This window comes from Alicyclobacillus tolerans, assembly GCF_048984885.1.
GTDB classification, from domain to species: domain Bacteria; phylum Bacillota; class Bacilli; order Alicyclobacillales; family Alicyclobacillaceae; genus Alicyclobacillus_I; species Alicyclobacillus_I tolerans.
The window spans coordinates 467,672-583,014 of record NZ_JBMGNK010000002.1 but is presented as its reverse complement, the minus strand read 5'-3'; the positions used below and the strand labels follow the sequence as shown (position 1 = coordinate 583,014).

Annotated in this window: 121 protein-coding genes, 3 rRNA genes and 1 other annotated feature (2 of these 125 running past the window's edge); of the genes, 16 read left to right on the top strand and 108 right to left on the bottom strand. The window is 46.9% G+C overall.

From position 1 onward, the window contains the following. The 5 genes in view from pglX to ACOJUR_RS03055 are tightly spaced (at most 49 nt apart) and all read right to left on the bottom strand, a layout consistent with a single transcriptional unit that may run on beyond the window. On the bottom strand, positions 1-3,027 hold the 5' portion of the coding sequence (pglX, locus tag ACOJUR_RS03075) for a BREX-1 system adenine-specific DNA-methyltransferase PglX (protein ID WP_420949211.1). It extends 522 nt beyond the left edge of the window; the window shows 3,027 of its 3,549 coding nt (coding positions 1-3,027); the start codon lies at positions 3,025-3,027; the stop codon falls past the left edge of the window. Positions 3,028-3,076: 49 nt separating this feature from the next. Next, on the bottom strand, positions 3,077-6,613 hold the full coding sequence (gene brxC, locus ACOJUR_RS03070; protein WP_420949210.1) for a BREX system P-loop protein BrxC: 3,537 nt from the start codon (positions 6,611-6,613) through the stop codon (positions 3,077-3,079). A gap of 18 nt (positions 6,614-6,631) precedes the next feature. Beyond that, positions 6,632-7,207 (bottom strand): DUF1788 domain-containing protein, encoded by a 576-nt coding sequence (locus tag ACOJUR_RS03065; protein WP_420949209.1) that lies wholly within the window; start codon positions 7,205-7,207, stop codon positions 6,632-6,634. After that, complete coding sequence (locus ACOJUR_RS03060) at positions 7,204-7,809, bottom strand: DUF1819 family protein (RefSeq protein ID WP_420949208.1); 606 nt, start codon at positions 7,807-7,809, stop codon at positions 7,204-7,206. Before ACOJUR_RS03060 ends, ACOJUR_RS03065 begins: the two co-directional genes overlap by 4 nt. Beyond that, positions 7,809-8,120 carry a TIGR04540 family protein gene (locus tag ACOJUR_RS03055; RefSeq protein WP_420949207.1) on the bottom strand — a complete coding sequence of 104 codons (312 nt, stop codon included), beginning with the start codon at positions 8,118-8,120 and terminating at the stop codon, positions 7,809-7,811. Before ACOJUR_RS03055 ends, ACOJUR_RS03060 begins: the two co-directional genes overlap by 1 nt. Positions 8,121-8,652: 532 nt before the next feature. Between ACOJUR_RS03055 and ACOJUR_RS03050 the strand changes: the two genes are divergently transcribed. After that, positions 8,653-8,784 carry a transposase gene (locus ACOJUR_RS03050; RefSeq protein WP_420950491.1) on the top strand — a complete coding sequence of 44 codons (132 nt, stop codon included), beginning with the start codon at positions 8,653-8,655 and terminating at the stop codon, positions 8,782-8,784. A gap of 318 nt (positions 8,785-9,102) precedes the next feature. Continuing rightward, a complete protein-coding gene (locus tag ACOJUR_RS03045) occupies positions 9,103-9,309 on the top strand; it encodes a hypothetical protein (protein WP_420949206.1) in 207 nt (68 codons plus the stop codon). 25 nt (positions 9,310-9,334) lie between these two features. Here the strand turns inward: ACOJUR_RS03045 and ACOJUR_RS03040 are convergent, their stop codons facing one another. Beyond that, a complete protein-coding gene (locus tag ACOJUR_RS03040; protein WP_420949205.1) occupies positions 9,335-9,499 on the bottom strand; it encodes a hypothetical protein in 165 nt (54 codons plus the stop codon). Between the two features lie 106 nt (positions 9,500-9,605). Here ACOJUR_RS03040 and ACOJUR_RS03035 point away from each other — a divergent pair, with 106 nt between their 5' ends. After that, entirely contained in the window at positions 9,606-9,764 is a 159-nt protein-coding gene (locus ACOJUR_RS03035) for a hypothetical protein (protein ID WP_420949204.1), read from the top strand. A 113-nt stretch (positions 9,765-9,877) separates the two neighbouring features. On the opposite strand, the gene glmS is transcribed toward ACOJUR_RS03035, so the two are convergent. The 7 genes from glmS to ACOJUR_RS03000 form a co-directional block, all read right to left on the bottom strand. After that, positions 9,878-11,707: a glutamine--fructose-6-phosphate transaminase (isomerizing) gene (gene glmS / locus ACOJUR_RS03030; protein WP_203115501.1), complete on the bottom strand. Its 1,830-nt coding sequence runs from the start codon at positions 11,705-11,707 to the stop codon at positions 9,878-9,880. A 316-nt stretch (positions 11,708-12,023) separates the two neighbouring features. After that, positions 12,024-13,364, bottom strand: a complete 1,341-nt coding sequence (gene glmM, locus ACOJUR_RS03025; protein ID WP_072875165.1) for a phosphoglucosamine mutase — start codon at positions 13,362-13,364, stop codon at positions 12,024-12,026. A 57-nt stretch (positions 13,365-13,421) separates the two neighbouring features. After that, complete coding sequence (locus ACOJUR_RS03020) at positions 13,422-14,627, bottom strand: CdaR family protein (protein ID WP_420949203.1); 1,206 nt, start codon at positions 14,625-14,627, stop codon at positions 13,422-13,424. Between the two features lie 12 nt (positions 14,628-14,639). Further along, entirely contained in the window at positions 14,640-15,458 is an 819-nt protein-coding gene (cdaA, locus tag ACOJUR_RS03015) for a diadenylate cyclase CdaA (protein WP_203114987.1), read from the bottom strand. A 20-nt stretch (positions 15,459-15,478) separates the two neighbouring features. Then, entirely contained in the window at positions 15,479-16,249 is a 771-nt protein-coding gene (locus tag ACOJUR_RS03010; RefSeq protein ID WP_420949202.1) for an SGNH/GDSL hydrolase family protein, read from the bottom strand. 52 nt (positions 16,250-16,301) lie between these two features. Beyond that, positions 16,302-17,198, bottom strand: a complete 897-nt coding sequence (gene rocF / locus ACOJUR_RS03005; RefSeq protein WP_203114985.1) for an arginase — start codon at positions 17,196-17,198, stop codon at positions 16,302-16,304. A 20-nt stretch (positions 17,199-17,218) separates the two neighbouring features. Beyond that, a complete protein-coding gene (locus tag ACOJUR_RS03000; protein ID WP_420949201.1) occupies positions 17,219-17,893 on the bottom strand; it encodes a stage II sporulation protein M in 675 nt (224 codons plus the stop codon). A gap of 208 nt (positions 17,894-18,101) precedes the next feature. Here ACOJUR_RS03000 and pdaB point away from each other — a divergent pair, with 208 nt between their 5' ends. Next, positions 18,102-18,800, top strand: coding sequence for a polysaccharide deacetylase family sporulation protein PdaB (pdaB, locus tag ACOJUR_RS02995; RefSeq protein WP_203115500.1), 699 nt, complete (start codon positions 18,102-18,104; stop codon positions 18,798-18,800). A 135-nt stretch (positions 18,801-18,935) separates the two neighbouring features. Continuing rightward, positions 18,936-19,625: a spore germination lipoprotein GerD gene (gene gerD / locus ACOJUR_RS02990; protein WP_306954175.1), complete on the top strand. Its 690-nt coding sequence runs from the start codon at positions 18,936-18,938 to the stop codon at positions 19,623-19,625. A 131-nt stretch (positions 19,626-19,756) separates the two neighbouring features. Here the strand turns inward: gerD and ACOJUR_RS02985 are convergent, their stop codons facing one another. The 69 genes from ACOJUR_RS02985 to ACOJUR_RS02645 all read right to left on the bottom strand — a co-directional run bounded on the left by ACOJUR_RS02985 (position 19,757) and on the right by ACOJUR_RS02645 (position 72,582). Beyond that, entirely contained in the window at positions 19,757-20,845 is a 1,089-nt protein-coding gene (locus tag ACOJUR_RS02985) for an Mrp/NBP35 family ATP-binding protein (RefSeq protein WP_072875157.1), read from the bottom strand. Positions 20,846-20,954: 109 nt separating this feature from the next. Beyond that, positions 20,955-21,377 (bottom strand): hypothetical protein, encoded by a 423-nt coding sequence (locus ACOJUR_RS02980; protein ID WP_420949200.1) that lies wholly within the window; start codon positions 21,375-21,377, stop codon positions 20,955-20,957. Continuing rightward, positions 21,370-22,071, bottom strand: a complete 702-nt coding sequence (locus ACOJUR_RS02975) for an N-acetylmuramoyl-L-alanine amidase (RefSeq protein ID WP_203114981.1) — start codon at positions 22,069-22,071, stop codon at positions 21,370-21,372. Before ACOJUR_RS02975 ends, ACOJUR_RS02980 begins: the two co-directional genes overlap by 8 nt. 174 nt (positions 22,072-22,245) lie before the next feature. Next, positions 22,246-22,638 carry a 30S ribosomal protein S9 gene (gene rpsI / locus ACOJUR_RS02970; RefSeq protein ID WP_203114980.1) on the bottom strand — a complete coding sequence of 131 codons (393 nt, stop codon included), beginning with the start codon at positions 22,636-22,638 and terminating at the stop codon, positions 22,246-22,248. Positions 22,639-22,655: 17 nt separating this feature from the next. Continuing rightward, entirely contained in the window at positions 22,656-23,093 is a 438-nt protein-coding gene (gene rplM / locus ACOJUR_RS02965) for a 50S ribosomal protein L13 (RefSeq protein ID WP_072874867.1), read from the bottom strand. An 81-nt stretch (positions 23,094-23,174) separates the two neighbouring features. Next, positions 23,175-23,948, bottom strand: a complete 774-nt coding sequence (gene truA / locus ACOJUR_RS02960) for a tRNA pseudouridine(38-40) synthase TruA (RefSeq protein WP_420949199.1) — start codon at positions 23,946-23,948, stop codon at positions 23,175-23,177. A gap of 130 nt (positions 23,949-24,078) precedes the next feature. Next, the gene (rplQ, locus tag ACOJUR_RS02955; protein ID WP_203114978.1) at positions 24,079-24,444 is read right to left on the bottom strand and encodes a 50S ribosomal protein L17; all 366 of its coding nucleotides are present in this window, start codon (positions 24,442-24,444) and stop codon (positions 24,079-24,081) included. A 107-nt stretch (positions 24,445-24,551) separates the two neighbouring features. Further along, a complete protein-coding gene (locus ACOJUR_RS02950; protein WP_072874870.1) occupies positions 24,552-25,490 on the bottom strand; it encodes a DNA-directed RNA polymerase subunit alpha in 939 nt (312 codons plus the stop codon). A gap of 49 nt (positions 25,491-25,539) precedes the next feature. Beyond that, positions 25,540-26,166, bottom strand: coding sequence for a 30S ribosomal protein S4 (gene rpsD / locus ACOJUR_RS02945; protein WP_072874871.1), 627 nt, complete (start codon positions 26,164-26,166; stop codon positions 25,540-25,542). Positions 26,167-26,263: 97 nt separating this feature from the next. After that, positions 26,264-26,677, bottom strand: coding sequence for a 30S ribosomal protein S11 (rpsK, locus tag ACOJUR_RS02940; protein ID WP_072874872.1), 414 nt, complete (start codon positions 26,675-26,677; stop codon positions 26,264-26,266). 15 nt (positions 26,678-26,692) lie between these two features. After that, on the bottom strand, positions 26,693-27,061 hold the full coding sequence (gene rpsM / locus ACOJUR_RS02935; RefSeq protein WP_072874873.1) for a 30S ribosomal protein S13: 369 nt from the start codon (positions 27,059-27,061) through the stop codon (positions 26,693-26,695). Between the two features lie 131 nt (positions 27,062-27,192). Next, on the bottom strand, positions 27,193-27,306 hold the full coding sequence (gene rpmJ / locus ACOJUR_RS02930) for a 50S ribosomal protein L36 (RefSeq protein WP_021296640.1): 114 nt from the start codon (positions 27,304-27,306) through the stop codon (positions 27,193-27,195). Positions 27,307-27,413: 107 nt separating this feature from the next. Continuing rightward, positions 27,414-27,632 (bottom strand): translation initiation factor IF-1, encoded by a 219-nt coding sequence (gene infA / locus ACOJUR_RS02925; RefSeq protein WP_021296639.1) that lies wholly within the window; start codon positions 27,630-27,632, stop codon positions 27,414-27,416. Beyond that, entirely contained in the window at positions 27,625-27,933 is a 309-nt protein-coding gene (locus tag ACOJUR_RS02920) for a KOW domain-containing RNA-binding protein (RefSeq protein ID WP_083574327.1), read from the bottom strand. Before ACOJUR_RS02920 ends, infA begins: the two co-directional genes overlap by 8 nt. A 10-nt stretch (positions 27,934-27,943) precedes the next feature. Continuing rightward, complete coding sequence (locus ACOJUR_RS02915) at positions 27,944-28,594, bottom strand: adenylate kinase (protein WP_203114977.1); 651 nt, start codon at positions 28,592-28,594, stop codon at positions 27,944-27,946. An 18-nt stretch (positions 28,595-28,612) separates the two neighbouring features. Then, a complete protein-coding gene (gene secY / locus ACOJUR_RS02910; protein ID WP_072874875.1) occupies positions 28,613-29,896 on the bottom strand; it encodes a preprotein translocase subunit SecY in 1,284 nt (427 codons plus the stop codon). Between the two features lies 1 nt (position 29,897). Further along, positions 29,898-30,341 carry a 50S ribosomal protein L15 gene (gene rplO / locus ACOJUR_RS02905; RefSeq protein ID WP_203114976.1) on the bottom strand — a complete coding sequence of 148 codons (444 nt, stop codon included), beginning with the start codon at positions 30,339-30,341 and terminating at the stop codon, positions 29,898-29,900. Between the two features lie 14 nt (positions 30,342-30,355). Next, complete coding sequence (rpmD, locus tag ACOJUR_RS02900) at positions 30,356-30,559, bottom strand: 50S ribosomal protein L30 (RefSeq protein ID WP_072874877.1); 204 nt, start codon at positions 30,557-30,559, stop codon at positions 30,356-30,358. Positions 30,560-30,571: 12 nt separating this feature from the next. Continuing rightward, complete coding sequence (gene rpsE / locus ACOJUR_RS02895) at positions 30,572-31,069, bottom strand: 30S ribosomal protein S5 (protein WP_072874878.1); 498 nt, start codon at positions 31,067-31,069, stop codon at positions 30,572-30,574. A gap of 18 nt (positions 31,070-31,087) precedes the next feature. Further along, entirely contained in the window at positions 31,088-31,456 is a 369-nt protein-coding gene (gene rplR / locus ACOJUR_RS02890) for a 50S ribosomal protein L18 (RefSeq protein WP_203114975.1), read from the bottom strand. A 24-nt stretch (positions 31,457-31,480) separates the two neighbouring features. Next, a complete protein-coding gene (rplF, locus tag ACOJUR_RS02885; RefSeq protein ID WP_420949198.1) occupies positions 31,481-32,020 on the bottom strand; it encodes a 50S ribosomal protein L6 in 540 nt (179 codons plus the stop codon). A 29-nt stretch (positions 32,021-32,049) separates the two neighbouring features. Continuing rightward, positions 32,050-32,448: a 30S ribosomal protein S8 gene (rpsH, locus tag ACOJUR_RS02880; RefSeq protein ID WP_072874881.1), complete on the bottom strand. Its 399-nt coding sequence runs from the start codon at positions 32,446-32,448 to the stop codon at positions 32,050-32,052. Positions 32,449-32,476: 28 nt separating this feature from the next. Next, a complete protein-coding gene (locus ACOJUR_RS02875; protein WP_072874882.1) occupies positions 32,477-32,662 on the bottom strand; it encodes a type Z 30S ribosomal protein S14 in 186 nt (61 codons plus the stop codon). 27 nt (positions 32,663-32,689) lie between these two features. Next, on the bottom strand, positions 32,690-33,232 hold the full coding sequence (rplE, locus tag ACOJUR_RS02870; protein ID WP_072874883.1) for a 50S ribosomal protein L5: 543 nt from the start codon (positions 33,230-33,232) through the stop codon (positions 32,690-32,692). 26 nt (positions 33,233-33,258) lie between these two features. Next, a complete protein-coding gene (gene rplX, locus ACOJUR_RS02865; RefSeq protein WP_072874930.1) occupies positions 33,259-33,570 on the bottom strand; it encodes a 50S ribosomal protein L24 in 312 nt (103 codons plus the stop codon). A gap of 37 nt (positions 33,571-33,607) precedes the next feature. Continuing rightward, positions 33,608-33,976, bottom strand: coding sequence for a 50S ribosomal protein L14 (rplN, locus tag ACOJUR_RS02860; RefSeq protein ID WP_072874884.1), 369 nt, complete (start codon positions 33,974-33,976; stop codon positions 33,608-33,610). 28 nt (positions 33,977-34,004) lie between these two features. Continuing rightward, the gene (gene rpsQ, locus ACOJUR_RS02855) at positions 34,005-34,265 is read right to left on the bottom strand and encodes a 30S ribosomal protein S17 (RefSeq protein ID WP_203114974.1); all 261 of its coding nucleotides are present in this window, start codon (positions 34,263-34,265) and stop codon (positions 34,005-34,007) included. Positions 34,266-34,296: 31 nt separating this feature from the next. Then, positions 34,297-34,494, bottom strand: a complete 198-nt coding sequence (rpmC, locus tag ACOJUR_RS02850) for a 50S ribosomal protein L29 (protein ID WP_072874886.1) — start codon at positions 34,492-34,494, stop codon at positions 34,297-34,299. Then, positions 34,484-34,918 (bottom strand): 50S ribosomal protein L16, encoded by a 435-nt coding sequence (rplP, locus tag ACOJUR_RS02845; protein ID WP_072874887.1) that lies wholly within the window; start codon positions 34,916-34,918, stop codon positions 34,484-34,486. Before rplP ends, rpmC begins: the two co-directional genes overlap by 11 nt. 3 nt (positions 34,919-34,921) lie before the next feature. Continuing rightward, complete coding sequence (rpsC, locus tag ACOJUR_RS02840) at positions 34,922-35,587, bottom strand: 30S ribosomal protein S3 (RefSeq protein WP_072874888.1); 666 nt, start codon at positions 35,585-35,587, stop codon at positions 34,922-34,924. A gap of 16 nt (positions 35,588-35,603) precedes the next feature. Further along, the gene (gene rplV / locus ACOJUR_RS02835; protein ID WP_072874889.1) at positions 35,604-35,945 is read right to left on the bottom strand and encodes a 50S ribosomal protein L22; all 342 of its coding nucleotides are present in this window, start codon (positions 35,943-35,945) and stop codon (positions 35,604-35,606) included. Between the two features lie 29 nt (positions 35,946-35,974). Next, entirely contained in the window at positions 35,975-36,256 is a 282-nt protein-coding gene (rpsS, locus tag ACOJUR_RS02830) for a 30S ribosomal protein S19 (protein ID WP_072874890.1), read from the bottom strand. Between the two features lie 34 nt (positions 36,257-36,290). After that, complete coding sequence (rplB, locus tag ACOJUR_RS02825) at positions 36,291-37,121, bottom strand: 50S ribosomal protein L2 (RefSeq protein WP_203114972.1); 831 nt, start codon at positions 37,119-37,121, stop codon at positions 36,291-36,293. Between the two features lie 35 nt (positions 37,122-37,156). Then, the gene (rplW, locus tag ACOJUR_RS02820) at positions 37,157-37,444 is read right to left on the bottom strand and encodes a 50S ribosomal protein L23 (RefSeq protein ID WP_203114971.1); all 288 of its coding nucleotides are present in this window, start codon (positions 37,442-37,444) and stop codon (positions 37,157-37,159) included. Next, a complete protein-coding gene (rplD, locus tag ACOJUR_RS02815; protein ID WP_072874893.1) occupies positions 37,444-38,064 on the bottom strand; it encodes a 50S ribosomal protein L4 in 621 nt (206 codons plus the stop codon). Before rplD ends, rplW begins: the two co-directional genes overlap by 1 nt. Before the next feature lie 29 nt (positions 38,065-38,093). Continuing rightward, on the bottom strand, positions 38,094-38,723 hold the full coding sequence (gene rplC, locus ACOJUR_RS02810; RefSeq protein WP_420949197.1) for a 50S ribosomal protein L3: 630 nt from the start codon (positions 38,721-38,723) through the stop codon (positions 38,094-38,096). 38 nt (positions 38,724-38,761) lie between these two features. After that, positions 38,762-39,070 carry a 30S ribosomal protein S10 gene (gene rpsJ / locus ACOJUR_RS02805; RefSeq protein WP_072874895.1) on the bottom strand — a complete coding sequence of 103 codons (309 nt, stop codon included), beginning with the start codon at positions 39,068-39,070 and terminating at the stop codon, positions 38,762-38,764. Positions 39,071-39,333: 263 nt separating this feature from the next. Next, on the bottom strand, positions 39,334-40,521 hold the full coding sequence (gene tuf, locus ACOJUR_RS02800) for an elongation factor Tu (protein ID WP_072874896.1): 1,188 nt from the start codon (positions 40,519-40,521) through the stop codon (positions 39,334-39,336). A 22-nt stretch (positions 40,522-40,543) separates the two neighbouring features. Then, positions 40,544-42,619: an elongation factor G gene (gene fusA / locus ACOJUR_RS02795; protein ID WP_072874897.1), complete on the bottom strand. Its 2,076-nt coding sequence runs from the start codon at positions 42,617-42,619 to the stop codon at positions 40,544-40,546. 30 nt (positions 42,620-42,649) lie between these two features. Continuing rightward, on the bottom strand, positions 42,650-43,120 hold the full coding sequence (gene rpsG, locus ACOJUR_RS02790) for a 30S ribosomal protein S7 (protein ID WP_072874898.1): 471 nt from the start codon (positions 43,118-43,120) through the stop codon (positions 42,650-42,652). A 69-nt stretch (positions 43,121-43,189) separates the two neighbouring features. Next, complete coding sequence (gene rpsL / locus ACOJUR_RS02785; RefSeq protein ID WP_203114968.1) at positions 43,190-43,609, bottom strand: 30S ribosomal protein S12; 420 nt, start codon at positions 43,607-43,609, stop codon at positions 43,190-43,192. A 109-nt stretch (positions 43,610-43,718) separates the two neighbouring features. Next, positions 43,719-44,039 carry a ribosomal L7Ae/L30e/S12e/Gadd45 family protein gene (locus tag ACOJUR_RS02780; protein WP_420949196.1) on the bottom strand — a complete coding sequence of 107 codons (321 nt, stop codon included), beginning with the start codon at positions 44,037-44,039 and terminating at the stop codon, positions 43,719-43,721. Positions 44,040-44,082: 43 nt separating this feature from the next. Continuing rightward, positions 44,083-47,706: a DNA-directed RNA polymerase subunit beta' gene (rpoC, locus tag ACOJUR_RS02775; protein WP_420949195.1), complete on the bottom strand. Its 3,624-nt coding sequence runs from the start codon at positions 47,704-47,706 to the stop codon at positions 44,083-44,085. A gap of 36 nt (positions 47,707-47,742) precedes the next feature. After that, complete coding sequence (gene rpoB / locus ACOJUR_RS02770) at positions 47,743-51,261, bottom strand: DNA-directed RNA polymerase subunit beta (protein WP_370541555.1); 3,519 nt, start codon at positions 51,259-51,261, stop codon at positions 47,743-47,745. A gap of 288 nt (positions 51,262-51,549) precedes the next feature. After that, positions 51,550-52,137, bottom strand: coding sequence for a class I SAM-dependent methyltransferase (locus ACOJUR_RS02765; protein ID WP_420949194.1), 588 nt, complete (start codon positions 52,135-52,137; stop codon positions 51,550-51,552). A gap of 90 nt (positions 52,138-52,227) precedes the next feature. Continuing rightward, positions 52,228-52,599 carry a 50S ribosomal protein L7/L12 gene (rplL, locus tag ACOJUR_RS02760; protein WP_203114965.1) on the bottom strand — a complete coding sequence of 124 codons (372 nt, stop codon included), beginning with the start codon at positions 52,597-52,599 and terminating at the stop codon, positions 52,228-52,230. 80 nt (positions 52,600-52,679) lie between these two features. Next, positions 52,680-53,183 carry a 50S ribosomal protein L10 gene (gene rplJ, locus ACOJUR_RS02755; protein WP_420949193.1) on the bottom strand — a complete coding sequence of 168 codons (504 nt, stop codon included), beginning with the start codon at positions 53,181-53,183 and terminating at the stop codon, positions 52,680-52,682. Between the two features lie 28 nt (positions 53,184-53,211). Next, positions 53,212-53,350 (bottom strand) — a sequence feature (ribosomal protein L10 leader region). Positions 53,351-53,387: 37 nt separating this feature from the next. After that, positions 53,388-54,092: a 50S ribosomal protein L1 gene (gene rplA, locus ACOJUR_RS02750; protein WP_203114963.1), complete on the bottom strand. Its 705-nt coding sequence runs from the start codon at positions 54,090-54,092 to the stop codon at positions 53,388-53,390. Between the two features lie 76 nt (positions 54,093-54,168). Next, complete coding sequence (gene rplK, locus ACOJUR_RS02745; RefSeq protein WP_165612014.1) at positions 54,169-54,597, bottom strand: 50S ribosomal protein L11; 429 nt, start codon at positions 54,595-54,597, stop codon at positions 54,169-54,171. Then, positions 54,578-54,790, bottom strand: a complete 213-nt coding sequence (locus tag ACOJUR_RS02740; RefSeq protein WP_420949192.1) for a hypothetical protein — start codon at positions 54,788-54,790, stop codon at positions 54,578-54,580. The genes rplK and ACOJUR_RS02740 overlap by 20 nt, the downstream gene beginning before the upstream one ends. Positions 54,791-54,801: 11 nt before the next feature. After that, entirely contained in the window at positions 54,802-55,347 is a 546-nt protein-coding gene (gene nusG / locus ACOJUR_RS02735; protein WP_072874908.1) for a transcription termination/antitermination protein NusG, read from the bottom strand. 42 nt (positions 55,348-55,389) lie between these two features. After that, positions 55,390-55,617, bottom strand: a complete 228-nt coding sequence (gene secE, locus ACOJUR_RS02730) for a preprotein translocase subunit SecE (protein ID WP_072874909.1) — start codon at positions 55,615-55,617, stop codon at positions 55,390-55,392. A gap of 49 nt (positions 55,618-55,666) precedes the next feature. Next, positions 55,667-55,816 carry a 50S ribosomal protein L33 gene (rpmG, locus tag ACOJUR_RS02725; protein ID WP_072874910.1) on the bottom strand — a complete coding sequence of 50 codons (150 nt, stop codon included), beginning with the start codon at positions 55,814-55,816 and terminating at the stop codon, positions 55,667-55,669. A gap of 162 nt (positions 55,817-55,978) precedes the next feature. Next, complete coding sequence (sigH, locus tag ACOJUR_RS02720) at positions 55,979-56,626, bottom strand: RNA polymerase sporulation sigma factor SigH (RefSeq protein WP_370541540.1); 648 nt, start codon at positions 56,624-56,626, stop codon at positions 55,979-55,981. A gap of 59 nt (positions 56,627-56,685) precedes the next feature. Further along, on the bottom strand, positions 56,686-57,246 hold the full coding sequence (locus ACOJUR_RS02715; RefSeq protein WP_203114962.1) for an NYN domain-containing protein: 561 nt from the start codon (positions 57,244-57,246) through the stop codon (positions 56,686-56,688). After that, complete coding sequence (rlmB, locus tag ACOJUR_RS02710; RefSeq protein ID WP_420949191.1) at positions 57,221-58,033, bottom strand: 23S rRNA (guanosine(2251)-2'-O)-methyltransferase RlmB; 813 nt, start codon at positions 58,031-58,033, stop codon at positions 57,221-57,223. Before rlmB ends, ACOJUR_RS02715 begins: the two co-directional genes overlap by 26 nt. A 41-nt stretch (positions 58,034-58,074) precedes the next feature. Further along, on the bottom strand, positions 58,075-58,449 hold the full coding sequence (locus tag ACOJUR_RS02705) for a Mini-ribonuclease 3 (RefSeq protein ID WP_420949190.1): 375 nt from the start codon (positions 58,447-58,449) through the stop codon (positions 58,075-58,077). A 35-nt stretch (positions 58,450-58,484) separates the two neighbouring features. Beyond that, on the bottom strand, positions 58,485-59,909 hold the full coding sequence (cysS, locus tag ACOJUR_RS02700) for a cysteine--tRNA ligase (protein ID WP_306954106.1): 1,425 nt from the start codon (positions 59,907-59,909) through the stop codon (positions 58,485-58,487). Positions 59,910-60,301: 392 nt separating this feature from the next. Further along, positions 60,302-61,747 (bottom strand): glutamate--tRNA ligase, encoded by a 1,446-nt coding sequence (gene gltX / locus ACOJUR_RS02695; protein ID WP_306954326.1) that lies wholly within the window; start codon positions 61,745-61,747, stop codon positions 60,302-60,304. 65 nt (positions 61,748-61,812) lie between these two features. After that, positions 61,813-62,292, bottom strand: coding sequence for a 2-C-methyl-D-erythritol 2,4-cyclodiphosphate synthase (ispF, locus tag ACOJUR_RS02690; protein WP_072874916.1), 480 nt, complete (start codon positions 62,290-62,292; stop codon positions 61,813-61,815). Beyond that, positions 62,289-62,990: an IspD/TarI family cytidylyltransferase gene (locus ACOJUR_RS02685; RefSeq protein WP_420949189.1), complete on the bottom strand. Its 702-nt coding sequence runs from the start codon at positions 62,988-62,990 to the stop codon at positions 62,289-62,291. The genes ispF and ACOJUR_RS02685 overlap by 4 nt, the downstream gene beginning before the upstream one ends. A 172-nt stretch (positions 62,991-63,162) precedes the next feature. After that, on the bottom strand, positions 63,163-64,281 hold the full coding sequence (locus tag ACOJUR_RS02680) for a PIN/TRAM domain-containing protein (protein WP_072874918.1): 1,119 nt from the start codon (positions 64,279-64,281) through the stop codon (positions 63,163-63,165). Positions 64,282-64,538: 257 nt separating this feature from the next. Continuing rightward, positions 64,539-65,270, bottom strand: coding sequence for a CDP-diacylglycerol--serine O-phosphatidyltransferase (pssA, locus tag ACOJUR_RS02675; protein WP_203114956.1), 732 nt, complete (start codon positions 65,268-65,270; stop codon positions 64,539-64,541). Positions 65,271-65,359: 89 nt separating this feature from the next. Beyond that, positions 65,360-66,439, bottom strand: a complete 1,080-nt coding sequence (disA, locus tag ACOJUR_RS02670; protein ID WP_072874920.1) for a DNA integrity scanning diadenylate cyclase DisA — start codon at positions 66,437-66,439, stop codon at positions 65,360-65,362. A gap of 4 nt (positions 66,440-66,443) precedes the next feature. Next, complete coding sequence (gene radA / locus ACOJUR_RS02665) at positions 66,444-67,817, bottom strand: DNA repair protein RadA (RefSeq protein ID WP_203114954.1); 1,374 nt, start codon at positions 67,815-67,817, stop codon at positions 66,444-66,446. 145 nt (positions 67,818-67,962) lie between these two features. Continuing rightward, positions 67,963-70,392, bottom strand: a complete 2,430-nt coding sequence (locus tag ACOJUR_RS02660; RefSeq protein ID WP_420949188.1) for an ATP-dependent Clp protease ATP-binding subunit — start codon at positions 70,390-70,392, stop codon at positions 67,963-67,965. 2 nt (positions 70,393-70,394) lie between these two features. Continuing rightward, positions 70,395-71,471, bottom strand: coding sequence for a protein arginine kinase (locus ACOJUR_RS02655; protein WP_420949187.1), 1,077 nt, complete (start codon positions 71,469-71,471; stop codon positions 70,395-70,397). A 59-nt stretch (positions 71,472-71,530) separates the two neighbouring features. Continuing rightward, complete coding sequence (locus ACOJUR_RS02650; RefSeq protein ID WP_203114952.1) at positions 71,531-72,055, bottom strand: UvrB/UvrC motif-containing protein; 525 nt, start codon at positions 72,053-72,055, stop codon at positions 71,531-71,533. A gap of 35 nt (positions 72,056-72,090) precedes the next feature. Then, positions 72,091-72,582, bottom strand: a complete 492-nt coding sequence (locus ACOJUR_RS02645) for a CtsR family transcriptional regulator (protein WP_420949186.1) — start codon at positions 72,580-72,582, stop codon at positions 72,091-72,093. A 399-nt stretch (positions 72,583-72,981) separates the two neighbouring features. Here ACOJUR_RS02645 and ACOJUR_RS02640 point away from each other — a divergent pair, with 399 nt between their 5' ends. Beyond that, positions 72,982-73,566, top strand: a complete 585-nt coding sequence (locus ACOJUR_RS02640) for a TetR/AcrR family transcriptional regulator (protein WP_420949185.1) — start codon at positions 72,982-72,984, stop codon at positions 73,564-73,566. Positions 73,567-73,744: 178 nt separating this feature from the next. Here ACOJUR_RS02640 and rrf read toward each other — a convergent pair. The 4 genes from rrf to ACOJUR_RS02620 form a co-directional block, all read right to left on the bottom strand. Next, positions 73,745-73,861, bottom strand: a 5S ribosomal RNA gene (gene rrf / locus ACOJUR_RS02635). Positions 73,862-73,903: 42 nt separating this feature from the next. Further along, positions 73,904-76,853: ribosomal RNA gene (locus ACOJUR_RS02630) — 23S ribosomal RNA — on the bottom strand. 146 nt (positions 76,854-76,999) lie between these two features. Beyond that, positions 77,000-78,535 (bottom strand): 16S ribosomal RNA (locus ACOJUR_RS02625). Together the 16S, 23S and 5S rRNA genes form the textbook arrangement of a ribosomal RNA operon. Before the next feature lie 216 nt (positions 78,536-78,751). Next, complete coding sequence (locus tag ACOJUR_RS02620; RefSeq protein WP_420949184.1) at positions 78,752-79,915, bottom strand: cytochrome P450; 1,164 nt, start codon at positions 79,913-79,915, stop codon at positions 78,752-78,754. Between the two features lie 167 nt (positions 79,916-80,082). Here ACOJUR_RS02620 and ACOJUR_RS02615 point away from each other — a divergent pair, with 167 nt between their 5' ends. Then, entirely contained in the window at positions 80,083-80,433 is a 351-nt protein-coding gene (locus tag ACOJUR_RS02615; protein ID WP_165611973.1) for a winged helix-turn-helix domain-containing protein, read from the top strand. A gap of 174 nt (positions 80,434-80,607) precedes the next feature. Here the strand turns inward: ACOJUR_RS02615 and splB are convergent, their stop codons facing one another. From splB to purB, 10 genes are all read right to left on the bottom strand, one after another. Further along, positions 80,608-81,633 carry a spore photoproduct lyase gene (gene splB / locus ACOJUR_RS02610; RefSeq protein ID WP_420949183.1) on the bottom strand — a complete coding sequence of 342 codons (1,026 nt, stop codon included), beginning with the start codon at positions 81,631-81,633 and terminating at the stop codon, positions 80,608-80,610. A gap of 173 nt (positions 81,634-81,806) precedes the next feature. After that, positions 81,807-83,147, bottom strand: coding sequence for a phosphoribosylamine--glycine ligase (gene purD, locus ACOJUR_RS02605; RefSeq protein ID WP_420949182.1), 1,341 nt, complete (start codon positions 83,145-83,147; stop codon positions 81,807-81,809). 34 nt (positions 83,148-83,181) lie between these two features. Then, on the bottom strand, positions 83,182-84,762 hold the full coding sequence (gene purH / locus ACOJUR_RS02600; RefSeq protein ID WP_420949181.1) for a bifunctional phosphoribosylaminoimidazolecarboxamide formyltransferase/IMP cyclohydrolase: 1,581 nt from the start codon (positions 84,760-84,762) through the stop codon (positions 83,182-83,184). A gap of 49 nt (positions 84,763-84,811) precedes the next feature. Next, entirely contained in the window at positions 84,812-85,840 is a 1,029-nt protein-coding gene (gene purM / locus ACOJUR_RS02595; RefSeq protein WP_420949180.1) for a phosphoribosylformylglycinamidine cyclo-ligase, read from the bottom strand. Further along, on the bottom strand, positions 85,837-87,360 hold the full coding sequence (purF, locus tag ACOJUR_RS02590) for an amidophosphoribosyltransferase (protein ID WP_420949179.1): 1,524 nt from the start codon (positions 87,358-87,360) through the stop codon (positions 85,837-85,839). The genes purM and purF overlap by 4 nt, the downstream gene beginning before the upstream one ends. Before the next feature lie 7 nt (positions 87,361-87,367). Further along, positions 87,368-89,605 carry a phosphoribosylformylglycinamidine synthase subunit PurL gene (gene purL / locus ACOJUR_RS02585; RefSeq protein WP_420949178.1) on the bottom strand — a complete coding sequence of 746 codons (2,238 nt, stop codon included), beginning with the start codon at positions 89,603-89,605 and terminating at the stop codon, positions 87,368-87,370. Further along, positions 89,595-90,281 (bottom strand): phosphoribosylformylglycinamidine synthase subunit PurQ, encoded by a 687-nt coding sequence (gene purQ / locus ACOJUR_RS02580; protein WP_072873968.1) that lies wholly within the window; start codon positions 90,279-90,281, stop codon positions 89,595-89,597. Before purQ ends, purL begins: the two co-directional genes overlap by 11 nt. Further along, entirely contained in the window at positions 90,278-90,541 is a 264-nt protein-coding gene (purS, locus tag ACOJUR_RS02575; RefSeq protein ID WP_072873969.1) for a phosphoribosylformylglycinamidine synthase subunit PurS, read from the bottom strand. Before purS ends, purQ begins: the two co-directional genes overlap by 4 nt. Then, positions 90,538-91,260 carry a phosphoribosylaminoimidazolesuccinocarboxamide synthase gene (gene purC, locus ACOJUR_RS02570; RefSeq protein ID WP_420949177.1) on the bottom strand — a complete coding sequence of 241 codons (723 nt, stop codon included), beginning with the start codon at positions 91,258-91,260 and terminating at the stop codon, positions 90,538-90,540. Before purC ends, purS begins: the two co-directional genes overlap by 4 nt. A 53-nt stretch (positions 91,261-91,313) precedes the next feature. Further along, entirely contained in the window at positions 91,314-92,606 is a 1,293-nt protein-coding gene (purB, locus tag ACOJUR_RS02565; RefSeq protein ID WP_420949176.1) for an adenylosuccinate lyase, read from the bottom strand. 211 nt (positions 92,607-92,817) lie between these two features. On the opposite strand from purB, the gene ACOJUR_RS02560 reads away from it, so the two are divergent. After that, entirely contained in the window at positions 92,818-93,603 is a 786-nt protein-coding gene (locus tag ACOJUR_RS02560) for a YheC/YheD family protein (protein ID WP_072873972.1), read from the top strand. A 109-nt stretch (positions 93,604-93,712) separates the two neighbouring features. Then, positions 93,713-94,465, top strand: a complete 753-nt coding sequence (locus ACOJUR_RS02555) for an exodeoxyribonuclease III (protein ID WP_420949175.1) — start codon at positions 93,713-93,715, stop codon at positions 94,463-94,465. A 65-nt stretch (positions 94,466-94,530) separates the two neighbouring features. Here ACOJUR_RS02555 and ACOJUR_RS02550 read toward each other — a convergent pair whose 3' ends face one another. The 12 genes from ACOJUR_RS02550 to ACOJUR_RS02495 form a co-directional block, all read right to left on the bottom strand. Further along, complete coding sequence (locus tag ACOJUR_RS02550) at positions 94,531-94,836, bottom strand: Dabb family protein (RefSeq protein WP_072873974.1); 306 nt, start codon at positions 94,834-94,836, stop codon at positions 94,531-94,533. A gap of 23 nt (positions 94,837-94,859) precedes the next feature. Next, positions 94,860-96,398, bottom strand: a complete 1,539-nt coding sequence (guaA, locus tag ACOJUR_RS02545) for a glutamine-hydrolyzing GMP synthase (protein WP_420949174.1) — start codon at positions 96,396-96,398, stop codon at positions 94,860-94,862. Positions 96,399-96,489: 91 nt separating this feature from the next. Further along, entirely contained in the window at positions 96,490-98,760 is a 2,271-nt protein-coding gene (locus ACOJUR_RS02540) for a DUF4129 domain-containing transglutaminase family protein (RefSeq protein ID WP_420949173.1), read from the bottom strand. Further along, on the bottom strand, positions 98,747-99,973 hold the full coding sequence (locus tag ACOJUR_RS02535) for a DUF58 domain-containing protein (RefSeq protein WP_420949172.1): 1,227 nt from the start codon (positions 99,971-99,973) through the stop codon (positions 98,747-98,749). Before ACOJUR_RS02535 ends, ACOJUR_RS02540 begins: the two co-directional genes overlap by 14 nt. After that, entirely contained in the window at positions 99,973-100,947 is a 975-nt protein-coding gene (locus tag ACOJUR_RS02530) for an AAA family ATPase (RefSeq protein ID WP_238413606.1), read from the bottom strand. Before ACOJUR_RS02530 ends, ACOJUR_RS02535 begins: the two co-directional genes overlap by 1 nt. Before the next feature lie 188 nt (positions 100,948-101,135). Then, the gene (gene groL, locus ACOJUR_RS02525; RefSeq protein WP_072873978.1) at positions 101,136-102,764 is read right to left on the bottom strand and encodes a chaperonin GroEL; all 1,629 of its coding nucleotides are present in this window, start codon (positions 102,762-102,764) and stop codon (positions 101,136-101,138) included. Positions 102,765-102,793: 29 nt separating this feature from the next. Beyond that, the gene (gene groES, locus ACOJUR_RS02520) at positions 102,794-103,078 is read right to left on the bottom strand and encodes a co-chaperone GroES (protein ID WP_072873979.1); all 285 of its coding nucleotides are present in this window, start codon (positions 103,076-103,078) and stop codon (positions 102,794-102,796) included. Between the two features lie 180 nt (positions 103,079-103,258). Then, a complete protein-coding gene (locus tag ACOJUR_RS02515; protein WP_420949171.1) occupies positions 103,259-103,888 on the bottom strand; it encodes a molybdopterin-guanine dinucleotide biosynthesis protein B in 630 nt (209 codons plus the stop codon). Beyond that, positions 103,881-104,819, bottom strand: coding sequence for a molybdopterin-binding protein (locus tag ACOJUR_RS02510; RefSeq protein WP_420950490.1), 939 nt, complete (start codon positions 104,817-104,819; stop codon positions 103,881-103,883). Before ACOJUR_RS02510 ends, ACOJUR_RS02515 begins: the two co-directional genes overlap by 8 nt. A 116-nt stretch (positions 104,820-104,935) precedes the next feature. After that, a complete protein-coding gene (mobA, locus tag ACOJUR_RS02505) occupies positions 104,936-105,562 on the bottom strand; it encodes a molybdenum cofactor guanylyltransferase (protein ID WP_072873982.1) in 627 nt (208 codons plus the stop codon). After that, positions 105,547-106,152 (bottom strand): 5-formyltetrahydrofolate cyclo-ligase, encoded by a 606-nt coding sequence (locus tag ACOJUR_RS02500; protein WP_306955433.1) that lies wholly within the window; start codon positions 106,150-106,152, stop codon positions 105,547-105,549. Before ACOJUR_RS02500 ends, mobA begins: the two co-directional genes overlap by 16 nt. A 36-nt stretch (positions 106,153-106,188) precedes the next feature. Further along, the gene (locus tag ACOJUR_RS02495) at positions 106,189-107,115 is read right to left on the bottom strand and encodes a phosphatase PAP2 family protein (protein ID WP_420949170.1); all 927 of its coding nucleotides are present in this window, start codon (positions 107,113-107,115) and stop codon (positions 106,189-106,191) included. A gap of 160 nt (positions 107,116-107,275) precedes the next feature. On the opposite strand from ACOJUR_RS02495, the gene ACOJUR_RS02490 reads away from it, so the two are divergent. The 7 genes from ACOJUR_RS02490 to ACOJUR_RS02460 all read left to right on the top strand — a co-directional run. After that, positions 107,276-109,255, top strand: coding sequence for an ABC-F family ATP-binding cassette domain-containing protein (locus tag ACOJUR_RS02490; protein ID WP_420949169.1), 1,980 nt, complete (start codon positions 107,276-107,278; stop codon positions 109,253-109,255). Between the two features lie 98 nt (positions 109,256-109,353). Next, a complete protein-coding gene (locus ACOJUR_RS02485; protein ID WP_420949168.1) occupies positions 109,354-111,039 on the top strand; it encodes a spore germination protein in 1,686 nt (561 codons plus the stop codon). Next, on the top strand, positions 111,036-112,217 hold the full coding sequence (locus ACOJUR_RS02480; protein WP_420949167.1) for a Ger(x)C family spore germination protein: 1,182 nt from the start codon (positions 111,036-111,038) through the stop codon (positions 112,215-112,217). Before ACOJUR_RS02485 ends, ACOJUR_RS02480 begins: the two co-directional genes overlap by 4 nt. A 19-nt stretch (positions 112,218-112,236) precedes the next feature. Further along, positions 112,237-113,376: a GerAB/ArcD/ProY family transporter gene (locus ACOJUR_RS02475; protein WP_420949166.1), complete on the top strand. Its 1,140-nt coding sequence runs from the start codon at positions 112,237-112,239 to the stop codon at positions 113,374-113,376. A 122-nt stretch (positions 113,377-113,498) separates the two neighbouring features. After that, positions 113,499-114,272, top strand: coding sequence for a hypothetical protein (locus tag ACOJUR_RS02470; protein ID WP_420949165.1), 774 nt, complete (start codon positions 113,499-113,501; stop codon positions 114,270-114,272). Positions 114,273-114,282: 10 nt separating this feature from the next. After that, positions 114,283-114,750: a hypothetical protein gene (locus ACOJUR_RS02465; protein ID WP_420949164.1), complete on the top strand. Its 468-nt coding sequence runs from the start codon at positions 114,283-114,285 to the stop codon at positions 114,748-114,750. 38 nt (positions 114,751-114,788) lie between these two features. Continuing rightward, on the top strand, positions 114,789-115,343 hold the 5' portion of the coding sequence (locus tag ACOJUR_RS02460) for a CBO0543 family protein (protein ID WP_420949163.1). 15 nt of this gene lie beyond the right edge of the window; 555 of the gene's 570 nt are visible here — the first part of the coding sequence; its start codon is at positions 114,789-114,791; its stop codon lies beyond the right edge, outside the window.

Sequence of the window (115,343 nt, the reverse complement as noted above, 5' to 3'; positions counted from 1 at the left end):
GAATCTGGATACGATATCATCCTCAAAATAAGCATCCGAAATAATAGGAAGGATGTTGTCACTGTCAGCCGCAAACGTCTTATACCGTTCTGGATCGAAGGTGCCACCAGCGAACACAAGACCTTCTTGATCCAAGGAGTAACGTCCAAACATACACCCTACAGCATAGGAAATGAAAGACTTAATGTCTCTCTCTTTATCCGAACGTTTTATCGTGATATCTTCATCATTTACATGGGGCGATAACTCACCATCCAAATCGTAGATGTGTATAAATATCTTGTTTAATTCTTCCTCGTTGCTTCTCAAGGCATAAAAACGCCGCTTGCAAACACCGTCCCACTCTTCAAATGCTTCTTGAACAGTTTTAGAGTTATTTTGAACCAACAATGGGTGTCTCTTAAAACCCCATGAGACCTCAAAAGAATCCCAATCACTTCTACTAATGTTGATATTCTCATTTACAATTGGGATTATGAGGTCTGCACATCCAAAAATTTTATCTCTAAAAAAAGGAATCCTATGTATATCACCATTTGTAAAGCTCATCGTTGGATTATATACCTTCAACACTTCCAATGAGAATTTTGAACAAAGAAGACCCAGAACCAACTTGGTTAGTATTGAATCATGAGTGAATGCAGACCTTCCAGTGTCATCAAAAGCGAACCCTTGCTCTTTATATCGTACAGCGAACTTTCCAGTACTTATTTTTGTCCACGTCAATCCCTCTCTAAAATAGTACTCGGTATTCCTGGGTGCAGACTTCAACCGTCCGTCTTCACCTCTATATCCTCTTATTTCTTCTCCGTCATTTCTCCAGTTAACCACTATTTCATTGTTTCCATACCATTTTCTATATTCCCCACCGCTATTACAAGGAAACCACTTATGTTTCCCGCTTTTTGTTTCATGCACACTATTGTATCCAAAACCTATGCCCTCTAAGTTGACCTCAAACCATTCTCTTTGAAAACGTGAGTTGTCCCCAGTGGACATGCCTGACTTCAATTCCACAAAATCTCCAAGTGGTTTGTTTTGAGCAATTACATTTATTAGCTTGTCTCCTATCCAATAGGCAACTGGGCTTCCTGCAAGTCTTGTGTACACATTTACGGTGGAGGAGAAAAAGAAGTCTTTCTGACGATTCTTTATAACAGCTAACGCCATCTGTCGTTTTTCATCTGGATCATTCAAGTCGACCAATCTGATGTACGGAGCTTTGAAGTTTTCTATGAAACAATTTCTTAGTACAAAGGCTGTCGATTGAACCACCTCGCCACCAGTTTCATCGAAAGCCTTTGCGCCCAAATGCAACATGGAGACAATCGTCATATTGCTTATGATTTTCCTTCTAAGATCTTCAAAAGTCGATGTGAACATCCATGAATGTTGATTGATCATGGCCAGAAAACCAAACGGCTTAAGATACATCGAAACTTCCATGAATGCAGTGCATGTATCCGTTCCCGAAATCGGGTATTTCTCTCTCATAAAATTGGAAAGTTCCGCATTCATAGATTTGTTGCCCATGTATGGCGGATTCATTATGACAACATCAAATTGATGAATCATTATTTTACTCTGCTTCAATAAGTCAGGTAGGAGTTTTGACACTCTTATTTGCACCTGGTTTTCAAACAGGTCATTCGCTGGGGTATTTTGAAGCATTTTTAACCTTTCCTCCAGAAAATCCAGATCACAATCTACCTCGTGTATATTAATAAGTGAACCGAATATCTTGGCGTCCCGAAATTGCTCTATGAATGCCTTAACTCTGGCAAAATTCACACCCGAATCTTCTCCTGCAATGCAGGCAACATCTTCGTCACTTAAACAATTGGTCTGTTGAATTGATGCCAAATTCAGAGCCAAACCTTTCCTCAGTATTTCGCGAAGGAAACGACCATTGTATTGCAATGCTTTCATTACTACTGAGAAACACGCAAGTTGATAAGCCCGATCATCAATGTCTAATCCGTACAGGTTATTTTCGATAATCAAACGCGGAATCTCTCTTTCCATATACCCGCATTTCCTATAAATCTCGAATAAAACCTCAAAAGCATATACAAGAATATGTCCGCTTCCCATTGCGGGATCGAAGCACTTAATATCTTCTACCTTTAACTCTCTATTTAGCCACGAAGTGTTCTTATCTTCAAATTTAGCCTCCGAATTTGAATCCTCAATGTAAAACTCCCAGCCGTCTGCCAAATCCGCATGTTCGGGGTGTGACTCAACCCAGTAGCGACCTAATGAGTTTTGAACCAAATAACGCACGATCCAGTCAGGAGTGAACAACTGGGTCGCAAATGGAATTTCCTCGGTCTTATACTTCTTCTTTGCTTTAAATACTCGTGCCTTTTCCTCAGAAATATAGAATTGATATAACCATCCGATGATCTCTATAGTTTTCCAGTCCGATTCAGGAATCGTCTTCACGTCGGTCATTGCGCGCAGAAAAGACTCTTTTGCAAGCAATCCCTCTGGGAAAAGAATCTCCTTGTAGTCCTCAATAGTCTCAAACATGAACGGAAGGTACTTGTTCAAGTCATTACACTGCTTGATAACCATGTATTTGAAAAGCTCTTCCGTGTTATTGTTGAGCTTCAAGTCGTACACCAGTTCTTTGTCAATATCAAGTTCGACTGACAGTGCCTCTTTGATGATGTCTGGTTCAGGATTTCCTGGTTCAGAAGAAGACAATACCCGTACCTTTGTGGGGAGGTAGTTGTTGACCTCCATAAAGCGCAGGGCAATGAAGCGGTTGAACCAGGTATAGGCAACCTCCTCAATGACATTCTTAAACCCAATTTCACGAATCCGCTGAATAAGCTTGTCCCGTTGCTTTTTTTCGGTCAGGGATAGCTGTTTGCCGTCTATGTAAATGGTATCAGAGCTTTCAAGCTGTGCTTTCTTGATGCCCTCCTCCGTAATGCCAATCTTCAATGCCCTGGCTTCAACTTTTTTGAGCAGTTCTTTTCTCGCACTGGTTGCGAAGTTCTTCAAAGCCGTTTTATTCATAACCGCATCCACCTGTCCGTTGTGATGAAAAGTCTGACCCACTACACATTCAATCGACTAACTCTACTTCTTTGTTACCCTGGATGATCTGCTTCAATTTGGCTGAAACCGTGCCAAGTAATTTGTCCACGTCTTCTTCCGTTCGAAGTGTCCTCACAGCCAGGAGATTGCCCACTTTAACCCGTTCCTTCTGGGGAGCAGGCGTTGGTTCATCTGGACCGTTTGGTCCCTCTGGTATCTTCGTGCTTTCAATCTCACGGTCGATGACCTTATCTTGCGCCACTTTAAAGTTGGCACTTTGGGCAATGCATGCATCGACTTTGAATATGTCCGTGTACCCATCAATGGTCTTGAACAAATCCTCGTAGTAAGACCGAATGCGATTTTTCGTCGCCTCAGATACCCCATTTTGATTGGCACGAAGGCTCAAGTACTCGTAATCCTGTTGGATTGTCCCTTTTGCCGCCGACTTCTTCTCTTCCAATACAGCCTTGATTTGCACGTCGATTGTATTGACCAACTCAGGAATGTCCTTGATCCTGTTGTAAGGTACGGGATCATTCAGGATGACTTGAAGTTTTTTTGCGGTATCCTCAATCGGCATGCCCGCGAGATACACCTCGTTCTCCGTGTACCTTTCAAATGCCCGCAAACCTTTGTCGAAATGATCCTTCTGGTGCTGGAAGAAGCTCTTCACATACGAGACATCCTCTTCCCAATCCAAGAGGTTGTCTTCCAGGTCTCTGAGCTTTGTAAAGAACGAAACACTGTCCAATCCCTTCGTGAATTCGCCGAAATATTCCAGCCCTTTGTCCAAAAGACTCAGCCCTGGATACTTTCGCCCGTCATACTTACTCTTTAGCTCATGGATCTCCCTGACCTGGTCGTCGATTAACTGACGAATGTCCTTTAGCAATCCGTCTTCATCATCGGCTACATCCGTTCTATTGAACACTTCCTTACAGATGTTTCGTGCCGTTTTCAACAACGCATCGTCAACTTTGACCCGTTTCAGCACGATGACCTTATCCACTTCAGTTGCCTTGGTTAAGGCAGTAAGGGTGGTAGGGTCTTCAGGTCCCAGATACTCCGCATTGTAACGAAGCCGTATGCGTTGTTCTTTTAAAAGCTCGGCAATCAGTCCTGCGATATCGAGCGGTTTCCAACCATATGGTTTTTCGCTGAAACGATCCAACAAAATCTTGACCCGCACTTGCTTCTTAATATCATCCTGAAGAGTGATAAAATCGAATACCTCTTTCATCGCCAAAGCATTCTCGTTCGACTTAGCCCCTTCCAAGGTGATTTGTGTGGTGCTACCCTTCAAGAGCGAACTCAAGTCTTTCTCAGAATCCAGGAACCTCTTCACAAGTCCAAGCTTCGTATATACATTGTCCACCAACTCGTGAAATGCGGCGTTGATTTTGTCTTTAACCGTCGAACCTTTCACTTCGATCTTGTTGCCGTTTATGAAGAATTCCCCATCCTTAATGGCATCCTCAAGCATCTCGCGAACCCGACGCTGACGCTCTCTGAGTTCACCTTGTTTTGCAGTCAAGATGATCTGGATGTTCTCTGGGAGTTGGGCAGGGTTCTTCTTCCTCAGATACTCTTTAACCTTGAGGACTTCTTCCATTTCATCTGTATAAGCTCCGTTTGCACCGAGCTTCAAAATCATCTCGTGACTACCAGAAGACATGAGCATCAATTCTTGATCCGACTTTTCGTAGTGCTCAGACAAGGGGGAGAGAATGTTAATCCCAATCGCTGACGTCTGATTTCCGCGATTCTTCTCGTCCATCTTTTGGTTGAACGAGAAGGTATATTGCGACGAGTACCGATATTTGTTGCCTTCATAGAGACCGTCAAAGATAAGGTCGGCGAGTTCCTTCTTCACTAAATCCTCTTCGACCTTGGTAGACTTGATTTCGCGGTTCACGTCCTGTTCGTCATCGGTTAGGAACTCAAAAATCTCGCCGTTCTGTTGAATCAGCGTCTCTCGGACGAGTTTCCGTAACGAAGCTGTGATCTTTTCCTTCAGTGCCAGCTTGTCTTCGTCGATACTTGTCACCATCAGAGTGGCGATGTTGTCGATGTTGGCAGGAAGCTCCTTGATGTATTTGATCAAGAAGAGGGTTTTCAGCACGTTCGCGTTGAATTCGTCATCCTTCAATGAAGGATTCTCATACGCACCTTCGATCACTCTCACAATTGAAGGGGTCAAGAATTCCTTAATGGTATCGTAAAAGGCATAAAAGGGGACAAGTACACCCTCCTCTGCATCCTTAAACTGCAATGCAGATTCCTGGAACGCGGATAGCATGGAGCGTTCCCCTTCAGCCAAGTGCTTGCCTGAACTTCCATGCTTACGGACTTGTTCAAACACGTTCTGTAGGAGCTTAAACTGATACGGGAGAAACGGATACACATCCGCAAACTCCCTTTCATCTGAATAGCCTCTGAAATCAGCCGTTGCCTCCTTAAAGCTGATCAAGTTCTTCAGGGTGGCACTCTTGTCGTGATAGAGCAATTTGAGCATATCTGTGGCATGATCTTTTTTGAGCAAAATACGCTTCTTGATGACTTCATCGACCGAAACCGATGACAAGGACAAGCGAGTATCAAACCGTCCCTGAATGCGGGAGAAGTCATCGCCCTTCACCTTGATGATGCTGTCGATGCTTTCCTGTGCAGTGACCATAATCCAGACTTTACCTTTACACTGGGTTCCCAAATCTTCTGCCAGGGTTTGGAGATTGAGCATAAGCTGACGGCTGTCCCCGATGTACTGACCAATCTCATCGACAAGGAAGATAAGGTGGAAGTTGTTGCTCTTCTGTTCGACATACTCCTTTACTTCCTTCGCAAACTTCTCGATGCTGATCTCATAGTTATTCACACCGTTCTCAAACCAGTTTCTCGCGGTCTCCTCGGACATGGACGTAACCTTTGTCAAGGCACCGATCACATAGTCCGCGTCAAAATAAAAAGTATTCCGCCGATCTACCCATTCCTCCCCAGACAGGGCTTTGAACTCCTGCTTGAAGTCCTCATACACGCCCTCTTTGGTGAGATACTTCTCCATCTCCGCTACACCTGGAATGTCGCCATAGAAGCCTTGGTGTTCGTAAAACACCTTCAGAAACACCCGAAGAATGGCATCTTCTTTGGACTTGTTGTCGAGCGAACTCTTTGAGTCAATGTTGAACAGAATGACTTCGGTATCAACATTCGCTGTTCTCGCCATGTTTGCCAGAATCAGCGGGTCTTGAATCTTGTCCTTAAAGAAATCGACGACCTTCCTACCTTTGACCTCCTTATTTTCCAGTAGGTAAGATAGAATTTTCAGAAAGTGCGACTTACCTGACCCAAAGAAGCCCGAAATCCAGACTCCCATTTTATCGGTGGCACCATCGATGCCCTTCTGATAGTTTTCATAGAACTTCGAGAAGTGCTTCAGCAGTTCCCTGGTGACGACATACTCGTCGAGTTCCTGAAACTTGTTCTCTTCATCCGTTTGCGCGACCTTGATGACACCTTTGATGTTGCGTTCGAGATCCTTCTGAAACATTTGTCTGATTTTCATGTTGGCTCCCCCTACCCGTTAATCCACCAACCGAAACGCTCGGTAATAATTGTCGTCCTTGATGCGATTAAACAGTTTTAGCGACAGCCCATCGTATGTCCCTGGAAAGAACATGATGACGGGGATTTTGTCCAGAACTTCTTGAAGGTTATTCAGTATGTTATGGGAGCGTACAAAGGGATAAACCTTGCCAACTCCCGTAATCAGAACGACGTTATGGTCATCGACTTTTTCTCTGATTTTTTGAAGGAACACATCGGGTTTAGCGAAGTTCACCATTGCCTTGAACAAAGCTTCCTTCCCCTGCTTCTCCTCGATTTGAAAGATGCGTTCAAAAATCCGCTTCTCTTTGGCTATCTCGATCATGGTCTTGTATAAGTCAATCTCGATGATTCGACGATTCGAACCATCATGACTGAACTCTTTCATGATATGGCTTACATAGTCCCTCACAATAAGCTCATGCTCTGGGGGGTAGTCAAATACGTAGAAACTGATTTCGTTACCAAGTCCTCTACCTTCAAGAAACTTGTCTTCTTGAATCTTGGGGATGATCTTGTCCAATCTCTTGCGTAAATCAGCAATACTACTCACTCGAACCATTCCCCCATTGCTTTTACATACGCTTTATCTCCAATGCCGACTAAATGCCGCTTCAACTCTTCATCCATCAAGATTCGATTCAGCGCTCCTGTTTTTCTATCTCTTGCAACGCCCGAATCCACTAACACTTTTATGTATGCTTGTTTTAATTTATCGAGGGTCTTCTCTGTCCAAGCCGCAACCGTTTCACTTTGCTCGGATTTGGCTGTCATAAAGACATTTACGTCTTTGCGCTCCAGGTGATAATCGCCACGCTCAAACTTATCTCGAATCACTTCGTTCATAAACTCGAAAAACAAGCGGTCTGTCTTCATAATCGCATACAGATTGATGATTTTTCCCGTCTCCAACGACTTTTCCACAACTATACGGCGCAAGGTGTCATCCAGCGCATTGATTCTACGTAAAACAGAAGGAAGACTCCGTTTGATACTTGATTTTACCTTATATCCGAACAGGTTCTCAGTGCGAACCTTTTCCCGTATCTCTGAATCCTGTAGCCCTTGCTCTTTTAAGAGCACAACCTGCTTCAATTCGAAGAACAAAAATGACGCACCCGTTAAAGTGCAACTATATTTCGACCGTTCTGGCATCACTGATTTCCTCCGTGGGATACGGATGATGAGTCATCCTGTAGCAATCCATTCATTTGTAAGATTCGTTCCACGACGACAAGCCGTCTCTTCCCACATTGTTGCCTCAAAACGGTCGTAAAATCTCCATGTTTCAATACCTTTTCAGGATTATTCGTATAAATGTCTTGGACATTTTTAAAGAGAGTCTCTTCATCCACTTCATCTTGCCAATAAGCATCTACAATTGAATTGAGGGCAAGGGCAAGCTCTCGTTGCGTCTTATAAAATAGCTTTAGGTTCATAGCCACCCCCACCATGTCAAAAGTCATTTACTCGTTATACATTTATTATTCTATTCTTATTCGATGACTCCTACAAGAGGTGCCAGCGAGATGATACAGGTAAAGAATAGCCTTTAGGGAGCTTGGGACGTGCTCAAAACTACGTTCAAAACGTTCTACTCGACAAATCATGTTGTCTCTATGTATCGGCGTTGGTTATCCCAACGCCTTTGACCTCTTCTCTGCTCTATCACGCCATCTGACGCTCATACTGCAAGATATCGAACAATGGATAGCCAATGTGCTTAATCATCCTGCTGAAGATCCGCGCCAATTCGTCCACTGTGGCTTCCACCGAGTCCAATACCTTAAAGTAGTAGCCGATAGTATTGTCTTGAACCTTGACCCTTTTATCAATCCTCTCCCTCAAAATCCACGGTTTCGTCGCAAATAGTTGAAATAACTCACGATTTGCTTCTATACTGGCCCCAGAGTCAACCCAGATAGATGACGTGAGGTAAAATAGACGTAGTGAGGTGTTTGACTCATGCCAGGACGTAAGTAGACTTTGGACGAGAAAATGAACATTGTGTTGGAAGGGATGGTTCCCGGGGCGAATATCAGCGAGGTTTGCCGACAGCATGGTGAGGCCCAAAGTCTGTATTACAAGTGGCGTGACGCATTTCTGGCTGGTGGACGAGCAGGGCTTTAGTCAGGTCCTTCTACCCGGGAGCAGGAGTTGGAGAAGCAGTTGCAGGAAGCCATGAGCAAAATTGGCGAGCAAGCTATGGAAATCGATGTGATGCGAAAAAAATCGAACTGGGTCCGGAAGTAAGTAGCCGTTCCTTGGTTGCTCAGTTCATCAAGGAAGAGTTTCGGGTACCAGTGATTGCGAAAGCATTGGATCTGAATCGAACTTATTGTTATAGCTTGTTAAAGGAACCTGTGAAGAAGGCGAAAAAAGCGGTTATAGATAAAGACGCCCTATTGGAACAACGGATTCAACATCTATGCGAAAGATTCCCACGATATGGATACCGTAGAATCAAGGCATGTTACGCCGTCCATACAACATGCAGGTAAACCACAAATGAGTATACCGGAGCATGCGGGAAATGGGATTGTTGGTCAAATCCCCACAGCGAGAAGCTTTCCGAAAGAAGCGGTCTGGAAAGATTCCGGTGAGTCAGTCAAACGAACACTTCCAGTGCGATATGACAAAGATTTGGTGTTGTAAGGATGGCTGGTATATCTGTTCGCGGTCATCGATGCGTACGTGTAACCGTCAAATCAAATTCTTCCCTCGCCATCTCCCGCCTCAACCCTGCCTCATCCTTTGCCCCGCCTGACTTTTCTAGACTCTTCCTCACTCCAACCCAGTTTCTACCGTCAAATGAATTTCTTCCGTAGATCACGCCTTTTCCCACCCGTTTTTCTCCGTAATTTTTCCAAATTCATCGATTTTGCGTAAAATGAAGTTGTTCGCTGGCGCGAGGGGGAAAGGCAGGGTTTGAGGGTCAAGGGAGGACAGATTTGGTCAATTATTTTTTCGCATTTTTGATCGGGCATGGTCGAGGAATCCTTGATATTTCGGGCTTTTTCGCGTCTGGTAGCTCTCAAAATTTTGCTCTGAGTTTCCCCCGCCTTTCGCTCTCAGGCATCAAAAAAGCACAGGCGAATTCAGGCTTTTGACCCGAACCCACCCGTGCTGTAGGGAACAACTTATTTTACTCAGGGAAGAACTTTTTTACCTCGGGGAAGGATTTGATTTTGCGAACACAACAAACCCTTTTCTACATCCCAACTTACTCAACTGTAACTGATTTTGCCAAATTGCGCGGTTTATCGACGTCATTACCACGCGCAACAGCAGCATAGTAAGCCAACAATTGCAATGGAATTACCGTCAACACTGGGGAGAGTTCGGCACACTGTTGAGGCAGATAAATCACTTCGTCTACCGAATGTGCCAAATCTTCATTCCCTACCCAAGTAATACCAAGCACAAAAGCTCCTCGCGCTTTCACTTCCTTAATATTACTGAGCGTTTTCTCATATAAGTGAGGTTGGGTTGCAATGGCTATGACCGGCACTCCATCGGTGATGAGAGCCAAAGTACCATGCTTCAATTCGCCAGCCGCATAGGCTTCCGCATGGATATATGAAATTTCCTTCAATTTCAAAGAGCCTTCCAAGGCAACCGAGAAATCCAGGCCCCTACCAATAAAGAATGTATCTTCCGCATGGACCCAATCAGCAGCAAATTTCTCCAATTGCGGCGCTGTATCCAGAACCTGCTCAGCCAACTGGGGAAGATTGGCCAGTTGCGTTACCCAATCATGCGCATCATCGCTGCTCATCAACCCTTTGACTTGTGCAAAGTAAATCGACAGCAAACAGAGCGCAATCAGTTGCGTCGTGTACGCTTTTGTAGACGCAACCGCAATTTCAGGACCAGCCCAAGTAATCAGAACATCGTCCGCTTCCCGAGCAACTGAACTGCCAACCACATTAGTAATCGCTAATACTCGCAAACCTTTCTTTTTGCAATCCCGCAGCGCCGCCAACGTATCGGCAGTCTCCCCAGATTGCGAGATGACAATCACGAGCGTATTGGACGTGTGCAGTACATCTCGATACCGATATTCACTAGCAATATCTACTTCTACCGGAATACGCGTCATCTTTTCCAACATGGACTTTCCTACCAAGCCAGCGTGCCATGATGTGCCGCAAGCTACAATATGGATACGGTCGATCTCGTTGATTTCTTGAGTCGACAGCTTCAATTCAGGAAGTTTCACTTGTCCTGCCGTCTCATCGAGGCGTCCCGTCAAAGTATCACGAATTGCCTTTGGCTGTTCGTGAATTTCCTTCATCATAAAATGATCGTAACCGCCGCGTTCTGCCGATACAGCATCCCAGGTTACTTTATAAACCTCTTTTTCAACCGGATCGCCATCCAGAGTGAAACATTCCACGCCATCCCGCCGAATCATCGCCATCTCTCCATCATCAAGAACGTAGATATCGCGAGTATATTCAAGGACAGCCGGAATATCGGAGGCAACAAAATTCTCTCCGTCACCAAGACCCACAATCAATGGACTGGATTTACGCATAGCAATAAACTCGTCCGGATGATCTTTGCATATCACTACAAGCGAATAGGCTCCGCGAATGCGTTGCCCCACAGCTACCATGGTCTTGAGCAAATCGCCATTGTACATCTCTTCAATGAGATGAGCTACCACTTCTGTATCCGTCTCGGAACTGAATTGATGGCCTGCCGCCAGCAATTCTTCTCGTAAAGGCAAATAATTTTCGACAATCCCATTGTGCACAATAGCAAACCTGCCACTGCAATCCTGGTGGGGATGAGAATTTTCATCCGATGGTTTGCCATGCGTTGCCCAGCGGGTATGGCCAATAGCCAAATGTCCATTCAAGGTGTTGCTGGCTAACTTGTCTTCCAAATTGCTCAGCCTGCCAACGGATTTTAAAACTTTCACGCGCTGATCTTCAAGAATGGCTATGCCAGCCGAATCGTAACCCCGGTATTCCAATTTTCGCAAACCGTTGACAACAACATCCAATACTGGCTTGGCTCCAATGTAACCTACAATTCCGCACATAAGCTTCGATTGTTCCTCCTCGTTAGCTTGCTCGTCCTTGTGCTCGCAGTCACCTGCCAGTTTTCGGACTTCACTTGCGGCGCAGCTTAGCACCGGGAGGCATCCGCCGAAACTTTCGCCAACCTCCACCGCGTCAACTGTCCTCTTAGAAGAGGCAGCCCAGGCGCTTCCATCTTCGTCGTGTCAAAGATTCACGGCGATAGACCAGACTATGAGTACTTCAACATTTTTGACTCTCACATCACCCCCTTTAAAAGATATAGACATACGATAACCGTTCCTGGCAAAGCCACTCTTGTTAGACAGACAAATGTCTTTACAGGCCGATCTCGCTACGAATGACACCCGCGATTCTCTGAACACAATTTTCTAGTTCACGTTCATCTGGCCCCTCCGCCATGACACGCACAATCGGTTCTGTTCCCGATTCACGAACCAACAGACGCCCGTCTTCTCCAAGCCTCTCTTCTTCCACTTTCATCACTTGCTGAATAGCCGCGTTGGTCCTCCACGCCGTTTTATCCGTCACGCGAATGTTTTCTAAAAGTTGCGGGTATCGCTGCATAACTTTACGCAGCTCGGCCAACGTCTGACCGCTTTCTACCATCACGTCAACCAATTGCAAAGCTGTCAGCATACCGTCTCCTGTTGTTGTGTGATTAAGAAAGATAATGTGCCCTGATTGCTCACCACCGAGTACAGCTTGACACTCGCGCATACGTTCCATCACATAGCGATCGCCAACAGCTGTACGTTCTACATGTATACCCGATTCTTTCATCGCTTTTAAAAAGCCAAGATTGCTCATAACCGTTGCCACAATCGTATCGTCGCGCAATTCACCGCGTTTTTTCATTGCCAATCCACAAATCGCCAGGATATAGTCACCATCTACAAGTTGTCCCGTATGGTCAACAGCGATTAGACGGTCAGCGTCACCATCAAAAGTTAATCCCAAATCGGCACGCTCCTGAAGAACCATACGCTGTACAACATGCGGATGAGTCGAGCCGCATCCGACATTAATATTGACACCATCAGGTTGACTGTGAATGACCGTTAAGCGCGCACCTAAACGTTCAAAAAGTGCAGGGGCAAGAAAGGAAGCTGCACCATTGGCACAGTCCATGACAATGTGCAGACCCTTAAAACGATGGCGTACCGTTTCGGAGAGAAAATCCAAATATCGCCCCGTGGCTGGTTCATCGTAAAGCCGCCCCACCTGAGCCCCTACAGGACGCGGTAGATCATCTTGCCCCTGTTCCATTAAGCGCTCGATTTCCAACTCAATATGGTCGAGAAGTTTAAAACCGTCACCGCCAAAAAATTTAATTCCATTATCTTCAACAGGATTGTGCGAAGCCGAAATCATCACACCCGCATCGGCTCGCAGATGGCGTGTTAAGTAGGCCACACCTGGGGTTGGAATCACACCCAGACGCAGTACATCGACGCCCATCGACAATATACCGCTGATTAACGCAGCTTCCAGCATATCTCCGGAAATCCGCGTATCTTTACCAACGACAAAGCGCGAGCCCGGACGTCTGGATGTCAGTGTATAGGCTGCCGCTCTCCCTAATTGAAATACGAGTTCCGGTGTCAACTCCCGATTGGCCACACCTCTTACACCATCTGTGCCAAACCATTTCCCCATCCATAGACCGCCCCTTTCAAAGACTCAATCATTTTGCCACAAGAACAAGCCAGTGATCTACCCTTCTCTCACGTTGATAGTAACGTCTGTTTGCGAGAGACTCGCCACACTCACATATCGAGGCACACTGACCTGTATAGGCACTTGTTGCACGCCAGGATGGAGATTTTGCGCATTGATAAATACGCCAATATCAGATGACTGTAAATTTTGCAATAGAGAAACAGGTCCATAAAGCTGTAAGGAAACCGCTGGATTACCAGTAAATATAATTTGTTCATTCGTCGCCGCGTTTTCAATCGTGATCGGCAAATTTTGAAAACTCTTAGTGGATGCCGGTTCAATCTGCACGCTGACCTCGACTTGTTGAGGCTGGATAGACTGCACTCCGCTGGGGATTGGAATGTCTACTTTACTCGAAGTGTTACTATCCAACTGATTGACATTTACAGGTACTGGCAAGGACGAAATAGGTTTGTTCGATCCGTTGGGCCATGTGTAAACATTGACTTCTGAAGGCTGTAGGGTAATGCCAGCCACAGCATAGCCTGCTGCAGGTGTTCCATCAATCGCCGGCTGAAGAGTAACATGTTCTTGTAGACCCGCTAGCGCCAAAGAAACTTTTGCGCTGTCTGGTTCTACGACAACCCCCTGCACAGCCTGTCCTTCCTGATTCACAGCCACCAAGGGAACCGTATTTGTCCATAAGCCATCCGTATGGTTGGTAACGTTTACCTTGGCTACTACACCAGCAACTTGCTGTAAGTCCCGTGCTTTACCGCTAACGGTTGCCTCTTTCGGAGCAACAGAGATTTTAGCGATTTTGGCTTGGTTATTTGCCAAACTCACTTGTATAGGAAACGTGGCTGTCATTTTATTGGCTAAGTTAACAGCTACTGAAGTCGGATCGACACTGTAAGACTGAACATTGGGCATTCCTTGCAATTGAACATGCAAAACATGTTGACCTGGTGAAAGTCCAATAGCGTTGACCGTTGCTTCGACACCCTGCATTTCGGAGGAGAGCTGAACAGCGTTTATTGCACTCACAGTCACCGTTAACTTGACTGTGCTAGGCTTCACTGAAGTCACCAACATACTCTTGTTCAATTCCACATGGATAGGTCTTTCAAAGGTCTCTACAACACTGGCCGCACCTGTTGGTGTTGCAGGAGCATGCACAATCACCCAGAGAATGCAGGCCATAATAAAAGCCAGCACCTTCAGGACATTGTTGTTTTGGAGAAATTTGTCCATATTCATTCTCCATACCTCCTACGAACCCTTGCGAACCCGAAGTAAAGACGGAATTTTTCGTTTCTGTCGGGCAATTAATAAATCCCTCAGTAACTGGCGAAGCGTATTTTCACTCAGAAAACGAACCAAATTACCGTCCACCCCAACAGAGATACCGCCAGTTTCTTCTGAAACCACAACAGAAACAGCGTCCGATTGTTCCGTTATTCCAATGGCTGCTCGATGTCGAGTCCCTAACTGCTTGTCCAATTCACGATTCTCTGTGAGTGGCAAAAAGCATCCTGCCGCAATGATTTGCTCTCCACGCACAATCACCGCCCCATCATGCAAAGGCGTATTAGGCACAAAGAGATTTAGTAATAACGCATGAGAAATCTGTGCATTCATCCATGTGCCTGTCTCCACATATTCACCGAGACCTGTTTTACGTTCCAAAACAATCAACGCTCCCGTCCTTGTTTTGGAAAGTTGGCTGGCGGCTAGAGCAATTTCATCAATCGCTCTGGCCATCCCTTCGGAAGCTTGATGATTGGACAGGGAGAAAAAACCACCGCGGCCCAGTTGATCAAGAGTACGTCGCAGTTCTGGCTGAAAGACAACCGGAATAGCAAAAAAGCCTACCGTAATAATTTTATTTAACAACCAGCTGAGCGCTTGTAAATGCAAGGCACTGGAGAGCGCTGTAGCAATGAGAATGACGAGTATACCTTTTAACAACTGAACCGCACGCGTTCCACGTACAATCAAGAGGAGTCGATAGAGTACAAAAGTTACAATGGCAATATCTAGGACATTTAGCAAGCTGAAATTGCGCAACACGGTCAACCATGCGCCCATGAGAAATCTTCACCTGCCCATCATCTTGCCAGTTTTTTGCCCGATCCCGCTTTTTTCCTCTGTGTTTTCTCTATCCGGATATTCAATGAATGCGTTGACTTTTGAGTTGACAACAACCGCCGTCCTTGCTTCTTTGGTCGTTTGGAAGCGGAAAGCGAACGCGATGGGCTGATTGCTTTTAACCAAGTCTCAGCAATCCAGCGATGTCCGTCATCGTTAGGATGAATAGGATTCCCCCGCAAGCGCACATCTTGCAACACACCTCTTCGATAGCCTTCAATGGCCAGCGATTCACGACCATGCAATGAACGATACATATCGACCAACTTGACACCTTCTTGCCTTGCAACGCCAGCGATAGCATCATTGAGTAAGTGAATGGCTTCTTCCGCCAAATGCGAATTGGGAAACGGATTATACAAATTTGCAACATAGATTTGCATTTTGGGTCGACGTATATGTTGAATCATACTGGATAAGTTAGCCCGCAGCCGCTCAGCAACACGCCGCAACGGAGCAAAATCTCCAGAAAGTACAAATGGCATCGCACGTATGGCGTCGTTCCCGCCAATCCAAAGCGTTACATAGCGCGTTTCATCCCAAATCACTTCAGGCGTGCGAAGAATGGATTTTAACAGTTGTTTCGAAGTCCATCCTGGACGTGCCAAAATAAACAGATTCGGTTGAATGGGCGAAAAACCTTTTCGATGAATCAAGGACACAAAATTATGATTAGGATTTGTCGCCGAATACCCATAGGTAATTGAATCCCCAAGCGCTGCATAGAGCAATGGAGTCTCCGCCTTCCTGGTGGAAGGCGGTATGCGAACAGAATGGACGCCGTTACATCACCGTCTTACCAAACAAAGATTCTACCAACTCGACAGCCATATTCCCCGTTTGGTTGTGAATGTCCAGAATAGGATTAACTTCAACGACATCCACCGAACGAATCTTCCCAGAAGCAGCTAGAATTTCCATGGCAAGATGTCCTTCCCGATAAGTGACACCCCCATTTACCGGTGTACCTACCCCTGGGGCGAATGTTGGGTCGAGCGAATCCAAATCGAGTGAGAGATGAATTCCTTCCGTTTGGTTGGAAGCAATGCGAATGGCTTCTTCCATTACCGCTGCCATACCCATACGATCAATCTCTGCCATCGTATAAGCGCGAATGCCAGTTTGGCGAATCAGTTTGGCCTCATCCTCATCAATGGAGCGAATCCCCACCAGGACCACATTTTCTGGTTTAACCTTGGGAGCGAAACCACCAAGATGTATTAATTCAGGATGACCAAGACCAAGATTGACGGCGAGTGGCATTCCATGAATATTTCCAGAAGGTGTTGTTTCTGGAGTATTCATGTCTCCGTGCGCGTCAAACCAAATGACCCCAAAAGGGCGTCGACTGGCAGCAATTCCAGCCAAACTGCCAATGGAAATACTGTGATCGCCACCTAAAATAATCGGAATGGCGTCCTCCTCCATAACACGGCTGACTTCACGATATAAATTTTCGCATACCGCCTTCACTTCATCAAAGTATTTCAGCTTCTCATCCTTTACGGTATGCATCTCAGGTGTAGGCACCACAATATTTCCTAAATCTTCCACATCATGACCAAGACGCGCCAGTTTTTCCGACAAACCTGCATAACGTATAGCGCTTGGCCCCATATCGACACCTCTTCGCCCTTGTCCGAAGTCGGATGGTGCTCCAATAATTCTTAATTTAGCCATTTTATACTTTCCCCTCCTGTTTACCCATGTGAGACATGTAGCGAGCCTATGCCAACTTGAATTAAATGGGGGGTTACGGTCGACTCAATGACCGCTGCAATGAGCAGCAACCCTACCATGAAAGGAAAAGCTCGCAAATTATAGCGTACCACTATCTTCCAAACGCTCTCTTTACGAATTTCTGGGGACACTGGATGGTTGATAACCGAATCATTTCGGAATGCGTTTAAAAGCGAAGTTAACAACGTCCACCCATTGAGCAACCCTACTGCTGACGCCCAAAATACAGCAGTCAATTCAAAAATCCCATGTGGAGCCAAACCATAGAGAATCAATTTCCCTGCAGGTATGCCCAATTGAGCATCTGCATGCAAGAGATAACCAATGACCATACCGTTTAACCACATGTTCCAAGCAGGAAAAAGTCCGAAAACAACACCTAAAAGCATAGTCATAGCAATACTAAATGTATTGTGCAAAAAAATATACAGAAAAAAACGAAACCAACTATGCCCTTCTAATGATTGTACAGATTGCTTCATCTGATGCAAAACGGGCTGAGCCAAATGACTCGCCAAACTAGGTTGATAAAATCCGAACAACGCTCCAAGCAGCAAAAATAAAAGTGAAGCTAAAAAAAGTGTACGAATCCCCTGAGGTCGCTGCCCTATTGCCGCTAAACCCTTTTCTCTCACGCAGATTTCCTCCTTCATACAATTTCAATTCAGCGATTTTCTTAACACTGCATAGCAGGCAAGAAAGAGGCGCACACTTCGCGTTAGGCAGATTTCCGAAACTGGAAGTCGATTGCTGAAAATCCATAAAGAATAGCCCGTAGAGAACTTTGTATAAGGAGTGAAACGAGTGTTTAAAAAATCATTTCGCCTTTTGACAAGTATAGGTATGGCTGTACTTTTGTCTGCTGGACTGATTGGCGCCAAGCCGCAAACGGTCATGGCTGCCAGCAAACCGCCAAATGCCATTTATAAAGTGGATACCGACAAGAAAGTGGTTGCGCTGACGTTTGATATTTCTTGGGGAAACAAAGTCCCCGAACCGGTTCTTGACATTTTACAAAAAGAAGGTGTCAAAAAAGCAACCTTTTTCTTAAGTGGTCCTTGGACCTTACGTCATCCGAAAATCGCCAAGAGAATCCAAACTATGGGATTTGAAATTGGTAATCACGGCAACTTACACAAAGACTTTTCTAATTATCCTAACAGTTGGATACGTGAACAAGTTGCACTCTCTGAAAAAGCAATCCAACAAGTCACAGGGGTAAAAACCAAACTTATTCGTACACCAAATGGAGATTTTAATCCTAGAGTATTGAAAACTTTACATGATATGGGCTATACCGTAATTCAATGGAATACAGATTCATTGGATTGGAAAAACCCAGGTGAACAAGCCATTGTTAAACGCGTAGTTTCTCGCGCTGTGCCCGGAGACATCATTCTGATGCACGCCAGCGACTCATCCAAACAGATTACAGTAGCTTTACCGCAAATTATTCATCAATTACGAGCCAAAGGTTATCAATTTGTAACCGTTTCTGAATTGCTCAGCAATGCAAAAGTTTCCACCAAGGTTCAATCTTAAAAATTGCAGGGTCCATCAAAATGGCGGCGCTTGCCTATCACATCTTACCTTAACCTGTGAAGTCCTGCCAAACCGCATAATGTCTTGGTCTCCTAGACATACTGAGGACAACAAGCAAGAGAACGGGGGATGCCTGTGAGCAAGCGTGCAACAGCCATAGCTCTGATGATGGCTACCGCAGTCGTAGCCGGTTGTGGCGCAGGCGCCATGGGTGCTGACAATTCGTCTTCTGCCTCGGCAGCTAGCGGCGGACAAGACTATGGCGCTACCAAACAAATGGTTCTTGATATTCTACATTCTCCCGAGGGCAAATCTGCTCTTTACGATATACTAAAAGACCCAACTTTCAAGCAACAATTGGCTGTCTCCAATGCTGACGTCAGTAAAGCATTAACAGCTAGCTTGCAATCAGAAAAATTTCAGCATCTACTCTCTGAACAGATGAAAGATCCAACTTTTGCATCCGATTTAGCCAAGGCCTCTCAACCTGAAATGTTGTCTACCATGAAACAACTTTTACGCGATCCTGATGCGCAAAAAGATTTGTTAGTACTGCTTAAATCAAAAAGTTTTAGCACCTTTTTGGAAGAGCAATTTCAATCTCCAGAAGGTCGCAAGGATATTATGAATGTCATGATGCAAGCCATGGACAACCCAACGTTTCGCATGAAGTTCCAAGATGCCCTGAAAAAAGCTGTCTCAGACAGTATGAAGAGCCCAGGTGGCAGTGGGAATTCATCACAGCAACAATCGAGTGGTGGCTCTGCTGAAGGTGAAAGTGGTTCCGGTGGTGAAGAAGGCAATCAAGAATCGGGCAGCAGCTAAATTTGTATGGACATAAACGTCAGAGAGCTGATTTAATCCTCTCCATTGAAGAGAGGTTGGTCAGCTCTCTAAGTTTTTATACAAATGTTGCAGATGAAATCAAACTAAGTCCTGACAATCCTTGTAGAGTATTAGATTTGAACCTGTTCTTGTTCCTGCAAATGGAGACGACGCGCTACTCTTTCTGCCAAGAGCGCATATTCCTGGCCCTGAGATGAATTTTTGCCAAAAAACGCTTTTTGTCCGGATTGCAAAATAGCCATAGGAATTTGGGCAATCACTTCCGTTTGAAGAGCTGCCGCAACCTTGGCTCCGCCGCCTTCGCCAAAAATTGGATAGCGTTCACCACAACCAGGGCATTCAAAATATGCCATATTCTCTACTACGCCAACAATTTCATGATGGGTACGAACACCCATAATCCCTGCGCGTACGGCTACTTCAGCCGCTTCCAACTGCGGTGTAGTTACAATAATTTCCTTGCATTGCGGCAGTAATGTATGCACATCAAGAGCCATATCTCCTGTTCCAGGCGGCAAATCAAGCAATACAATGTCTAATTTTCCCCAATGAACTTGTGAGAAAAAAGTACGCAACATTTTGCCCAGCATGGGTCCACGCCAGACAACCGGGCTGTTATCTGGAACAAAATAGTGCATGGAAATTAATTTGATACCTTCTACCTCTACTGGCAGAATCATTTCATCAATGACAGTTGGTTTTTTATCGACGGCGTTAAAAATGGCTGGCAGACTAAACCCATAAATGTCTGCATCTACTACACCTACTCGATATCCCATTTCCGCAAGAGCACGTGCCAAATTAGCGGTAACTGATGATTTACCTACACCGCCTTTGCCTGATGCAATCGCCAGAAAGACAACCCCAGAGTTTTCAGACAACAGCTCAGAGAGTGGTTGTCCAGTATTCTGTTGTGGACCGCGAACTTTCTCTGCAAACCGTTTTCTCTCTTCATCCGTCATATGACCTATTTTTACGTCTACCGTTTTAATTCCCGGAACTTCCCCCAATGCGCGTCGAACGTCCTCCTCAATGACAGTGTGTAAGGGACAACCGCGAATGGTCAATACGATTTCTAGTGAAACATGCGAACCGCGAATATCAATATTTCGTACCATATCCAAATCCACGATGCTGCGATGAACCTCTGGATCTTCTACTTTGCGGAGCGCATCGAGCACCTGATCTTGATTTACCAAATCAATTCCCTCCCAAAACTGACGAATCAAACAATTCAAAGAGAAAAGGCCATAGACCCTATACTACTTTTATATAACTTCGCTTTTGTTAGTTTAGCACAGATATCGCTCAAGAGACATTCACATTTTCATATTGTTCTAGACCATTCTCCATCCACATAATCGTAAATATTTGACTGTTTTTCATATGAGAAAGTACAGGAGCCGAGAAGTAAACAGCTTTTCCTGGTTGAAAATCAAATGGAGCTAAATTTTGAGGGGCAAACGTGATTTTAGAATCTGGAAGGGCAGAAATAGATATGGGCTGACTGAGAATCGGCAATTGGTCTCCGTTCCATGACTCTATGACCAAATGAAGGAGTTTTTCCGCAGATTCATTTTTTAAAACATATACCGGTTGCCCAAACCATGCATGGGAGGTGCGTGTGATTTCCAGTTTGGGCAAATTTGTAGAATTTGTTCGCACCACTCGTTCACTAGCATGAATCACTCGATGCCAAGCGAAAACGGCAAAACTTATAATGCTACCCATGCAGAGTAGAAAAACTAACAGTCGAACGTTGGGATGGCGTCGATTCTGAATTAAAATAGCGCATCAATCCTTCATAAAGCGAGTAAGCAATGATTTTCTGATAGCGTGGCTGTTTCAGCAAACGCAATTCTTCTGGATGGGTGATAAATCCAACCTCAACCAGAACAGCTGGACCATCTAGTCTTTTTAAAAGATATAAGCTTTGATTCGCTTTTATATCCCTTTGAGTTGGCAAAAGGTGTTCGCGAATGGCATTCATCATAATTTCAGCCAACTCCTTACTTTTTTCATCACCTTGTTTATAAAGCACATGAGCTCCTCTCCAAACTGGAGAAGGATCCGCATTACAATGAATAGAAACAAAAGCGTCATAGTGAACACTCTTGGCACGTAACAAACGTCCCCTTAAATCTCCACGATGCCGGTGTTTATTCGCTCTATCTTCTTGAGTCGCCAAATCCATATCTTGATTACGCGTCATGACAACGGAAATACCGATTTGTTGCAAATCATCACGCAAATACTCGGCTATTTTCAAATTGATATCTTTCTCCATATCTCCCTGCTGAGAACGCGCACCGCTGTCTACGCCTCCATGTCCCGCATCAATTACTATACATTTACGCACCAGATCAGCTTGTACTGTCGTTGCTGCCTGTACACAAGGAGGAGCTAAAAACAATGGAACCCACATTCCGAAAAAACAGCATGCTAACTTTTTAAACTGCATGGATCGCACTCACTTTCTTTATAAGCATCTTTGCTTTTGTAGAGTGACCCATTTTTCTTCTCAACATGCCATAAAACTTTTTTAACGACAAAAAAGAGAGCCTCTGGCTCTCTTTTGTTGGAATGATTATGTTTACGATTAGCGCTTTGAAAATTGAGGAGCACGGCGTGCAGCCTTCAAACCGTACTTCTTACGTTCCTTCATACGTGCGTCACGAGTTAACATACCCGCTTTTTTGAGAACAGGACGCAATTCTGGATCTACTCTCAAGAGAGCACGAGCGATACCATGACGAATAGCACCAGCCTGGCCTGAAATGCCTCCACCATAAACGTTAGCAATCACGTTATAGCGTCCAAGCGTATCAGTGAGCATCAGGGGTTGCTTAACAATCAGCTTTAAGGTTTCTAGTCCAAAATAATCGTCCATTTCCCGATTATTAATACGAATCACACCATCACCAGGCATCAACCGAACGCGAGCGACGGAGTGCTTACGACGTCCGGTTCCCCAATATTGTAATTGAGCCACCTATAGTCCCCTCCTTATCACTTCGTCAGTTGATATGGTTCCGGTTTCTGAGCGGCATGCGGATGCTCCGGACCCACGTAAAGACGCAATTTAGTCAGTTGCTGTCTTCCCAGCGATGTATGTGGCAACATACCACGAACTGCAAAATACAGAACTCGCTCAGGATGTTTCTTTAACAAATCGACCGCACGCACTTCCTTGAGTCCACCAGGATAGCCGGAGTGGCGGCGATATAATTTCTTTTGTAACTTACGACCTGTGAATACTACTTTTTCAACATTTGTTACTACAACAAAGTCACCAGTATCCACATGCGGCGTAAACTCAGGTTTATGTTTGCCGCGTAATAGCTTTGCTATTTCTGTGGCCAAGCGGCCTACCCGCCAGCCGGTTGCATCTATTAACAACCATTTACGTTCCACAGCGTTCGGTTTCGCCATGTACGTCGTTCGCATATGAGTCCCTCCCGAAAACGGTTCATGCTAATCAACCACTTTAACGGGGCTTAAAGTGGGCAGAATGCACTAATCCTCAGTTTACTCAAAACCTTGCTTAACTGCAAGCCATAAATTCGATTCTTCATAATAAACCTGCCAAAGCGCCAAACCAGACGGCGGTGCAGTCCATCCAGCAGTCCTTCTGTCACATGCTTGAATAGACTTTATAACTTGTTGTTCTGTTAATTTACCTTGCCCAACCATAAGAAGAGTCCCCGCAATGATACGAACCATATTTTGTAGAAATCCATTTCCAGTTACATAGAGTGACACGTATGATCCAGATTCCTTCACACTGATATCAAAAATCGTTCGTATCTTATCTTCTACAGGAGTAGAAGCCGCACAAAAACTGGTAAAATCGTGCGTACCTACCAAATGGCAAGCCGCCTCACGCATTTTTTGCAAATCCAGACGACCTGGTGAATGACAGGTAAAACGATGGGTAAAAATATCTGCAACTGCAGCAGTTTGAAAGGTATATCGATAGGTTTTGCCTACAGCAGAAAATCTTGAGTGAAACTGATCTGTAGCTTCTTCTGCTTGAATGGCAATCAGATCGGGCGGTAAAATGCGCCGCAATACGTACGGATATTTTTCAACTGGTGGACCATGCTCCTGATCCCAATGAACGACTTGTTGACGAGCATGAACACCTGCATCAGTTCTCCCGGAACCGTGAATAAGTACAGGTGATGCAGTCACCCTGGATAAACAGGCTTCCAACTCACCCTGTACAGTACGCAAGTTATTCTGTCGTGCAAATCCATGAAAATTCGTTCCATCATAGGCAATCAGTAGTTTCACTCGCATACAGTCACACCTAAAAAATCATTGTCCCCAAGCGGGGACAAGTATCATCTCAAGAAAAAAGTCTTGTCCGAAACAAATAGGCAACAGTTAACCAACTGACTGATTCATCCTATCTGTCCCGGACAACATTTTATCGAACTAATTCCAGCAAAACCATTGGCGCAGCGTCGCCACGTCTTGGGCCAATTTTTGTTATGCGCGTATAGCCACCATCGCGATCAGCAAAGCGTGGAGCCAATTCAGAAAACAACTTTTGAATAGCGTCCTGATCTGCTGTCTCATTCAGAAACTCTCGACGAACATAAGCCGCAACCTGGCGGCGTGCATGCAAGTCGCCACGTTTTGCCAGCGTAATTAATTTTTCAGCAATCGATCGTAACTCTTTGGCTTTTGCTTCAGTTGTTTGAATCCGCTCATACAAGAACAAATCGGTGACCAGAGAACGAAAGAGCGCTTTACGAGCCGAAGACGTTCTCCCTAATTTACGGTATGGCACCTTAAACCCTCCTTCACTCAGCGAGTTTAATGAAAACAAGTACTTCACATCTTATATTGTCGATCTCGTCTAATGAATTTGTTAAAACATCATCTACCTGCAATCGATCAATCTTCTTGACGCAAATGCAAGCCAAGAGCTTCTAGCTTTTCTATAACTTCTTCTAATGACTTGCGACCCAAATTACGTACTTTCATCATCTCATCTTCTGAACGCGCACAAAGTTCCGCTACCGTATTGATACCAGCTCGTTTGAGGCAATTATAAGAACGCACCGATAAATCAAGCTCTTCAATGGGCATATCCATGACTCGCTCATTTGTGCTCTCTTCTTTTTCAACTGCAAGCTCGTGACCGCGCCCCGAATCAGACAAACCTGTGAACAGAGAAAGATGCTCAACCAAAATGCGAGAAGCAATTGAAACAGCTTCATCCGGTTGCACTGACCCGTCCGTCCACACTTCCAGCGTTAGCTTGTCATAGTCTGTGATTTGTCCAACCCGTGTATTTTCAACGGTAAAGTTCACCCGAGTGATGGGAGAGTACAAAGAGTCAATAGGGATGACTCCTATCTCTTGCTCATCCATCTTGTTGCGATTGGCTGGATGGTAACCACGTCCCCGTCCTGCACGTAATTCAGCATAAATTCTTCCACCTTCAGTTAAAGTGGCAATGTGCATTTCAGGATCGATGATATCCACGTCCGAATCTGCTCGAATGTCTCCTGCTGTCACAGGGCCCGGTTCATTCGCGTCGATGACTAATAATTTTTCCTCGTCGGAGTGAATCTTTAACGAGAGGCGCTTCAGATTCAGAATGATTTCGGTCGTATCCTCAACCACACCAGGCACTGTGGAGAATTCATGCAAAACTCCCTCTATTTTCACCGAGCGCACCGCCGCGCCCGGGATAGAGGAGAGCAGAATGCGACGCAGTGAATTCCCCAGTGTCGTTCCATAACCCCGCTCAAGCGGCTCTACGACAAACTTGCCATACGTCGGGCTGTGTTCGACCGTCTGAATGCTGGGCTTCTCCATTTCGATCATCCGATACCCTCCTCTTCGACGCTGCAGATTGACCGTCCAATCAACTTAATTATCTCGAGTAATGTTCAACGATCATCTGTTCAGCAACCGGTGTGTCAATTTCATCACGCACAGGCTTACGCAAAACTTTTGCTTGCGCCTTCTCGGCGTCAAATTCCAACCACTGTGGAATGGTTTTGCTGGCTGCAGCTTCAAGCAGTTCCTTAATACGGGTAAGACCCGCACTCTTTTCTGCAACAGCGACAACATCTCCAGGACGAAGCAAATAGGATGGGATGTCTACGCGCCGACCATTTACCAAAATATGTCCATGTCGAACAATTTGGCGAGCTTCAGCACGAGAAGCCCCCAACCCAATGCGATGGACAACATTGTCTAGGCGGCTCTCTAAGATGGCGAGCAAATTCTCACCTGTGACGCCACTATGACGTGCTGCTTCTTCAAAATAGCGTTCAAACTGCTTTTCCATAACACCATAAAAACGTCTTGCCTTTTGCTTTTCACGCAATTGCATACCATACTCTGACGACTTTTTACGTCCCTGACCGTGTTGTCCAGGCGGAAACGGGCGCTTGTCGACACCGCATTTCTCGCTGTAACACCGCTCACCTTTCAAGTAGAGCTTAATACCCTCACGGCGGCAAAGACGACAAACTGGACCGGTGTATCTTGCCATTCTAGTCTTGACACCTCCATAATTGCTTATACAAATTCATGCATAATTTTTTAATAACTGTCTATCATAATACGTTCTTCGTAAGACTTGTTCTAAATTACACACGGCGACGTTTGGGTGGACGGCAACCATTATGCGGAATTGGCGTAACGTCGCGAATACCACTTACCTCTAGACCAGCAGCTTGAAGCGAACGAATGGCTGCTTCACGACCAGCGCCAGGACCTTTTACAGAAACTTCCACTTGTTTCATGCCATGTTCCATTGCTGTGCGCGCAGCTGCCTCAGCCGCCATCTGGGCAGCAAAAGGTGTGCTTTTCCGCGAGCCCTTAAATCCAACATTGCCAGCACTCGACCAAGAAATTACATTACCTGCAAGATCGGTGATGGATACAATTGTATTATTGAATGTGGAGCGGACGTGCGCGACACCCACCTCGACATTTTTTCTGTCACGGCGCCGGGTGCGCGGCGCCGGCCCGCCTTTACGTTGTTGCTTGACCTTCGCCATTTGTCACACTCCTCCTTACTTCTTCTTACCTGCAACGGTACGACGTGGACCTTTGCGCGTACGTGCATTTGTCTTTGTACGCTGACCGCGCACAGGCAATCCGCGGCGATGACGATAGCCGCGATAACATCCAATTTCAACTAAACGTTTGATGTTTAGAGCGATTTCGCGACGAAGATCGCCTTCAACTTTAATGTTCTTGTCAATATAATCACGCAGTTGTACGACTTCGTCCTCCGTCAAATCTTTCACTCGACGGTTAGGATCAATGCCGGTAGCCTGCAAAATTTTGTTTGAGGTTGTCCGGCCAATACCATAAATATAAGTCAGGCCAATTTCAACGCGCTTATCGCGCGGCAAGTCAACACCTGCAATACGGGCCATGCCAATCGTCCACCTCCAAGATTCAATGAGAAATTCTATATTGAAAACATGGAAACAGCCCCGTAATCGGGCAGCCGCGCTGCTATCCATGAATCAAGCAGAGCTAAGGTTGATACAAAATTGAAGCTAAATCAACCCTGACGCTGTTTGTGTTTCGGGTTTTCACAAATCACCATGACGTTGCCCTTGCGGCGGATGACCTTGCATTTTTCGCAAATCGGTTTCACCGACGGACGCACCTTCATGGAATTCCCCTCCTCGTTTTGCGAGCTCTATCATCAGTTTCTATGAAACTGTGTCATAACTCACTCGCCAAATGATAACGTAAAATCACTTTACAAGCCAGACTTCATTATTTGTAACGATAGGTAATTCTACCACGACTTAAATCATATGGCGATAATTCAACAGTAACGCGATCGCCAGGAAGAATTTTAATATAATGCATGCGTATTTTACCAGAGACATGGGCAAGTATCTTGTGACCATTCTCTAATTCAACACGAAACATTGCATTGGGTAGGGGCTCGATAACCTTGCCTTCTACTTCAATCACATCATCCTTAGCCATGGACTTCATTCTCCTCCTGTCCTGCTTCTGAATAGCGGCGTAAATCATATCGCAACATGGCGTTGGAGACCTGCTTCCCTTCTTGAAGCGTTTGCCTGGTTCTCTCTGCGTACGATCCAAGAGTACGGATATGCAGGATGTTTTTGCGTTTAGGTTTTTCAACCTTGCGCAAATCCCCATCAGCGACCCACACAAAACGATCACCGTCATGGCCAATCACAACGGCAAGTTTTTTACTGTCTCGACCGCGCAAAAGCTCTACGATGCTGGCGAGTTCTGGCAAATCACGAGTATGACCCACGCGATGTTCCCTACTTTCGCAGCTTATCTAAGGTATTCACAATCTGCTCAAACAGATGATCAATCGTAAGCAGGCCGTCAAAAGTATACAGCACACCCTGAGATTGATAGTAATCAACGAGCGGCGCAGTCTGAGCATATTGTTCTAAACGTGTCTTCACTGCCTCAGGCGTATCGTCAGCTCGCTGATAAAGTTCGCCGCCACAAACGTCACAGGTACCTTCCACCTTAGGCGGATTCAATACCAAGTGATATGTTGCGCCGCATTGTCGACAGATGCGCCTACCTGTCAGTCGATCCATTAAGATGTTTTGCGGGACATGCAAGTACAGCACCGCATTCAGGTTTCTTTCTAATTCTGACAGAAGTTTTTGCAACGCGTCAGCTTGTTGCAAAGTACGAGGAAATCCGTCCAATAGAAAACCATCTTTAGCATCTGGCTGTTCTAAACGATCTCGAACAACACGAATGGTTAGTTCATCAGGAACCAATTTTCCACTATTAAGATAGTCTTGAACTTCAAGCCCCAGTGGTGTGCCTGCAGCTATCGCAGCCCGAAACATATCGCCAGTGGAAATATGGGGAATCCCATAACGCTCTTGAATTTTGGCAGCCTGTGTACCCTTGCCAGCCCCTGGCAATCCAAGCAACATGATTTGCATTTTGAACTTCCCCTCTTTCTATTGGCGAATAAAGCCACGATAGTTACGTTGCAACAATTGACCTTCCAGTTGCTGAAGTGTCTGCAAAGACACACCAACGATAATGAGCAAGGACGTTCCCGTAATGGAGAAGGATTGAAGATTCATTCCTTCCAATAACACAAAGGGCAGAACCGAAATCACTCCTAAGAAAAGCGAACCAAACACAGTTATGCGATTCACGACTGATACGATATACGCTTCAGTTTCAGCTCCCGGGCGAACACCAGGAATATATCCTGCATGTTTCTGCAACTGTTCAGCCAATTGTTGTGGGTTGATCTGCACATGCGTATAAAAGAAAGTAAACGCAATAATCAACAGCACTTCAAGGCCGATAAACCACCAGGATGAAGGGTATAGATAGCGTAAAATAAAAGTCGACCAAGCCCGACCTTGAAAATAAGTTGCAATTGTGTAAGGCAAAATTAAGAGTGATACTGCAAAAATTACAGGAATTACGCCAGCAGCATTAACCTTTAAGGGAATATGCGTTTGCTGACCACTGTAAACCGTTCTACCCACAACTCGCTTTGCGTATTGAACTGGAATTCTTCGTTCAGCCTGCTGAACATAGACGATTACAGCAAAAAGAATGATGGTCCCAATCAGCAGTATAGCCACTCGTAGAAAACTTAAAAAAAGATGCTGATTTTGACCAACAAACCATTTGGAGTAAACTTCCTGACCAAACTGGCCAAACTGAGAGATGATACCAACAAAAATGAGAATCGATATACCGTTTCCTACACCCTTTTCTGTTATCATCTCACCAAACCACATTAAGAGAATATCGCCAGCTGTCAGTACAATCACAATGGTGATATAGCCCCACCATTGATGGGTGGTGAGCAGTCCACTATGAGCAAACGTAAACGTTAGTCCTCCAGCCTGTAATAGACCAAATACTACCGTTAAATATCGAGTTACCTGAGTCAGTTTTTGCCGACCAGATTCCCCTTCTTTCTGCCACTCTTCAAAACGGGCTACTACACCTGATTGCAGAAGCTGAACAATAATTGACGCCGTAATATACGGGGTAACGCTCATCGCGAATATGGAGAATCGATAAAACGCACCACCGGAAAACATGTTCAGTAAATTGAACAAGGCATTGTTTTGCCCTGACGTCAGCGCATTGAGATTAATCCCTGGAATTGGAATGTAAGATCCAATTCGATAAACTGCCAGCACGAACAGGGTAAACAGTATCCGATTGCGAAGATGTTTCAGTCGCCACAAATTCGCGATGGTCGTTCCCATCTTAAATCACCTCGACCGTGCCGCCAGCCGACTCAATCTTTTCCTTAGCGGATGCAGAGAAGGCATGTGCTTGTACGGTCAATTTAACATTCAATTCACCTTCGCCGAGAATCTTAATGCCATCAAGCAGCTTTCTCGCCAAACGTGTTTCTAAGAGTAATTCAGGTGTGACAACTGTACCTTCAGAAAACTGGTTTAGACTCTCAAGATTGACAACAGCATATTCTTTTTTAAATGGCTCATTGGAAAATCCCCGTTTAGGAAGACGTTTAAACAATGGATTCTGTCCACCTTCAAACCCCGGACGAACACCACCGCCAGATCTTGCCCATTGGCCTTTATGCCCACGAGTAGAAGTTTTACCATGACCAGAACTCGTTCCACGTCCTACACGTTTTGGGGCTTTTCGAGATCCTGGATTACCTTTTAGTTCGTGAATTTGCACAGTATGACACCTCCTTATTTCTCAGAATCCGACAGAACCGTTTCCTGTACTTCTAACAAGTGCGGAATTTTATTAATCATACCGCGTATCGTCGGAGTATCCGCATGCAAAACGGTCTGGTTCAACTTGCGTAAACCAAGCGCTTCAACCACCTGCCGCTGTGCTTCCGGTCTTCCGATAACACTGCGAACAAGTCGAATCGACAGCATGTTTGCCATACAGCACCCTCCTTAGCCTAAAATCTCTTCAACACTTTTGCCGCGTAAGCGAGCGACTTCATCAGCCCGTTTTAATTGCGACAATGCGTTCAAAGTGGCATGTACCATGTTAATTGGGTTATTCGAACCCAGAGACTTTGTCACAATATCTTTAATTCCAGCCAACTCCAATACCGCACGTGCAGGTCCACCTGCGATTACACCGCTTCCTTCGGGGGCTGGTTTAATCAGTACACGTCCTGCGCCAAAATGTCCCAAGGCCTCATGAGGTATTGAAGTATTTTTCATCGGAACGTGAATCAAATTTTTCTTTGCATCCTCTACGCCTTTACGAATCGCGTCCGGCACTTCTTGCGCCTTACCTAATCCAGCCCCTACATAGCCATTGCCATCTCCAACAACTACGAGTGCCGAGAAAGAAAAACGACGACCGCCTTTAACAACTTTGGCCACACGATTTACAGCAACAACGCGTTCTGTTAACTCCAGGCCATTTGGATTAATCCGCATTCTTACACCTACCTCCCTTTAGAATTCCAACCCTGCTTCACGTGCAGCGTCAGCTAGAGCCTGAACACGCCCATGATAAAGATAACCTCCGCGATCGAACACTACTGAACGGATACCTTTTGCTAGAGCTCGCTTCGCTACCAATTCGCCTATTTTCTTCGCGGCATCCACGTTGCCACCATTACTCAATTCTTCACGCAACTCTTTATCAAGAGACGACGCACTGCAAAGGGTAACACCCTGTACATCGTCAATGACTTGTGCATAAATGTGTTTATTGGAACGAAACACATTCAACCTAGGACGCTCAGCGGTTCCGTTAACCTTGGCACGAACACGCAGATGGCGCTTTTGCCGAGATACGTTGCGATTTTCTTTAGTAAACAAGGTCTCAATCTCCTTTCTTTAAAATTATTTCTTGCCAGTTTTACCGACCTTACGACGTACCACTTCATTTTCATATCGAATACCTTTACCTTTGTACGGCTCAGGGCGACGGATATCACGAACTTTTGCAGCATACTCGCCAACCAGTTCTTTACTGATTCCTTTAATAATCAACTTTGTCTGAGAAGGAACATCCACTTCAATACCATCTACAGTCGGCAATTCTACAGGATGAGAAAATCCGAGCGACAAAGTAACTTTGTTACCAGATTTAGCAGCACGATAGCCAACGCCAACCAAATCCAGTCCTTTTGTAAAACCTTCCGTGACACCTTGCACCATATTTTGAATCACACTGCGCGTAGTTCCATGCAGACTGCGATGCAATTTTTGGTCGCTCGGGCGCTCCACAACCAACTCATTTTCGCCGATCACGATTTTCATGTCTGGATGGATATTGCGTTGAAGCGACCCTTTGGGACCTTTAACGCTCAGAAGCTGACCATCCATCTTAACTTCCACACCATTTGGAATCGCGATGGGTTTGCGTCCAATACGTGACATAGCTTGCACCTCCTCTTAAAGCCAATGGATTACCAGATATAGCAAAGCACTTCTCCACCAATGCGGCGCTTACGTGCTTCCTTATCAGTCATTACACCCGACGATGTCGAAAGAATCGCAATACCTAATCCACCAAGTACACGCGGAATATTGTCATGGTTGACATACACACGCAGACCAGGTTTAGAAATTCTCTTTAATCCTGTAATGACTCGCTCTTGACCTTTTCCATATTTCAGGAACAGACGAATAATGCCTTGTTTTTCATCCGAAATGAATTCCGCATCACGAATAAAACCTTCGTTCTTCAGAATTTCAGCAATCGAACGTTTAATGTTAGAACCTGGGATTTCAACTTTTTCATGCCCCACCTCATTCGCATTGCGAATACGGGTTAGCATGTCAGCAATCGGATCACTCACTACCATGAATCGAACCTCCTTTCAAATCAACCGTTTACCAGCTAGCCTTCTTAACACCTGGCAATTGACCTTTATAAGCCAAGTTTCTAAAGCAGATACGGCAAATCCCAAACTTGCGCAGCACAGAGTGTGGACGACCACAAATTCTACAACGCGTATAAGCGCGAGTACTAAATTTTGGCTTACGCTGTGCCTTAACAATCATCGAGGTTTTAGCCAATTCTTGTTACCTCCCTCTTTTCAGGATTTATGAACGACGAAACGGCATACCAAGCAAACCGAGTAACTCGCGAGCTTCTTCATCTGATCGGGCTGTCGTTACAAAAACAACTTCAAGTCCACGTACTTTGTCTACTTTATCGTAGTCAATTTCAGGGAATATGAGCTGCTCACGTAACCCGAGCGTATAATTGCCTCGACCATCAAACGCCTTAGGCGAAACACCGCGGAAATCTCGAACGCGCGGCAATGCAACATTAATTAATTTATCAACAAACTCAAACATGCGCTCACCACGCAATGTTACTTTAGCACCAATAGGCATTCCCTGACGCAGACGGAATTGAGCGATAGATTTTTTCGCCCGAGTAACAACAGGCTTTTGTCCTGTAATCAGAGTCAAGTCCCCAACTGCTGAATCAATAATTTTAGGGTTTTGAGTCGCCTCACCAAGTCCCATATTTAAAACAACTTTCTCAATACGTGGAACTTGCATGACGGTTGTATAATTAAATTTTTTCATCAGTTCAGGCACAATCTGTTGTTGATAACGTTCTTGCAAACGATTCATATCTGGACCTCCTTTCAACTAAACCTTTAGTCCAAAATTTCGCCAGACTTTTTGGCGTAACGGACTTTCTTTCCATCTTCCAAAAATTTATGACCGATTCTTGTTGCCTGCCCTGTTTTCGGATCAACAAGCATGATATTTGAAGCATGAATGGATGCTTCTTTTTCAATGATTCCGCCCTCAGGTTGATTAGGGTTTGGTTTCGTGTGGCGCTTCACCACATTGACACCCTCAACAATCACACGATTTTTCTTCGGTAAAACCGCTAATACTTGCCCTTTTTTGTTTTTATCTTTACCGCTGATCACAATAACTTGATCGCCCTTTTTTACAAACATGCCTGCCACAATCTGCACCTCCTTTGCATCAAACGAATTACAGTACCTCAGGAGCCAGGGAAATAATCTTCATGAAATCTTTTTCACGCAACTCACGAGCGACAGGTCCAAAAATACGCGTACCCCTTGGACTTTTATCTTCACGAATGATAACAGCCGCATTTTCATCAAAACGAATATGCGAACCGTCTGGACGGCGCAATCCACGGCGTGTACGTACAATAACCGCCTTTACAACATCGCCCTTCTTGACAACGCCACCTGGTGTTGCACTTTTGACAGACGCAACAATGATATCGCCAATATTAGCAGTTTTGCGATTGGATCCTCCCAACACACGGAAACACATAATTTCCTTGGCGCCAGAATTATCTGCAACAACCAACCTGGTTTGTGGTTGAATCACGACGGATACCTCCTTCCAAGCTTACAAATTAGATAATGACAGCTTTTTCAACGATTTCAACAAGACGCCAACGCTTCTCTTTAGAAAGTGGACGAGTTTCCATAATGCGCACAACATCACCAATTTTTGCTTCATTATTTTCATCGTGCGCTTTAAACTTTTTTGTTCTTTTAATGGTTTTTCCGTAGAGACGATGTTTGATATTCTCTTCTACCGCTACGACAATCGTCTTATCCATTTTGTCGCTTACAACTTTGCCAACTCGAACTTTTCTTTCATTGCGGTCCATTGTCACCCTCCTCACTTACCAAATGTTGAAATCAGCTAATTCCTAGTTCCCGTTGCTTGAGAATTGTTTTTGCACGAGCAATATCTTTGCGAACCTGACGAATACGCATCGGATTTTCCAGTTGCCCTGTGGCGTGTTGAAAACGCAAATTAAACAATTCATCTTTCAGGGAGTCTACGCGCTTTTCAATTTCTTCCGTACTCAATTCCCGAATATCCTTAGCTTTCATCAGACTCACCTACCTCACTGCCGCGCTTGACAAATTTCGTTTTAATGGGCAGTTTGTGCGCAGCCAGACGCATGGCCTCACGAGCTACCTCTTCACTAACTCCCGCAAGTTCAAACAAGATCCGCCCCGGCTTGACAACAGCAACCCATTTTTCAGGAGAACCCTTACCGCTACCCATACGAGTTTCAGCAGGTTTTTGCGTTACAGGCTTACTCGGGAAAATTTTAATCCATACTTTACCGCCACGACGGATATAACGTGTCATTGCGATACGAGCTGCTTCAATTTGCCTGTTGGTTACCCAAGCTGGCTCTAAAGCTTGTAGACCAAATTCGCCAAAAGCCACTTGATTGCCGCCTTTGGATTCACCTTTCATGCGACCGCGATGTTCTTTGCGATACTTTACACGTTTCGGCATCAACATTGCTTACTTACCCCCTTCTTCGGCGCCCTTTCTCGTCCGTTGCGGGAGAACTTCGCCACGATAAATCCATACTTTGACGCCAATTCTACCGTACGTGGTGTGGGCTTCACTCAGTGCATAGTCAATATCTGCACGAAGAGTATGCAACGGAACAGTTCCTTCGGCATATCCTTCTGTACGAGCAATTTCAGCGCCACCTAGACGTCCTGAAACCTGAACGCGAATTCCTTTTGCTCCCGAACGCATTGTCCGTTGAATCGCCTGTTTCATAGCACGGCGGAACGATACACGGCGAGATAGTTGCAACGCAATATTATCAGCAACCAGCTGAGCCGAAAGATCCGGATTTTTAATTTCTGAAATCGAGATATGAACTCTTTTTCCTGTCAAGGCATTCAACTGGTTCCGCAATGTGTCTACTTCTGTACCACCCTTACCAATCACCATGCCAGGCTTGGCTGTGTGTACAGTAATATTCAAGCGATTTGCAGCTCTTTCAATGTCAACACGAGCTACCGCAGCATCCTTCAGCCGACGGAACACATAATTACGAATTTGCAAATCTTCATGAAGTAGATTCTGATAGTCTTTTTTATTCGCAAACCATTTGGATTCCCAGTCACGAATAATGCCAATACGCAAACCAACTGGATTGACTTTTTGACCCATGAACTCTTATCCCTCCTTATCTTTCCGCCACAACTACAGTAATGTGACTGGTTCTCTTAAGAATGCTGTAGGCACGGCCTTGCGCACGAGGATGGAACCGTTTCAGTGTCGGCCCCTCATCAACGTAGATTTCTTTTACATACAACTTATCAACATCCATGTTGTGGTTGTTTTCCGCATTAGCGACTGCTGAACGAACAACTTTAGCCACCACAGGTGAAGCTCCACGGGGCGTAAATTGCAAAATAGCCAAAGCTTCCGGAATGTTTTTACCGCGGATAAGATCGACTACAAGACGCACTTTTCGCGGCGCAATACGGATGTACTTGGCAACTGCACGTGTCTCTGTTGCTTGCATGTCAGTTCCTCCTTTCTAAATGGCGCTCATTAACGAGAACGGGATGTCTTCTCATCACCCGCATGACCTTTAAATGTTCGAGTGGGGACAAACTCACCCAGCTTATGTCCAACCATATCTTCTGTCACATAAACCGGCACATGCTTTCGGCCATCATGCACAGCGAATGTATGACCGACAAACTGCGGAAAAATGGTGGAGCGGCGAGACCAAGTTTTAATAACACGTTTTTCACCGGACTCGTTTAAAGCTTCAACTTTCTTCATCACGTGGTGATCACAAAAAGGTCCTTTTTTCAAAGAACGACCCATACTACCTGACCTCCTTCCTTACATTGCAAAATGATTACTTTTTACGACGACGAACAATGTATTTGTCCGTGCGGTGATTCTTTTTGCGAGTCTTTTTACCCAACGTCGGCTTACCCCAAGGTGACATAGGTGATTTGCGTCCAATCGGCGCACGCCCTTCACCACCACCATGCGGGTGATCGACCGGGTTCATAACCACACCACGAACAGTAGGACGATGACCTAGCCAACGGGATCGACCAGCTTTACCTATATTGATATTTTCATGGTCCAGATTGCCTACTTGACCAATGGTTGCACGGCATTCGAGACGAACCAGGCGCACTTCTCCAGAAGATAAGCGCACTTGTGCATACGCCCCTTCTTTCGCCATCAGCTGTGCAGACGCACCAGCTGCGCGCGCTAACTGACCGCCTTTACCAGGTTGCAATTCAATATTGTGCACAACTGTACCAACCGGGATATTAGCTAACGGCAAGGCATTACCTACACGAATGTCAGCATCCGGACCTGAAACAACCCTGTCTCCTACTTTTAAACCATGCGGAGCAATAATGTATCTTTTCTCTCCATCAAGGTAGTGCAAGAGCGCGATACGAGCCGAACGGTTTGGATCATACTCAATCGTTGCCACTTTAGCCGGTACATTGTCTTTATTGCGTTTAAAATCAATCAAACGATAACGGCGCTTGTGGCCGCCCCCCTGATGCCGCACGGTGATTTTGCCTTGATGATTTCGTCCCGCTCTGCGATGCAATGGAGACAGCAGAGATTTTTCAGGCGTATCTGTAGTAATTTCATCAAAGGCAGAAACAGACATAAATCTGCGGCCAGGAGAAGTTGGGCGATATTTTTTAATTGCCAACTCTTACTCCTCCTCTTAACTGTCATGCGAACGTATTAACCTTGTGTAAAAAATTCAATCGGCTTCGAATCAGCTGTCAATGTTACAATTGCTTTTTTCTTTTCCGAAGTCATCCCCACAAAACGCCCTACGCGTTTTTTCTTACCGGGTGTACGCATTGTATTTACTTTTAGCACTTTTACACCAAAGATTTTTTCGACCGCTTGGCGTATTTCAACTTTGTTCGCCCGTTTATCGACTTCAAACACGTACTTGTTCATTTCCATGCCAGCAGTCGAGGCTTCTGTAATAATGGGGCGTTTAATTACATCACGCGGATCCATTAAGCAAACACCTCCTCAACTTTGGCAACAGCGTCCTTGGTTAAAACCAGGTGCTCATGTCTCAACAAATCGTATACATTAACACCGTTTGCTGGAACATATTTGATTCCTGGAATATTACGCGCCGACAACCAAACGTTCTCAATTTTTTCCGCATCCACAAGTAACGCTTTGTTTAATTCAAATCTCTTTAACAACGCGACCATGTGTTTCGTCTTAATATCAGAAAGGTTAAGTTGATCGAGAACAATCACTTTTCCCTCATCAATTTTGGATGTCAACGCGCTATAAAGAGCGGCTCGACGAACTTTTTTCGTTAGTTTATATTTATAGCTGCGTGGCGTTGGACCAAACACAACACCGCCGCCTTTCCATTGCGGAGCGCGAATGCTACCTTGTCTTGCACGTCCCGTACCTTTCTGACGCCATGGTTTACGACCACCGCCAGACACTTCAGAACGTCCTTTGACCTTATGCGTTCCACGCCTTTGACCAGCCAAGTACATCAATACCACTTCATGCATCAAATCCGTGCGAACAGGTGCAGCAAAAAGCTTTTCATTCAGTTCCACTTCTCCAACCTGTTCAGCTTGCATATTATATACAGGCAATTTTGGCATCCCAGTTGCCTCCCTTCTTTTGAGATCAATTACGAATTCGACTTAATCGCCGTACGTATAGTAACAAATGAGTTTTTAGGACCTGGAACAGATCCTTTCACAAGCAATAAATTGCGATCGGCATCCACTTTTACAATCTCAAGATTTTGGACAGTCACTTTTTCATGACCCATACGTCCAGCCATGGTTTGTCCTTTAAACACTCTGTTAGCCGCAATAGAGCCTAACGAACCCACACCACGGTGATACTTCGAACCGTGAGCCATAGGTCCCCGAGCCTGATTGTGACGTTTAATCGGACCAGCTGTGCCTTTACCTTTGGAGACGCCGATTACATCCACGATTTCTCCTGGCTCAAAAACATCCGCTTTGATTTGTTGACCAACTTCATATTGTTGAACATCCACGCCGCGCAGTTCACGAATATATCGTTTTGCAGCAGTATTAGCTTTTTGCGCGTGCCCTTGTTCGGCTTTGGTTGAGCGGCTTGGCTTCTTATCGGCAAACCCGATTTGAACTGCCTCGTATCCGTCTATTTCGCTTTGTTTAATTTGCAGAACCGTACACGGTCCGGCTTCGATGACTGTGACCGGAATGACAATTCCATCTTCCGAAAACACTTGAGTCATACCAAGCTTTCTGCCAAGGATTCCTTTCACGCGCACACCTCCTCAATCATTCTTAGGTTGTAATTCATTTAAAGTTTAATTTCAATATCAACGCCGGATGGCAGATCTAAACGCATTAACGAATCGACCGTTTGTGGCGTAGGATTTAAAATATCAATTAAACGTTTGTGTGTTCTCATTTCAAATTGTTCACGCGAATCCTTATATTTGTGAGGCGCGCGAAGAATCGTAAAGATTGCCTTTTCTGTGGGCAATGGAATAGGGCCAGATACTCCGGCGCCTGAACGCTTTGCGGTTTCTACAATGCGTTCAGCAGACTGATCAAGAATTTGATGATCATACGCTTTTAATCGGATACGAATCTTTTGGTTTGCCATAACATTTCCCCCCTCTTCATGGCGGGCTCTCTCAATACATAAACCGTATCAGGAGTAAGCGCCCAATTTGATGGACATACTCAGCAGAAATTTCCTCAGCGGTGCTCTTTATGGCTAAAAGCACATAAGCAACCTCCTGCCTCATCGCTGTCTGAGACCAACGTTCGATATTATACTAAATGGCTGGTAAAAGCACAAGAAAAAGTTTTCATAAAAAAAGGAGCTACTCAGAGCTCCCTTTTTATATCATTCTATTGAATGATTTACTTCTCAATAGCAGCGACTACACCAGCGCCAACTGTACGGCCACCCTCGCGGATAGCGAAGCGTGTACCTTCCTCCAGAGCGATTGGGGCAATCAATTCAACTTCCATGGAGATATTATCGCCAGGCATTACCATTTCAGTACCTTCCGGCAACTCTACAACACCAGTTACGTCGGTTGTACGGAAATAGAACTGTGGACGATAACCGTTGAAGAAAGGAGTATGACGGCCGCCTTCTTCTTTGGTCAAAACATAAACCTCAGCTTTAAATTTTGTGTGTGGTTTAATGGATCCCGGTTTGACCAACACTTGTCCGCGCTCAACATCTTTACGCTCAACACCACGCAACAACGCACCAATATTGTCACCAGCCTGAGCTTGGTCGAGCAGTTTGCGGAACATTTCAATACCAGTTGCAACTGTCTTACGGCTTTCTTCCGTTAAGCCAACGATTTCTACTTCATCGCCAACTTTCAGCGTACCGCGTTCGACACGTCCGGTAGCAACGGTTCCGCGCCCGGTGATGGTAAACACATCTTCAACAGGCATCAAGAAGGGTTTGTCAGTGTCACGCTCGGGGGTTGGGATGTAGCTATCCACAGCGTTCATCAATTCTTCAATTTTAGCAACATAAGCCGGATCGCCTTCGAGAGCCTTCAATGCAGATCCACGAATAACCGGGATGTCATCTCCAGGAAATTCATACTCAGACAACAATTCACGAACTTCCATTTCAACGAGTTCCAACAGTTCTTCGTCATCCACCATGTCACATTTGTTCAAGAACACCACCAAATGCGGCACACCAACCTGGCGGGAAAGAAGAATATGTTCACGAGTTTGCGGCATCGGACCATCAGCTGCTGATACAACAAGAATAGCGCCGTCCATTTGAGCTGCACCGGTAATCATGTTTTTCACATAGTCAGCATGGCCTGGGCAGTCAACGTGAGCGTAGTGGCGTGCATCGGTTTCATATTCAACGTGTGCAGTATTAATGGTAATACCACGTTCACGCTCTTCTGGAGCTTTGTCAATTTCATCATACTTCTGAGCTTTTGCTTTACCCTTCGAAGCCTGTACAGAAGTAATAGCTGCAGTCAAAGTAGTTTTGCCATGGTCAACGTGACCAATGGTTCCAACGTTAACGTGGGGTTTCGAACGGTCAAATTTTTCTTTTGACATCTGAATGATTCACTCCTTAGTGTTATTCGCCTTTACTTTTGGCAATGATTTCTTGAGCTATCGACTTCGGCACTTCTTCATACGCAGCAAGTTCCATAGCGAAAGTTCCACGGCCCTGCGTGCGAGAGCGAAGCGATGTCGAATAACCAAACATTTCTGCCAGTGGCACATAACCGCGAATGACACGAGCGTTAGCACGCTGTTCCATGCCTTCAATGCGGCCACGGCGAGAATTGATGTCGCCCATGATGTCGCCCATATACTCTTCCGGAACCGTAATTTCCACTTTCATAATAGGTTCAAGCAGTACTGGACCAGCTTTCTTTGAACCCTCTTTGAGCGCCATTGAACCAGCAATCTTGAATGCCATCTCAGAGGAGTCCACATCGTGGTACGAACCATCATAGAGAGTGACCTTTACGTCAACCATGGGGTATCCGGCCAACACGCCACTGCGCATTGCTTCCTGAATACCTTCATCCACTGGCGCAATATATTCTTTTGGAATTGCGCCACCCACAACCTTATTCTCAAACATGTAGCCTTGGCCACGTTCGAGAGGCTCGAGGATGATTTTAACATGACCATACTGACCGCGACCACCAGATTGGCGAACAAATTTGCCTTCCTGATCAACACGTTGCGTAATGGTCTCTTTATAAGCAACCTGCGGACGACCCACATTACACTCTACTTTGAATTCCCGTTGAAGGCGGTCAACAATAATCTCGAGATGCAATTCACCCATACCCGAAATAATGGTTTGTCCCGTCTCTTGATCGGTATACGTGCGGAATGTTGGGTCTTCCTCGGTGAGCTTACCTAGTGCAACACCCATTTTGTCCTGATCCGCTTTTGTCTTCGGCTCAATAGATACCGAGATAACTGGATCAGGAAATTCCATGGACTCCAATACTACTACATTCTTTTCATCACAAAGCGTGTCGCCCGTGGTTGTATCTTTTAAACCAACTGCAGCAGCAATGTCTCCAGCGTAGACTTTGTCAATTTCTTCTCTGTGATTGGCATGCATTTGTAGAATACGGCCAATACGTTCGCGCTTACCCTTGGTAGAGTTCAGCACATAAGAACCACTCGAGAGAATTCCAGAGTATACACGGAAGAATGCTAATTTACCCACAAACGGATCGGTCATAATCTTAAACGCCAACGCCGAGAACGGCTCTTCATCACTTGAATGGCGTTCAATTTCTTCACCGTCAGCCGTTACGCCTTTAATAGCTGGAACGTCGATTGGCGAGGGTAAATAATCGACCACAGCATCAAGCATCGGCTGTACACCTTTATTTCTATAAGAAGATCCACATAGCACCGGGAAAAGTTGTACATTACATGTACCTTTGCGAAGTGCCGCTTTAATTTCAGGAACAGTAATTTCTTCACCTTCCAAGTACTTCACCATCAGATCTTCATCGACTTCAGCACACGCCTCTATCATTTCCGTCCTTAATTTCTCAACAATCTCTTTGAGATCTTCCGGAACATCAACGACATCTGATGTCGTACCGAGATCGTCCGTATAGATGATGGCCTTGTTTTCAACCAAGTCAACCATACCCTTGAAGTTATCTTCCGCTCCAATCGGGTATTGGATAGGCACAGCTTTCGCCCCTAGGCGTGTACGCATTTGTTCCACGCACATCAAGAAGTCTGCGCCAATGATATCCATTTTGTTTACATAAGCAATACGCGGAACATGGTATTTATCAGCTTGGCGCCATACCGTTTCTGATTGCGGTTCAACGCCACCCTTGGCATCGAACACGCCACAGGCGCCATCAAGAACGCGCAAGGAACGTTCCACTTCAACCGTAAAGTCCACGTGGCCTGGCGTATCAATGATATTGATACGATGACCCTTCCACTGCGCTGTAGTAGCTGCGGAAGTAATCGTAATTCCACGTTCCTGTTCTTGCACCATCCAGTCCATCGTAGCGGCACCTTCATGAACTTCGCCAATTTTATGGACACGGCCAGTATAAAACAGAATGCGTTCAGTCGTGGTTGTTTTACCGGCGTCAATATGCGCAATAATACCGATGTTCCGGGTTTTTTCCAGCGGAAACTGGCGGCTCACAAGCCAACCCCCTCATCTTCTTAATAACTTCTACCAGCGATAATGAGCAAATGCTTTGTTAGCCTCGGCCATACGATGCGTGTCTTCGCGTTTTTTCACTGCTCCACCCGCATTGTTAAAGGCATCCAGTAATTCATTGGCCAATCTTTGTTCCATCGTCTTTTCACTGCGGAGGCGAGCATAATTCACCAACCAGCGCAAGCCCAATGTTGTACGTCTATCCGGACGCACTTCTACTGGAACCTGATAATTGGAACCACCCACACGGCGAGCTTTAACTTCAAGGACGGGCATAATATTGCGCATTGCCCCCTCAAATACTTCCATCGGATCTTTCCCTGTGCGTTCACGCACTGTATCTAGCGCATTATAAACAATCTTCTGCGCTACACCACGTTTACCGTCCAACATCACTTTATTGATGAGACGAGTCACCAGCTTGTTCCCATAAATCGGGTCGGGCATAACATCCCTTTTTGGAACAGGCCCTTTACGCGGCATAATAACGCCTCCTTTCAATCCATGTAACACAGATTGCATGATTTAATATCAACACTACACTCTTATGGATTACTTTTTTGCTTTCGGTTTTTTAGCACCGTACTTAGAACGACCCTGCATACGATCTTTCACGCCTGCAGTATCAAGCGCTCCACGAACAATATGGTAGCGGACACCCGGCAGGTCCTTTACACGACCTCCGCGCACCAGTACCACAGAGTGCTCCTGCAAGTTATGACCGATACCCGGAATATAGGCAGTCACTTCAATGGTATTGGTAAGACGCACACGAGCGTATTTACGAAGCGCTGAGTTTGGTTTTTTGGGTGTCATTGTACCCACACGCGTGCAAACTCCACGTTTTTGCGGTGAAGGTAAATCGGTTTGTTCTTTTTCAAAACTGTTATAACCTTTTTGCAGCGCCGGAGCTGTTGACTTATCAACGACCGGCTTGCGACCTTTACGCACGAGCTGGTTAATGGTCGGCATTGCTGCACCTCCTTCTTTTCAACTCTTTTCAAGCCCACAGTGCCTGGTGGTTCATCCTCAAACACAAAAAAGCATAAGCCACAACTCGCCACAGCAAACCGTTATGGTTTTACTCAAGGATGGCTGCAGTTGCTGCTCCCACTTCAATCCCGCATGCTTTGCCAAGCATTTTCATTGTCTCCACCCATGTTACTGGAATCCCGTTCTGTTCAGCATAGTGCAGAACCGGACCGATAACGCGCGCTTCAGCATCCTTGGCAACAAACACTTCTTTTACAGCAGACTGTTGCACTGCTTTCAACGTTTGGTTTGTACCAATGATTCGCTTTTTTGCAAGGCGTATGCGATCTAGAGACACCGCAACAGCCTCCTCGATATACAAACCATGTCCTGGCACACCATGTGATTCTATCATCTGATATTTGCCCATGTCAACAGAGCTTAACGCCCTGTTGACATGAGAGTGAAAATTGTCAATCTACTGCCGTCAATTGTTGTTCTTTATCTTGTAATTCTGCAGATTCCTGCTCTCTGGTATCAATGAGCTGAAGGTGGCGATAACGCCCCATTCCCGTTCCAGCAGGAATCAATTTACCAATAATCACATTTTCTTTCAAGCCGAGCAGACGATCGACCTTACCCTTAATTGCTGCTTCAGTAAGAACACGTGTTGTTTCCTGGAAGGAGGCCGCGGAAAGGAATGAATCCGTCTCCAGAGAAGCCTTTGTAATGCCCAACAGAGCTGGGCGTGCTACCGCAGGTTCTCCTCCCGACAGCAATGCTGTGCGGTTTGCCTCTTCATAATCAAACAAATCCACGTAAGTGCCAGGCAACAGTTCTGTATCGCCAGCATCCAAAACACGCACTTTGCGAAGCATTTGGCGTACCATCACTTCGATATGTTTATCGTTAATATCCACACCTTGCAAGCGATAGACGCGTTGAACTTCGCGCAACAAATAGTTTTGCACACCTTGCAGGCCACGGACACGCAACATCTCTTTGGGATCGACCGATCCTTCAGTCAGTTCATCGCCCGCTTCCACTTCCTGATTGAGATGGACACGAATGCGAGACCCATATGGAATTGGATATACCTTTGTTTCGCTTTCACCAGTCAACTCAATTTCTCGTTTGTCTTTGCCATCACGAATTTCTGTAATCTTTCCATCAAATTCGGCAATAACTGCTTGACCCTTCGGATTACGCGCTTCAAACAGTTCCTGAATACGGGGTAAACCTTGGGTAATATCGTCGCCAGCAACACCGCCGGTATGGAACGTGCGCATCGTCAACTGAGTACCGGGTTCACCAATGGATTGCGCTGCAATAATACCTACCGCTTCACCAATTTCGACCATTTTACCAGTAGCCAAATTTCGTCCATAACATTGGATACATACGCCGTGACGTGTTCGACAAGTGAGTACAGAGCGAATGTAAACCTCTTTGATGCCTGCTTTAATAATTTGACTGGCGATTTCTTCATCAATTAACTGATTCTTGGCAACAAGCAATTTACCTGTTTCCGGATGATACACATCTTGAAAGGCAATGCGTCCTTCGAGACGATCGCCGAGTTCTTCGATGACTTCTCGTCCGTCACGGATTTCCGCCACTTTCATACCTTTATCCGTTCCGCAATCATGCTCGCGAACAATTGTATCCTGAGCAACATCGACCAAGCGGCGCGTCAGATAACCAGAGTCAGCTGTACGCAGCGCTGTATCCGCCAACCCTTTACGAGCACCATGCGTTGAGATAAAGTACTCCAACACTGTCAAGCCTTCACGGAAATTGGATTTAATGGCCAACTGAATAATTTCACCCGCAGGATTTGCCATAAGTCCACGCATACCCGCCAATTGGGTAATCTGTGAATTAGAACCACGAGCACCCGAGGTAGCCATCATGTAAATCGGGTTAAATTGATCCATGCTGGTCATCAGCGTCTGGGAAATCTGTTCTTTCGCTTCCGACCAAATTTGACTAAAGCTGATATACCGTTCTTCTTCGGTAATCAATCCGCGTCTGTATTGCTGAGCCAATTTATGCTCACGAGCATCTGCTTCTTCAACAATCCGATATTTTTCTTCGGGAACAATAATATCGGCAACCGAGATTGTAATACCCGCTTTGGTCGAATAGTTGAACCCTAGCCGTTTCACACGATCGAGAATTTCTGCTGTCATCGTTGTTCCGTATCGACGGAAGCATTCACCCAGAATATTGCCAAGGTCTTTCTTAATGACCGCTTTGGGGATGGGACGTTGCACGATTCTCTCGCGCAAATCGACACCCTTTTCAAACACAAACGTCTCATCCGGCGGACCTTCAAGCAAGTTGGTCCGACTCCCTGAATGCAAATAGGGGAAATCGGCCGGGAATATCTCGTTAAAAATCAACTTGCCAAGTGTTGTGATGAGAAATGCAGATTGATGTTTCTCATCAAAGGATGATTTATTGAGCGATCGCGCTGGTAAAGCGATGCGTGAGTGCAATGATATCTTCTGTTGCTGGTATGCGTAATGCGCTTCTGCCGGATCGGCAAATACGGAACCTTCTCCTGGCGCGCTCTCTTTTTCAACCGTCAGATAGTAGGGACCGAGAACCATGTCCTGGGTTGGTGTAACAACCGGCTTTCCATCTTTCGGATTCAAAATGTTATGAGCCGCCAGCATTAAGAGTCTGGCTTCAGCCTGCGCTTCAGCAGAAAGCGGTACGTGTACAGCCATTTGGTCACCATCAAAGTCGGCATTATACGCTGTACAGACCAGCGGATGGAGCTTAATGGCGCGACCTTCTACGAGAATCGGTTCAAACGCTTGAATACCCAAGCGGTGAAGCGTGGGAGCGCGATTCAGCAACACTGGATGTTCTTTAATGACATCTTCCACCACATCCCAAACTTCCGGCGAAACACGCTCCACTTTCCGTTTGGCACTCTTGATGTTGTGCGCCAGTCCACGAGCCACCAGCTCTTTCATAACAAATGGTTTGAATAATTCAAGCGCCATTTCTTTTGGTAATCCACACTGGTACATGCGCAGTTCGGGACCTACCACGATAACCGAACGTCCCGAATAGTCCACGCGTTTACCAAGCAAATTCTGACGGAAGCGCCCTTGTTTTCCCTTCAGCATGTGAGATAGCGATTTGAGCGGACGATTGCCTGGGCCAGTTACCGGACGGCCACGGCGACCGTTGTCAATCAGCGCATCCACCGCTTCCTGCAACATACGTTTTTCATTTTGAACAATAATATCTGGTGCACCCAAATCGAGCAGGCGTTTCAAACGATTGTTGCGATTAATCACGCGACGGTACAAATCGTTTAAATCAGATGTGGCAAAACGGCCACCATCCAATTGCACCATTGGACGCAAATCAGGCGGAATAACAGGAAGTGCTTCGAGTATCATCCAACTCGGGTGATTTCCCGAAGAACGAAACGCTTCTAACACTTCCAAACGTTTAACCGCACGATTGCGGCGCTGACCTTGTGCGCTGCGCAACTCCTCTTTGAGTACTTCTACCTCTTTGTCCAAATCAATCTCAAGCAAAAGCTTGCGAATCGCTTCCGCACCCATGCCCGCTTGAAAAGCATAGCCGTACTTTTCACGATATGAGCGATACTCTTTCTCGCTGAGCAACTGCTTTTTCTCGAGCGGAGTATCACCCGGATCGGTCACAACATAGGAAGCAAAATAAATTACTTCTTCGAGCGATCTCGGTGACATGTCCAGCACAAGACCCATCCGGCTGGGTATGCCTTTGAAATACCAGATGTGAGATACCGGCGCTGCCAGTTCAATATGGCCCATCCGTTCACGACGGACTTTCGCGCGTGTAACTTCAACTCCACATCGATCACAGACGACACCTTTATAACGAATCCGTTTATACTTTCCGCAATGGCACTCCCAGTCACGCTGGGGGCCAAAAATCTTCTCACAAAACAAACCCTCTTTTTCTGGCCGCAACGTACGATAGTTAATGGTTTCCGGTTTCTTGACCTCGCCATGTGACCAGGAGCGGATTTTTTCCGGAGAAGCCAAGCCAATCTTCATAAACTCGAAGTTATTCACATCCAGCAACCGCGCACCCTCCGTTTCCTTCCAGCAGCAGCGTTGTTACTCGCCAATTTCGTGGTACTCCAAGTTGAGATTGAGCTTTTCGCCGGCATCCTCTTCTTCGTCCGACTCGCGAATAACAATCTCCTCTTCGTCACCTGTGAGAATCTTGACGTCCATACCAAGACTCTGCAATTCTTTGATGAGCACTTTAAACGATTCTGGCACACCCGGCTCAGGAACATTTTCTCCCTTGACAACCGCTTCGTACGTCTTCACGCGTCCCACCACATCGTCCGACTTGACGGTGAGAATTTCTTGCAAGGTATAGGCTGCGCCATACGCTTCAAGCGCCCAAACTTCCATTTCGCCAAAGCGTTGTCCGCCAAATTGCGCTTTACCGCCCAACGGCTGCTGGGTGACCAACGAATAAGGCCCTGTGGAACGAGCGTGAATCTTATCGTCAACCAAGTGGTGAAGTTTCAGCATATAGACATATCCAACCGTGACCCGGTTATCAAACGCTTCTCCAGTTCGCCCGTCGTAAAGAACATGTTTTCCATCGCGATCGTATCCAGCTTCTTCAAGTGTGCCAAAAACATCTTCCGCATGCGCACCATCGAAGACTGGTGTTGCTATACGAATGCCAAGCGCCTTCGCCGCCATACCCAAATGCGTTTCCAATACCTGACCGATATTCATACGCGATGGCACACCGAGAGGATTCAGAACGATTTCCACAGGCGTTCCATCTTCCAGGAACGGCATATCTTCCTCAGGCATAATCCGCGCTACCACACCCTTATTTCCATGCCGCCCGGCCATTTTGTCGCCTTCGGAAATTTTCCGCTTTTGAGCAATGTAGACGCGCACCAACTGGTTGACCCCAGCCGGCAATTCATCTCCATTTTCTCGAGTAAAGACCTTAACATCCACCACAATGCCAGCTCCGCCATGCGGCACACGCAAAGAGGTGTCTCGCACTTCACGAGCTTTTTCGCCGAAAATAGCATGCAACAGACGTTCTTCAGCAGTCAATTCTGTTACTCCTTTAGGAGTAACCTTGCCGACCAAAATATCACCCGTGCGAATTTCAGCACCAATACGGATAACACCGCGATCGTCCAGATTTTTTAACGCATCTTCGCCAACATTGGGTATGTCACGAGTAATTTCTTCCGGACCGAGCTTTGTATCACGCGCTTCAAGCTCATACTCTTCAATGTGAATTGAAGTATAGACATCTTCTTTCACCATTTTTTCCGAGAGCAGAATAGCATCCTCGTAGTTGTAGCCTTCCCAAGTCATGAAGGCCACGAGCACGTTGCGTCCAAGCGCAATCTCGCCATGGTCGGTTGCCGGTCCATCAGCCAGCACTGTGCCTTTTTCAACTCGCATTCCTTCGCGAACAATCGGCCTCTGATTGATACAGGTATTCTGGTTGGAACGTGTAAACTTTTGCAGTTTATATTTATCCAAGTCACCACGTACCGGTTTGCCATCCACCACTTGCTCATGACGGACCCAGATTTCCCGAGCAGTCACCCGCTCAACCACACCAGAACGACGCGCCACTACACAGACACCCGAGTCAAGCGCAGCTCGATATTCCATCCCTGTGCCCACATATGGTGAATCTGTCACCAATAAGGGGACTGCCTGACGTTGCATGTTGGAGCCCATCAATGCCCGGTTGGCATCGTCATTCTCCAAAAAGGGAATCATCGCTGTTGCCACCGAAACAACCTGCTTCGGAGAGACGTCCATATAGTCGATCCGTTCCCGAGGCACGGTAATGACATCTTCACGATAGCGAACTGTAATTTCTTCCGATTTGAAACGCCCATTTTCATCCAGCGGCTCGTTGGCTTGGGCAACCACGTAATTCTCTTCTTCGTCAGCTGTCAAGTAGTCTATCTGACTGGTTACCACGCCCGTTTCCGGATCAACGCGACGATAGGGCGTTTCAATGAAGCCATATTCATTGATGCGCGCATACGTTGACAATGAATTGATGAGTCCAATGTTTGGACCTTCAGGAGTCTCAATCGGACACATACGACCATAATGAGAATAGTGCACGTCGCGAACCTCAAAACCAGCACGTTCTCGAGTCAATCCTCCTGGCCCAAGCGCAGACAAACGTCTTTTATGCGTCAATTCCGCCAACGGATTTGTCTGATCCATAAATTGCGAAAGCTGGCTAGAACCAAAAAATTCTTTAATCGCCGCAATAACCGGCCGAATATTGATCAGAGCTTGCGGTGTAATTGTTGTAGCATCTTGGATGGACATCCGCTCACGAACGACACGTTCCATGCGAGACAATCCAATCCGAAATTGGTTTTGCAACAATTCTCCCACCGAGCGCAATCGACGGTTGCCAAGATGGTCAATATCATCCGTTGTGCCCACTCCGCGCAACAAATTGAAAAAGTAGGAAACCGCTGCAAGAATATCGCTCGGCGTGATATGCTTAATGGAACGGTCAAGTTCTCCGTTAGAAATAACGTGCAATACTTTACCGTCTTCACTGGGTGAGAAAATTTTCACCATCTGCAACGGAATGGTATCTGCGCCAGACAAATCCGGAGTAGCAGAAATACTGAAGCGACCAACACTTCCATCCAACTCAGGAATAATGCGATCGAGCAAGCGCCGATCGATAACCGCTCCGGCTTCCGCTATGATTTCTCCAGTTTCTGAGTTCACCAACGTTTCGGCTAACCTTTGATTCAATAAACGATTTTTTAGGTGTAATTTTTTGTTGATTTTGTAGCGACCTACATTAGCTAAGTCATATCGCTTTGGATCAAAGAAGCGAGCAGCCAACAAAGCGCGAGCATTTTCATAAGTTGGCGGTTCTCCAGGGCGTAAACGCTCATAAATTTCAATCAAAGCACGCTCAGTGGAATCTGTCGTGTCTTTATCGAGCGTATTCTGCAGATACTCATCCTCCCCCAACAGTTGGATGATTTCAGCATCTGTTGATAGACCCAGAGCCCGCAGCAAGACAGTGATGGGTAGTTTGCGTGTGCGGTCAATACGGACATAAACCACATCTTTGGCGTCAGTCTCAAATTCCAGCCAAGCTCCTCGATTAGGGATGACTGTGGCTGAAAATGTCCGTTTGCCATTTTTGTCAATTTTAGCGTTGTAATAAACACTTGGAGAGCGAACTAACTGACTGACAATGACACGTTCTGCGCCATTGATAATAAAAGTTCCTGTTTCAGTCATCAGAGGGAAGTCACCCATGAAAACCTCTTGCTCTTTCACTTCCCCTGTTTCCTTGTTTAAGAGACGAACCTTAACACGAAGTGGAGCGGCGTACGTTACATCACGCTCTTTTGATTCATCCACATCATATTTGGGCTCCCCAAGGCTGTAATCAATAAATTCCAAAACCAAGTTGCCAGTAAAATCTTGGATAGGAGAAATATCCGCAAACATCTCTCTCAATCCTTCGCGCAAGAACCATTCATAAGACTTCTGTTGAATCTCAATGAGATTCGGAAGCTCGAGCACTTCCTGGATCCTGGAGTAGGAGCGACGCTCCCGCCACCCGTACTTGACCATGTGACCCCGCAAACTCTTCACCCCTTGAACTGTGGTCTTCACCGTCTGGCAAAAGCACGCATATAAACAAAAAAGAAAATGAGGCTACAGGTAACCACATTTTGGTGCTTACTTCACGTTATTCACCTATTTCCAGTCGGTACGGTTTTTATTCATTCGCTCGCAACAACCGTCCCATCTATCATTGTATGCAATAAATGATAATAGCACAATGATTTGAAGTTTACAAGAGATTTTAAAGATAATCTTACGCAAAATAATTGAGAAATAGAAAAATAATTGAAGAATTCATTTTTGGCAGCTCAAAACCGTGTATCCTCCGTCATGCGCCACTCTGATTACAGCTCTAAACAAGTTTTTTAAAAATTTTTCAGCACTCTCCATGCCTTGTTTTTTGGCCATAACCACCCAAAGAATTCCATGATTCGATAGATGGTGTAAAGAGTTTTCAAAAAGCGAATAAACTACTTTCTTTCCTGCGCGAATCGGCGGATTTAGCAATATAGCATCGAACGTTTCTGAAGAAATTTCTGCATAACCATCGCTGACCTTGCAATGGACTTGTGCCAAATGTGATGTATTTTCTTTAGCCAACTCTACGGCCCGCTCGTTTACATCGACTGCCAGCCAGCGCACTTCGGGAAATAGTTCTGCCAGCACAGCAACGACCGGCCCATAGCCACAACCAAGATCGAGGGCATTCCTAGCATTTTGCAATTCTGCTGACTCTATCAAAAGTCGCGTCCCAAAATCAAGTCCGCGCTTAGAAAAGACTCCAGAATCCGTCCACAGTGAATACGTGCGTCCTCTTACGTGAAAGACAATTTTTTGCTTGTGGGAAGGGACATCTGGCTGTTTATCAAAATATTGAGTCATACCGTCCGCTCCTCTTGAGTCGATCAGAAAGACATAGGGCGGAGATAGCTCCGCCCTACGTTACATTCACAACAAATTCGTGCGTCCAACTTACTTGATTTCCACAGTGGCTCCTGCTTCTTCAAGTTTCGCTTTGATACCTTCAGCATCCTCTTTGGAAACTTTCTCTTTGATGGGTTTCGGAGCACCATCAACCAATTCTTTCGCTTCTTTCAAGCCAAGACCGGTAATTTCACGAACAACTTTGATAACATTAATCTTAGAACCACCAGCGTTAGCCAGAATTACATCAAATTCTGTTTGTTCAGCAGCTTCCTCGCCGCCACCAGCAGCTGCTCCACCCATAATAGCTACTGGAGCTGCAGCAGTTACACCAAATTCTTCTTCAATGGCTTTTACCAAATCATTCAATTCCAAAACACTCATGGATTTAATCGCTTCAATCATTTCTTCTTTTGTCATGATATAGATCCTCCTCAATTCAATAGCATCACAGGCTATTGTCTTTTGTTAATGGCACGCAATTATCATTGATGGAGAAATTACTCTGCAGCCGTCTCCTGTTTTTCGGCGATTTGCTTCACAGCATAAGCCAAATTGCGCATCGGAGCCTGCAATACACTAAGCAACATGGAAAGGAGTCCTTCGCGTGAAGGCAGACCCGCCAAAGCTACCACTTCCGACGAAGAAATGACGCGGCCTTCCACCACTCCACCTTTCAGTTCAAGCGCTTTGTGCTTTTTAGCAAAGTCATTCAGAATCTTGGCAGGCTTGACTGGATCGTCATACCCAAATGCAATGGCTGTTGGACCCATCAAATAAGCATCAAGCTCAGTCAACGATGTCTTTTCTGTGGCACGACGAGTCAGCGTGTTTTTCAACACCTGAAACTCTATACCCGCTTCACGCAACTGTTTACGCAACTCTGTAATTTCAGCTACATTGAGTCCACGATAGTCAGTTACCACAGTTCCTTTACTGCGATTCAAACGATCGACGATTTCTTCTACCAACTTAGCTTTTTCTTCATGAGCTTGAACAGACATTTTGACACCTCCTGCATGAACCTTAGCCCAATAGATCAAAGATGGGCGCCCTCTACCCGAGAGGACGCCCAAGCACAACTCTACCCACTTGAACGAACCTCGGTAGGCGGCTTAGCCATTCTCCGTTAAAACGGACCTACGGTCTACGGTTCTGGATTATGAATTTCTATCCATCCATCCAATCAATCTATTACTGTCGTAAAATCATTCAGCAACCGCACCAACGCGCAACGCATTGACTCGCACACCCGGTCCCATTGTGGAGGCAACCGTTATGCTACGGATATATTGACCTTTGGCGCCTGACGGCTTGGCCTTCTGTAACGCATCCAGCAAGGTCTGGAAGTTACCCAACAAGGCGGAAACCTCGAAGGAAACCTTGCCAATCGGCACGTGTACAATACCCGCTTTGTCTAAGCGATATTCAATCTTACCAGCTTTTGATTCTTGCACTGCACGTCCAACTTCAAACGTAACCGTGCCAGTTTTGGGGTTGGGCATCAACCCTTTAGGACCCAACACACGTCCAAGGCGACCAACCGCCCCCATCATATCCGGTGTGGCAATGGCCACATCGAAATCCAGCCACCCCTGACTGATTTTCTGAATGAGATCGTCGTCCCCGACATGGTCAGCACCCGCAGCTTCAGCTTCTTTCGCCTTGTCGCCTTTAGCAAATACCAAGACGCGCACTGTTTTACCAGTACCATGCGGAAGCACAACCGCTCCGCGCACTTGTTGATCTTGTTTTTTCGGGTCTACACCCAGTCGGACTGCAACTTCGACCGTTTCATCAAACTTGGCAGTAGCCGTCTGTTTCACCAATCCAAGCGCCTCAGAAGCATCGTACAACTGGCTGCGATCAATAAGCTTAGCAGCTTCCAGCATACGTTTTGATTTTTTCGCCATACTCTTACACCTCCTTGTGGTCAAAGGTCAAGTGACCTCCCACTTTTACGCCCGTCAAAAGAGAGACCGTAATGAACTAGTCTTCAATGACGATACCCATACTGCGCGCTGTACCTTCCACCATGCGCATAGCCGCTTCCACAGAAGCCGCATTCAAATCAGGCATTTTCTGTTCAGCAATCTCACGCACTTTTGCACGCTTAACCGTCGCAACTTTCTTTTTGTTAGGCTCTGACGAACCCGACTCAATGCCAGCCGCTTTCTTCAGGAGCACAGCCGCCGGAGGCGTTTTAAGGTCAAAAGTGTAAGAGCGATCTTCGTAAACATAGAGCACGACAGGAATAATCAAGCCTACTTGATCGGCTGTTCGTGCATTAAATTCTTTACAAAAGCCCATAATGTTGCCTACCTGAGCTTGACCGAGCGCTGGTCCAACCGGCGGCGCCGGAGTTGCCTTGCCCGCAGGAATCTGCAGCTTTACAACTTTAACAATCTTCTTCGGCAACGCGTCCACCTCCTTTGCCGCTTGATGTGGTAGAAACGGGTTTCCACCCTCCCACTCGCACACCTCCATAAGGCGCGCCACTTACATCTATAGGGCGATGAACTTTATCCGTCCAACGCCACAGAAAGACCAAAGCAGATTCAACTGAGAGTATCCACCGCCTTGCTCTCTTCTGCCTCAAATCAACACTCACCCAACAGAAATTCAGGTGAGTTTTTCCACCTGGGAATAATCTAGTTCCATCGGCGTGTCTCTGCCAAACATGGAAACTAAAACGCGCAATTTCTGCGTTTCTTCATGAACCTCTTCCACAGTCCCAATCATGTCTGCAAACGCGCCGCCCACAAGACGCACCGCCTCACCAACCGCAAACTCCAATTGCAGTCTGGCTTCCTCTACGCCCATTTGGCGCATGATAGACTGAACCTCGTCCATCAATAGAGGAGTAGGCTTGGAACCAGCTCCAGACGAACCCACAAATCCAGTGACGCCTGGCGTATTGCGGACGACATACCATGAGTCGTCTGTCATAATCATTTCCACCAGCACATAACCAGGGAACACCTTTTTTTGCACTACCTTGCGCTTGCCATTCTTCACTTCAATTTCTTCTTCGGTTGGCACGAGAATGCGAAAGATCTTGTCTTCCATCCCCATTGTCTGAACCCGGCTCTCAAGGTTGTTTTTTACCTTGTTTTCATAGCCCGAGTATGTGTGGATGACGTACCAATTCTTTTCTAAATTCTCCATCACGAGAAGGGCGGTTTGCCCCGCACCCCCTTTTACCCAAGGTTAGACAACGCCAATCAAAGATAAGAGTTTGGCGATCCCGATATCAAATCCCCAGACCAGCAGCCCAAGGACCAAACAGGTGATGAGCGCCGCCGCCGTATAATTGACCACTTCACGACGATTGGGCCAGCGCACCTTGCGAAGTTCACGCCAAGAATCAGAGAAGAACGCAAGCAAACCCCTGCTTTGTTCGCGAGGTTCCAAGGTCGTTTCGTCTGGCTTCGCCATTTGGCACAACCCCTCTTCGATTGCAGCGTTCAGTGAATCTCAACATGCATTAGCGCGTTTCACGATGAACAGTGTGTCCATTGCAGTATCGGCAGAACTTTTTCAGTTCAACCCGATCTGGGTCATTCTTTTTGTTCTTCATCGATGTGTAATTTCTCTGTTTGCACTCGGTGCAAGCGAGCGTAATGATGACGCGCATGTTGGTGCACCTCCTTTAGCAGGATGCAAACCTGTCCTCCAACATAAACAGACGAACCCCAAGTCAAGGGACTCGCGCACCCACAGTACTTTAGCATAGTCATAGGAAACCGTCAACTAGAAACTCAAGCATCTAAGCTAGAGAACACAGCACTTCTAGGCATCACGCATAAACATTTCGATAGTCAAGGTATTTTTCCAATTTACGCTTGACCCTCTGCAGCGCATTGTCTATTGACTTGACATGACGTTCTAAATCGACAGCAATTTCCTGGTAAGATCGACCGTCTAAGTAGAGCATCAAAACTTTACGTTCCAAATCACTCAACAACTCAGACATCTTCAGCTCAATATCGTCAAACTCTTCCTGGTGTATGACCAATTCTTCCGGATCGGTGACGCGTGCCGTACAAATCACGTCCATCAACGTCCGGTCTGAGTCACCTTCATAAACAGGCTTGTCCAATGAGACATAAGAATTGAGTGGGATGTGCTTTTGACGCGTGGCTGTCTTAATCGCAGTTATAATTTGGCGTGTCACGCAAAGTTCTGCAAACGCTTTAAATGACGAAAGCTTGTCCTCTCGGAAATCGCGAATCGACTTATAGAGACCAATCATTCCCTCTTGGACAATATCTTCCCGATCCGCTCCAATCAAAAAATACGATCTGGCTTTGGCGCGGACAAAATTACGATACTTGTGAATCAAGTATTCAAGGGCTAGGGAATCACCGTCATGCACACGTTCCACGAGGGTTTCGTCTGGAAGGTTCTCTAACTCGGCGAAATCTGAAACGTGCTGTATGCTCAAGAAAATCCCTCCGAGCCCGCGTAAGATGCCGCAATTATACATTATGTAACCCTACAGAATCAATCATCTTTTTGACTACGTCGCCAAGCTTCGAGTTTTTTTAGAATATCGTCTGACAAATTTTGCGTCCAATCTCTGCCTAAATTGACTTGCGTTTTTTTAGCAACCTCAGAAATTTTTTCCTGAATACGATTCAGTTTTTCTACCATTTCTCTGGCCGATATGCGCAAAGCGCCTCCACCAAAGGTAATTTGTTGCTCCAGAGCATCTGATGTGGCAACAGTTAAAGTCCGATAATCTTTCAACAAATCCGGAATTAAACGCTCAATACGCTCGTCCGCCGTCTCTCCTTTGGCCGTAAAAATAATTTCCACACCGCGCCGTTTTTCACTTTTCTCCTGCTCTCCAGTATGGTGAGCATCAAAAACCACCAATACATCTTCATCCGCAAACGCTGCATATTCAATAAGACGATGAATCAATTCTTGACGCGCCAATTCCAAATTCGGAAGTTTGGTAAGCGGCATTGAAAAAAGTGCCGGCAATAGATTATAACCATCTACCACCAACAGCGCGCTGCGTCCCATCGTCCGATTACGTCCGCTGTCTGACCGCTTCATAAAGCAGGACGCCCGCTGCCACGGACGCATTCAGACTCTGCATGTGACCAAGCATGGGCAAGGAAACCATAAAATCACAGCGTTCTGCCACTAGTCGACCGAGTCCCTTATCCTCCGCACCTATCACAATCGCCGTCTTTCCTCTCATATCAACGTCACTCGGTCGGGCAGTTGCGCCAATAGACGTACCAACTATCCAATAGCCGCGTTCCTTAAGCCATTCCATGGCTTGCACCAAATTCGTGACGCGAGATACCGGCATATACTCCAATGCTCCCGCTGCAGCTTTAGCTACCGTCCCTGTCAATGGAACTGCGCGACGCTTAGGAATAATCACACCTTGTACACCCGTCGCTTCAGCGGTTCGCAAAATGGCGCCGAGATTATGCGGATCAGACAATTCATCTAAAAGTACAACGAGCGGAGCATATCCCGTATCTCGTTTCACGATATCTTCCAGTTCAACATAACTGTATGGAGAGACAAACGCCACAATACCTTGATGATTCTCGCCATAAGCTTGGAGACTTGCCCGCGGCGCAGTTTGTAGCACCACCCCCGCCGATTTGGCTTTACCGATAATTTCCTTAAGAGAACCACCTTCTGCGCCTTCCGCTAAAATAATTTTGTTCATTGAACGACCAGACTTCAGCGCTTCCAAAACAGGTTGACGCCCAACCAACACATCACTTGCTTCGTTTTCTGAGAAAACTCCCACTTCTTTCTTTTTCAAAGATGACGCCCTTTGGCGCCGATTCGATTCTTTGCCTGTATATGATTTTTGCATTCCTTGACCTCCTCACCTTTGTATTCCATTGTTCACCAATCCTAATGATGATCTTGCTCATCCAACCAAGCGAGCGCAGATTGGACAATATATTCTAAACGCTGATTCTGCCCATCTACTGAAAGATGACCGAGCAAGGCTTCAAAAGCTGTGCTATAGCGATATTCCATCAGATCTGCGTTTTTGGGAATATGCCCTGACTTGGCGTTACGTCCACGGCGTACCCATTCCTTTTCCTCCTCAGTCAACCTGGATTCCAAGAATCGCAAAACCGATGCTTGCGCCGACGCGCGCGAATAGCGGCTGCACCGCAAATGAATATCGCGCATTTTGCCAGCTCCCTTGGCCAGTACATGTGCCCGCACATACACTTCCCAGACCGCATCGCCAACAAACGCATAAACCAGCGGTGTCATCCAATCCTTGCGCAATCCACTCCATACATCTCCTATCATTGGCGTATCCAGCGCGTGCCTTGCGCCGTGTCCTCAATCACTATTCCCCGCTCCAAAAGCCAAGCCCGAATCTCATCAGCACGCGCAAAATCACGTTGGAGACGCGCCTGACGTCGCTCCTCCAAAAGTTGTTCAATCTCAGCAACTTCTACTTGCGACTGTTCTTGAGGCAGACCAATTCCAAGAACATCCAGGCATTCAGTCAATAGCTGACTCCAAATTTCCACATCTCCTAAAGTAGCCGTATCATCGGCCAGTGTTTGATTCGCTAAACGCACCCCTTCAAACAAGACTGCAATGGCATCCGCAGTATTAAAATCGTCATCCATCTCACGTATAAACGCACTGCGCGTGGATTCCACTTCCTGCTCAGTTGATTTCTGCGGCCCAGAACGGATCGAGAGAAACTCCGGAGCCTGGAGAATGGCTTGACGACGGAATTCCAAATTGCGCAGTGTACGGTCAATTCTGCCCAACGCATTTTCCCAGTGACCGAGAGCTTCTTCCGTATAGTTCAACGGATGACGATAATGAGCACTAAGCAAAAACAAGCGAATGGCGCGAGGGTCCTTTTGATTCAACAAATCGCGCGTCATAATGAAATTCCCGGTTGATTTGGACATTTTCTCGCCATTGATATTCAACGTGCCATTATGAAGCCAGTATCGGGCAAACAGTTTTCCAGTTTTCGCTTCCGTTTGGGCGATCTCGTTTTCATGATGAGGAAAGACCAAGTCACGTCCACCAGCATGGATATCGATTTGCTCTCCAAGATATTTTTCATTCATCACCGAGCACTCAATGTGCCAACCGGGACGCCCATTTCCCCATGGGCTCGGCCAAAATTCCTCATCTGGTTTAGCTGCTTTCCAGAGAGCAAAATCTGTTGGATGTTTTTTATCTTCAATCACGTCAACGCGAAACCCTGCTCGCATGCTATCCAGTGACTGACCTGAAAGTTTACCGTAGTCGCTAAACGTGTACGTATCGAAATAGACTGTACCACCCCGTTCGTATGCATGCCCTTTAGCCATGAGTTCCTCAATAAAGCGAATAATATCAGGGATGCATTCCGTAACACGTGGATGAACCGTCGCTCTGCGGATATTCAGTCGATCGGCGTCCTCAAAATACGCTTCAATATAACGATTGGCAACCGATCGTACCCCTTCACCAGTCTCATTGGCACGTTGAATAATGCGATCATCCACATCTGTAAAATTTTGAACATATCTCACTTCATAGCCACGATATTCCAAATAACGGCGAATCGTATCAAAAACCACAAACATCCGGCCATTGCCAATATGAAAAAGGTTATAAACAGTAGGACCGCAGGCGTAAAACTTGACTACGCCTGGTTCTAAAGTCTCCAATAACTCTTTTTCACCCGTCAAAGTGTTGTACAAGCGAATACTCACCGTGTAACTCTCCTTTCGGTCTTTCCTGCTTGCCTCATTCTATATCTGCCACACCGCTTGATGTCCATTTCATGCAAACAGCCCACCCCTGTATTCAGAGGCGGGCTCAATCGCGGTTCCACTCTGATTTCACTGTGATAACAGCACAGTGAATCTTTCTGCGACGATAACGGGTCGACCTACCGTTGGGTTTTACTGAGCAAGCAGCCGTTCCTCCCAATAAAGCAGCGCGCGCACTTCATTCAAAGTTGCCAAACGGCGCTCACAGCCCACGTCACCACTGAGTCAACGGGACGCCGTCTCTCTGCCTGACTCTCTCTGAACTACTCTTCGCACTGTTTTCGATCCATTCCTCAATTTCATACCTATTGTGTTCAGAAATCAAACCTTTGTCAAACTTGGCGTGCAGCAGCTAATCGCTGTAAAACCCATTCTCGGGGAAGCAGCGTTAATGTTTGTTGCAAATCAGGTCCGTGTTCACTTCCGGTCACCGCCATACGAATGGGCATAAAAAGTGGTTTCCCTTTTAGGGAAAGTTCTTTGGATAAAGTTTTCAAAGCTTCTTTTCCCACTTCAGGCGTCCAACAGGGAATTTCTGCAAACTTCTCGGCAAATCGTTCTACCACTTGTTTCGCTGTAGTCTCTTGCAACGCCATTCGTATACTTTCCGGATAATCGACAGATGTCTGGAAGAAACCTGCAGCCGCTTCAATAACTTGACGAGCTGAAGCCGCCCCCTCACGCACAAGCTCCACCACTGCCCACAACCAGTCCAAATCCTTGCCTTGCGGAAGCGGCCAGCGCTTTTCATGCAATTGTTTTTCTACCAAGGGCAAAAGTTCTTCACGGCTTGAAGCTTTGATGTACTGCGCTGCCATCCAGCGCAGCTTGTCCACATCAAATACAGCACCGCTGCGATTGACTCGTTCTAAACTAAACTTTTCTTCTAGAGACTGTAAACTGAGAATTTCTTCTTCTCCACCCGGCGACCAACCAAGAAGAGCGAGAAAATTGACAATCGCCGCAGGAAGGTACCCTTCATACCGATAAGCATCTACAGGCTGTACATTCGGATCGCGCTTGCTCAATTTCTTTCGATCCGTATTTAATACCTGGGGTAAATGAGCAAAAACAGGCGGTGTTAATTGCAACGCTCGATAGACAAGCAATTGGCGAGGAGTATTGGATAAATGTTCCTCACCACGAATCACATGGGTAATTTGCATGGCCGCATCGTCAATAACAACTTGAAAATTATACGTAGGCATGCCATTCGATTTATAAATGACAAAATCACCGAGATCGTCACTTAAAAATTCTACGTGGCCACGAATATGGTCGTCGAAAGAAAGTTGTATACCTTGAGGCACGGCCAGTCGGTAGCTTGGCTTTCTACCTTGTGCTATCAACTCCTGTTGCCTTTCAGCACTCAACCCCCGACATTTTCCACTATATCGGGGCATCTGTCCAACGGCGGCGGCTTGTTCACGCTCGGCTGCCAATTCTTCTTCTGTGCAGAAACACGGATAAGCTGCGCCTGTATGTAAAAGTTTTTGCAACGCTTCTTCATAGAGCGAAAGACGTTCTGTGCAGCGATACGGCGCATGCGGCCCACCTATATCCGGACCTTCCTGCCATGAAAGACCTAACCAACGAAAGCCTTCCAATGTCTCCTGTTCAGCACCAGGCACATTGCGATCTAAATCCGTATCTTCGACGCGCAGTATAAAGTCTCCACCGTGCCGCTTAGCAAATAAATAGTTAAAAAGGGCTGTACGCACTCCACCAATATGTAAATGACCCGTGGGACTGGGGGCGTAACGAACTCTTACTGTCATCAATCATGTTTCCCCTTTCATACTTTACCCTACTGAGAGTGACTCATGACTCATAGTCATTTACGTCAATCCGTATCTGCCAACAAGAGCACAACCGCTTGAGCAGCGATTCCTTCTCCACGACCTACAAACCCCATCTTTTCCATTGTTGTAGCCTTGATAGATATTTGACCTTCGTGCGACTCTAGAGCATGGGCAATTTGTCTTTGCATGGCAGAAATATGCGGTGCAATTTTAGGCTGTTCTGCAAGTACCATCGTATCCAAATTGCCAAGTTTATAGCCCTCGTTGCGAATCATAGCATACACGTGGCGCAAGAGTAGTAAACTGTCAGCATCTCGATATTGCGGATCTGTGTTTGGAAAATGTTTTCCGATATCTCCCAACGCCAAGGCTCCGAGCAAAGCATCCATGATGGCGTGTAAAAGTACATCCGCATCGGAATGACCCAACAAACCACCATGTTCAGCTATTCGTACCCCGCCTAGTAACAAGGGACGTTCTTCAGCAAAAGAATGAACATCAAAACCATATCCGATTCTCATTCGCTCTGCCCCTTTTCCATAACAATCCATTCCGCGTATTTCCAATCTTCAGGAACGGTTAACTTGCCGTTAAATGATTGAACTTCCACAAGTTCCACCTTGCGCCCGCAAGCCTCAAGAAGCATCGCTTCATCTGTAACACAGTCCACATCACACTTTTTATAAGCATCCACAAACCAATCCGCACGAGCGCATTGCGGAGTCTGTGCTAACCAGAGCGCTTCTCTCGGCAACGTCCGGACAATTACGCCGTTTTGTTCTTCTTTGACAGTGTCTTTGCAACGCTGCGCAAGTATAGCAGCCCCTGTTACTTCTGCTCGTTCAAAAACCCGCACCGTATCGTGTACGGTTAAAAAGGGGCGCGCAGCATCATGAACACAAATATACGTGCTCTGCCAATTCTCGATGGCGATATCTGCTAACAATCGTAAAATACCGCGTTGGCTGGATTGCCCTCGCGTGTTGCCACCCGCCGCAACCAGTACCCGATCACTGTTCGGATCATCTCGCAGAGCCTCTTCCATCAGAGGCACATCATCTTCAGGCACAATGAAGGCAACGCGACTCACACCAGCGGCAAACAGCGTTTCCAGCGACCACTTCCAAACCGGACGATTGCCAAGCTTTTGAAACTGTTTTACAAACCCCATTCTTCGACCGCTGCCAGCAGCCAACAATACACTCAGCCGCGAACTCATGCTGTTGCCCCCGCCTCTCCAGCATTTGTCTCGTGGATACCGATAGCCTCACAGACCTATCCTCGTTTCTACACTTCTTTGTACAAAGATGCAAGTTCTGCACATATTCCATCATACAGATGGCCGCAGGAACCTTTGTCAGATTCCTGCGGCCAGCCATTGCAAAACGGAATTACAACGCGCGTTCCAAAAGTTTGGGTTTAGCAAAAATCATTCGACCCGCCGAAGTTTGCAGGACACTCGTCACCAAAACGTCCAGCTTCCCACCAATATAATCGCGACCGCCTTCTATCACAATCATGGTTCCGTCATCCAGATAAGCAACACCTTGATTCTGTTCCTTGCCGTCTTTTATCACCTGCACGCACATCTCCTCTCCAGGCAGCACCACAGGCTTGAGCGCATTGGCTAAATCATTAATATTTAAGACAGCAACACCTTGCAATTCACACACCTTGTTGAGATTGAAATCATTCGTAACAACCTTGCCGTTCAACTGTTTGGCCAATTTGACAAGTTTACTATCCACCTCTGGAATATCTTCAAAATCGATTTCCATAACCTGAACTTTCACTTTTAATTCTTTCTGAATTCGATTGAGCACATCCAATCCCCGTCGACCTCGATTGCGCTTGAGGACATCAGAGGAGTCGGCAATATGCTGCAATTCATTGAGCACAAACGACGGTATCACGAGCACGCCATCCAAAAAACCTGTTTGCACCAAATCAGCTATACGGCCATCAATAATGACAGAAGTGTCAAGCAACTTCGCTTCTCCAACGCGAAAGCCTTGATTCTTTGCACGTTCTTTCGCATCCTTGTCTCTCTCTTTTTCTTTATCCCGATCTCGATTACCAAGCCTGCCGGAAAAAAGATTGATAAAATCTTCTCTTTTCGTAAACCCAATTCGCAAACCAAGGTAAGCCAATAGCAAGGAGAAAAAGAATTGCAAAGGTATTCCAACAATCGGAATCACTCGTATTTCTGCAGAAAAGAGATAGGCGACCAAAAGCCCCAGAACAACACCTACCGTACCGCCCAGCACATCGGCCAAAGGAGATAATTTCAGTCGCTCTTCTACCCAGCGAATGAGCGCTGTTACATAGTTGACCAGCCACATGGTAGCGAGAATGAAAATCGCCGCACCCAGTGCCGCTCCAAAAAGATGGGAGTCCAGGACCGGGTTTTTCACAATATGAAATATTGAGCGGAATAAGTGCGGAATTAATGCATACCCCAAAGCAAAACCTATGATGGCAAAAAACAGATGAACGACTTTTTTCAACACGTTCCTGTCACCTCCTGCAGCTAACCAAGCTTATCCATCAGTATAGTCAAACACCCTACCCTTCTAATCTTCATACCCGTAAAATTAAACTATGGATATAGACGTGATAAGCTCCATAAAAACTCACTGTATTTTACATGAGCTTGCTGGAGCCTATGGAAAAGTATTTTGAATATTATGGTCAACCAATTTTAGTCTATCACGCCTAACTATAAGCGTCAAAGGTTACTGTTCAACTGCGACTTTTTGATCCGCCCCTACGGCTTTACATTCGATGGTGGCAGTGATTTTTCGTCTAAGCTCTCTTCTTTGTCAAAACGTTGCTTGCGAAGAGCACGTGCTGCTCCAAACACAAGATAGATTAGAAAGGCCAGAACAACAAGGCTTCCGGCAAACGAATGGCCATAGCGAACAACCAGGTAAACCCCCAAAGCCAAAAGAGGAATACCAATCAAGGCAGACTGAGGGAAAGAAATACGTTTAAAATTTGGATAGCGCACATGGCTTACCATTAAAAAGGAAAGCAAAAGGACACAAACAGGAAGAAAGACAGATGGCTCTGGAAGCAGGTTGTAACAAAGTGCCAATGCTGCAGAAACGCCTCCGGCTGCTGTAATTGGAAGTCCAATAAAATATCGTCGCGGACCATTTTCTACATGAAAGCGCGCCAAACGCAAAATACCGCAAGCAGGAAAAATTAAACCGACGAGCGCCCCAAAAATTCCAAGATTGCGTAAACATAGAGAATAGAGTACTGCCATGGGCGCAACTCCAAACGTCACAACATCAGCCAAAGAATCCAATTGTCGACCAAATTCGCTTTCCGCTTTTAGAAAACGCGCAACACGACCATCAAACGCATCAATGAGCATTCCCGAAAGTATAAGGATAGAGGCAGCCCCCACACGCCCATTTTCGGACAAAGCTATGGCAATCAGTCCAAAAAAGAGGTTGGTCAGGGTCAATAGACTAGGAACCCACCTGCTCATGCTGACACCCTCTCTCCAAATAGCAAATTCTATCCCTGTCAAACTGCCATCAAACCCATATGAAAAAAGCGTCTCTACGCATAGATTTTTTATATGTGGCGATCGATAAATACTTGCTCCTGAATGCGTTTTAATCCATCTTGAATCATGCGTGCGCGAACAGCGCCAATGCCTTCAACTTCATCCAGTTCCTCTACCGAAGCCGCAAGAACATTGCTCAAGGTTTCAAAATACTCGACCAGATTCTCAATAACAGGCTGTGGCAAACGGGAAATTTTATTCAGTATGCGATATCCCCGCGAAGGAACTATCTCGTCGGCAAGATCTACATTTGCACTGTATCCCAAGAGACGAGATAAGGTAAGATCATCATGCAGTTCCTCTGTGCCGAGATCGTGAACTTTTGAAAGAATTTGATGCGGTGTAACTTCAGCATCTGTAACAGCAAAATCTTTAACCAGCAAGTATGCTTCTTCATCCACCCGCGAAACCAATTCATCTAGCTGCATGGAAATGAGGCGACCCTCACTGCCAAGCTCTGTAATATAACGGCGAATTTCTGCTCGCACCCTTAAAACCATTTCAAAACGTTGTAAAACATTGGTCACCTCATGCAAAGTTACCAATTCTTCGAATTCGAGAGCACTGAGATTGGTTAATGCCTGATCGAGCACTGCTTTATATTTTTCAAGTGTCTGAATGGCCTGATTTGCCTTTGTCAAAATGACACCAATATCTTTCAGGCTATACTTGAAAGATCCGTGATAAAGCGTAATTACATTGCGCCGTTGCGAGATGCAGACAACCAATTGATTGGTTTGCTTGGCGACTCGCTCGGCTGTACGATGGCGCGTGCCTGTCTCCGACGTCTGAATCGTATGATCTGGATTGAGATTCGTGTTAGCATAAAGCACACGTTTCAAATCGTCGCTGACTATAATGGCGCCGTCCATTTTAGCCAGTTCGTAAAGGCTGGCTGGCGTGAGTTCGCATTGTATAGAAAAACCTCCATCCATAATGGACAGAACGGTATCGGAGGCACCCACCACAATCAGACCGCCCGTTTTTGCACGCAGGATGTTTTCTATCCCTTCCCGAAGCACTGTCCCTGGCGCGACCATGCGCAAAATTTTAGTAACCATGGCCTCGCGCTTTGCGTCTTCCCGCATATTTTCACCCCAAAAAGGCTAAATTCAACGCATCTACAACCGACTGAACACCTACTACTTCAATGCTTCCATGCCTGCGTGATACGCTCTGTCCATTCTGACGAGGTACTATGCAGCGTTCAAATCCAAGCCGCTCCGCTTCCTTGATGCGCTGTTCAAGTTTGGAAACCCGCCGTACTTCACCCGTCAGACCAATTTCCCCTAAAAAAACATCCCCTGTAGGCAATGGACGATTGCGGTGACTTGAAACCAAAGCCATCGCCATTCCCAAATCCAAAGCGGGTTCATCACACCGAACACCGCCAGCTATATTGACATATGCATCCGATGTCTGTAAATGCATGTCCAGTCGTCTTTCCAACACTGCAAGTAACATATTCATTCGCAATCCGTCAGCACCAGTCGCCAAACGACGCGGTGTCCCAAAACTGGACGTTGCAACAAGCGCCTGTATTTCCAGCATCAGTGGACGACTACCTTCCAATGCAACAACCACGGCAGAGCCTGGCGTCTTGGTTGGCCTTTCTGCTAGAAAAAGCTCAGACGGATTGACGACTTCTTGCAAACCATTTTCCCGCATCTCAAATACTGCCAGTTCATTCGTGGAACCAAAACGATTCTTGACAGCACGCACGACACGTTGATCATGATGCCGATCACCCTCAAAGTATAGTACCGTGTCAACCATATGTTCAAGCACGCGCGGACCTGCCAACATTCCATCCTTAGTGACATGACCAACAATACAAGTTGCTATTCGATTTTGTTTGGCTACTCGCATGAGCAGTCCTGTACACTCCCTGACTTGTGAAACGCTCCCAGCTGCTGATGATAGAGAAGGTAGATAGACTGTCTGAATAGAGTCCACAATCATGAACTCTGGTCGCATCTCCTCTACCTGCTGCAAAATGATATCGAGATCGGTTTCAGCCAATACATAGAGACTTTGAGCCAACGCTCCCAGCCGCTCAGCCCGCATCTTAATTTGTGCCGCAGATTCTTCCCCAGATACATAAAGCACTCGCTTCCCCTGCTGTGAGATATGATAGGCAATTTGTAAAAGAAGCGTTGATTTACCTATACCTGGATCTCCTCCGAAGAGCAGCAACGAGCCTGGTACGATACCTCCACCGAGTACAAAATCCAATTCGCGCAGTCCGCAGGATGAGCGTTCTTCCGTATGACCTTCAATATCCACAATCGATGTCCGGACAACACCAATGTTTGCCGCTGCAAATTGCGGCCGACGCTTATCTGGAAGCGACATTCGCTCTTCATCGAATGTGTTCCATTCACCGCAACCCGGACATCGCCCCAACCACTTGACCGACTCGGTGCCACATTCGCGACAGACAAACTTTGTTTTGACTTTGACCAACCAACCTCACTCCAACCGTTACCCTACCTATTGCTATCCTTCATCATAACGTATCTAGACAAATTGTCGATAAAAGGTTGTCAAAGTATGTCTCAAAAAATAATCCGGCAGGTTTTCCTGCCGGACTTTTCATATGGAACTCAACTTATACTAAACTGGTTTCGTCAGCTGGCTGTAATTGCAAACCATCCGTGCCCACACCAATTTTTACGCGTTGTCCCTTCTTGAGCATGCCTGACAAAAGCGCCTCAGACAATTTATCTTCAATATGGCGTTGGATAGCGCGTTTTAACGGTCGAGCTCCGTATTGTGGATCAAATCCCTCTTTTGCAAGGAACGCCTTAGCTTCGTCTGTTAGCGTAAATTCTATATCTTGCTCGCGTAGACGTTTCTGCAGGTCAATAACCATCAGATCCACAATATGGCCAATCTGGTTCTCATCAAGTGGATGAAAGACAATGATTTCGTCGATCCGGTTAAGAAACTCTGGACGGAACGACCTTTTCAAATCATCCATTACTTTATTTTTCATACCTTCATATTCACTGCTTCGATCTGGCTTGAATCCAAGTGTGCCACCTTTGCGTACTGACTCGGCTCCAACGTTTGAAGTCATGATGATAACCGTGTTCCGAAAATCTACTGTCCTTCCTTTACCGTCAGTCAAGCGACCATCATCCAGTACTTGGAGCAAAATATTGAAAACTTCAGGATGTGCTTTTTCAATTTCGTCAAGTAAAACCACAGAATAAGGTTTACGCCGAACTTTTTCCGTCAGTTGACCACCCTCGTCAAATCCGACATAACCTGGAGGTGCACCGACGAGACGCGCCGTCGAGTGACGTTCCATGAATTCCGACATGTCAATTCGAATCATGGCGTCCTCATCGCCAAACATGGACTCGGCAAGCGCCCGTGCAAGTTCTGTCTTACCAACCCCGGTCGGCCCAAGAAAGATAAATGAACCAATCGGCCGCTTCGGATCTTTTAATCCAGCCCGCGCACGACGAATTGCACGAGCAACCGCTGTCACCGCTTCTTCTTGACCAACTACGCGGTTATGCAAAACATTCTCCATATTCATCAGCCGATCCGATTCTTCTTGTGCCAACTGTTTCACCGGGATTCCCGTCCACGAAGCAACAATGTGCGCAATATCGTCAGCCGTCACTTTGACATCATGATGATCTTGGTTTTTCTGCCATTCATTCTTCAGAGACTCCAATTCTTGTTTCAGCTTTTGTTCCTGATCGCGCAATGCAGCAGCTTTTTCAAACTCTTGAGCCTGCACTGCAGCATCTTTTTCACCGCGTATTTTTTCTAATTTTTTCTCTAATTCCTTAAGATTCGGTGGGGCCGTATGCGTACGCAAGCGCACACGCGAACCTGCTTCATCAATCAAGTCAATCGCCTTATCTGGAAGGAATCTATCTGTAATATATCGATCTGACAGTCGTACAGCTGCTTCTAACGCCTCATCGGTAATTTTCACACGATGATGGGCTTCGTATCGGTCACGTAGTCCGTGTAAAATTTGAATGGCTTCCTCAGGTGTAGGCTGATCCACAGTGATGGGCTGAAAGCGGCGTTCCAGTGCTGCGTCTTTTTCAATATGCTTCCGGTACTCATCCAATGTTGTCGCGCCAATACACTGCAATTCACCGCGAGCTAACGCCGGTTTAAGAATATTGGAAGCGTCAATCGCACCTTCTGCGCCACCTGCACCAATCAATGTATGCAATTCATCAATGAAAAGGATGACATTACCCGCCTGACGAATCTCTTCCATAATCTTTTTCAAACGATCTTCAAACTCACCGCGATACTTGGTTCCTGCTACGACAGTCCCCATATCGAGTACCATGACACGCTTGTTACGCAGTGTCTCTGGAATATCCCCCAACACTATGCGCTGTGCCAAGCCTTCTGCAATAGCAGTTTTACCCACACCTGGTTCGCCAATGAGGACTGGATTATTCTTGGTTCGACGCGACAAAACTTGAATCACACGTTCAATTTCTTCAGCCCTGCCAATCACCGGATCGAGTTTCCCATCTCTTGCCATTTGCGTCAAATCGCGTGCTAAATTGTCCAGGGTCGGAGTTCCAGCAGAATTTTCTTTTTCCGAACTCAAATCTGCTGCATCCCCGCCGAGCAATTGCAGTACCTGTTGGCGAGCCTTGTTCAGGCCAACACCCATATTGTTTAAAACTCTAGCAGCCACACCTTCTCCTTCTCGGATCAGTCCGAGTAAAAGATGCTCTGTCCCAACAAAGCTATGATTCAATTTGCGAGCTTCATCAATAGAGAGTTCAATGACTTTTTTGGCTCGCGGTGTATAGGTAAGTCCAGAAATTGCCCCTTGACCTTGGCCAATCATTTTTTCAACTTCTGTCTGCACTTTCTCCGTACTGACTCCAAGCGCTGCTAAAGCTTTGGCTGCTATACCTTCACCTTCGCGCACCAATCCTAGCAAAATATGTTCCGTCCCTACACCAGGATGGTGAAGACGGGTTGCCTCTTCTTGAGCAAGTGCCAATACTTTTTGAGCTCGTTCAGTAAATCGTGCATACATAGTTAACGCACCTCCGAATCATCAAGTCTCAAACGTTCGCGGATAAGCGCCGCGCGACGTACATCCCGTTCCCCGGGAGATAAATCTTCATGAAAATATTTTTGTAAAAAGGCTGGCTGGGTCATCACCATCAATTCCTTTAAAATGCCCGCCGACACACCTTTCAAAATACCGAGATCGATACCTAACCGAACGTCCGACAGACGTTCCAGCGTCTCTTTGGAATCCATTCTGCGCGCATAGGCGAGAATTCCAAAAGACCGACAAATACGATCTTCAAGAGCTTCCCGGTTTTGCTGAAGCAGCATTTTGCGAGCTGCACGCTCATGATCAATCAGTTGTTGTACAACACTTGACAAGTTTCCAATAATTTCTTCTTCCGTCTCGCCTAATGTAATTTGATTGGAAACTTGAAATAGATTGCCGTAGGACTCGGTTCCTTCGCCATAAATTCCTCTGACCGCGAGCCCGACATGCGAGACGGCATTTAACAATCGCTGAATATTCCCTGATAAAACCAACCCTGGCAAGTGCATCATGACCGAAGCCCGTATGCCTGTTCCTACATTGGTTGGACAAGCGGTTAAATAGCCAAATCGCTCATGAAACGCGTACATTACATTTTGTTCAAGCGCATCGTCTACGGAACTTGCTAATTGCCAGGCGTCTTGCAATCGGAATCCCGGCATAATTACCTGAATCCGCAGATGATCTTCCTCATTAATCATAATGGAGATGACTTCATCTTCACGTAGAACGACGGCTCCATGCTTGTACGACTCAGCTAAATCTGGACTGATGAGGTGTTTTTCTACAAATACTTGGCGATCAATGGCACTTAGATCCTTGCAGTTAATCCACTCAAAGTTACCCAGTTTTTGCATACTAGGATGCTGTACAGCAGTATGAATAGACTCCAACACCTGATGCGCATGAGAGTCTGTCTGGAGTATAGGAAAAGGCATCCCTTGCAAATTGCGTGCCACACGGATACGACTCGTTAAAATAATATCGTCTTCCGGACCGCCTTCTTTCATCCAGCGGCTGGTCGCTCTTTGCAAAAAATCACCGAGTGACATGCTGCTTCATCTCCTTGCTTCGCAGTCTTTTCAGCCTTTCATAAGAGCATTGACCGCGTTCATTCTCCCATCTGCGATTCGAGAGCGCGAATTTTGTCACGCAACTGCGCAGCTTGTTCAAACTGTTCTGCAGCTACTGCTTGTTGTAGTTCTCTGCGCAAAGTTTCCAGCGTCTTGCGCATTTTCACACGCTCTCCCGATTTATTGGGAACTTTTCCTGTATGCATGGTGTTACTTTGGATACGTCGGAGCAACGGCTCCAGACGCTGTTCAAAGTTGTCATAGCATTCCGGACAACCAAATCGTCCTACTTTGCTAAACTGGGCGTATGTCATACCGCAGTTTTGGCATTGCACTTGTGTGGAAACACTTGGTGAACTCACCCCTGTCGGTGACTCCATATTCAGCAGTCCACTGAGCAACTGATGAAAATCAAATGGATTTTGACCCCCTGTAAACTGGGTCAAAAAATCGCCACTCTCTTTTGCGCATTGTTCACAAAGATGTAGGGCACTTAATTTACCGTTGATAATTTGATTGACATGAACATTCGCTTGTCGTTCATGACATTTTTGACATAGCACGAATATCCCTCCTAAACGGAGTGAGACTGAGAGCATTAATCTGTTTGACGCTTTTCTTCCTCATTGCCGTTTTCCATCAAAAAAACCTGCAAGACAAATTTCAGCAATCTGGATCGAAGCCTGTCGCGTATGGGAAGATCGACAGCCAGAACTTCCCTTTTCACCATCATACGCAGCAAGTTTGCCTCTCTCTCCGTCATGACTTGTTCCCTTTCCAAGCGCTCAATCATATCTTCTGCTTCTCTTTGACTTATCTCGCTCGGCCAATCTTGTAAAACCTGCATAAGCGGATCGTCAAGAGATTCAATTTGGCGAATTCGAATATATCCTCCTCCACCTCGCTTGGATTCCACAATGTACCCTTTCTCAAGTGTAAATCGGGTACTGATGACATAATTGATTTGCGACGGAACACATTTAAAGAGATCGGCCAACTCGCTGCGTTGCAATTCAATAATGCCATTGCAACTTTGATTCATAATGGATTTCAAGTGACTTTCGATGATATCTGTAATATTTCTAGCCATGCAGACCTCCCTGCCCACTGTTGCAAGATGTTTGCTTAGCAACGGTTCATCAAACAATATCAGAAGGGAACAAGCCATTAAATAAGAAACGTGTATGCTGTTTGGTAAACGTGTAATGGGAATTCTTTTTGACTTTGACTTTCCTTGACTTTATTATATCACGTCGGGTTTGATATGCAAGGGTTGGTTAAAAAAGATATAATCCAATACCTTTTAGAATTCCCTATACCGTTTTTTGCTATACTGAATCGCATACATGTTTAGCTGTGGAAGGAATTGCAGATCATTGCAAGTTAATCATATTGGCAGTAAACTTTTCGATACATGCAAACTTTGTCGAAAAGAAAGTTCGAACATTGAACACTCCATGATTAGGTGTATTCAATGGATAAGGAAAGGTTGAATTCGTCGATGTCCTCCAGCAAACATACTGAAATTGCCCAAGCAGCCGTCAGGTTGTTTGAACAAAAGGGTTACAGAGCTACATCCGTTCAAGATATTGCCGATGCCGTAGGATTGCAAAAAGGCAGCTTATATCACTATATTCACAGCAAAGAAGACCTATTGATGCAGATTGCTCATCAGGCCATCAGCGAGTTCAACCGAACATTAGAAAAAATTAACCACGAAAATATTTCTCCTCAAAAAAAATTAGCAAAGATGATTGAAAATCACCTCACTATTTCCGCCGTCAACCGAGAAGCCATTACTGTACTCTTGCGAGACGCGTTTGCGCTAGAAGAAACTCAACACCGTACAATCATTGAATTAACCGATAAATATACTGATCTCGTTACGTCCATACTCCAAGAAGGGCAACAAAAAGGCGAGTTTTCTGTGAAACACCCTAAGATTTCTGCACTTGCCATACTGGGAGCCTGCAATTGGCTATATCGTTGGTATCAAACTGATGGTTCTCTTACGGTTCAACAAATTTCGCAGATTTTTGCTGATCTCTTTTTAAATGGACTGCTCAGCGACTAAATTCAAATATCGTGATATAAAAAAACTCCTACCGAGATACCCCATTACGGCAATCCTAAGATAGGAGGTTTTTTATTGTTTACATTTAGTGCTTACATCCAAGCAAAGAAAAAGTGGCTGTAAGGCAGAGTCCCCAAGGAGGGAAACTCCACACTTAACAGCCACCTGTACTCCTGTTGCCTGGCAACGACCTAGGTTCCCAGGGGTCTTCACCCCAAGTATGCTCGGCGCTGGAGGTCTTCACGGTCGTGTTCGGGATGGGTACGCGTGTATCCCCTCCGCTATGGTCACCAGACTCTTCTTTCCTTTCCAACTGTCTCAGCAAGAGGGGCTTTCCTTGGTGAAGGCCTCGACCGATTCGTATCCGTCCGCTCCACGCCTCACGACGCTTCCACGCCGGACCGATCTACCTTATCGTCTATAAGGGGTCTTCCTTCCTTGACGGAATGGGATACGTTATCTTGAGGCAGGCTTCGCGCTTAGATGCTTTCAGCGCTTATCCCTCCCCGACTTGGCTACCCAGCTGTGCCCTTGGCAGGACAACTGGTCCACCAGCGGTCGGTTCATCCCGGTCCTCTCGTACTAAGGACGAACCCTCTCACGTATCCTCCGCCCACGGCAGATAGGGACCGAACTGTCTCACGACGTTCTGAACCCAGCTCGCGTACCGCTTTCATGGGCGAACAGCCCAACCCTTGGGACCGACTTCAGCCCCAGGATGCGATGAGCCGACATCGAGGTGCCAAACCTCCCCGTCGATGTGGACTCTTGGGGGAGATCAGCCTGTTATCCCCGGGGTAGCTTTTATCCGTTGAGCGATGGCCCTTCCACGCAGTGCCACCGGGTCACTAAGCCCGACTTTCGTCCCTGCTCGACCTGTCCGTCTCGCAGTCAAGCTCCCTTGTGCCTTTACACGCCCCGCGCGGTTTCCATCCGCGCTGAGGGAACCTTTGGGCGCCTCCGTTACCTTTTAGGAGGCGACCGCCCCAGTCAAACTGTCCGCCTGACACTGTCCCCACACCCGATTCAGGGTGCCAGGTTAGAAGACTAGCATCTCAAGGGTGGTATCCCAACATCGACTCCACACAGGCTGGCGCCCATGCTTCTGTGTCTCCCACCTATCCTGTACATGACATGCCCGTCTCCCATATCAAGCTACAGTCAAGCTCCACGGGGTCTTTCCGTCTAGCCGCGGGTAACCTGCATCTTCACAGGTATTACAATTTCACCGGGTCTCTCGTTGAGACAGCGCCCAAGTCGTTACGCCTTTCGTGCGGGTCAGAACTTACCTGACAAGGAATTTCGCTACCTTAGGACCGTTATAGTTACGGCCGCCGTTTACTGGGGCTTCAATTCAGAGCTTCGGGCTCTCGCCCTCACCCCTCCTCTTAACCTTCCAGCACCGGGCAGGCGTCAGCCCCTATACTTCGCCTTTCGGCTTCGCAGAGACCTGTGTTTTTGCTAAACAGTCGCTTGGGCCTTTTCACTGCGGCTCTTCTTCAGAGCGCCCCTTCTCCCGAAGTTACGGGGCCATTTTGCCGAGTTCCTTAACGAGAGTGCTCCCGCGCGCCTCCGTGTTCTCCACGCGCCCACCTGTGTCGGTTTCCGGTACGGGCAGATGCATTCTCCCTAGAGGCTTTTCTTGGCAGTGTGACCTCGAGCGCTTCGGTACTCTTCTTCCCTCCCCATCACCGCTCAGAGTTCTCGCCGCGCGGTTTTCCCTGCGCGACCCCCTTGCGGATTGGACGGCCTCTTCCATCCGGCCGCTCGCTCTAGCCTCCTGCGTCACCCCTTCAGTCATGCAAATCCATCTGGTACGGGATTCTCAACCCGTTCTCCTTCGACTACGCCTCTCGGCCTCGCCTTAGGTCCCGACTAACCCTGGGTGGACGATCCTTCCCCAGGAAACCTTGGGCTTTCGGCGGAGGGGATTCTCACCCCTCTTTTCGCTACTCATACCGGCATTCTCACTTCCATAACCTCCACCTTCCCTCTCAAGAAGGCTTCTCCGCTTATGGAACGCTCCCCTACCCTGTGGTCTTCCCACAGCCATAGCTTCGGTGTGTGGTTTAGCCCCGTTACATTTTCCGCGCAGCGTCACTCGACCAGTGAGCTATTACGCACTCTTTCAATGATGGCTGCTTCTAAGCCAACATCCTGGTTGTCTATGCACCGCCACATCGTTTCCCACTTAACCACCCTTGGGGACCTTAGCTGTTGGTCTGGGCTGTTTCCCTCTTGACTACGGATCTTAGCACTCGCAGTCTGACTGCCACGGTTCAATGAAACGGCATTCGGAGTTCGACGGAGCTTGGTAACCCTGGTCGGGCCCCGCACCCCATCGGTGCTCTACCTCCGTCCCTCATCCGTGACGCTAGCCCTAAAGCTATTTCGGGGAGAACCAGCTATCTCCGGGTTCGATTGGAATTTCTCCCCTACCCCCAGTTCATCCCCCGGCTTTTCAACGCCGGTGGGTTCGGGCCTCCATGCGGTGTTACCCGCACTTCACCCTGACCAGGGGTAGCTCACCCGGTTTCGGGTCGATGGCAATCAACTTCTCGCCCTCTTCAGACTCGCTTTCGCTTCGGCTCCAGCTTCCCTGCCTTAACCTCGCTCATCACCATCACTCGCCGGTTCATTCTACAAAAGGCACGCCGTCATCCTTTCGGACTCCGACTGCTTGTAAGCACACGGTTTCAGGTTCTCTTTCACTCCGCTCCCGCGGTTCTTTTCACCTTTCCCTCACGGTACTCTCCGCTATCGGTTGCCAGGGAGTATTTAGCCTTAGGAGGTGGTCCTCCCGGATTCCCACGGGGTTCCTCGTGTCCCGCGGTACTTGGGGCCTGCGCTACCTCCCTCGACAAGCTTCGCCTACGGGGCTCTCACCCGCTCCGGCCGACCTTCCCATGTCGTTTGGCTCCCTTGTCTCCTTCGGCCCAGGCAAGACCCTGCCTGGCTGCGCATCCCCTCTACCCCATGATGGCAACGGGGGTCCCCTTCTCCACCATCATGGTTTAGGCTCTTCCGCGTTCGCTCGCCACTACTTGCGGAATCACTCTTGTTTTCTTCTCCTCCAGGTACTGAGATGTTTCAGTTCCCCAGGTTCCCTCCGTCTATCCTATACATTCAGATAGCGGTACCGGCCCATCACGACCGGTGGGTTCCCCCATTCGGACATCCCTGGATCTTCGCTCGCGTACAGCTCCCCAAGGCATTTCGGTGTTCGCCCCGTCCTTCTTCGGCTCCTGGCACCTAGGCATCCTCCGTGCGCCCTTTCTACCTTCACCTTGCTTCCCTCTTGCTGATTCAGTTCTCAAGGTCCTTCGAGCTTATCCCTCTCTCAAGGCATAAGTAGCTTTCGCTAAGTTCTCTCCCGAGAACCCTCAAAACTAAACACGCACGCCTCTCCACCAAACCCCTCTCTCTTCCCTAGAAAGGAGGTGATCCAGCCGCACCTTCCGATACGGCTACCTTGTTACGACTTCACCCCAATCATCGACCCCACCTTCGGCGGCTGGCCCCCTTTCGGGTTACCCCACCGACTTCGGGTGTTGCCAACTCTCGTGGTGTGACGGGCGGTGTGTACAAGGCCCGGGAACGGATTCACCGCGGCATGCTGATCCGCGATTACTAGCAATTCCGGCTTCATGCAGGCGAGTTGCAGCCTGCAATCCGAACTACGAGCGGTTTTCAGGGGTTCGCTCCAGATCGCTCTCTCGCTTCCCGTTGTGCCGCCCATTGTAGCACGTGTGTCGCCCAGGACATCAGGGGCATGATGATTTGACGTCATCCCCGCCTTCCTCCGACTTGCGCCGGCAGTCACCTGTGAGTCCCCACCTCTACGTGCTGGTAACACAGGTCAAGGGTTGCGCTCGTTGCGGGACTTAACCCAACATCTCACGACACGAGCTGACGACAACCATGCACCACCTGTCTCCTCTGCCCCGAAGGGACCTACCATCTCTGGTATCGTCAGAGGGATGTCAAGCCCTGGTAAGGTTCTTCGCGTTGCTTCGAATTAAACCACATGCTCCACTGCTTGTGCGGGCCCCCGTCAATTCCTTTGAGTTTCAGTCTTGCGACCGTACTCCCCAGGCGGAGTGCTTATTGGGTTTCCTTCGGCACTGAGGGTGGTACCCCCCAACACCTAGCACTCATCGTTTACGGCGTGGACTACCAGGGTATCTAATCCTGTTTGCTCCCCACGCTTTCGTGCCTCAGCGTCAGTCACTGTCCAGCAAGGCGCCTTCGCCACTGGTATTCCTCCACATCTCTACGCATTTCACCGCTACACGTGGAATTCCCCTTGCCTCTCCAGTACTCAAGTCCTACAGTTTCCAAGGCATTCCCAAGGTTGAGCCCTGGCCTTTCACCCCAGACTTGCAGAACCGCCTACGCACCCTTTACGCCCAGTGATTCCGGACAACGCTTGCCCCCTACGTATTACCGCGGCTGCTGGCACGTAGTTTGCCGGGGCTTCCTCTCGGGGTACCGTCTCGCAAAGAGCATTCCCTCTCCTTGCCGCTCTTCCCCCTTGACTGAGCTTTACAACCCGAAGGCCTTCCTCGCTCACGCGGCGTTGCTCCGTCAGGCTTGCGCCCATTGCGGAAGATTCCCTACTGCTGCCTCCCGTAGGAGTCTGGGCCGTGTCTCAGTCCCAGTGTGGCCGGTCACCCTCTCAGGTCGGCTACGCATCGTCGCCTTGGTAGGCCTTTACCCTACCAACTAGCTAATGCGCCGCGGGGTCCTCTCTCAGCGATGCCGTAGCATCCTTTCCCGCATCAGGCATGCGCCCCATGCGCCTATCCGGCCTTAGCACCCGTTTCCAGGCGTTATTCCGGTCTGTTAGGCAGATTCCCCACGTGTTCCTCACCCGTCCGCCGCTGGTATCTCTCGATACCCGCTCGACTTGCATGTATTAGGCACGCCGCCAGCGTTCGTCCTGAGCCAGGATCAAACTCTCAATGTCTAATTCCTTCTCCCTCGCTCTCTCGAGCTCGGGCACTTCTTCTCTGGCGTTTGGTGATTCTTGTGCGTGTTTAGTTTTCAAGGTTCTCTCGCTGCCAAGGCTCTCTTTCGCGTCCCCTCTTGCAGCGACAGCGACTATCTTACCTCCCTCCGAACTTTTTTGCAACCCCTTTTTCAAAAAAATAATCATGTATTTTTTTCCATCTAATTTATCGGTTTACAAAGAACTTGTGCATTGCTCCAATGGCATGCGGGAAAAACCATAAACAAAGTTAGAGTTAATCAGTTCAGAACGCTTTTCGTCGACCACAAACTGAAAATCCACGTCCAACATATAGCGCAGCGCAATACTAGCTTCCAATCGAGCCAAAGGTGCACCCAGGCAAAAATGGATTCCATGTCCAAAAGCTACATGGCGCAAATTAGTTCTTGTAAGAATAAATTCATTGGCTTGAGGAAAAACGCGATCGTCCCGATTCGCGGATCCTATCCAGGCTACCACGAATTTTCCTGGTGGCAATATTCTTCCCGATAATACCGTTTCACTGATGGTCAATCGAGACATATTTTGCACCGGTGAACGGTAACGTAAAGTTTCCTCAACAGCCTGATCCATTAACTCCGGATTCGCTTTCAGTTGATGCCAGACATCAGGGTAATTGTGAAATGTATAAATGGCATTGGACAATAGATTGGTGGTTGTCTCATTACCCGCCACTAGAAGCAGAATACAAAATCCTAAAATGTCCATATGCGACAGTGCTTCGCCATCTATCTGTGCTTCCAGCAGTCTGCTGATTAAATCGTCCTTGGGTGATTTTTTTCGGTTCGATATAATTTGCGAAAAATACTCAATCATTTCCTGCTGAGCATTGTCATAAGTTATCTCTTCTCCGTTTTCCAAAGCATGCGAGCCAGTAACAATGGCGTCCGACCACTCTTTAAAACGCTCTTGATCGGAAGATGGGACACCGAGTAATTCGGCAATGACAATCACAGGAAGAGGATAGCTGAATTGTTTTACAAAGTCGGGGCTAGCTGATTCATGAAGATGATGAAATAATTCTTTTGTAATTTCTTGAATGCGAGGCTGAAGGGCTGCAATAGCTTTCGGCGTAAAGGCTTGAGATACAAGTGAGCGAAGTAATCGATGACGAGGAGGATCTTGACTGATTAAACTGGCCGAAATCGGATCGTATGCTTCTATATCACCTGATCGTTTTGAAGAAAAGATTGCGTAATTAGAAAGTACTTCTTTCACATCTTCGTAGCAAAACACATGCCAAACTCCCTGTTCGTCTTCATAAATTGGATGGTGTTCACGCATATATGCGTAACCATCAAACGGATTAAGCGATGGCTGTTTAAGAAAGTCGAGCATGTAAAAACCACCCTCCTGATTATTTAACTCTAAAGATACATGAAACTGCGTCACAAAATAACCCTATTGTTTCACAAAATTCCATTACAACTGACGCAAGGTCATGCTAGTCTATGTGATATAGAGAAAGCTTGATGATGTGGGTGCAAAGGGGTGTCAATTCAATCGTGGAGCAGCCCTGGAAAATTCATTTAGGCCCCAATGTCTATTTGGACTTGCGCCAGGAAGCTGTGGTACGTGATGGAATGGTCCGCAATCTATCGCGTCTGCAGTTTCGTCTGCTTCACTTCTTAGCTCAGCACCTCAATACTCCCGTCTCAACCGAATCGTTGATTGAATATGTATGGGGCCAAACTTGGGTGAGTCGTGACGAATTGTACGTCTATATCAGCCGTATTAAGCGAATTTTAGAGATTGACCCAACACGACCAGACCACCTTTTAACGGTACGGGGCTACGGCTATCTTTTACGTACCGAACCGCCCAACTATATCCCAAACATGAATCGTGACGGATGATAACTTCAAGGTTAAATTGAATTTATTAGGGGATAACCTTAACAAACTGTAAGGTTCATTTCTTCAATTGTATGATAATCTAAGACCATCCCAATTGGAATCCTGTAACCAGTATCATCCCTTGAGGACACTTTCTTAAGTGTCTATTTTTTTGGCAGTCAACAACGCTTGCGTTTAAGTGAAGTATTCAATATTCGATCCTTCAAAAAGATTGGCAATTTTTTCTTCAAAGAGCGCACGGATTTGCTGTTGTTGTTCATCACGATACACATATTTCCCTATACCGTATCTCCCCCATTTATATTGCCGATCCGTTTCCTCCATATGGAGTTTAGTCTTTGGATAATGTTTTTCAATCACTCGTTTTGCCGGTTTTGTGAATCGATGCTGAATGATTTCAAAAGTGATTTGCGCGTGATAAGAGCTGGGTATAGCTCTAGAAAGCTCCTCCAATAGCGCTGTGTATTCGTCCTGCCAACCGTCAAACAGATAGACAGGGGCAATAATAAATCCTAATGGGTACCCCGCCCGTACCACTTTACATGCCGCTTCTATGCGTTTTGAAAGCGGAGACGTGTTCGCCTCAAATTGTTTTACCATGTAGGGCGCATTGACGGAAAATCGAAAACGCGTATGACCTCCATGCTTCGCATCAAGTAAACTATCGACCCAATGATATTTCGTCACAAATCGCAATCTCCCATACGGCTGATTACCCATAAATTCAATTAACCGTCGCAAACTGCCTGTCAAGTGTTCAATACTCAGCGGATCGGACGTACATGCAGCTTCAAAACGGGTAATCTCAGGCTGGCGTTGATGGATATACATTTGTGCCTGTTGAAGAATTTCTTCTATATTCACATAAACGCGAATATAGGGCTTGGCGCCTAACGTCGTCTGCAAATAACAGTAATGGCAGTGTCCTATACACCCTGTTGCGATGGGAATTGCATACTCTGCAGAAGGTTTGGATGTATCAAATTTTAATGTTTTCCGTACCCCAACGACCAATGTTCGTTTGGCGTTTCTGTATTTTTGTAACTCTGTATCGCCTGGCAAACCTCGGATTTGGTTATGTGAGGTTGTTTCTAGTATTTCCACACCCATGGCATGAAGCTTTTCTAATATTTCTTTGCCCATTGGATATTGAAGCGCTCCGGGTTCAACATAAGCTCTGTCGGGAACGAAAATTTGCATTCAGATCACCTTGCCATCGTTATTTTGACCTATCTTGTACTCTCCCCACACATTCATGCCTTAAAATAAATGAAATTTAGTAAGATTCCTCCATCTGCAAAAAATAAAAAACGACATGCCAATGAATCTACTCATCGACATGTCGCGTTCTATTCAAAATAGATGCAAATGGTTTATGCATCGAGATCGTGCAACAAATCACGACGCAAATATTTTCCCTTCATTTCTACCGCATTCGCCAATGCATAGGCTCGTTCTGCTGCCGTTTGTGCATCTACTCCTGTCGCGGTAACTGCCAACACTCGCCCACCCGCACTCACAAGCTCTCCAGTAGATGAAAGATCTGTGCCGGCTTGAAAAATCACAGTTTGTTTGGGCCAATCCTCTATAGGCGGCAGGACAATGGTATCCCCTTTGCGCGGCGTACCCGGATAACCTTCTGCCGCCAGAATGACAGTTACTGCAGCTTCAGAGCGCCAACTCACTTGCACATCCGATAGACGATGTCTTGCTGTGGCCAGACAAACTTCTAAAAGATCTGTCTCTAGCAAGGGCAGAATTGCCTCCGTTTCAGGATCACCAAATCTCGCGTTGAATTCTACAACCTTCGGCCCATTCGCTGTGACCATTAAACCAACATACAATACACCGCAGTATACGATTCCGTCTTTTTTCAATTCAGACAAAATAGGTTGAACAATGCGCCTCGTGACTTCTTCCACATCAGTCGGTGTAAAACTAGGTACAGGCGCAAAAACACCCATGCCTCCCGTATTAGGGCCTGTGTCCCCTTCTCCAATACGCTTATGATCACGCGCAGGTAACATGGGCTGCACGAAATGTTCATCGACAAAATACATCAGCGAAACTTCTCGACCTGTCATTCTCTCTTCTAATACCACACGGGCTCCCGCTTCACTTTTCATGATTTGCTCAACAGCCGCACGTGTCTCCGCCAGGCTTTCGGCCACAATGACGCCTTTCCCTTTGGCCAGCCCATCCGCTTTTACCACCATAGCTTTTCCAGCCTTGTCCAGATAATCAAGAGCGGACTGCAAATCAGAAAAAGTGGCTGATGCCGCTGTGGGTACATGAGCTCGCTGCATCATTTCTTTGGCATACGCCTTCGACCACTCCAGACGAGCTGCCGCCTTTTTGGGACCAAACGCCAATATCCCCGCAGCTTCTAATTCATCCGCTAATCCGAGAGCGAGAGGAGCTTCCGGGCCAATCACCACCAAGCGGATGGACTTCTCCTGGGCAAAACGAACGATACCTGCCACATCTTCCTCATGGAGAGGAACTCGCGTGGCTAACTTTTCCATCCCCGGGTTGCCCGGGGCTACATATAGCTCCGGCTGTAGATTGCTTTGCGCCAGCTTCCAGATTAAAGCGTGTTCTCTGGCGCCCGATCCAATAACAAGCACCCGCAAAGTTTCAGTCAATGCCAAGCGTCTCCCTTCTCCTAACCGTCCTTGACGCAAAATGGTTGATGGTATCACTTCTCGCAGCATTCCACCTTAAAAATCGCAGTGCAACTTGGATGGTTTAGTGAAGAAAATGCCGTTCTCCTGTAAACACCATGGCAATTTGCTTCTCGTTGGCAGCCTCCACACTTTCCGCATCGCGAATAGAACCGCCAGGTTGAACAATGGCCGCAATACCTGCAGAGGCAGCGGCATCCACCGTATCTCGCATAGGGAAGAATGCGTCAGAGGCCAGCACAGCGCCAACCGCCCTGCTACCAGCTTGGCGTAACGCAATCTCTGCTGCTCCTACGCGATTGGTTTGACCAGGCCCAATGCCAAGAGTCTGAAAAGCATTAGCCACTACGATGGCATTCGATTTCACATAACGCACTGTTCTCCAGGCAAACTGCAATGCCCGCCATTCTTCCTCACTAGGCTCACGATGAGTTACGACTCTCCATGTTTCCGGGGAACTGACAAACGTATCTACTTCTTGTACCAAAAGGCCGCCGCTAACACGCCGAAAGGTTACATCACCCAGCTGATGAAGAGGCTTGGCCATATCCACGGTCAATAAACGAACATTTTTCTTACGTGCCAAAACGGCTAACGCTTCACTGGTAAAGTCAGGAGCAATAATAATTTCCAAAAATAGTTCTGCCATTTTTTCAGCCACACTGCGATTAACCACTCGATTCAAAGCAACTATGCCGCCAAAAATAGATACTGGATCGGCCTCATACGCGCGTGCATAAGCTTCTTCCAGTGTTTCACCAAGGCCAATACCGCAAGGATTCATATGCTTGACAGCAACAACCGCTGCTGTTTGCAAATCATCGAGTCCGCGCAGGATTTGAATCGCTGCATCAGCGTCCTGGATATTGTTGTACGACAATTCTTTGCCTTGTAATTGCTGAGCAGCAGCGATACTTGCCGGGGAAGCTTGCAGATCGCGATAAAAATGTGCAGCCTGATGAGGATTTTCACCATATCTCAACGACTGTTTGCTGATGGCAACATAATGAAACTGCATCGGAAACTCGGATGAAATTGACTTATCATCTGAAACTACGGCTGTATGTTCTGCACGCAGCAAATAATCTGCTACAAAACCATCATAAGCGGCTGTCACCGCAAACACTTTAGCAGCTAATTTTTGTCGATCCGTTGCGGTTAAACTGTCCTCCGCCAGCTTGTCCAAAACCCATTTGTAATCCGCCGGATCGACCAAAGGTATACAACCATGAAAATTTTTTGCTGCTGCCCGCAGCATGGAAGGTCCACCAATGTCAATCATTTCAATACATTCTTCAAACGTAGCGTCCTGACGGGATACTGTATCTGTGAAGGGATATAGATTGACAACCACCAAATCAATTGGATCGATTTGATGTTGACGCAGACTTTCTTGATGTTGCGGATGATTGCGCAAAGCAAGCAACCCTGCATGAATACGCGGATGTAAGGTTTTGACGCGGCCATCCAGCATTTCCGGAAAACCTGTATGCTCTTCCACATCCTTCACAGCTAGACCAGCATTGCGTAAGTGAGTGGCTGTCCCACCCGTAGACAAAATGCCGTAACCCAGTTCAACCAAACGCTGACAAAGCTCCACCACACCTGTTTTATCAAAAACGCTGACAAGTGCATAACGCGCCATGACACATCACCTTTCTGCTTTGAAAATCAACAGATGCTCCCGAACAAATTTAGTTCCAGACAGGTTCATCTCCAGCAATCACTTGACCGATGGGATAGGCCGTTTCCCCCGCCGCCTTGAACCATTCAAGGCAAGAAGTTGCGGATTCTTTGGGAACAACCAGCACATAACCAATGCCAAGATTCCAGACGCGCTGCACAGCACGTAAAGATAGACCGGACTGTTCCAGCAAGAACGTCATCAGAGGCGGCAAAGACCATGCGCTGGAGTCGAATTGGACGGTTAATCCTTCCGGCAAGCAACGCGGTACATTTTCAATCAACCCGCCTCCTGTGATGTGAGCCATGGCGTGAATGGGCAGACCCAAAGAGAGAGCTTCGAGCACAGGTTTGACATAAATTCGTGTAGGTTGCAGCAAGGCTTCGCCAAGACTCATCATGCTGCCAGGGAACGTCTGCGTATAAGAAAGTCGCTGATCGGCAACGATTTTACGAACGAGCGAATAACCATTGCTATGCATACCGCTACTAGCTAAGCCAAGCAGTACATGGCCTTCCTGAACAAGGCTTCCATCCACAATTCGATCACGGTTGGCAACCCCTACCGCAAATCCAGCCACATCATATTCACCAGGATGATACATACCTGGCATTTCTGCCGTCTCACCGCCAACCAGAGCACAGCCAGCCAACCGACATCCCTCTGCCACGCCTCCTACAACCGCTTCTGCCACATCCACAGACAAGCGTTCTACCGCCAGGTAGTCCAAAAAGAAAAGCGGCGTAGCGCCAGCAGTGAGAATATCGTTGACACACATGGCAACACAGTCAATTCCAATCGTATGGTGTCGATTTAGTTCAAAAGCGATTTTCAATTTTGTTCCAACACCATCGGTGCCTGAAAAAAGAACAGGTTTAGGAAAAGCCTGCAAATCGAGTTGAAACCCGCCTGCAAAACCGCCAATTCGCCCCAGCACTCCAGAAGTCTGGGTAGTCCGAGCTAAACGAGCATATCGTTTGGCCGCTTCATTGCCAGCGTCTATATCTACACCTGCCGCTTTGTATACATCTTCACTCACGCACCCCGACCGCCTTTCTCTATATAGGATGGCCTCGTTGTTGTAGCAACGAACGAACCTGTTTCGCCAGTTCCAGCCTTGTCCTTTTCTTGATCTGGCAAATCAGTGGGATAACGTCCTGTAAAGCAAGCATTACAAAAAGGCGCATGTTCTTGAGGGCCAGTAAATTGAAACGCCTCCATTAACTCTTCAACAGTCATATATTCCAGCGAATCTGCTCCCACTTCCCGACAAATCTCCTCCACACTGTGAGTCGCGGCAATCAGTTGCCGGCGAGTGGCTGTATCAATCCCATAATGGCAAGGATTCTTATATGGTGGAGAAGAGATACGCAGATGCACTTCAGTCGCACCAGCGTTTCGCAAAAGTTGTACAATGCGGCGAATGGTTGTACCGCGTACAATCGAGTCGTCAATTAACACAACACGTTTGCCATCCACGATGCCTCGCACCGCGTTCAGCTTCATGCGCACACCCATATCCCGCAATTCCTGAGAAGGTTGAATAAATGTACGCGCAATATATTTGTTTTTAATTAATCCCATTTCAAAAGGAATTTTGCTCGCTTCCGCAAATCCCGAAGCAGCAGAAATACTAGAATCAGGTACACCAATCACAATGTCACCATCCGCAGGATGGCGTTCTGCCAAAATTTTCCCAAGTTTTTTTCGCACTGCATGCACATTGTATCCGTCTATATCGCTGTCCGGACGCGCAAAATAAATATATTCAAACGTACACATGCGTCGTTGCCGCGGTTCGGCAAAACGTCTGCTGATGATCCCGTCGGATTGAATGGTAATCAATTCTCCTGGTTCAATATCGCGCAAATAACGGGCTCCAATCGTCTCCAAAGCACAGGTTTCAGACGCTAGACAGTAACTTCCATCCAGTTCACCAAGCACCAGCGGACGCAGGCCAAACGGATCGCGCGCAGCAATCAATTGGTCATCTGTCAGCATGACCAGCGCAAAACCGCCTGATATGTCTTGCAGCGCTGACTCTACAGCCGAAACCATCTCTTCTTCTCCCGATCTGGCGATGAGGTGCGCAATAACTTCTGTATCACTGGTGGATTGGAATAAACTGCCCTCCAATTCCAACCCAATTCGCAATTGACGAGCGTTGACCAGATTCCCGTTGTGGGCAATAGCAAGATGATGACGATGCGTAGCAACAGTAATGGGCTGAGCGTTTTGTATCGTATTTTCGCCCGCAGTAGAGTACCGTACGTGACCAATGGCGTTTACACCAGACAACTCTAACAATTTCCCATTGGCAAACACATCTGACACCAGTCCCAAGCCTTTGTGACTGTGCATACCGTCGACTGACATGACAGCCATGCCAGCCGCCTCCTGCCCACGATGCTGAAGCGCAATCAGCGCAAAATAAGTGAGTTCTGGAGCTTTCTCATGCTGAAAAATACCAAACACGCCACACTCTTCAACAGGCCGATCCGCTTTTTCTTCTAGATTGCTAGATATCTCCCATGCTGTTGGACAATCTTTTGATAGCATCCGCGCCTCACCTCCAAGATTGGTTCATGTTATTTTCCAGCGCTGATGTGTAAATTTTCTTTAATTCATGCAAATTAGCCTGAATAGCTGGCGATGATTCACCGTCTATAGAAATGACCAATTCACCACTGGTATTTGTTTCTCCCAAACGCAAAAGCGGCGTGTGGAGAGTGAAAGCTAAATCTTGGAGCATGTTTTCTTTGGAAGCCTGAACAGCTATCAAGAAACGACTCTGAGCTTCTCCAAACAGTACTCCGGGCAATTGAAATCCTGCTGGCAAGCTGACTGTCATACCAATCGGAGCTGTTTCTTCCACCATTTCAACAAGCGCTACTGCTAAACCACCCTCACTGATATCGTGAGCCGCTGTAATTCCTACTTCGCGAATGGCACGTTGAACAAAACGCTGCACCTTGACTTCCGTTGCCAAGTCAAATGAGGGAGCATCTCCTGCAGCTTGCTGAGCTTTCATTTGCCAGTACAGAGAGCCATCCAAACCATCCGACAAATTCCCCACCAGATAAACGGCCAAACCCGCTTCCGAAAATTCGGAAGGTGTCGCCAACTGACTGTTCTCCACCACACCAACAACGCCGACGACCGGAGTGGGATAGATATCTTCTCCACCAGTTTCGTTATAAAAAGAAACATTGCCGGAAACTACGGGTGCAGAAAGCGCTCGGCAAGCCTCACTCATGCCTTCAATAGCCTGGGAAAACTGGTACATCACTTCAGGCTTCTCGGGATTGCCGAAGTTGAGACAATTGGTGATAGCCAGTGGCACACCGCCTGCTGCAACGACATTCCGGCAGGCTTCAGCTACCGCAATGGCTCCACCAACGCGAGGATTCAAATATACATAGCGGCCATTACCATCAGACGCCATAGCGACAAGTTTCTCGCTGTCCGGCACGAGTACCAGGGCTGCGTCATAGCCAGGTCCAAAGACGGTAGAAGCCCGCACACTTGTGTCGTATTGATGATAAATCCACTGTTTTTTGGCGATTGACGGATGTGCGAGCAACTTCTCCAGTTCCAACTGATAATTGACCGGATCCGGTGGTAAAGCGACATGAGCACCTGGCGGCTCGTAAACAGCCGCAATTTCACGGTCATAAACGGGCGCTTCATCCACCAACAAACGCACAGGCACATCAGCCACAACTTCGCCGTGAAAATACAGACGAAGACGTCCGTCATCTGTGACTCTGCCCACTTCTGCCACTTGCAAATCCCACTTGCGAAGAATCTGGAAAGCCAGTTCTTCTTTTCCTTTCTCCATGACCACCAACATGCGCTCTTGCGACTCGGAAAGCATCATTTCATAAGGTGTCATCCCTGCTTCCCGACAAGGAACGCGATCGAGCATCATCTCTATACCACCGCCAGCTCGACTCGCCATTTCAGCAGAAGACGATGTCAATCCAGCAGCCCCCATATCCTGAATACCAACTACTGCGCCTGTCGCCATTAGCTCCAGACAAGCCTCCATGAGCAACTTGCCCAAAAAAGGATCGCCCACCTGCACAGCGGAACGCTCTTTGGCGTGCGGATCTTCCGCAGATGCGAATGTCGCACCGTGAATGCCATCTCGACCCGTACGACTACCAACAACAAAAACTGGATTTCCTACCCCGCTCGCCGCGCCTTTGACAATTCTGTCTGCTGGTAACTGGCCCACACACATGGCATTGACGAGTGGATTGTGTCGATAAGACGGGTCAAATACGGCTTCCCCGCCAATGGTTGGAATCCCGACGCAATTGCCGTATCCACCAATTCCAGCAACCACATTCCCGAATAAGTAGCGCGTATGTGCATCATCAAGCGGCCCAAAGCGCAGCGAATTCAAGAAAGCAATGGGTCGCGCTCCCATAGTAAAAATATCTCGCAAAATGCCACCCACACCTGTAGCGGCGCCTTGATAGGGTTCTACGGCCGAGGGATGATTGTGGCTTTCCATTTTGAAGGCAATGCCAATACCGTCGCCAATATCCACAACACCCGCATTTTCACCCGGTCCTTGTAAAACCTGCGGTCCGTCGGTAGGAAATTTTTTGAGATGAATCCGCGAGCTTTTGTATGAACAATGTTCCGACCAAAGGACACCAAACAATCCTGTTTCGAGATAATTCGGTAGGCGTCCAAGTTTTTCCACAACTTGCGCATACTCCGCATCAGTCAGTCCAAGCGAACGATAAATTCCTTCACGTTCTATCTGCTCTGCTGTAGGTTCAGTGTGCATGTGCGCCCTCCCGTTCTGTCACGTATTGATGAATGGAGCGAAATACGCCCGCTCCATCGGTAGAACGCATAAAATCGGCTACCGCCCTCTCTGGATGCGGCATGAGACCTAGCACATTGCGTTCTTTGCTAAGAATCCCCGCAATACTTTCGGACGATCCGTTTGGATTGTCGACATAACGAAACGCGACTCGATGGTCTTCCTGCAGTTCATGAAGAATAGCCGAGTCAGCAAAATATCGCCCTTCGCCATGCGCAATGGGGATACGTAATATATCTCCTGGCTGATAAGCTGCCGTAAACGGTGAACGATTGGTTTCCACACGAAGTTCCACCATTTTGCAATGAAAATGCAAGTCGCGATTTCGCAGCAGTGCTCCCGGTAACAGATGAGCTTCAGTTAACACCTGAAATCCGTTACATATACCAATAATCGGAGTTCCTTGTACCGCCTTGTCGCGCACCGCTTTCATAATCGGCGCAAAACGCGCAATAGCTCCACTTCGCAAATAATCTCCGTAAGAAAACCCTCCTGGCAAAACAATCGCATCGTAATCTGCTAATGACGTCTCTTGATGCCAGACCAGCGTAGCTTCATCTCCTGTTACACGAATAATGGCTTGTTGCGCATCCTCATCACAGTTGGAACCAGGGAAGACAATAACCGCCCATTTCATGCTTCCTGCCTCGCTTCCAAAGTGAACGTGTACATCTCCATAACAGGATTGCAGAGCACATCGCGGCAAGCTCGATCAACCATAGCTTCCGCCGATTCCTGATTGTCTGCTGTCACTAAAAATTCCATGGATTTGCCTATACGCACTTCTTCAATACCCGCAAATCCAAGTGTCAAAAGCGCCTTCTCCACCGCATTACCCTGCGGATCAAATACGCTCGGTTTCAACCAAACGCGCACTTGCGCTCGATACGTTGTCATGATTGAGCACCTCCTGTTAGCAATCGACGCAACATTTCTTGATACGCTTCTTCCACACCGCCAAGATCGCGCCGAAAACGATCCTTGTCCAATTTTTCACCTGTCTCTATATCCCAAAAGCGGCAAGTGTCTGGAGAAATCTCATCTGCCAGAAGAATTTGTCCATCCTCTGCAAAACCAAATTCCAACTTAAAATCCACCAACTGTACACCCAATTGCAGAAATTGAGCAATCAGCAAGCGGTTTACCTCCAGAGCCCGATTGCGAAGTTCTTCCACATCTTGCGGTGTTGCTATATGCAAAACTCGTATGTGGTCTTCTGTCACTAGCGGATCTCCCAAAGCATCATCTTTGTAATAAAATTCCACAATAGGTTCGTCCAAATGTGTTCCTTCAACCAATCCCAGTCGCTTGGCCATACTACCTGCAGCCAAGTTGCGCACCACCACTTCGAGTGGAATAATCTCGACTCGACGCACCAGGGTTTCGCATGCCGACACTTCCTCGACAAAATGATTGGGAACCCCGTTCTTTGCGAGATATTGAAAAAGCAAGTTGCTCATACGATTGTTAATCTCGCCTTTTCCTTTAATTGTTCCGCGCTTCTCTCCGTTAAAAGCGGTAGCGTCGTCTTTATAGCGAACCAGATAGTAGTCTGGATGATCGGTTGCAAATACTTTTTTTGCCTTGCCCTCATAGATCTGCTCCAGTACTTCCATATACGCGCAAACCTCCTTCGCAAATTGGTGAAAACCCTGTGGTGGGCAACATCTTAAATGCCTAGACGCTCTAAAATCATATCCACATGTTTGGTATGCCAAGCCGGGTTGAAACACTCGTCCAGTTCTTCCGGCGTCAACAACTCGCGAACCTGGGGAACTGAAGAAATGATGTCTTTAAAAGAACGCCCTTCTTCCCATGCTTGCATGGCGCGAGGTTGGACAATGTCGTAAGCCTCTTCGCGCGCCATCCCCTTATCAATCAGCATCGTTAAAACACGTTGCGAAAACGTCAAGCCATGCGTACGTTCCATATTGCGCAGCATGTTTTCTGGGAAAACTGTAAGATCTCCTAAAATCCGGTTCATTCTGTTCAACATATAATCCAGCAAAATGGTAGCGTCCGGAAAAACAATTCGTTCAACGGAGGAATGACTGATATCTCGTTCATGCCACAAAACAACGTCTTCCAGCGCCGGTACCACATAGCCGCGCAAAACCCGAGCCAATCCCGAAATCTGTTCGCAAGAGACAGGATTTCGTTTATGCGGCATGGCAGAAGAACCTTTCTGACCTTTATAAAATGGCTCTTCTAACTCGCGAATTTCCGATTTTTGAAGAGCCCGAATTTCTGTTGCTATTTTGTCCAACGTAGTTCCTATGAGAGAAAGGGTAAAGAGAAATTCTGCATGTCGATCGCGCTGCAACGTCTGTGTAGAGATTGGAGCAGGTTTAAGACCCAACTGCTCACAAACAAACTGCTCTACAAACGGATCGACATTAGCGTAAGTCCCCACTGCGCCTGAAATCTTTCCGTAACGCATCCGTTCAGCAGCAGCTTGAAAACGCTCCATATTGCGCAGCATCTCTGCGTACCAAAGACCAACTTTGAGTCCAAATGTGGTAGGTTCAGCGTGAACACCATGTGTACGTCCCATCATGATGGTATGGCGGTACTTGTCCGCAAGTTGGCGAAGAGTGACTAACAGGGTTTCTATATCTTGAGTTATCAACTTGACGGCGCCTTGTAATTGAGCTGAGAGAGCAGTATCCACCACATCCGTGGATGTCAGTCCATAATGCACCCATTTTCGCTCAGGCCCCAGTGATTCTGAAACAGCACGTGTAAATGCCACCACATCGTGTCGTGTTTCCTGTTCAATCTCCAACACTCGATGGACATCAAAACGCGCGTTGTCACGAATTTTCTGAGCATCTTCACGAGGCACCACTCCAAGGCGTGCCCACGCTTCCACTGCCAGTTTCTCAACCTCCAGCCACCATTCCATACGCGCTTGAAGCGTCCACAAGTTTGCCATTTCCGGCCGCGAGTAGCGATCGATCACTCTTGTTCCCCCTCATAATGGCCATTTTACAGTTGGCCCTGTTCCTCTCTATGTTACCACGAAAAAACTTAAACCCGAACATTTTTTATAAATTGATACAGAATGTTCGCCATTCATGGCTCTATAGGTTTGTCTACACAATTTTGCCTTTTTGCCGTTCCCTCATGCGCTAATGCAACATACGATGACCATTGTCTGGGGGAACTGACCGATGCATAACAACCGAAAACCTGAGATGGGAAAGTATCTTTTGTGGCAATACTTTCGTCGACACCCATTTTTGCGATCTTATTTACCAGAAACACGCCGCTATTCATTCGGCGCACTAAAGCATTTTCTCAACCGCTATCAGGCAGTGTATATCAAGCCATCAGCAGGCTCACGCGGACGTGATATTTATAAAGTTTGGCAAGCCAAGCGAAGGTTTTGGTTAAAAGAAACGACTCATCCGGCAATGGCTTTTACTTCTATAGAAAAACTTCACCTTCACTTGCAAAAAACAGCCCTTCGTCGGGAACGTTATATTATCCAACAAGCTATAGATTTGGCCGAATATTTGGGTTCTCCTTTTGATATTCGTTCGATGGCACAAAAAGCAAAGCCGGGTGGTCGCTGGTTGTTCTCTGGGATGCTGGCAAAAGTGGCTGGTAAACACAGCGTCGTCACCAACGTTGCTCGCAGCCACGGCTATGTGATAACAGTCGATGCCGCTTTACGTCACAGCTTTCACTGGGACAGCCAAAAGATTGCTAACGTCAAGAAAGAAATGATTCAAATTACACTACTCGCTGCAAAGCATCTGGATAATTATCAAACTTACCGAGAACTCGGATTGGATATAGCCTTAGACTCATCAGGGCGAATTTGGATTATAGAGGAGAACACAGGTCCTAGTCATGCGCTGTTCGCACGCCTTCATAGTGACCTCTCTATGTATAGACTGATTCAACGGCGCAGTCGCGCTTACCGATTGGCCAAAAAATCACGACGAAAGTAGTTTGTGGTAGAAAAATACAACTAATCAGCCAAACCTTCTTTTTTTAGAAGCAGCCGAGATCGTACAAATCGGTGTATGATGCTTTTGACGCACAAGGAGGCTGGTATGGTTGAAACTGGTATCATGGAATGTCAATGGTTTGCGCGCATGCGTAAATAAAGGTTTTCTGGATTACTTTCATCACATCCAAGCTGATGTCTTTTGTATACAGGAAACGAAGTTGCAGCAGGGACAAATTATATTAGATATAGGCGATACATATCAGACATATTGGAACTATGCTGAAAAAAAGGGCTACTCTGGAACCGCCATATTTACAAAAATCCCCCCTCTGTCTGTCTACTACGGAATTGAACAAAACCTAGAACCTGAAGGGCGCATCATAACATTGGAGTTTCCATCTTGTTATGTTGTCAACGTTTACACCCCTAACGCCAAACGCGATTTGTCTCGTTTGGCCTATCGATTGGAATGGGAGGACAGGTTTCGTGCGTATTTACTGAATCTGGATGCCATCAAGCCCGTCATTGCGTGTGGTGACTTGAACGTAGCACACGAGGAAAAAGATATTAAGAATGCCAAATCGAATCGGGGGAACTCGGGTTTTACTGACGAAGAACGGAACAAAATGACTGTGCTACTAGACTCGGGCTTTACCGATACTTTTCGCTATCTCTATCCAGATCGGACGGAAGCCTATACATGGTGGTCGTATATGCCTAAAGTACGCGAACGTAATATCGGTTGGCGAATTGATTATTTTTTGCTATCCAACCGCTTGCGAGATCGGATAATGGACGTTCAAATCGATGCTCATGTATACGGAAGCGATCACTGTCCAATTGTGCTCGACATGGCTTAATTTCTCCGTTCTGGAGTGTCCACTATACTGTCTTAATATCATGATGAAGAAAGGGAACGCCTGTATCAGACGTTCCCTTCCGTTTCAAAATCGATGACTATTAAATCTTCCATTCCTAGTTGACGAAGATGTTCCACATAACTTTGATGTGCAGGATGTGGACCGTAAGCAGCCAACGCTTCTCGATTCACAAATTGTACCGTCAACCCAACATTAAAACCTCGTCCACGACCACTGAAGTCTCTCCCCATCTGCATGCCAAGAATACCGGGAATCTCTTTGGAGAGTTTGCTTGCGCCTTGCTCCACCATGCTCCATGTTTCATCATTCAGCGTTTCTCTAAATTGAAACATCACCATGTGTTGAATCATGCGAGAATCTCCTCTCCTTGACTTTACTCCCATTCAATCGTTGCTGGAGGTTTGGAAGTGATATCATAAACCACACGGTTAATTCCCGGTACCTCGTTAACGATGCGAGTTGAAATACGTTCTAGCACGTCATATGGAATACGCGCCCAATCCGCCGTCATTCCATCTTGCGAGACCACACCACGCACAGCTACTGTAAATCCGTACGTCCGTTCATCACCCATAACACCCACAGAACGATTTCCGGTTAAAACAGTAAAGTACTGCCAAATCTCTCGATCCAGTCCAGCTTTAGCAATCTCGTCGCGAAGAATGGCATCTGATTCACGAACAAGAGACAACTTTTCTTCATCCACGTCGCCAATAATTCGAATAGCAAGACCGGGACCCGGAAAGGGTTGCCGATGCACAAGCGCTGCGGGTAATCCAAGTTTTTCTCCTAACGCCCGCACTTCATCTTTAAACAATTCTTTCAACGGTTCAACCAATTCAAAACGTATATCTTCCGGCAATCCACCCACATTGTGATGCGACTTAATCGTAGCCGCAGTCGCTGTACCTGACTCCACAATATCCGTATAAAGGGTTCCTTGAACCAGAAAAGAAAATGGTCCGAGGCGCTCTGAAGCTTCCTCAAAGACACGAATAAACTCGGTGCCAATCAACTTTCGTTTCTGCTCCGGATCGCTAACTCCTGTCAATTGACCAAGGAACCTCTGGCGAGCATCAATGCGTTCCACATGCACTCCCAAATCGCCAGCAAGTGATTCCATCACCTGTTGAGATTCGCCTTTTCGCAAAAGACCGTGATCGACAAAAACAGCCGTCAGTTGCTCACCAATGGCGCGATGTACCAACGCTGCCGCAACTGCCGAATCCACGCCTCCAGAGATGGCACAGAGCGCTCGTTCACCACCTACACGCTGACGAATCGCAGACACACTTTCGGAAATCAAATTGTCCATTGTCCAATCGCCGCTGCAACCACAGATTTCAAAGAGGAAATTTCGCAACAAATCGAGGCCGTATTCACTATGGCGCACTTCCGGATGGTACTGGACAGCATAAAATTGCCGCTCTCTATGACTCATGGCAGCAATCGTTCCATTATCTGTGCGAGCGTCACATTGGAAGCCCGGCGGTACAGCCTGAACGGCATCCGTATGGCTCATCCAAACTGACTGTTGTTGAGGCAATCCATTAAAAAGTACAGACGGCTCTGGCTCTAGTCGCAATTGTGAGCGTCCATATTCGCGAACCAGTCCACGATGAACCTGCGCTTCAAAATGTTTAGCCAATAATTGCATACCATAACAAATACCCAAAATGGGGACGCCAAGTTGATAAACTTCCGGTGTTACCGTTGGTGCACCTGGTGCAAAAACACTATTAGGACCACCACTAAAGACAATGCCCTTCAAGTTGCGCGCTCGCAACTCTTCCACACTGACTGTAGGTGGCAAAAGTTCAGAGTACACTTGCATATCGCGAATGCGGCGAGCAATCAATTGATTGTACTGACCGCCAAAATCGATCACCACTACCGTTTCATGCTGGGACACTTGTGATTTCCACTCCCCTGGTGTCACGATGTCCACTGTGTATGGACAAGCGCTGATTCGCCCCTCATTCTACAGAGTGCAAGCCTAATGGTCAACGCGTGCGCGCATTGCGGCGGCGACCTTTTTTCGTACGCCTGTCAACGCCAGCATAAAAAAGCTGCCACAATTCCAACAGACGCTCTCTCTTGCGACGTCCGAGCGGTTGTTTGCCGTACCAGTGAAGCTCCAATGTCCGCACCAATTCCAGCATACCTTCCCGACCCGCGCGTGTACGCTCTCCTAATTGAACGAGATCGCGCAAAGTAGACTGGCGATGATTCGGCAACCACCCAACTCTTTGCAAATGCCGAATTAAAACGACCATGGGCCGAGCAGATAGTTTGCCATCAGACGTCTGCCAGTCACGCAAGGTGCGTTCCGGGCGACGACGGCGCAATCCCCAGAAGATGATAACCACCATGAACGCTGCCAATCCTACCAGCGAGATCAGTAATGCCAACCAGGGAAAAGTAGTGCCTTGAGATGAGACAGACGCCTTGACTGATGGGGAGCGTGCACCAGGAATAGGAATAGCCCGTCTTCTTGTGGATGTTGGATTCTGTTGTTTCATGGCAGGACTACTCGCAGGCGTTTTCGCATGGCTCGATCCTAATCCAGTCAAACCCGCCGTTACATTCGGGGCAAACGGCATATGATAGGAAGGCGTAGGATCAAAGGGAACCCATCCATAGCCTGGAAAATAAACCTGGACCCAAGAATGGGCATCGCTCTCACTAATTTGATAGGTGGGCATAGAACCATTGTCTCCAGAGGAAATTTCCTGACCCGCTGTAAATCCAGTAACCCAGCGCGTTGGAATTCCTACTGTACGTAACATGACGGCCATGGACGATGAAAAATTATTACAATACCCCCGCCGCGATTGAAACAAAAATTGAGCTACATAATCTTGATGCGGACCCGGTATGGGAATATTTTGCGTATGGTAGCTATAATGCGTTTGCAAATAATGCATAACATCCATCACAGCACTGTATTCATTGGCCGATCCGGCAATAATTTTTTGGGTCAATTGATATACCGAACGCGGCAATTCAGCAGGCAGTTGCAAATCATGCTCTGCCACCGAATCGGGAAGTTCTATATTCAATTCATTTAATGAAATTGGATGTTGAGCCAGAGTTTGATAAGGATGAATCAATTGCTCACTGACTACAGTATAGCTACTATCTACCGGAAGTTGTGGCGCATAAAGATTTCCTTGTAAATGATCGAAAACAAAAGCGGGGACCTGCATGGGGAACTGTATGACCTTTTTTAATAAATATCCAGCTGGTAGCACATGGGTAGGCAGAGATTCAACCAATTGTATATTTTGGATATTCTCGCGTGTCTGAAACTGCTGCAAGGCATCAGATGTCCCACCGTAGACAACCTGGTTTAACTTGACGTTGCTGACCTCATTGCCATTGATGCCTGCACTGATCCAACCATGTCCAGTATACGTGGATAGAACCTGACCTTCGATATAAGTCGGAAAGGACTCCGTAATGTCAAGCACAGGCGTATCATTTTCGACAAAAGGACCTCCAAGCCGGCTGTCGTTTAACTGATAACCGACAAAATGTTCCGGTGTCTGCTGACTGCGTCCAACCCCAGACGGTGTGGAAGTTATCCAATGTTGCAATGGATTAGGCCAGGCCGCCTTCGGTTTGGGTAAGGCAAAAGCAACACCCGCACAACAAACAAAGAGCAGAATCATGGGGGTAAACAACCGTAGTCCCCACAATCCAAACATCTTTCCTTCAGCGAGTATTGGACGCAGCCCATGCAAACTGAGAACGATTGCAAAAAGCAAGAGCATCCATACAAGTTCTATATTGGGATGGACTTTGGTATTGCCATCTATCACTCCAAGCACCATTACACCCAGCAAATTATAGAGAATCCACAAACGGCGGTGCTGACTGGCATACACAATCAACCAAAAGAGAACAGCCAGCAAAAACAGAAACAACTGAGTGGCAAGCGGATCGACCAAATGATGCTGCTGAAGGAGCCACAACATTTCTTTTCGCTCACGTTTCAGAAGCTCGCGCAACGCTGTAAACCCGGCATGGTTGGTATAGTAAGAGAAAGTGTAGGCATAGGAAGCGAGCAGGCTGATAACTGCACGCAAAAGTCGAGACGGAAAGAGGGTGACGATGGCAAGGGGCAACAACAATATCCAGAAAGAAGCGGGAGTGCGTAAGAGTTGAAGCGAAGCCATAGGCGGCAAAAAGAGATAGAGCCAAATAGCCGCCAGGCAACCCATGGCCAATCGGACTCCCCGCGATACATGAGCCACTTTAGTATCGCTCACGTCCTAGCCCCTCCCTTCCTGCTTGAATAGACTGCGAGAGCATGGTTGTGGCTGGCACCTGGCGTACACGTACGCCAAGTTTTGCTGCTTGTTGAACACAGCGCTGTGTGGCTGGGCTTACATCCGCATAACCCATCGGTATTATCCATTCTATAGGATGATGTCGCCGTACGGACGTCAGCACTTGCATGACTTCTTCTGTCAACGCTGGTGAAATAATCACCAGCGTGCTACCAGCAGCAGCTAAACTATCCAGTCGGCGCAACGACACAGCAAATGGCGTTGATTCTCGCGGTTGAAGTTCTGCGAGCCTGTCCATCGCCCGAATCAATAAAATGTCGCTCGATCCGGTTGGTAATAAACAAGGTGCTCCCAAGTGATACAGCAGCGTGAAACGCTGTTGCCGCTCCTTTGCATAGCGCATCAAACTTGCGCAAATTTCCAAAGCTCGCTCAAACGTCTGCCCGGGTAATGTTGCGTACGACAAAACAGCGGCATCAATGACAAATGTGAGATGAATGGTTAACTGCCTTTCAAATTCTTTCGCTTGCAGCATATGACGCCGGGCAGTAGCGGGCCAGTGAATTCGGCTGAGCCTGTCACCTGGCTGATAGCTGCGAACCCCCACCACACTACTGGCTTCCTCGGTCCGCTGTCGGATAGTCTGTTCAGCACCACCCAGTTCCGTAGCAAGCGGTTTCCAATCACGCACTGTGATAGATTTCGGCACCACCAGCACACGCTCCATGTACGGTTGTTCAAACCGTAAGCTCTGCCAGCCAAAAACATCCTTCGTTTCTATGGAAACTGCAGAAAATGTGTAAATGCCTCGGGCTGCATTGTCAAGAGTAAATCGACAGGAAAATTGGCGAGACAAAAGTGGCAACCGTATCGCTATCCATTTCGATGGAAGGTTAGCCACCGTGCTTTGTGTCTCTACGGAGAGGCGCACCCAGAGGAGTGGCCAGAAACTTTTGCGTTCAATTTGACACTCCAGTTGGAGCGATTGTCCAGCAGTCAAACGGTGCGTTGAAATGCGACAGTCCACGTTTACCCCATTCAAAGAGAATGCATTTGTTCCCCATTCGTATAACGAGAGAAAAGAAGCGCTATAAAAAAGAAACCAAGAAAAAAATCCTCCCTGAACGCGGCTAAAGACATAAAGTGCGGCCAGCAAAATCAAATTGAGACCCACAGCCACGATTTGACGCATTAAACCCTGGCCCCCTGTAGAAAAGGAATCGCAACCCGGGCCAGCACCTCCTCAATCAACACTTCCGTTGTTTCACCATTCAAACGTGCTTCTGGAGCAAGAATGAGACGGTGACTCAACACGTAAGGAGCTAAATAGCGAATATCGTCTGGCACTACATACGTTCTTCCTGAAACAAACGCCAGTGCCTTGGCAGCTTTTTGCAGTGCAATCGCCGCACGTGGTGAAGCGCCAAGCAACAATTTGTCCAACCTTCGCGTATTTTGCACAAGAGTGACAATGTATTGCTGCAATTCTTTTTCCATATGCACAGCCGTGGCTTCATTCCGCCAGTTGAGTACATCTGTGGGACTCGCCACAGGTGAAAGATTTTTTAATGGCGAACCAGCACCATGCTTCTGTAAAATGACGAGTTCTTCTTCAGGCGATGGATACCCCATGTGAATTTTCATCATAAAACGGTCTAATTGCGCTTCGGGAAGCGGGAACGTCCCTTCAAATTCAATTGGATTTTCTGTAGCTAGCAGCAAAAAAGGGGAAGGCAACGTATACGTTTCTCCGTCCACCGTAACCGCTTCTTCCTCAAGCGCTTCAAGCAGGGCGGACTGCGTTTTGGGGGATGTACGGTTGATTTCATCTGCCAGAACCAACTGGCCAAAGATGGGCCCCATACGAAATTCAAAAGTTTGCGTTCGCTGATTATAAATAGATACGCCCGTGACATCCGAAGGTAAAAGATCTGGTGTAAACTGAATTCTTTTAAAATCACAACCCAGCAATTTAGCCAATGACTTGACCAGCATCGTCTTGCCCACACCAGGAACATCCTCAATCAAGCAATGGCCGCTGGCCAAAAGTGCCGTTAAAAGCAATTTCAAAACCTTTTCCTTGCCCACAACCACACTCGCCAATCCGTCTTTAAGCGGAAGCAGCAGTGGATTCCACTCTTCTGTTTCGATCCGTTTTTCTTTCACAGCCGCGTCCCCTTCCTCATCATTCACTTCCAATCTATCACAAATTCACATCCCTGCCGACTGAAAGATTTCGCAGACTAGTAGATTCGATCTGGCGGTAACAAGCACAGATACTCTTTCCATAAAAAAATCGGCGCCCATCAGGGACACCGATTTTTTGGCAGACAACCAAACCAGTCTGCACAAAATTACATCATGCCGTCCATACCGCCCATGCCGCCCATGCCGCCGCCAGCAGCTTTTTCTTTCTCCGGCTTGTCGGCCACAACAGCTTCGGTGGTAAGGAACATTGCAGCCACGGAAGCAGCGTTTTGGAGAGCAGAACGCGTTACTTTAGCCGGATCGACAATACCTGACTTAATCATGTCAACCCATTCGCCTGTAGCTGCATTGTAACCAAAGCCAACTTCCTCTTTCTTGAGGCGGTCAACAATGATGGAACCTTCGACTCCAGCATTGTCAGCAATCTGGCGAACTGGAGCTTCCAGAGCTTTGCGAACCAGGTTGAGACCCGTCAGTTCGTCGCCAGTAGCCTGCACTTTGTCCAAAGCAGCAATCGCATTGACCAACGCAGTACCGCCACCCGCTACAATACCTTCTTCGACAGCAGCGCGAGTTGCGTTGAGCGCATCTTCAATACGCAACTTTTTCTCTTTCAACTCGGTCTCTGTAGCAGCACCAACCTTGATGACAGCAACGCCGCCAGCCAATTTAGCCAAACGCTCTTGAAGTTTCTCGCGATCGAAATCAGAGGTGGTTTCTTCAATCTGAGCTTTAATCTGCTTAATGCGAGCTTCAATTTCAGTCTTGTCGCCATTGCCGTCCACAATGATGGTGTTCTCTTTGGAAACACGCACCTGACGAGCGCGACCCAGCATATCCATCGTGGTATTCTTCAGTTCAAGACCCAGTTCTTCAGAGATAACTTGGCCACCGGAGAGGATAGCGATGTCTTGCAACATCGCCTTACGGCGATCACCAAAGCCAGGCGCTTTGACAGCCACAGCTGTAAAGGTTCCTCGCAGCTTGTTGACAACCAAAGTTGCCAGTGCTTCGCCTTCTACGTCTTCCGCAATCAAGAGCAGCGGACGTCCAGACTGAACCACGCGCTCCAAAACGGGCAGGATTTCTTGGATATTGCCGATTTTCTTATCAGTGACCAGAATGTAGGGTTCTTCCAGAACCGCTTCCATTTTGTCCGTGTCAGTAACCATGTAAGGAGAAATGTAGCCGCGATCAAACTGCATACCTTCAACGACTTCAAGCTCCGTGGTAAAGCCTTTGGACTCTTCCACTGTAATAACGCCGTCTTTGCCAACTTTCTCCATAGCGTCTGCAATCAATACGCCAACTTCTTCCGATCCGGCAGAAATTGCAGCCACTTCGGCAATGTTCTTGCGGCCTTCGACAGGTTTGGAAATGCGCTTGATTTCTTCTACAGCAGCAGCTACAGCTTTTTCAATACCACGGCGAAGCACCATGGGGTTTGCGCCAGCAGCTACATTCTTCAAGCCTTCACGAATCATGGCCTGAGCAAGTACAGTCGCTGTAGTGGTTCCGTCACCCGCTACATCGTTCGTCTTGGTAGCGACTTCTTTGACCAACTGTGCGCCCATATTTTCAAAAGCGTCTTCCAGTTCAATTTCTTTTGCAATGGTGACACCGTCATTGGTGATGAGCGGCGAACCAAACTTCTTCTCAAGCACCACGTTGCGGCCTTTAGGTCCAAGCGTAACTTTTACAGCGTCAGCCAAAGCATCGACACCGCGGAGCATGGCGCGGCGAGCTTCTTCGCTAAACTTGATTTCCTTTGCCATTCAAAAGTCCCTCCCTGTCTCGTTGCAGATTACTTTTCTACAATCGCGAGAATGTCGCTCTCGCGCAAAATCAGCACTTCCTCGTTGTTCACTTTCACTTCTGTCCCAGCGTACTTGGAGTAAATGACGCGGTCCCCAACTTTGACGTCAAGCGCAATGCGTTTGCCGTCTTCATAACGGCCCGGACCCACAGAAATAATTTCACCCTCTTGCGGCTTTTCCTTGGCATTGTCCGGCAGGAAAATTCCGCTGGCGGTTTTCTCCTCGCGTTCTACAGGACGCACCACGACGCGATCTGCGAGTGGCTTCAGCATGTGAACACCCTCCTTGATTGTCAACATCATTTCATTTGTTAGCACTCAATCAACCTGAGTGCTAACACCAGTGAATATGATAGCGACTTAAGCCCATCTTTGCAAGGCACTCAACAAAAAAAATTAGGTTTTTTGAAAATCATAGAATCCTACTATTCCATACTCATCTCACATTGACTCCTAACCCAGCGCCTCAAGCAATTGTCGTGGCTGGTCTGCCGGCAGGACAGGCAGGCCCAAAAAAGCAGCACCACCAGCAATCGTTTGGCTGGATATCGGGTTCATATCTCCAAAACTACACTCCTTGTCCAACTGGCTTTCAGAGTGATTCCATAAAACAACTGCGCGCAGATTGCTCATGGGAATACGCAATAATTCCAGCAGACGTCGCTCATCAGGCGCTATAGCTAATTTTGGCCAAGGCGCATCTTTGACGCCTTCGACCAATACAAATTGCGGCCGTTGACACTGCATCGCAAGCCGTTCCAGCCAATAGTTAGCCTGTTCAACCGACGATACTGGTGAGGAAGAAGCATGATGCGCCAGGCGCTGATAGTAAAGGCTGTGACCTGCAGCAAAGAGGACAGTGGAAGCCGCTCCTGCACGCGCGTAGACATCCGTATCACTGCCCGGCTTCTGCCAGTCTGGCCATACTTCTTCTGAATAGGACTGCTCTAAATGTCCATCATGCTTGAAAACAGCCACTCGCTGACCTTGACTGGCAAGATATTGGACAAGCCGGCAAATCAAAGTAGTTTTCCCATACCCTGAAAAGCCAACGATACCCGCTACACGCATTTCATCAGGCATTCAGCCAGCCACCTACTCCCAACTGCGCAATGTCTTTCTTTGTGATGGCAATACCCGCCAAAACGCGCGGCAGAAGCAAATCAAACGAAGTTTTACTGTCAAAAATCACGGCACCCGGCAGACCAAAGATAACCGTTTCACGCAGATAGGCGAGCATCAGCATAGATCCGGGCAAAACAGGCGTACCATAGCTCACCACTTGACTTGCACTATTTCGAATGGCCAAAGGTGTTCTGTCATCCGGATCAACCGACATGCCACCTGTCACACAAATCAGAGTGGCTCCTGCAGCATGCGCACTGCGAATCGCTTGTTCAATATCTGACACGTCGTCGCCCACAAATACCTGCTGTGCTATACCCAGACCATAGCGGGCCATTTTTTCGCGGAGAATCGGACCTGATTGATCCTGCACACGTCCGCTGGCAATTTCACTGCCCGTGGTGACTAAATGAATACATTGCGGCTTATACGGAAGCACATCTATCATCGCCATACCGCCTACCGCTTCTCTTGCCATACGTTCCACATGGGCAATCTTCTCTTCAGCAATGACGAGCGGGATTGGCCTGAGTCCGGCAACCGATTCTCCCGCATCCACATGCGAATATGGTTTCTTCGTCGCAATAGAGATTTCGTCGATCTCGTTCATTTCCGTGACCCGACGCTTATCCACCCAAAGCATACCGGAAGTGGCTGCCTTTAAAACGACCTTTCCCTCATGTACAGGTGCAAGAAGAACTCCCTGGCCCGCCAAAGCAGTAGCCATGCGAACTGCCGCCTCGTCTTCATGCAGTTCTCCTGCATCTATCTCCATGACATAAATATGTCGCTTACCCATATCATAAAGGCGGGATATATCTTCTTCTTGAATCACATGCCCTTTGCGAAAAGCAGCTCCCTTAAATTTCCCAGGTACAATTTGCGTCATATCATGAGCCAAAACCAGGCCAACCGCCTGTTCAACCGGGACTTCCCGCAACTTCAATCTTCTCCCTCGCTTTCAGAAGCCAAACGATACCAGCCGTTCATATGGACCCGGAGAACCTACTCAATCTTTCTCGCCATACTTTGAAGTTGGATATGCTGCAGCCAAGCTTGATAATCTTCTGGTGTATGAATAGGACGCAATCCCCAGTCATCCACACAATCCTGCCATTCCTGTACATGAATCTGTTGCAGAACTGGCAAAATCCGCTTCTCACCACGTTCTGCCGCCTGGCGTAAGAGCATTCCTACATGTGGCCGATAAATAGCTACAAGCGGTTGCCAACGCCCTTCATAGACTGCCATCAGACCCTCTATATGGGATGGAAGGCTTTGAAAGAGGGTCCACATTTGCTTCAGGTATAGTGCTTGCAAACCCGGCAAATCCCCCGCAAGCACTAAATAGCCTTTAACATGAGGCAAATCCTTTTCCGGCCAAGCATTCGCTAGCGCCTGTAATGGCCCCTGATAGGCTTCCCGATCGCGCTGGTAGACAATGTCCGCAGGCCACGTCTGCTTCATTTCCCTGGTTCCACCAATGATTGTAACTCTCTGAGCCACAGCATACGCTTCTTGAACGACATGACTTAAAACCGTATCTGCCTGGCCTGGAATACGCAACAGGGACAGCTTGTCCACACCCATTCGCAGGCTTTGTCCACCAGCCAGAATCAAGGCATGCAACATGATACCACTCCGTTTTCGTCAAGCAGCATATCCATGCGTACATCATGCGCTTCTGCTGGCAAATCTGCTACTCGCTGCACTGCATAGAGTACACCTATTTTCAACACGCTAGGCGGCAAAACAGCCAAAACGCGATCGTAATAACCGCCACCATAACCCAGACGAACTCCGCTTTCCGTAAAAGCGAGGCCTGGCACCAGAAGCAGAGCAAAATTTTGCGGTTCTACAGCGTTCTGTTCATTCCGCAAAGGCTCGCGAATCCCATAGTGTCCTGTTTGAAAATCTTCTTCCTTTGCAGCACGATAAAAACGCATCTGCCGATTTTCTTCAGATTCCACTGCCGGAAAGGCAAAAATCCATTTTGCAAGGGATGGACGTTCTAACAGAGAAAATAGATTCACTTCTCCGCGCATGGACCGATATAATCCTATAGAATGCGGCACAGGCCAAGAGCGGGAAAGCAAGAAAGATTCTAATATCCCGCATATTTGCTCGTCTTTGTGCTGCCTTTCCGGTACAGTGAGTGTCTGCCGAAGGCGAAGCATCTGACTACGCCAACGCTGTTTGTCTTCCCTCGGATTCACTGCCACTTTAATCTCCTTTGAGCAAGCTCAAAAAACATATTTTCATGCTGTCGTTTGATTTCTTGAAGCATAGATTCCAGCCAACTGAAAGAGTAGTGGTGCAACAAATGTGGCAAACAGTCCCATTGCAGTCGTTTGTGCCACCAGTCCAACGCCTGTTGACCACGCGACATGAGCAATTACACTTTTCATTCCCCATTGTACCCCAATTAATCCTGCCATGCCGATGATGCTGGCCGCTACTCGCTGCCAGACACTTTTTCCGCTGACGCTGCCTACAAAACGTTCTTCCAAGACTGCTCCAACGCCCATGCCGAGTAGAAAACCACAATACTGTTGACCACTTGCTGTCTGTTGAAAACTGAGCAAGACTAGTGGCAAAACTACTGCTGCCGTCCACTTCCAGGAAAAAGGCACTTCACGGTAACTCCACCACGTTCCTATACTCCAGCCCACATAGGCAAGAAAAAATCCAAACGCCCAGCCTACGATTACATCTAAGGGCCAGTGCAAACCTAAATACACGCGCGACCAACCAATCAGTGCCACCAAGAGTATACCTATTGCCCAGAGTACCTTGCGTTTGAACCAACGTCCAAGCAGCGTCCAGAACATCATCGTACCCTGTGCATGCCCGCTTGGCATAGAATAGATGGCATCGCCTATGGAGCTTGTATACCCTGAGCGAATACCGGGCACGCCAATGGGACGCACCCAACCGAAGCTCGTTTTTAGCCAACTGTTGACGGCCATACCCAAAACAAACACGTACGCCATTCGCATTCCTAACTTGCGATTCACAGACCAATATAAAACAGGCAACAAAAGCAGGTAAAACGGTTCTAGACCAAGCCAAGAAAGCATGCGCGCCAGGCTATCAAGATGCGGCGAAGCGTGCGATTGAATGGCTACTATCCATCGATACTGCCAGGCAAATCCGTATGGCAGCGGAAAATTGGTTTGCACCATGAGAATACCCTCTCCTCGCCCCTTGTCAAACAACGATTGATGGACATTCAATGTGAAACAACTTTTCCAGGCGCTTCTGGAGGCGTACACTAGAAAGCGCACAAACGGGACAGCACACTGGATGGGACAAGAGAATTCTATGCATCATGGAGGCCAGTTCATGATAGTTTTGCAAACAAACCGAATTGCTAAATCTTTCTCTGGTATAGATATCTTGCGCAATATTTCTTTGACGGTGCAAGAAAAAGAACGTCTTGCCATTGTTGGCGCCAACGGTGCGGGAAAAACCACGCTGTTGCGTATTCTGGCGGGCGAAATTACTCCCGATAGCGGTTCTGTCGCCATTGCCAACGGAGCCAGCGTCGGCTACGTTTCCCAATACGCCGGCAAGGCCGAAGCGTCGGACAGCGTATATTCGTTTGTGGAAAAAGCTTTCAGCGAGATCCGCCAGATGGAACAGAAATTGCGTCAAATGGAAGCGCAGATGGCCGATCCTGCCCTGCAAGAGAACCTTCACAGCTACAACATGCTTATGGAACGCTATGCTAACCTACAAAAATCATTTGCAGATGCTGGTGGCTTCAGCATAGACGCCCAAATTCGCCGAATTCTGCACGGCATGAACTTCCCACCAGAAACGCATACGCTATCCGTAAGCAGTCTGAGCGGCGGCCAAAAGACGCGCCTTGCTCTAGCTCGGCTGCTTGCCGCTCAACCCAGTCTGCTTCTGCTGGACGAGCCCAGCAACTACCTGGATACAACCACACTCCGTTTTCTTGAAACCTATCTTCAGCAGTACGAAGGAAGTGTCATTGTCGTTTCGCACGATCGCTATTTTCTCGATGAGGTGGCAACCGCCATTTTCCATATAGAGCATGGTACTGGTAAACGCTATCCTGGCAATTACAATTATTTTGTGGAAACCCGGGCTTTGGAACTGGAGCAGCAGAAAAACGCATATGAAGCGGCACTGAGTGAACGACAGCGGCTTGAATCGTTTGTGCAGAAAAATATCGCCCGCGCATCGACCACCAAACGGGCTCAAAGTCGACGCAAATTGTTGGAACGGATGGGGGTGCTGCAACCTCCTGACAGCCAATCGCCAAAGCTCGCCCTGCAATTTTCAGAACGCCGCCCATCTGGCAAAGATGTGTTGGAAGTCCATGATTTACAGATTGGCCACAATCAAACGCCTTTGACAGCACCTATCCATTTCAGCATTCGACGTGGGCAGCGTGTTGCTCTGCTTGGCGAGAATGGTGTGGGCAAAACTACATTGTTGCGCACATTGGCTGGCGAGCTGCTGCCTTTGGCGGGGCAAATTCAATATGGAACTCATGTCGATCTCGGTTACTACAGCCAGGAACAAGAAAATCTGAATCCCCAACAGACCGTCCTGGCGGCAGTATGGGATGAATTTCCCCATCTCGACCAAACCACAGTGCGAACCGCGCTGGGGCGCTTTCTCTTTCGTGGTGAAGAGGTGGAGAAACTCGTAGCGGGTCTATCTGGTGGAGAAAAGAGTCGAATCAATTTGTGCCGCTTGATGCTGCTGCAAGGTAACACGCTTTTACTCGACGAACCCACCAATCACCTTGATTTGTTAGCCAAAGAAGCGTTGGAAGAAGCGATGGAGGACTTTACCGGCACGATTCTGTTTGTCTCCCACGATCGATACTTTATTGATGCTATGGCTACTCATGTGGGTGTTCTTACAAAAGATGGACTCGTCTTGCACGAAGGCAATTATACGGATTGGCTTGCTCGCGAAAAGGCGATTCAAGAAGCTGCCGAAGAACGTGCTAGAGAAAGTCAGCAAATAGCGTTCAACGAGCGCCAAAAGAACGCAGAGAAAAATTCGCTAAAAGAAATTCCAAAAACGCGCGTGCGTTCCGCCGATCTCAGACGTGCCAGAGAGCGTGTGGAAAAATTGGAGAACTTGATTGCAGAAGCTGAAACTCAATTGGAAAGCTGTTTGCAGCAACAAACGACTGTCACGCTGGAACAGCAATGGACGGAACTCGAACATTGGCAGCGTCAAGAAAATGAGATTCGTACTCATCTTGCAGAACTCATGAAAGATTGGGAGCACGCACAGATACATTTGGAGGAGTTGGAGCGTCTTAACCACAACTGGTAAACCATGCATAAAACGAAATCGTCCGTGACACGCTAACAGCGAACCTTTGGCTTGGTTCGGACTTCGTCCAAGCCAAACAGATCGGATGGTGAACGTCAGTGTGGTTTCCTGGTAAACGTCCGCACACCGCTTCACGCAAGCAGAAATTTTTTTCCCATCAGATTAATGTCGGATCGGAACCTTTGCGAAAAAAACACCAAAATCCGTTTGATGCTGTGGTGCCCCACCCTGCTGAAGCTCCGCACTATCACGGACAATTGAATCAAGCATTGGAATATTTCCACAAACGACTCGGTCATTCAGACGATTTTTTTGTGCGTCCTTTCAAAATTATGGGTCGTTCTTCTGCACTGCTTTTTTTAAGTACCATCACAGATAACCAACAGTTGGAGGTGTTGCTCCGTTCCATTCTACAACACCGCTTTCCATCCAAACGACCGCGTAATCTTTTGCATTACCTAACAGATTCTGTCATCTCGAATAGTACTATCCTCTATAAAGACAATCTTTTTGAGCTTTCTGAAGACATCAACAACGGCTCAGCCGTCCTTTTGATTGACGGTGAAAAAAGTGCACTGGTCATTACCGTCAAGTTTATTGAACACCGTACGCCAGACCAGCCCTACATTGAATCCACGGTGCGCGGTGCGCAGGTTTCTTTTGTGGAAAATATCGACATTAACATTGGTGCCATACGCGTTTGGATGGCAACAGAGTCCCTGACCATCAAAAAATTTAAAGTTGGCTACCGCAGCCGCCGGGAAGTTGCAGTTTTATATTTATACGATGTGGCGAATCCTGTCGTGGTAGATACCATTCTGAAACGAATTGAATCGATACACGTGGATGTGGTTACACAAAGCGCCGAGATTGAACAGCGCATCAGCGACCACTCTTGGTCACTATTGCCCATGACACGCGTCACGCAGCGCATCGATTCAACCATCAAAGAATTGAACCAAGGTAAAGTGCTGATTATAGTTGACGGTGACCCAAACGCCCTGTTGGTGCCAGCCACTTTTCAGGACTTTTTTCAAACTGAGGAAGATTACGGACACATTTTTTATGAAGCTATGTTTATTCGCTATCTTCGCGTCATCTCATTCTTCTTCGCGCTCTTTCTGCCTGCGCTTTATATTTCGTTTGTCGATTTCAATCCAGAACTGTTGCCCAAAGTCCTTGGTATTGCTATAGCCAAATCACGCGAAGGTGTGCCCTTCCCAGCTACCATTGAAGTCATGATGATGCAGGTGGTCATTGAAATTCTGCGCGAAGCTACTTTGCGCATGCCCAAACAGATGGGTCAAACCATTGGTATTGTCGGCGGTTTGGTGCTTGGTGAAGCGGCTGTGCAGGCAGGACTGGTTTCAAACATCTTGATTATTGTGGTCGCACTGTGTGCCATGTCTGTCTTTGTTACGCCCAGTTATGAATTTAGTGTCGTTCTGCGCTTGGGGAGTTGGATCATGATTATTGCCGCTACCCTGTTTGGCCTTTATGGCGTGGTACTTGCTGCTATGTGGGGCATTATGGAGTTAGGAGGTATGAAATCGTTTGGCGTCTCTTATGTCGATCCGTTTGGCGGTGAACACATCATGGACGTTTTTATTGACTCCTTCATCATTCGTTTGCCTGTACACTTGATGCGCCAACGCACATCCCATCTTCATCCCCAAGATGGCACAGGTGCTGTGGACGTGAAGGAGTTGCCCAATCTGCACCCACAAGTTGAGAAAAGCAATCGGCAATTCAATGACTGGAAACGAAGAAGGCGACAACCATGAACAGACGCTGGCAAAAAATCCTCACTCTGAGTTTCACTACAGTCATCACCCTTTTTCTTCCAGGGTGTTGGGATTACCACCGCATCAATGACCGAGCGCAGGTGATTGGCATTGCCGTAGACGCTGTTCCCAAACAGCCGCAGCTGATTCAATACACCTTTCAAGTTCCACTTTTCTCCGACCCGGAAAGCCGTGGCAAAGTGGGAGGCATTCGAGCAGGCGAGGGCGGCAAGCAACCAAGCGCAACAAACGCATCGAGCGACAAGTTTCGCAATTTTACTGAAGTTGCACCCACGCTCATGCAAGCGATTACCCATGCCCAGATGCATTATGACCGCAATTTTTATTTCAATAATTTGGAATCTGTCATTTTATCTGAAAAACTGAAAACATCTACCATTGAAAAAGTATTGGCAGCGCTGATGCGCTCAGGCAACATCGACAAAATGGCCTTTGTAGCATTCAGTAGAGACCCAGCAAAAGACATTTTGGCAGTAGAGGCATCTTCCCCTCCCGCTGATGTGATGGAACGCATACTGGGGGGGGATTTGAAACAAATCGCCTATGTAGCCCGTACACGACTCTGGGAATACTGGCGAGATTTTGTCTCCATTGGTGTTGATCCACATGCGCCGACTGTCAAAGTGGACCCCGACGGAAACTTGATGTTCAGCGGCCTTTATGCTGTAAATCGCGGTAAACAGAGCGTGAATTTGACACCAGAGGAAACTATGATGTTCAACCTTATCAACAACCAAATTAAAAACGCATCACTTTGGGTGAATTATGGTGGACAGCCGTTTGAACTGAGTTTTATGCGCGGCTCGGGGCGATTTTTTGTCACCAACGTCCCTTCCAGCCATCCTGTTTTGCACATTCGCGCCACCGTACGCGCGCAATTAGCCCAAGATCCCAATTGGGGATTAGAAAATGTTTCCCAAAAAGAATTGTACCAGGATGAATGGCGGGCTTCGCAACAAATGGATGAAGAAATCCGCGCCACCATTGAAAAATTGAAAAACAAGGATTTAGATATTCTGGGCTTTGGTCAACAGGTGAGTGTCTTGCATCCTCGACTCAAATCATATATCGAGCACGATTGGGGGCGAGCTTATAAACAAGCTCAAATTGATGTGAAAGTGCGGATGCTTATCAACTACAAAGGTAATCTCATGTAGAACAGAAAGGGTGGAGTCGGTGCACCAGCAAAAGTGGTTTTTGTCCGGTTTTCAAGTGACAGAACTCATTTCCGCCAGTTACTTACCGCTCACTTTCTGGATTTTCCCGCGTATAGCGATTGAACAGGCCGATCGCGATGCTCAGTGGTCTGTATTGGTAGCTATTCTGATAAGTGTCTTTATGGCCTGGATTCACACACTCATCAATCAACGTTTTCCCACTTTGACCGCTTGCGAATACACCAACTTAGTTTATGGAAAATGGTTAGGTAAATTTTTCTCTTTTTGCTATTTGCCAGTTTATCTTGCATTTACTTCTATCTGCGTATATCTTTTCATCACGGCCATCAAACCCTACTTCCCGTCCACGCCGCGCGTTGTTTTAGAAATTGTCATTTTTCTGGTGGCGACTCGGGGAGCCTGGATTGGAGTGGAAACGCTTGGTCGCATTTCGTCCATCGTCCACCCGCTGACGTTAGCTGCCGTCACTTTTATTTTTATCTTTATCATGACGCAAAGTAATCACTTCTGGTTGCCGCACGAAATCGTTTCTCTGCCTTTGACATTAAAAGGGGCTCTACATATTTTGCCCATATATCTTGGCTTTAGTTTTTTTCTGTTGATTGGGCCCTATTATAATCATAACAAGCGCATCGCCAAATGGTATCCATTGATTTCTGTTTTTATCTCTGGTTTTGTTATTTTAGTCGCATTTTTTGCGGTTATTCTCAATTTAGGGTGGGAAGGGACTCGCACGCTTTCCTTCAGTATCCCGTTTGTCCTCCAGCTCATTCGTATTCAAGGTTTTTTTGTAGAGCGACTCGGCATTCTGATTATTGTCGTATCGACAGCCTTCTCTATATTGTTTTTAGCCATCCATATTTGGGGAATCTCCTCATTGGCTTGTCAGATTTTTACTAACTCAGAAAAACATTATAAATACTGGGTCATTCCAGTGAGTGCTTCAGGCGTAATCATCGCCAGCTTGATTCCCAATGAACAAATGATTTTTGACATCATTAACATGATTATGGTTCCGGCCAGTGTTGTTTTACTTCTCATCATTCCTTTCACCACCTTGCTGATTGCCATGATTCGCCGCTTAAAAACAGAACCACCTCCCTCCTTTAATTTTGAAGGCGATCGACCTCAGCGCTAAAAAGTACAAATACCTGTTTGGATAAACATGTTTGGCCATTTTTTGAACACACTAGCCAATACATGGCCGCAATCAGAAAAGCGACTGGATAGGCGTGAATTGTCTGCACAGGGAGGAACCGCATGATTGATCCAAATATTCGTTACACTCGCGCCGCCCTCAGTTCCATCGATACCGTTCAGTTACATTTACGCAAACCATGGATGTGTGCCTTTTGGTCCTTCGCATTTCCAGGACTTGGACATCTAGCTCGAAATCGCAATTTAACTGGATATTTTTTTATTATGTGGGAATTAATAGTTAACACTCAATCTCATATCAATCTAGCTATTTTTGAAACGCTCATTGGTCATTTCAATGATGCGACAAATGTGCTGAACACACGTTGGCTGTTACTTTACGTAGGTACGTATATTTATTGTATTTGGGATTCTTATCAGGGTGCGGTTAACTTGAATAAACTCTACATGCTTGCTATTCACCGTCCCAAAGCGTTACAGCCCATGAAAATGAATGCACTGGAAATTAACTATCTTGACAAAAAACTACCATGGATAGCGCCTGTCTGGTCTGCCTTTATGCCGGGAGCAGGACATTTTTATCTACATAAAATTCCGAATGGTATTTTATTTCTTGTCTGGTGGATTGTTGTCGCCTATAAAAGTAATCTACTAACCGCCATTCAACTTGCTTTCACAGGACACTTTTCTGCCTCGGCAGCAGCGCTGGATATTCAGTGGTATTTGTTTATGCCTTCGATTTACAGTTTTTCTCTTTATGACTCCTACCTTACAGCCGTCGAGCAAAATCGGCTCTACGAGTTGGAACAAGCCCGGTTTCTTAAAGAGCATTACCAACGCATATCGTTCTCAATCTCCCGCCTATTTGTGAAATGAGGTTCCCAAAATGATTGTATTTGCCACTTTTGATCATTCCATGTATGTAGAACTGGCCATTCAAAATCTTGAGAAACAAGGAATTGATGAAAAACAAATTTTAGCCGTTCCCCTCGATATCCGAAACAATAAATTCCAAATTTTAGATAATATTCATCATTCCGATGGCCAAAGCGTTTTTGATGTGGCTGCTGTGCTTTCAGCTGTAGGTATGCTGCTTGGCGCAATATACGGATTTGTCCTGCCAGGTGGACCTATTTTAATTGGGATTGTAGGCATGATTTTGGGTGCTTCCCTGGGTTTTTGTATAAAATTGCTTGTTATGCGTAAACATAATCGGAAACAGCAAGCCGCTCGGCAGGGAGAATGCATTCTGGTGATTCAGTGCGAACCCAACCAAGTAGAGCATGTGGAGAAGATTTTACAGAGCAATTATGTCATTGGACTTGCCCGTTATCAGGATGGTTCAGACGGATAGACAACCGCACTTAACCAACTGGAAGAAAGGGATAACTGATGAACAAATCTATCTCTTTTCAAAGCGTTTTACAAGCCAAAAGGATTTCGACCGATCTCGTTAAACAGTTTTGGTTCCAGCACAGCTTTCTGACTTGGCAGTGGTGGTTTCTTCTAGGAATCGCTTTTCTCCCCTGGATTTTTTGGTACTTGTGGGTTGCTGATAAACGGCGCTTGTTTGAATTGCTTACTTTTGCTGCTTTTCTCGATGGATGTTCTTTACTTTTTGATACGATTGGCATTAACGAAGGTGCTTGGTTTTACCCCATTCAACTGTATTGGTCATTCGATCCCCCACTTGTTCCTGTGGATATTACAGCTATACCTGTTCTATTTGTTATAATATACCAATTATGTGAACGTTGGTGGCCCTTTTTGCTCACCACTACACTTGCTGCCTTGGTGTCTTCTTTTGTTTTTGAACCATTTTTTGTTTATATAGGAATTTATAAGATTTTTTATTGGAAATATATATATTCATTTCCTATTTATATTATGATGGTCATGACTGCGCGCGCCTTTACGCTGTTCGTTAAACAAAAAATTCAGTCACCA

Bases quoted from the DNA above. Each gene is read 5' to 3' on its own strand.
- brxC (WP_420949210.1), bottom strand. From the start codon at position 6,613: ATGAAAATCAGACAAATGTTTCAGAAGGATCTCGAACGCAACATCAAA.
- ACOJUR_RS03060 (WP_420949208.1), bottom strand. From the start codon at position 7,809: ATGCCAGAACGGTCGAAATATAGTTGCACTTTAACGGGTGCGTCATTT.
- ACOJUR_RS03055 (WP_420949207.1), bottom strand. From the start codon at position 8,120: ATGACTTTTGACATGGTGGGGGTGGCTATGAACCTAAAGCTATTTTAT.
- ACOJUR_RS03050 (WP_420950491.1), top strand. From the start codon at position 8,653: ATGAACATTGTGTTGGAAGGGATGGTTCCCGGGGCGAATATCAGCGAG.
- ACOJUR_RS03045 (WP_420949206.1), top strand. From the start codon at position 9,103: ATGGATACCGTAGAATCAAGGCATGTTACGCCGTCCATACAACATGCA.
- glmS (WP_203115501.1), bottom strand. From the start codon at position 11,707: ATGTGCGGAATTGTAGGTTACATTGGAGCCAAGCCAGTATTGGATGTT.
- glmM (WP_072875165.1), bottom strand. From the start codon at position 13,364: ATGGGGAAATGGTTTGGCACAGATGGTGTAAGAGGTGTGGCCAATCGG.
- ACOJUR_RS03020 (WP_420949203.1), bottom strand. From the start codon at position 14,627: ATGAATATGGACAAATTTCTCCAAAACAACAATGTCCTGAAGGTGCTG.
- cdaA (WP_203114987.1), bottom strand. From the start codon at position 15,458: ATGGGCGCATGGTTGACCGTGTTGCGCAATTTCAGCTTGCTAAATGTC.
- rocF (WP_203114985.1), bottom strand. From the start codon at position 17,198: ATGGCTAAATTAAGAATTATTGGAGCACCATCCGACTTCGGACAAGGG.
- pdaB (WP_203115500.1), top strand. From the start codon at position 18,102: ATGGCTGTACTTTTGTCTGCTGGACTGATTGGCGCCAAGCCGCAAACG.
- ACOJUR_RS02980 (WP_420949200.1), bottom strand. From the start codon at position 21,377: ATGGGTAGCATTATAAGTTTTGCCGTTTTCGCTTGGCATCGAGTGATT.
- ACOJUR_RS02975 (WP_203114981.1), bottom strand. From the start codon at position 22,071: ATGTGGGTTCCATTGTTTTTAGCTCCTCCTTGTGTACAGGCAGCAACG.
- rplM (WP_072874867.1), bottom strand. From the start codon at position 23,093: ATGCGAACGACGTACATGGCGAAACCGAACGCTGTGGAACGTAAATGG.
- truA (WP_420949199.1), bottom strand. From the start codon at position 23,948: ATGCGAGTGAAACTACTGATTGCCTATGATGGAACGAATTTTCATGGA.
- ACOJUR_RS02950 (WP_072874870.1), bottom strand. From the start codon at position 25,490: ATGATCGAAATGGAGAAGCCCAGCATTCAGACGGTCGAACACAGCCCG.
- rpsD (WP_072874871.1), bottom strand. From the start codon at position 26,166: ATGGCAAGATACACCGGTCCAGTTTGTCGTCTTTGCCGCCGTGAGGGT.
- rpsK (WP_072874872.1), bottom strand. From the start codon at position 26,677: ATGGCGAAGGTCAAGCAACAACGTAAAGGCGGGCCGGCGCCGCGCACC.
- rpsM (WP_072874873.1), bottom strand. From the start codon at position 27,061: ATGGCCCGTATTGCAGGTGTTGACTTGCCGCGCGATAAGCGCGTTGAA.
- rpmJ (WP_021296640.1), bottom strand. From the start codon at position 27,306: ATGAAGGTGCGTCCGTCGGTGAAACCGATTTGCGAAAAATGCAAGGTC.
- infA (WP_021296639.1), bottom strand. From the start codon at position 27,632: ATGGCTAAGGATGATGTGATTGAAGTAGAAGGCAAGGTTATCGAGCCC.
- ACOJUR_RS02915 (WP_203114977.1), bottom strand. From the start codon at position 28,594: ATGCAAATCATGTTGCTTGGATTGCCAGGGGCTGGCAAGGGTACACAG.
- secY (WP_072874875.1), bottom strand. From the start codon at position 29,896: ATGGGAACGACCATCGCGAATTTGTGGCGACTGAAACATCTTCGCAAT.
- rpmD (WP_072874877.1), bottom strand. From the start codon at position 30,559: ATGGCAAACATGCTGTCGATTCGACTTGTTCGCAGTGTTATCGGAAGA.
- rpsE (WP_072874878.1), bottom strand. From the start codon at position 31,069: ATGCGGATTAATCCAAATGGCCTGGAGTTAACAGAACGCGTTGTTGCT.
- rplF (WP_420949198.1), bottom strand. From the start codon at position 32,020: ATGTCACGTATTGGACGCAAACCCATCGCGATTCCAAATGGTGTGGAA.
- rpsH (WP_072874881.1), bottom strand. From the start codon at position 32,448: ATGGTAGTGAGTGATCCGATTGCTGACATGCTAACCCGTATTCGCAAT.
- rplE (WP_072874883.1), bottom strand. From the start codon at position 33,232: ATGAATCGTTTGCAAGAACGTTATCAACAACAGATTGTGCCTGAACTG.
- rplX (WP_072874930.1), bottom strand. From the start codon at position 33,570: ATGTTTGTAAAAAAGGGCGATCAAGTTATTGTGATCAGCGGTAAAGAT.
- rpsQ (WP_203114974.1), bottom strand. From the start codon at position 34,265: ATGGACCGCAATGAAAGAAAAGTTCGAGTTGGCAAAGTTGTAAGCGAC.
- rpmC (WP_072874886.1), bottom strand. From the start codon at position 34,494: ATGAAAGCTAAGGATATTCGGGAATTGAGTACGGAAGAAATTGAAAAG.
- rplP (WP_072874887.1), bottom strand. From the start codon at position 34,918: ATGTTGATGCCGAAACGTGTAAAGTATCGCAAAGAACATCGCGGTCGC.
- rpsC (WP_072874888.1), bottom strand. From the start codon at position 35,587: ATGGGTCAAAAAGTCAATCCAGTTGGTTTGCGTATTGGCATTATTCGT.
- rplV (WP_072874889.1), bottom strand. From the start codon at position 35,945: ATGCAAGCAACAGAGACACGTGCAGTTGCCAAGTACATCCGTATTGCG.
- rpsS (WP_072874890.1), bottom strand. From the start codon at position 36,256: ATGGGTCGTTCTTTGAAAAAAGGACCTTTTTGTGATCACCACGTGATG.
- rplW (WP_203114971.1), bottom strand. From the start codon at position 37,444: ATGGATCCGCGTGATGTAATTAAACGCCCCATTATTACAGAAGCCTCG.
- rplD (WP_072874893.1), bottom strand. From the start codon at position 38,064: ATGCCAAAATTGCCTGTATATAATATGCAAGCTGAACAGGTTGGAGAA.
- rpsJ (WP_072874895.1), bottom strand. From the start codon at position 39,070: ATGGCAAACCAAAAGATTCGTATCCGATTAAAAGCGTATGATCATCAA.
- tuf (WP_072874896.1), bottom strand. From the start codon at position 40,521: ATGTCAAAAGAAAAATTTGACCGTTCGAAACCCCACGTTAACGTTGGA.
- rpsG (WP_072874898.1), bottom strand. From the start codon at position 43,120: ATGCCGCGTAAAGGGCCTGTTCCAAAAAGGGATGTTATGCCCGACCCG.
- rpsL (WP_203114968.1), bottom strand. From the start codon at position 43,609: ATGCCGACCATTAACCAGCTCGTGCGTAAAGGTCGCAAGCCGGTCGTT.
- ACOJUR_RS02780 (WP_420949196.1), bottom strand. From the start codon at position 44,039: ATGGGCAAATATCAGATGATAGAATCACATGGTGTGCCAGGACATGGT.
- rpoB (WP_370541555.1), bottom strand. From the start codon at position 51,261: ATGGTCAAGTACGGGTGGCGGGAGCGTCGCTCCTACTCCAGGATCCAG.
- ACOJUR_RS02765 (WP_420949194.1), bottom strand. From the start codon at position 52,137: ATGACTCAATATTTTGATAAACAGCCAGATGTCCCTTCCCACAAGCAA.
- rplL (WP_203114965.1), bottom strand. From the start codon at position 52,599: ATGACAAAAGAAGAAATGATTGAAGCGATTAAATCCATGAGTGTTTTG.
- rplJ (WP_420949193.1), bottom strand. From the start codon at position 53,183: ATGTCTGTTCAAGCTCATGAAGAAAAAGCTAAGTTGGTAGAAGAAATC.
- rplA (WP_203114963.1), bottom strand. From the start codon at position 54,092: ATGGCGAAAAAATCAAAACGTATGCTGGAAGCTGCTAAGCTTATTGAT.
- nusG (WP_072874908.1), bottom strand. From the start codon at position 55,347: ATGGAGAATTTAGAAAAGAATTGGTACGTCATCCACACATACTCGGGC.
- secE (WP_072874909.1), bottom strand. From the start codon at position 55,617: ATGGCGAAGCCAGACGAAACGACCTTGGAACCTCGCGAACAAAGCAGG.
- rpmG (WP_072874910.1), bottom strand. From the start codon at position 55,816: ATGCGCGTCATCATTACGCTCGCTTGCACCGAGTGCAAACAGAGAAAT.
- ACOJUR_RS02715 (WP_203114962.1), bottom strand. From the start codon at position 57,246: ATGAAGCGGTCAGACAGCGGACGTAATCGGACGATGGGACGCAGCGCG.
- rlmB (WP_420949191.1), bottom strand. From the start codon at position 58,033: ATGCAAAAATCATATACAGGCAAAGAATCGAATCGGCGCCAAAGGGCG.
- ACOJUR_RS02705 (WP_420949190.1), bottom strand. From the start codon at position 58,449: ATGACACCGCTGGTTTATGCGTTTGTTGGCGATGCGGTCTGGGAAGTG.
- gltX (WP_306954326.1), bottom strand. From the start codon at position 61,747: ATGACAGTAAGAGTTCGTTACGCCCCCAGTCCCACGGGTCATTTACAT.
- ispF (WP_072874916.1), bottom strand. From the start codon at position 62,292: ATGAGAATCGGATATGGTTTTGATGTTCATTCTTTTGCTGAAGAACGT.
- ACOJUR_RS02685 (WP_420949189.1), bottom strand. From the start codon at position 62,990: ATGAGTTCGCGGCTGAGTGTATTGTTGGCTGCTGGCAGCGGTCGAAGA.
- pssA (WP_203114956.1), bottom strand. From the start codon at position 65,270: ATGAGCAGGTGGGTTCCTAGTCTATTGACCCTGACCAACCTCTTTTTT.
- disA (WP_072874920.1), bottom strand. From the start codon at position 66,439: ATGCGGGAAGACGCAAAGCGCGAGGCCATGGTTACTAAAATTTTGCGC.
- ACOJUR_RS02660 (WP_420949188.1), bottom strand. From the start codon at position 70,392: ATGTATGCACGATTTACTGAACGAGCTCAAAAAGTATTGGCACTTGCT.
- ACOJUR_RS02655 (WP_420949187.1), bottom strand. From the start codon at position 71,471: ATGTCACTCGGTGATTTTTTGCAAAGAGCGACCAGCCGCTGGATGAAA.
- ACOJUR_RS02645 (WP_420949186.1), bottom strand. From the start codon at position 72,582: ATGGCTAGAAATATTACAGATATCATCGAAAGTCACTTGAAATCCATT.
- ACOJUR_RS02620 (WP_420949184.1), bottom strand. From the start codon at position 79,915: ATGCTCGACTTTCTTAAACAGCCATCGCTTAATCCGTTTGATGGTTAC.
- splB (WP_420949183.1), bottom strand. From the start codon at position 81,633: ATGCAAATTTTCGTTCCCGACAGAGCTTATGTTGAACCCGGAGCGCTT.
- purD (WP_420949182.1), bottom strand. From the start codon at position 83,147: ATGCTGCGAGAAGTGATACCATCAACCATTTTGCGTCAAGGACGGTTA.
- purH (WP_420949181.1), bottom strand. From the start codon at position 84,762: ATGGCGCGTTATGCACTTGTCAGCGTTTTTGATAAAACAGGTGTGGTG.
- purF (WP_420949179.1), bottom strand. From the start codon at position 87,360: ATGCTATCAAAAGATTGTCCAACAGCATGGGAGATATCTAGCAATCTA.
- purL (WP_420949178.1), bottom strand. From the start codon at position 89,605: ATGCACACTGAACCTACAGCAGAGCAGATAGAACGTGAAGGAATTTAT.
- purQ (WP_072873968.1), bottom strand. From the start codon at position 90,281: ATGAAATGGGCGGTTATTGTCTTCCCTGGTTCCAACTGTGATGAGGAT.
- purS (WP_072873969.1), bottom strand. From the start codon at position 90,541: ATGACAACGTATCGAGCGCAAGTGCGCGTTTGGTTGAAACCGAGCGTA.
- purC (WP_420949177.1), bottom strand. From the start codon at position 91,260: ATGGAAGTACTGGAGCAGATCTATGAGGGCAAGGCAAAAAAAGTATTT.
- ACOJUR_RS02560 (WP_072873972.1), top strand. From the start codon at position 92,818: ATGCATAACAACCGAAAACCTGAGATGGGAAAGTATCTTTTGTGGCAA.
- ACOJUR_RS02550 (WP_072873974.1), bottom strand. From the start codon at position 94,836: ATGATTCAACACATGGTGATGTTTCAATTTAGAGAAACGCTGAATGAT.
- ACOJUR_RS02535 (WP_420949172.1), bottom strand. From the start codon at position 99,973: ATGCGTCAAATCGTGGCTGTGGGTCTCAATTTGATTTTGCTGGCCGCA.
- groL (WP_072873978.1), bottom strand. From the start codon at position 102,764: ATGGCAAAGGAAATCAAGTTTAGCGAAGAAGCTCGCCGCGCCATGCTC.
- groES (WP_072873979.1), bottom strand. From the start codon at position 103,078: ATGCTGAAGCCACTCGCAGATCGCGTCGTGGTGCGTCCTGTAGAACGC.
- ACOJUR_RS02515 (WP_420949171.1), bottom strand. From the start codon at position 103,888: ATGCCTGATGAAATGCGTGTAGCGGGTATCGTTGGCTTTTCAGGGTAT.
- ACOJUR_RS02510 (WP_420950490.1), bottom strand. From the start codon at position 104,819: ATGACGCAAATTGTACCTGGGAAATTTAAGGGAGCTGCTTTTCGCAAA.
- mobA (WP_072873982.1), bottom strand. From the start codon at position 105,562: ATGTTGCATGCCTTGATTCTGGCTGGTGGACAAAGCCTGCGAATGGGT.
- ACOJUR_RS02495 (WP_420949170.1), bottom strand. From the start codon at position 107,115: ATGGTGCAAACCAATTTTCCGCTGCCATACGGATTTGCCTGGCAGTAT.
- ACOJUR_RS02490 (WP_420949169.1), top strand. From the start codon at position 107,276: ATGATAGTTTTGCAAACAAACCGAATTGCTAAATCTTTCTCTGGTATA.
- ACOJUR_RS02480 (WP_420949167.1), top strand. From the start codon at position 111,036: ATGAACAGACGCTGGCAAAAAATCCTCACTCTGAGTTTCACTACAGTC.
- ACOJUR_RS02470 (WP_420949165.1), top strand. From the start codon at position 113,499: ATGATTGATCCAAATATTCGTTACACTCGCGCCGCCCTCAGTTCCATC.
- ACOJUR_RS02465 (WP_420949164.1), top strand. From the start codon at position 114,283: ATGATTGTATTTGCCACTTTTGATCATTCCATGTATGTAGAACTGGCC.